Annotated in this window: 77 protein-coding genes, 7 tRNA genes and 1 other RNA gene (1 of these 85 cut by a window edge); 54 read left to right on the top strand and 31 right to left on the bottom strand. The window is 39.7% G+C overall.

Translation table 11 applies throughout. The annotated features are described in order from the left end of the window. Positions 1-149: 149 nt before the first annotated feature. Entirely contained in the window at positions 150-1,265 is a 1,116-nt protein-coding gene (locus tag I6E70_RS12790; RefSeq protein ID WP_024590084.1) for an energy transducer TonB, read from the bottom strand. A 248-nt stretch (positions 1,266-1,513) separates the two neighbouring features. Between I6E70_RS12790 and I6E70_RS12785 the strand changes: the two genes are divergently transcribed. The 6 genes from I6E70_RS12785 (at position 1,514) to csrA (ending at position 7,586) form a co-directional block, all read left to right on the top strand. Next, positions 1,514-2,137 (top strand): GTP cyclohydrolase II, encoded by a 624-nt coding sequence (locus tag I6E70_RS12785; RefSeq protein ID WP_007583803.1) that lies wholly within the window; start codon positions 1,514-1,516, stop codon positions 2,135-2,137. Between the two features lie 81 nt (positions 2,138-2,218). Beyond that, positions 2,219-3,007 carry a BPSS1780 family membrane protein gene (locus tag I6E70_RS12780; RefSeq protein WP_007378958.1) on the top strand — a complete coding sequence of 263 codons (789 nt, stop codon included), beginning with the start codon at positions 2,219-2,221 and terminating at the stop codon, positions 3,005-3,007. Further along, the gene (locus tag I6E70_RS12775; RefSeq protein ID WP_197188855.1) at positions 3,007-3,459 is read left to right on the top strand and encodes a regulatory protein RecX; all 453 of its coding nucleotides are present in this window, start codon (positions 3,007-3,009) and stop codon (positions 3,457-3,459) included. The genes I6E70_RS12780 and I6E70_RS12775 overlap by 1 nt, the downstream gene beginning before the upstream one ends. A 19-nt stretch (positions 3,460-3,478) precedes the next feature. Beyond that, on the top strand, positions 3,479-6,079 hold the full coding sequence (gene alaS, locus I6E70_RS12770; protein ID WP_169060589.1) for an alanine--tRNA ligase: 2,601 nt from the start codon (positions 3,479-3,481) through the stop codon (positions 6,077-6,079). A gap of 6 nt (positions 6,080-6,085) precedes the next feature. After that, positions 6,086-7,303 (top strand): aspartate kinase, encoded by a 1,218-nt coding sequence (locus I6E70_RS12765; protein WP_197188854.1) that lies wholly within the window; start codon positions 6,086-6,088, stop codon positions 7,301-7,303. A 91-nt stretch (positions 7,304-7,394) separates the two neighbouring features. Next, complete coding sequence (gene csrA / locus I6E70_RS12760; RefSeq protein WP_004587515.1) at positions 7,395-7,586, top strand: carbon storage regulator CsrA; 192 nt, start codon at positions 7,395-7,397, stop codon at positions 7,584-7,586. Between the two features lie 50 nt (positions 7,587-7,636). Here the strand turns inward: csrA and I6E70_RS12755 are convergent, their stop codons facing one another. The 3 genes from I6E70_RS12755 to I6E70_RS12745 form a co-directional block, all read right to left on the bottom strand. Next, positions 7,637-8,104: a YcxB family protein gene (locus I6E70_RS12755; RefSeq protein WP_169044272.1), complete on the bottom strand. Its 468-nt coding sequence runs from the start codon at positions 8,102-8,104 to the stop codon at positions 7,637-7,639. A 132-nt stretch (positions 8,105-8,236) separates the two neighbouring features. Continuing rightward, positions 8,237-8,428 (bottom strand): hypothetical protein, encoded by a 192-nt coding sequence (locus I6E70_RS12750; protein WP_007378921.1) that lies wholly within the window; start codon positions 8,426-8,428, stop codon positions 8,237-8,239. Positions 8,429-8,486: 58 nt separating this feature from the next. Beyond that, entirely contained in the window at positions 8,487-8,660 is a 174-nt protein-coding gene (locus tag I6E70_RS12745) for a DUF1328 domain-containing protein (RefSeq protein WP_002961939.1), read from the bottom strand. A gap of 519 nt (positions 8,661-9,179) precedes the next feature. On the opposite strand from I6E70_RS12745, the gene I6E70_RS12740 reads away from it, so the two are divergent. From I6E70_RS12740 to I6E70_RS12720, 5 genes are all read left to right on the top strand, one after another. Beyond that, complete coding sequence (locus I6E70_RS12740; RefSeq protein ID WP_007583814.1) at positions 9,180-9,422, top strand: OadG family protein; 243 nt, start codon at positions 9,180-9,182, stop codon at positions 9,420-9,422. Between the two features lie 11 nt (positions 9,423-9,433). After that, positions 9,434-11,215 (top strand): sodium-extruding oxaloacetate decarboxylase subunit alpha, encoded by a 1,782-nt coding sequence (oadA, locus tag I6E70_RS12735; RefSeq protein ID WP_007583817.1) that lies wholly within the window; start codon positions 9,434-9,436, stop codon positions 11,213-11,215. A 13-nt stretch (positions 11,216-11,228) separates the two neighbouring features. Next, entirely contained in the window at positions 11,229-12,359 is a 1,131-nt protein-coding gene (locus tag I6E70_RS12730) for a sodium ion-translocating decarboxylase subunit beta (RefSeq protein WP_002961942.1), read from the top strand. 142 nt (positions 12,360-12,501) lie between these two features. Next, positions 12,502-13,473, top strand: a complete 972-nt coding sequence (locus I6E70_RS12725) for an aldo/keto reductase (protein ID WP_197188853.1) — start codon at positions 12,502-12,504, stop codon at positions 13,471-13,473. Positions 13,474-13,486: 13 nt separating this feature from the next. Then, complete coding sequence (locus I6E70_RS12720; protein ID WP_007583822.1) at positions 13,487-13,663, top strand: hypothetical protein; 177 nt, start codon at positions 13,487-13,489, stop codon at positions 13,661-13,663. A 74-nt stretch (positions 13,664-13,737) separates the two neighbouring features. On the opposite strand, the gene I6E70_RS12715 is transcribed toward I6E70_RS12720, so the two are convergent. Further along, positions 13,738-15,051, bottom strand: a complete 1,314-nt coding sequence (locus I6E70_RS12715) for a peptidoglycan DD-metalloendopeptidase family protein (protein ID WP_007585425.1) — start codon at positions 15,049-15,051, stop codon at positions 13,738-13,740. 322 nt (positions 15,052-15,373) lie between these two features. Between I6E70_RS12715 and tyrS the strand changes: the two genes are divergently transcribed. Next, positions 15,374-16,573: a tyrosine--tRNA ligase gene (tyrS, locus tag I6E70_RS12710; protein WP_197188852.1), complete on the top strand. Its 1,200-nt coding sequence runs from the start codon at positions 15,374-15,376 to the stop codon at positions 16,571-16,573. A gap of 96 nt (positions 16,574-16,669) precedes the next feature. Here the strand turns inward: tyrS and I6E70_RS12705 are convergent, their stop codons facing one another. The 4 genes from I6E70_RS12705 to folE2 form a co-directional block, all read right to left on the bottom strand. Next, positions 16,670-17,614, bottom strand: coding sequence for a cobalamin biosynthesis protein CobD/CbiB (locus I6E70_RS12705; RefSeq protein WP_024594516.1), 945 nt, complete (start codon positions 17,612-17,614; stop codon positions 16,670-16,672). After that, positions 17,615-18,322, bottom strand: coding sequence for a 5'-methylthioadenosine/S-adenosylhomocysteine nucleosidase (gene mtnN, locus I6E70_RS12700; protein ID WP_024607949.1), 708 nt, complete (start codon positions 18,320-18,322; stop codon positions 17,615-17,617). It lies immediately after the preceding gene. Between the two features lie 122 nt (positions 18,323-18,444). Next, a complete protein-coding gene (locus I6E70_RS12695) occupies positions 18,445-19,041 on the bottom strand; it encodes a DUF2726 domain-containing protein (protein WP_007582968.1) in 597 nt (198 codons plus the stop codon). A 116-nt stretch (positions 19,042-19,157) separates the two neighbouring features. After that, on the bottom strand, positions 19,158-20,078 hold the full coding sequence (folE2, locus tag I6E70_RS12690; RefSeq protein WP_024589695.1) for a GTP cyclohydrolase FolE2: 921 nt from the start codon (positions 20,076-20,078) through the stop codon (positions 19,158-19,160). 232 nt (positions 20,079-20,310) lie between these two features. On the opposite strand from folE2, the gene arcB reads away from it, so the two are divergent. Further along, on the top strand, positions 20,311-22,629 hold the full coding sequence (arcB, locus tag I6E70_RS12685) for an aerobic respiration two-component sensor histidine kinase ArcB (protein ID WP_165722089.1): 2,319 nt from the start codon (positions 20,311-20,313) through the stop codon (positions 22,627-22,629). 16 nt (positions 22,630-22,645) lie between these two features. Here the strand turns inward: arcB and arcA are convergent, their stop codons facing one another. The 4 genes from arcA to trmB form a co-directional block, all read right to left on the bottom strand. Then, a complete protein-coding gene (arcA, locus tag I6E70_RS12680) occupies positions 22,646-23,362 on the bottom strand; it encodes a two-component system response regulator ArcA (protein ID WP_002962549.1) in 717 nt (238 codons plus the stop codon). 491 nt (positions 23,363-23,853) lie between these two features. Continuing rightward, positions 23,854-25,458, bottom strand: coding sequence for a sensor histidine kinase (locus tag I6E70_RS12675; RefSeq protein ID WP_007582962.1), 1,605 nt, complete (start codon positions 25,456-25,458; stop codon positions 23,854-23,856). Between the two features lie 151 nt (positions 25,459-25,609). After that, positions 25,610-26,635, bottom strand: coding sequence for a methyltransferase (locus I6E70_RS12670; protein ID WP_197188851.1), 1,026 nt, complete (start codon positions 26,633-26,635; stop codon positions 25,610-25,612). Between the two features lie 66 nt (positions 26,636-26,701). Beyond that, positions 26,702-27,427 (bottom strand): tRNA (guanosine(46)-N7)-methyltransferase TrmB, encoded by a 726-nt coding sequence (trmB, locus tag I6E70_RS12665; protein WP_007582957.1) that lies wholly within the window; start codon positions 27,425-27,427, stop codon positions 26,702-26,704. Between the two features lie 161 nt (positions 27,428-27,588). On the opposite strand from trmB, the gene mutY reads away from it, so the two are divergent. Together mutY and I6E70_RS12655 are read left to right on the top strand one after the other, a co-directional pair. Next, positions 27,589-28,650: an A/G-specific adenine glycosylase gene (gene mutY, locus I6E70_RS12660; RefSeq protein WP_024594521.1), complete on the top strand. Its 1,062-nt coding sequence runs from the start codon at positions 27,589-27,591 to the stop codon at positions 28,648-28,650. Between the two features lie 35 nt (positions 28,651-28,685). Further along, positions 28,686-28,958, top strand: a complete 273-nt coding sequence (locus I6E70_RS12655; RefSeq protein ID WP_007582954.1) for an oxidative damage protection protein — start codon at positions 28,686-28,688, stop codon at positions 28,956-28,958. Positions 28,959-29,010: 52 nt separating this feature from the next. Here I6E70_RS12655 and I6E70_RS12650 read toward each other — a convergent pair whose 3' ends face one another. After that, entirely contained in the window at positions 29,011-31,788 is a 2,778-nt protein-coding gene (locus tag I6E70_RS12650) for an ATP-binding protein (protein ID WP_101164123.1), read from the bottom strand. A 341-nt stretch (positions 31,789-32,129) separates the two neighbouring features. On the opposite strand from I6E70_RS12650, the gene I6E70_RS12645 reads away from it, so the two are divergent. The 9 genes from I6E70_RS12645 to I6E70_RS12605 all read left to right on the top strand — a co-directional run bounded on the left by I6E70_RS12645 (position 32,130) and on the right by I6E70_RS12605 (position 39,143). Further along, positions 32,130-32,205: transfer RNA gene (locus I6E70_RS12645), tRNA-Phe, on the top strand. A 71-nt stretch (positions 32,206-32,276) separates the two neighbouring features. Next, positions 32,277-32,352, top strand: a tRNA-Thr gene (locus I6E70_RS12640). 51 nt (positions 32,353-32,403) lie between these two features. Continuing rightward, positions 32,404-32,479 (top strand) — tRNA-Phe (locus I6E70_RS12635). Between the two features lie 57 nt (positions 32,480-32,536). Continuing rightward, positions 32,537-32,612 (top strand) — tRNA-Thr (locus tag I6E70_RS12630). A gap of 51 nt (positions 32,613-32,663) precedes the next feature. Further along, a tRNA-Phe gene (locus I6E70_RS12625) sits at positions 32,664-32,739 on the top strand. A 102-nt stretch (positions 32,740-32,841) separates the two neighbouring features. After that, positions 32,842-32,917, top strand: a tRNA-Thr gene (locus I6E70_RS12620). A gap of 424 nt (positions 32,918-33,341) precedes the next feature. Beyond that, positions 33,342-34,757 carry an efflux transporter outer membrane subunit gene (locus I6E70_RS12615; protein ID WP_197188850.1) on the top strand — a complete coding sequence of 472 codons (1,416 nt, stop codon included), beginning with the start codon at positions 33,342-33,344 and terminating at the stop codon, positions 34,755-34,757. Then, complete coding sequence (locus I6E70_RS12610) at positions 34,747-36,063, top strand: efflux RND transporter periplasmic adaptor subunit (protein WP_010554901.1); 1,317 nt, start codon at positions 34,747-34,749, stop codon at positions 36,061-36,063. Before I6E70_RS12615 ends, I6E70_RS12610 begins: the two co-directional genes overlap by 11 nt. Then, positions 36,060-39,143 carry an efflux RND transporter permease subunit gene (locus I6E70_RS12605; protein WP_024589701.1) on the top strand — a complete coding sequence of 1,028 codons (3,084 nt, stop codon included), beginning with the start codon at positions 36,060-36,062 and terminating at the stop codon, positions 39,141-39,143. Before I6E70_RS12610 ends, I6E70_RS12605 begins: the two co-directional genes overlap by 4 nt. 187 nt (positions 39,144-39,330) lie before the next feature. Here the strand turns inward: I6E70_RS12605 and ssrS are convergent. Next, positions 39,331-39,513, bottom strand: a non-coding RNA gene (gene ssrS, locus I6E70_RS12600) — 6S RNA. 193 nt (positions 39,514-39,706) lie between these two features. Between ssrS and I6E70_RS12595 the strand changes: the two genes are divergently transcribed. From I6E70_RS12595 to I6E70_RS12580, 4 genes are read left to right on the top strand one after another with little or no spacing between them, the layout of a single operon-like run. Continuing rightward, on the top strand, positions 39,707-40,270 hold the full coding sequence (locus tag I6E70_RS12595; protein WP_007587323.1) for a UPF0149 family protein: 564 nt from the start codon (positions 39,707-39,709) through the stop codon (positions 40,268-40,270). Between the two features lie 30 nt (positions 40,271-40,300). Next, positions 40,301-41,623 (top strand): Xaa-Pro aminopeptidase, encoded by a 1,323-nt coding sequence (pepP, locus tag I6E70_RS12590; RefSeq protein ID WP_197188849.1) that lies wholly within the window; start codon positions 40,301-40,303, stop codon positions 41,621-41,623. Between the two features lie 15 nt (positions 41,624-41,638). Next, positions 41,639-42,826: a 2-octaprenyl-6-methoxyphenyl hydroxylase gene (ubiH, locus tag I6E70_RS12585; protein ID WP_024592240.1), complete on the top strand. Its 1,188-nt coding sequence runs from the start codon at positions 41,639-41,641 to the stop codon at positions 42,824-42,826. After that, entirely contained in the window at positions 42,823-43,992 is a 1,170-nt protein-coding gene (locus I6E70_RS12580) for an FAD-dependent monooxygenase (RefSeq protein WP_197188848.1), read from the top strand. Before ubiH ends, I6E70_RS12580 begins: the two co-directional genes overlap by 4 nt. Before the next feature lie 282 nt (positions 43,993-44,274). Here the strand turns inward: I6E70_RS12580 and I6E70_RS12575 are convergent, their stop codons facing one another. Next, positions 44,275-45,474, bottom strand: coding sequence for an alpha/beta hydrolase-fold protein (locus I6E70_RS12575; RefSeq protein WP_197188847.1), 1,200 nt, complete (start codon positions 45,472-45,474; stop codon positions 44,275-44,277). A 378-nt stretch (positions 45,475-45,852) separates the two neighbouring features. Here I6E70_RS12575 and rpsF point away from each other — a divergent pair, with 378 nt between their 5' ends. From rpsF to alr, 9 genes are all read left to right on the top strand, one after another. Then, positions 45,853-46,194 carry a 30S ribosomal protein S6 gene (gene rpsF / locus I6E70_RS12570; RefSeq protein ID WP_007378473.1) on the top strand — a complete coding sequence of 114 codons (342 nt, stop codon included), beginning with the start codon at positions 45,853-45,855 and terminating at the stop codon, positions 46,192-46,194. Positions 46,195-46,237: 43 nt separating this feature from the next. Next, positions 46,238-46,555, top strand: coding sequence for a primosomal replication protein N (priB, locus tag I6E70_RS12565; protein WP_004588456.1), 318 nt, complete (start codon positions 46,238-46,240; stop codon positions 46,553-46,555). A gap of 12 nt (positions 46,556-46,567) precedes the next feature. Beyond that, positions 46,568-46,795: a 30S ribosomal protein S18 gene (rpsR, locus tag I6E70_RS12560; protein WP_007378475.1), complete on the top strand. Its 228-nt coding sequence runs from the start codon at positions 46,568-46,570 to the stop codon at positions 46,793-46,795. A gap of 35 nt (positions 46,796-46,830) precedes the next feature. Further along, the gene (gene rplI, locus I6E70_RS12555; protein ID WP_002962755.1) at positions 46,831-47,283 is read left to right on the top strand and encodes a 50S ribosomal protein L9; all 453 of its coding nucleotides are present in this window, start codon (positions 46,831-46,833) and stop codon (positions 47,281-47,283) included. Positions 47,284-47,502: 219 nt separating this feature from the next. Further along, positions 47,503-48,051: an RNA polymerase sigma factor gene (locus tag I6E70_RS12550; protein WP_197188846.1), complete on the top strand. Its 549-nt coding sequence runs from the start codon at positions 47,503-47,505 to the stop codon at positions 48,049-48,051. Next, positions 48,038-48,520: a hypothetical protein gene (locus I6E70_RS12545; protein ID WP_197188845.1), complete on the top strand. Its 483-nt coding sequence runs from the start codon at positions 48,038-48,040 to the stop codon at positions 48,518-48,520. Before I6E70_RS12550 ends, I6E70_RS12545 begins: the two co-directional genes overlap by 14 nt. A gap of 9 nt (positions 48,521-48,529) precedes the next feature. Beyond that, positions 48,530-49,468 carry a DUF4097 family beta strand repeat-containing protein gene (locus I6E70_RS12540; RefSeq protein ID WP_007587309.1) on the top strand — a complete coding sequence of 313 codons (939 nt, stop codon included), beginning with the start codon at positions 48,530-48,532 and terminating at the stop codon, positions 49,466-49,468. A 113-nt stretch (positions 49,469-49,581) separates the two neighbouring features. After that, positions 49,582-50,961 (top strand): replicative DNA helicase, encoded by a 1,380-nt coding sequence (gene dnaB, locus I6E70_RS12535; RefSeq protein ID WP_007587308.1) that lies wholly within the window; start codon positions 49,582-49,584, stop codon positions 50,959-50,961. Then, the gene (gene alr / locus I6E70_RS12530; protein ID WP_197188844.1) at positions 50,961-52,040 is read left to right on the top strand and encodes an alanine racemase; all 1,080 of its coding nucleotides are present in this window, start codon (positions 50,961-50,963) and stop codon (positions 52,038-52,040) included. The genes dnaB and alr overlap by 1 nt, the downstream gene beginning before the upstream one ends. A 19-nt stretch (positions 52,041-52,059) precedes the next feature. Here the strand turns inward: alr and I6E70_RS12525 are convergent, their stop codons facing one another. Next, positions 52,060-52,299 (bottom strand): DUF2960 domain-containing protein, encoded by a 240-nt coding sequence (locus tag I6E70_RS12525; RefSeq protein WP_007587305.1) that lies wholly within the window; start codon positions 52,297-52,299, stop codon positions 52,060-52,062. 107 nt (positions 52,300-52,406) lie between these two features. Between I6E70_RS12525 and I6E70_RS12520 the strand changes: the two genes are divergently transcribed. The 3 genes from I6E70_RS12520 to I6E70_RS12510 all read left to right on the top strand — a co-directional run bounded on the left by I6E70_RS12520 (position 52,407) and on the right by I6E70_RS12510 (position 54,281). After that, positions 52,407-52,658, top strand: coding sequence for a hypothetical protein (locus tag I6E70_RS12520; RefSeq protein WP_007587304.1), 252 nt, complete (start codon positions 52,407-52,409; stop codon positions 52,656-52,658). Between the two features lie 195 nt (positions 52,659-52,853). After that, positions 52,854-53,471 carry a nicotinamide riboside transporter PnuC gene (pnuC, locus tag I6E70_RS12515; protein ID WP_007587303.1) on the top strand — a complete coding sequence of 206 codons (618 nt, stop codon included), beginning with the start codon at positions 52,854-52,856 and terminating at the stop codon, positions 53,469-53,471. A gap of 3 nt (positions 53,472-53,474) precedes the next feature. Next, positions 53,475-54,281 carry a phosphotransferase gene (locus tag I6E70_RS12510; protein WP_197188843.1) on the top strand — a complete coding sequence of 269 codons (807 nt, stop codon included), beginning with the start codon at positions 53,475-53,477 and terminating at the stop codon, positions 54,279-54,281. A gap of 3 nt (positions 54,282-54,284) precedes the next feature. Here the strand turns inward: I6E70_RS12510 and I6E70_RS12505 are convergent, their stop codons facing one another. Next, positions 54,285-54,467, bottom strand: coding sequence for a hypothetical protein (locus I6E70_RS12505; RefSeq protein WP_007587299.1), 183 nt, complete (start codon positions 54,465-54,467; stop codon positions 54,285-54,287). A 246-nt stretch (positions 54,468-54,713) separates the two neighbouring features. Between I6E70_RS12505 and I6E70_RS12500 the strand changes: the two genes are divergently transcribed. From I6E70_RS12500 to I6E70_RS12490, 3 genes are all read left to right on the top strand, one after another. After that, positions 54,714-54,788, top strand: a tRNA-Arg gene (locus I6E70_RS12500). A 196-nt stretch (positions 54,789-54,984) separates the two neighbouring features. Next, positions 54,985-55,536: a hypothetical protein gene (locus I6E70_RS12495; protein ID WP_231620110.1), complete on the top strand. Its 552-nt coding sequence runs from the start codon at positions 54,985-54,987 to the stop codon at positions 55,534-55,536. A gap of 1 nt (position 55,537) precedes the next feature. After that, a complete protein-coding gene (locus tag I6E70_RS12490) occupies positions 55,538-56,242 on the top strand; it encodes an NRDE family protein (RefSeq protein ID WP_197188842.1) in 705 nt (234 codons plus the stop codon). A gap of 107 nt (positions 56,243-56,349) precedes the next feature. Here I6E70_RS12490 and I6E70_RS12485 read toward each other — a convergent pair whose 3' ends face one another. Next, positions 56,350-58,113, bottom strand: coding sequence for a lysophospholipid acyltransferase family protein (locus I6E70_RS12485; RefSeq protein WP_197188841.1), 1,764 nt, complete (start codon positions 58,111-58,113; stop codon positions 56,350-56,352). Between the two features lie 352 nt (positions 58,114-58,465). Between I6E70_RS12485 and I6E70_RS12480 the strand changes: the two genes are divergently transcribed. Further along, positions 58,466-59,680, top strand: coding sequence for an HD-GYP domain-containing protein (locus I6E70_RS12480; RefSeq protein WP_007587289.1), 1,215 nt, complete (start codon positions 58,466-58,468; stop codon positions 59,678-59,680). On the opposite strand, the gene I6E70_RS20705 is transcribed toward I6E70_RS12480, so the two are convergent. After that, complete coding sequence (locus I6E70_RS20705; protein ID WP_165725768.1) at positions 59,640-59,963, bottom strand: hypothetical protein; 324 nt, start codon at positions 59,961-59,963, stop codon at positions 59,640-59,642. The genes I6E70_RS12480 and I6E70_RS20705 overlap by 41 nt on opposite strands. 283 nt (positions 59,964-60,246) lie before the next feature. On the opposite strand from I6E70_RS20705, the gene I6E70_RS12475 reads away from it, so the two are divergent. Further along, positions 60,247-61,509 carry an outer membrane protein transport protein gene (locus I6E70_RS12475; protein ID WP_197188840.1) on the top strand — a complete coding sequence of 421 codons (1,263 nt, stop codon included), beginning with the start codon at positions 60,247-60,249 and terminating at the stop codon, positions 61,507-61,509. Positions 61,510-61,622: 113 nt separating this feature from the next. Here I6E70_RS12475 and I6E70_RS12470 read toward each other — a convergent pair whose 3' ends face one another. From I6E70_RS12470 to pepA, 3 genes are all read right to left on the bottom strand, one after another. Continuing rightward, a complete protein-coding gene (locus I6E70_RS12470; protein WP_197188839.1) occupies positions 61,623-64,478 on the bottom strand; it encodes a valine--tRNA ligase in 2,856 nt (951 codons plus the stop codon). 53 nt (positions 64,479-64,531) lie between these two features. After that, complete coding sequence (locus tag I6E70_RS12465; protein ID WP_007587285.1) at positions 64,532-64,978, bottom strand: DNA polymerase III subunit chi; 447 nt, start codon at positions 64,976-64,978, stop codon at positions 64,532-64,534. A 150-nt stretch (positions 64,979-65,128) separates the two neighbouring features. Further along, a complete protein-coding gene (gene pepA, locus I6E70_RS12460; RefSeq protein ID WP_007587283.1) occupies positions 65,129-66,640 on the bottom strand; it encodes a leucyl aminopeptidase in 1,512 nt (503 codons plus the stop codon). Positions 66,641-66,949: 309 nt separating this feature from the next. Between pepA and lptF the strand changes: the two genes are divergently transcribed. Continuing rightward, positions 66,950-68,062: an LPS export ABC transporter permease LptF gene (lptF, locus tag I6E70_RS12455; protein ID WP_007587281.1), complete on the top strand. Its 1,113-nt coding sequence runs from the start codon at positions 66,950-66,952 to the stop codon at positions 68,060-68,062. Further along, a complete protein-coding gene (gene lptG / locus I6E70_RS12450) occupies positions 68,059-69,126 on the top strand; it encodes an LPS export ABC transporter permease LptG (protein ID WP_007587278.1) in 1,068 nt (355 codons plus the stop codon). Before lptF ends, lptG begins: the two co-directional genes overlap by 4 nt. Before the next feature lie 101 nt (positions 69,127-69,227). On the opposite strand, the gene I6E70_RS12445 is transcribed toward lptG, so the two are convergent. The 4 genes from I6E70_RS12445 to I6E70_RS12430 all read right to left on the bottom strand — a co-directional run bounded on the left by I6E70_RS12445 (position 69,228) and on the right by I6E70_RS12430 (position 72,824). Further along, positions 69,228-69,728: an RDD family protein gene (locus I6E70_RS12445; RefSeq protein ID WP_007587274.1), complete on the bottom strand. Its 501-nt coding sequence runs from the start codon at positions 69,726-69,728 to the stop codon at positions 69,228-69,230. 171 nt (positions 69,729-69,899) lie between these two features. Then, positions 69,900-70,664, bottom strand: a complete 765-nt coding sequence (locus I6E70_RS12440) for a DUF6515 family protein (protein ID WP_197188838.1) — start codon at positions 70,662-70,664, stop codon at positions 69,900-69,902. Between the two features lie 378 nt (positions 70,665-71,042). Further along, positions 71,043-71,300 carry a hypothetical protein gene (locus I6E70_RS12435; RefSeq protein WP_197188837.1) on the bottom strand — a complete coding sequence of 86 codons (258 nt, stop codon included), beginning with the start codon at positions 71,298-71,300 and terminating at the stop codon, positions 71,043-71,045. Between the two features lie 384 nt (positions 71,301-71,684). Continuing rightward, positions 71,685-72,824, bottom strand: coding sequence for an alkene reductase (locus I6E70_RS12430; RefSeq protein WP_197102781.1), 1,140 nt, complete (start codon positions 72,822-72,824; stop codon positions 71,685-71,687). 80 nt (positions 72,825-72,904) lie between these two features. On the opposite strand from I6E70_RS12430, the gene I6E70_RS12425 reads away from it, so the two are divergent. The 6 genes from I6E70_RS12425 (at position 72,905) to I6E70_RS12400 (ending at position 81,619) form a co-directional block, all read left to right on the top strand. Then, positions 72,905-73,822 (top strand): LysR family transcriptional regulator, encoded by a 918-nt coding sequence (locus I6E70_RS12425; RefSeq protein WP_010554876.1) that lies wholly within the window; start codon positions 72,905-72,907, stop codon positions 73,820-73,822. 133 nt (positions 73,823-73,955) lie between these two features. Then, positions 73,956-75,317 carry a TolC family protein gene (locus I6E70_RS12420; RefSeq protein ID WP_197188836.1) on the top strand — a complete coding sequence of 454 codons (1,362 nt, stop codon included), beginning with the start codon at positions 73,956-73,958 and terminating at the stop codon, positions 75,315-75,317. After that, positions 75,314-76,459, top strand: a complete 1,146-nt coding sequence (locus I6E70_RS12415) for an efflux RND transporter periplasmic adaptor subunit (protein WP_197188835.1) — start codon at positions 75,314-75,316, stop codon at positions 76,457-76,459. The genes I6E70_RS12420 and I6E70_RS12415 overlap by 4 nt, the downstream gene beginning before the upstream one ends. Continuing rightward, entirely contained in the window at positions 76,459-79,647 is a 3,189-nt protein-coding gene (locus I6E70_RS12410) for an efflux RND transporter permease subunit (RefSeq protein WP_197188834.1), read from the top strand. Before I6E70_RS12415 ends, I6E70_RS12410 begins: the two co-directional genes overlap by 1 nt. Continuing rightward, complete coding sequence (locus tag I6E70_RS12405; protein WP_169045092.1) at positions 79,647-80,330, top strand: response regulator transcription factor; 684 nt, start codon at positions 79,647-79,649, stop codon at positions 80,328-80,330. The genes I6E70_RS12410 and I6E70_RS12405 overlap by 1 nt, the downstream gene beginning before the upstream one ends. Continuing rightward, complete coding sequence (locus I6E70_RS12400; protein WP_197188833.1) at positions 80,327-81,619, top strand: sensor histidine kinase; 1,293 nt, start codon at positions 80,327-80,329, stop codon at positions 81,617-81,619. Before I6E70_RS12405 ends, I6E70_RS12400 begins: the two co-directional genes overlap by 4 nt. 345 nt (positions 81,620-81,964) lie before the next feature. Here I6E70_RS12400 and I6E70_RS12395 read toward each other — a convergent pair whose 3' ends face one another. The 3 genes from I6E70_RS12395 to I6E70_RS12385 form a co-directional block, all read right to left on the bottom strand. Continuing rightward, entirely contained in the window at positions 81,965-82,198 is a 234-nt protein-coding gene (locus I6E70_RS12395) for a hypothetical protein (RefSeq protein ID WP_169061211.1), read from the bottom strand. Positions 82,199-82,679: 481 nt separating this feature from the next. Next, entirely contained in the window at positions 82,680-83,537 is an 858-nt protein-coding gene (locus tag I6E70_RS12390) for an MBL fold metallo-hydrolase (RefSeq protein ID WP_197188832.1), read from the bottom strand. Positions 83,538-83,738: 201 nt separating this feature from the next. Then, a complete protein-coding gene (locus tag I6E70_RS12385; RefSeq protein WP_197188831.1) occupies positions 83,739-85,622 on the bottom strand; it encodes a propionyl-CoA synthetase in 1,884 nt (627 codons plus the stop codon). Between the two features lie 186 nt (positions 85,623-85,808). Between I6E70_RS12385 and I6E70_RS12380 the strand changes: the two genes are divergently transcribed. After that, positions 85,809-86,210 carry a nucleotide triphosphate diphosphatase NUDT15 gene (locus tag I6E70_RS12380; RefSeq protein ID WP_024589726.1) on the top strand — a complete coding sequence of 134 codons (402 nt, stop codon included), beginning with the start codon at positions 85,809-85,811 and terminating at the stop codon, positions 86,208-86,210. On the opposite strand, the gene I6E70_RS12375 is transcribed toward I6E70_RS12380, so the two are convergent. Further along, positions 86,211-86,214, bottom strand: the 3' end of a protein-coding gene (locus I6E70_RS12375; RefSeq protein ID WP_197188830.1) for a polysaccharide lyase family 7 protein. Its footprint extends 1,094 nt past the window's final position; only the last 4 of its 1,098 coding nucleotides appear in the window; its start codon lies beyond the right edge, outside the window — the gene reads right to left on this strand; it ends in the stop codon at positions 86,211-86,213.

Here is an 86,214-nt window from a genome sequence, read left to right as displayed (position 1 = left end):
GTATGTTCGTTAATCATAATGTGCCCTCAAACAAGATTTGAAGATCTGATCATGACATTGAGATTTAGTTCAAAAAAATCCCCGCTAATTTCTTAGCAGGGATTTGTGTATAAGAGACAGCATAAAGCGCCTTTTTTAATGAGCCGCTTTTAGTGGCGGTTAATTTTAAAGTCGAGCTGTACCTGAGAAATAGCGCTAACAGGTTTACCATTTTCAAACTTTGGCGCGTAACGCCATTGCTCAAGCGCTGCTTTGGCTGACTTTTCAAATGCGCTGCCGCCTTCAGAGCTAAGTACTTTTGGGTTTTTTACAAAGCCAGCTGCGTCTACCTCAAACTCCATAATAACGCTACCATCGGTACTAAATCTGGCTTTGTGCACTGGGTATTTAGGATTAACACGATAGAGTGGTGTTTGCTCTTGCGATTCTTTCCATGGCACCATTTGAGCGATAGCGAGGCAATGTTTAGTTGCTTCCTCGCTTTTGCCTTGTTTTTCGTACAGACCTACAAGTTTAGAGTGAGCGGTTAGCTCAGCACTGTGATCGTATTTTAAGTTATCGTCAAACGCGGTAACTATGTTGTTTAAGCGCTCAATTGCTTGATTATATTTTTTACTACCTTCGGCAAATGCGGCTATTAAAAAATTAGCTTTAATTTGCTCTACCGAGCTACTAGGCAGATTTTCACGGTAGTATTCGTCGGCTTCTTCTAGGTAGTTTTTCGCTTCGCGATATTTTTTAGAGCTAAACTTTTTAGCAAGCAGTGATGCCGCTTCTAGTTTCATGTCGGCTACAAATTTAGGCTTATTTTGTGTTTTAGCTATATCAATTACTTGTTCTAAAAAGTTAGCTGCTTTGTAAGCTGATGTTGTGTAGTTAGCTTGGCCGAGTAGTGCATCAATTGTTTCTATTGATAGTTTACCGTGGTTTGCAGCTAAAATAGTATGGGCTTCGTTATAAAGTGCAAAACGCTGTTCGTTTAGCTCATCGCCGTAGCCTTTTATTGCTTTAGCGTAATTAATAGCTAAGTTGGCAGTATTGTCGTCGCTTTTACCGTAAACGGCTTTACCTGATGTGTAAGCAAGTTTGGCAGTTTGTTGTACGTTTTTGTCTGCTTTAACTGCTGCTAAATAGCTTTGGTATGCTTGGCTAAATACCGCTTGAGGATCGCTTGCTTGGCTGGCGAGTGCTGTAGTACTTAAAGTTGTTGCGCTCAAAGCAGATAAACTTAAGCCTATAAATAAAGCGAGTTGCTGACGTTTCATAATAATCCCTATCGTTGTTTAAAATACAAAATACCAAACGCGCCCGTAAGTGTCACTGATTAAGGTAAATCAACGTAAATAACATTGGCTGTTATTTGTATTAATTTATTGCTAACAATCATTGAAAATAACGCCTGTCGTCGCCATATATTTGCCATAAACAGTCTTGTACTACGGTGTATTTATCCTATTTTGTGATATTATCACTTTATTGTCGTGTCGTAGTTATTTAAATATTTGGATTTGTCGTGGCGCAAGTAAGAGCAAGAGTCCAGCTTAATGTTGGCAGAAATAGTGATATCCCTGCAGAAATAATCTCATTTACTGATTTAAAAGATGGTAAAGAACATATTGCTATGGTGTTTAACAACGCTGATACAGAGCAAGATGTACCGCTTATTCGTATGCATTCAGAGTGTTTAACAGGTGATGTATTTTACTCATCGCGTTGTGATTGCGGCGAGCAGCTAAATGAATGTATTGAAATGATGCACGAGCAAGGCGGTATATTATTGTATTTACGCCAAGAAGGCCGTGGCATTGGTTTATACAACAAAATTGATGCTTACGTATTGCAATCGCAAGGTATGAACACCTACGAAGCTAATAATCATTTAGGCTTTGCTGATGATCTACGTGATTTTTCGGATGCTGTGTTAATGCTTAATGCGCTTAATTTAAGCCACGTTAAATTAATGACCAATAATCCTAAAAAGCTTAACGCATTAAAAGATGCCGGTATTAATGTTGACTCGGTTGTGGGCACGCATGCGCACATTAAAGCGGGTGTTGCGGGTAATAAATCGTACCTAGAAACAAAAATTAAGCATGGCGCGCATATGTTAGATATTAAGAAAATTAAAAAACCTTAATCATTTAATTACGTTTCGTCTATTAATACCCCCTCACGCCAAGTTATACTTGGCGTGTTTCGTTTTAAATTAAGAGCAAGTATGTCTACACAATTACGAATTTTTAAAGCCGATGCAGGGCTAAAGTGGTTAAAAGCCGGATGGCTTATTTTTAAAACCCAGCCAGCAACCTTTATTTTTATGCATTTATTTATTGGCATTGTAGGGCTGCTGTCTTTATTTTTACCTTTACTGCAAGTGGTAGCAGCACTAGCTACGCCATTTTTAACCGCAGGGTTTTACCAAGCGGTGCTTAGTAAGCAGCAGGGCGGAAAAATTATGCTAGCCGATATTCTCAAGCCATTTACGGCTAAGGGAAATCGTTTAGGGTTATTACGTTTAGCACTTTATCAAATGGGTGCGGGTATTTTAATGGCGTTACTTGCTAATGGCTTATTTGCCGATGCAGTGGCTGTTATGAGCCAACCGGGACTTGATCCAAACGTAGCACTTGAACAAATGCTTGAGAGTATTTCGGGCGCGAATGTCATTTTGTTTTTTATGGCAATGCTAATTTATTTAACGGCGTTTGCTTACGCTGTACCGCTTGTTTATTTTAGTAAAGAAACACGTATTTTAACGGCGCTTAAAAAATCGTTAATGGTGTTTTATCATAACATTTTGCCACTTGGCGTTTTTGGCCTTATTTGCGCATTATTTATGGCGCTTTCGATGTTCTTATCGTTCTTACCACTGTTGATTTTAATGCCGATTTGCTACATTAGCTTTTTTGTATCTTATCAAGCCATTTTTATGCCTGTTGTACCACCAAGTGACGACATTAATGTTAAGCCACTTAGCAGTGAAACAAGCGGGCGTTTTGACGCTTAATGGATGATAAATTAAAGCAAAAACTAAAAAACTATGTACTTTGGTTACTTGGGCGCCAAGAATATTCGCGTCGTGAGTTAACGCTCAAATTACAGCAAAAAGAAGCCACAGAAGAGTTTATTGAAACGCTGCTTGATTGGTGCGAAAAGCATAATTTTATTAACGAGCAGCGATACTGTGAAGGCTTTGTAAGAAAACACGTATTTAAATGCCACGGGCTTAAGCGAATACAAAGCGAAGCTATGGGCAAAGGGATTGATCGTTCGCTACTTGAATTGGTAGTTGAAGAGCTTGAAGTAGATTGGTTTGAGCTTGCGCAGGATGCGTACAATAAAAAATATTCAAATACACCGCCAGATCTCGATTACAAAGATAAAGCTAAGCGCGTGCGCTACTTAATGTATCGGGGTTTTAGCTACGATGAAATTAATTTTGCAATGCAAGCACAGTAAATACAGGTGAGACTTTCAAATGCAGCACATGACTACCGCACAAATTAGGCAACAGTTTTTAGACTTTTTTGCCAGCAAGCAACATCAAATAGTACCTTCTAGCTCGCTTATACCGGGTAATGATGCCACGTTGTTATTTAACAATGCCGGCATGGTGCAATTTAAAGATGTATTTTTAGGCGCAGAAAGCCGCCCTTATACACGTGCGACAAGCTCGCAGCGCTGTGTACGTGCTGGCGGTAAGCATAACGATTTAGAAAACGTAGGCTACACTGCTCGCCACCATACATTTTTTGAAATGTTAGGTAACTTCAGCTTTGGTGATTACTTTAAGCAAGACGCGATTAAGTTTGCATGGGAGTTTTTAACTGAGGTAGTAAGTCTACCTAAAGAAAAACTTTTAGTAACTATTTATCACGATGATGAAGAAGCGTTTGGTTACTGGGCTAATGAAATTGGCTTACCAGAGGATCGTATTATTCGTATTGCGACCTCAGACAACTTTTGGTCTATGGGCGATACTGGTCCGTGTGGTCCGTGTTCTGAAATATTTTATGATCACGGCGAGCATATTTGGGGCGGTCCTCCGGGCTCTCCTGAGGAAGACGGCGACCGTTTCATCGAAATTTGGAACCTTGTATTTATGCAATACAACCGTCAAAGCGACGGTACAATGTTGCCTCTACCTAAGCAATCTGTTGATACGGGAATGGGCCTTGAGCGTATTTCTGCTATTTTGCAGGGCGTGCATTCAAACTACGAAATCGATTTATTCCAAGGCTTAATTGCTGCTGCTGCAAGTGTTACTAATGCACAAGACATGGACGATAAGTCACTACGCGTAGTGGCCGATCACATTCGTTCGTGTGCGTTTTTAATCTCAGACGGTGTTATGCCATCTAACGAAGGTCGTGGTTATGTACTGCGCCGTATTATTCGTCGTGCTGTGCGCCACGGTAACAAGTTAGGTGCACAAGGTTCGTTTTTCTATAAATTAGTTGCTGCGCTAATTGAGCAAATGGGTCAAGCGTACCCTGAGCTTGCTAAGCAACAAGAAATTATTGAAAAAGTATTACGCATTGAAGAAGAACAGTTTGGTAAAACACTTGAGCGTGGCTTAGCTATTTTAGAAGAAAGCTTAAGCGACCTTAAAGGCGATATTATACCGGGCGACTTAGTATTTAAACTTTATGATACGTATGGTTTCCCAGCTGATTTAACGGCCGATGTTGCGCGTGAGCGCCAGATGACAATTGATCATCAAGGCTTTGAAGAGTGTATGGCTGTACAACGTAAAACAGCGCAACAAGCAGGTAAATTTGGTGCAGATTACAATGACCAATTAAAATCAGATAAACACACTGACTTTAAAGGTTACGACAGCACACATTATAGCGCGACCGTTATTGAAATTTTTGCCGGTGGCGAAGCTGTTCAGTTATTAGAAGATGGTCAACAAGGTATTGTAGTACTAGACCGCACACCGTTTTACGCTGAATCAGGCGGCCAAACGGGTGACTCGGGTACTATTACAGTTGCTGGTGGCGAATTTAATGTTACTAATACCACTAAGCTTGGTAATGCTTTTGCTCACCACGGTACTGTACAAGGTCGTATTGGTGTTAATGACAAAGTTGACGCCACTATTGATGATACGCGCCGCGACAGCATTAAGAAAAACCACACAGCTACGCATATTTTACACGAAGCACTACGCCAACTATTAGGTGACCATGTAGGCCAAAAAGGCTCACTTGTTCAGCCAGATCGTTTACGTTTTGACTTTTCGCATTTTGAAGCAGTTACTAAAGATGAGCTACGTGAAATTGAGCGTGTAGTTAATGACGAAATTCGTCGTAACTTTGCACTTAATACTGAGCTTATGGCTATTGATGATGCTAAAGCGAAAGGTGCTATGGCATTGTTTGGCGAAAAGTACGATGACGAAGTACGTGTAGTTACTATTGGCGACTACTCTATTGAGCTTTGTGGTGGTACTCACGTTGAGCGCGCTGGCGATATTGGTTTATTCAAAATTGTATCTGAAAGTGGTATTGCCGCAGGTGTTCGCCGTATTGAAGCCGTAACCGGTGCAGATGCTGTAGCGTACGTTAGCGAGCAAGAGCAACAACTTAGCGATGTTGCAGCTTTAGTTAAAGGCGATAGCGCATCGGTACTTGAAAAAGTAACTGCGTTACTTGAAAAATCTAAAGGCCTTGAAAAGCAAATTGCACAGCTTAGCGATAAGCTAGCAAGTGCAGCGGGCGCGTCTTTACTTGATTCGATTGTTGAAATTAATGGCGTTAAGCTACTTGTAGCAAACGTTGAAGGTACTGAATCTAAAGCGCTTCGCGGTATGGTTGATGACCTTAAAAACAAGATTGGCTCAGGTGTTATTGCACTGGGTGTTGCCAGTGGCGACAAAGTAAGCCTAATTGCCGGTGTAACGAAAGACTTAACAGGCAAAGTAAAAGCCGGTGAGTTAGTTAACCATATGGCAGGTCAAGTAGGTGGTAAAGGTGGCGGTCGTCCAGATATGGCACAAGCTGGTGGTAGTGAGCCACAAAATCTTGCTGCTGCACTAGATAGCGTTACAGCTTGGTTAACTGAGCGTACTTAAGCCTAAGTGGCGCTTATTGTTCAAAAATTCGGTGGCACTTCGGTCGGCTCAATAGAGCGAATTGAAGCAGTCGCCGACCTTGTTGTTAAAACCAGACAACAAGGACATCAAGTGGTTGTGGTGCTCTCGGCTATGTCGGGAGAAACCAACCGCTTAATTAACCTCGCCAAACAAATTGATACTCGCCCGAGTAGCCGTGAACTAGATGTACTTATTAGCACCGGAGAGCAGGTTTCTGTATCACTGCTTGCTATGGCTATTATCAAACGTGGTCATTCAGCTGTAAGCTTATTAGCCGATCAAGTCAATATTCTAACCGACAACATGTTTGGTAAAGCTCGTATTGATGAGGTTGCTGCTACGCGCTTAAAGCATGAACTTGAGCATAATCGTATTGCTATTATTGCTGGGTTTCAGGGACGTGATATTGAGGGCAATATTACAACGCTTGGACGCGGCGGCACCGATACATCGGCTGTAGAAATAGCAGCGGCTATAAAAGCCGACGAATGCCAGATCTATACAGATGTTGACGGCGTATATACTACAGATCCTCGTGTTGAACCTAACGCGCGCAGAATGAGCCAAGTTACTTTTGCCGAAATGCTAGAGCTGGCAAGTTTAGGCGCAAAAGTTTTGCATATTCGCTCGGTAGAAGCTGCAGGTAGACACAATGTGCCACTTAGGGTGCTTTCTAGTTTTAATCCTGATGAAGGCACATTAATAAGTTTTGAGGAGAACGATATGCCAAGCAAGGTGGTATCGGGGATTGCGTTTAATCGTGACGAATGTTTAATTAAAGTAGATGGTGTGCCAAGCGGTACGCAATATCTTTCAAAAATATTGAAACTTTTTGCTGATAATGGCATCGAAATAGATATGATTAATCAAGTTAATCATATCTTTGAAAAAATAGACTATGCTTTTACTGTGCACTCGAATGATTATCTGCAAGCACTTGAATTATTGAGCGAAGATCAAGCTCAACTCAGTGCTCAAAATATAAGCGGATTACCAACGGTAGCTAAAGTTTCTGCTGTTGGAATGGGTATGAAATCGCATTCTGGTGTAGCAAGTTTATTTTTTGATGCATTAGCGCAGGAAAATATTAATGTGGTTTTAGTCTCGACTTCTGAGATCAAAATTTCAGTTTTAATAGATGAAAAGTACCTAGAGTTGACAGTTCGTGCATTACACAAAGCATTTTTAACAGAAAATGGATAAATTGAGAGTTTTTACTTACTTTTCAGTCTAATTTTCATTAGTATGTTTAAGCGGAATCTTATAATTTTTATTGGAACATGGGAGCAAGAGAATGCTAATACTAACTCGTAGAGTAGGTGAAACCCTAATGATTGGTGACGAAGTAACAGTTACTGTTCTAGGTGTTAAAGGAAATCAAGTTCGAATCGGTGTTAATGCACCAAAAGACGTATCAGTGCATCGTGAAGAGATTTACATGCGCATACAAGCTGAAAAGTCGAACCCTAATCCGGGCAATGCTTAATCAACACGTATACGTAGTTGAGTAATTAACTCAACTAGTCAAAAAGCCACTCACTGAGTGGCTTTTTTGTTTATAAAAGCGAGTGTTTCTGGGGTTAGTATTTGTTTTGAAATGTACTGCATTCCGCTTTTATTTTTAATAATAATACCTTGCTGAGTATCTATTACTTGGCTTATGTCTTGCCAAGTTAGCTGAAAGCTTTTGTAATGATTAGCCGATTTAATGCCTTCTTCATCAAAGGTAAGTGTTACCTCAGAGCCTGACGCTCTGCTGAGCATTTGTCTGGTTACCCACCAAGGTCTGCGATAGTAAAAAGCGACGCACTCTAGTACACCTAGCATGATCATAAACGATCCTAAGTAATGATCGTTTAAAACATAAATGCCAAATAAACCAAGCGCAACGAGGAGTACAAGTAAAAAGTACTTAGGTTTGGCGCGCTTACTGTAGGGGAGTGACTCGTCAAAGCACTCGTAAAAGTAAGGTTTATCTAGTGTGTAGGTTGTTGTAAATGCCATATTGCCTTGCTTTAAATATCGTTTTTTTTATTTTAACAAGCTAACCGCTAAATGAGCAGCTTTATAGTCAGTGATTTTATTACAGGCACAAAAAAACGGCCCTAAGGCCGTTTTTTAGCGTTACAAGAAGAATTAACAGTTAGTTTCTTCAGCGTTTACGCCTTCTTTAACATTTTCACATGCATCTTCTACTTTGTTTTGCACGTCAGTTACTGCTTCGTCAATACGTTCGCCTGCGTCTTCTGCATGATTGTCTTCACAACCCATGATGAAGAAACTTGCGAATAGACCGATTAGTGCTGCTTTTACAGTTGTTGAATTCATAATGTAATTCCTTGTAAGTATTAATTAAATTTTAGTGTTTGTTAGTTGAATGCTTTATCTACCTGGGTGATTTACCACGTAGTGCACCTGAAACTAATGAGATCACTAAAAGTACTAAAAATATAAAAAATATAATTTTTGCTATACCAGCTGCGGCACCTGCGATGCCACCAAAACCTAACACTGCAGCGATTAAAGCAATAACTAAAAATGTAATTGTCCAGCGTAACATTGTTTTCTCCTTGGTTATCAAATTTGCTCACAATAACTAATGCCAGTTATATGCCAAAGTTTATTTTTGTTTTATATCAGATGGTTATGGTTTTTAACTGTGTTTTTAGTTATTAGTTAGTTAGTAATTTTTACGCTTTGTTATGTAAGTTATTCACACTGTTACAAGTTACCGGTAAATATTCACTAAAAATAATGTTTTTGGTAAGACCAATTAACAATTGATGTGTGTTTTTGTACTTATTATAAAATTTGGCGGTTATTTTTATTAAGTTGAATAGTTAATTAACAACTTCCATATAACTATTAGCTATAGTCGTTATTTTCTGTATGTATTGTAGGGCGCATGATTGCTGGGTTATGGCATGTAAATTTGTTGAGTGTTATGTTGTTTATAGTTTAATTGGTTTTACCAATTTACAAGATGTAGACAAAGCGACTAGTTTTGTTATTATCCAGTGAATAAATATTTAGTTAAATCGATTTTTTATTTTCGATATGGGTTTCAAGGGGGAGAAAAATGGATATAGGTGCTCTACTCACAACGGCTGGTAGCTTAATGCTAACTGGTATGGTTGGGGTGTTTGTATTTCTGTCGATATTAATTGGTGCAGTAACGCTTATGTCTAATTTGGTGACGCGCTATAGCGAACCAGAGGCATCACCAGCTAAATCACCGTCTTTTAAATCTCAAGGTGTGCCTAATGAGCACATCGCTGCTATTAGTGCTGCCATTGCTCAGTACAAATCAAATAATAAATAAGGGGCACACACATGGCTAAATTAAAATTAACAGAATTGGTATTACGCGATGCGCACCAATCATTGCTCGCAACACGTATGCGCCTAGACGATATGCTACCTATTGCTAGCAAGCTAGATGATGCAGGTTATTGGTCTATTGAATCGTGGGGCGGTGCTACATTTGATTCGTGTATTCGTTATTTAGGCGAAGATCCTTGGGAGCGTATTCGTGCGCTTAAAAAAGCGATGCCTAATACTAAACAGCAAATGCTATTACGCGGTCAAAACCTATTAGGCTACCGCCATTACGCTGATGACGTAGTTGAAAAGTTTGTAGAACGCGCACATAAAAATGGCGTTGACGTATTTCGTATTTTCGATGCAATGAACGATGTACGTAACCTAGAAACAGCGATTAAAGCGGCTATAAAAGTAGGCGCACATGCTCAAGGTACTATTTCGTACACAGTAAGTCCTGTTCATACGCTTGATATGTGGCTGACTCTTGCTAAGCAATTAGAAGATTTAGGCTGTCACTCAATTTGTATTAAAGACATGGCGGGTTTATTAAAGCCGTACGATGCTGAAAAATTAATTAAAGCACTTAAAGAAACCGTATCGGTTCCTATTGCTATGCAGTGCCACGCTACAACAGGTTTAAGTACTGCGACTTATCAAAAAGCGATTGATGCAGGCATTGATATGCTTGATACCGCTATTTCATCAATGAGTATGACTTACGGACACACCGCAACTGAAACTATTGTATCGATAGTTGAAGGAACTGAGCGCGATACCGACCTTGATTTAAACCACCTAGAAGAAATTGCTGCTTACTTTAGAGATGTACGTAAAAAATATGCGGCATTTGAAGGTAGCTTAAAAGGGGTTGATGGTCGTATTTTACTAGCTCAAGTACCTGGTGGCATGCTTACAAACATGGAAAACCAACTTAAAGAGCAAGGCGCGGCAGATAAGCTTAATGAAGTTTTGCTTGAGATCCCACGCGTACGTGAAGATCTTGGTTTTTTACCTTTAGTAACACCCACGTCGCAAATTGTAGGCACTCAAGCTGTACTTAATGTACTTACGGGCGAGCGCTACAAAACAATTACTAAAGAAACTGCTGGCGTATTAAAAGGTGAATATGGTTTAACACCAGCACCAATGAATAAAGAGCTACAAGAGCGTGTGCTTGATGGAGCAGAGGTTATTACTTGTCGCCCTGCAGATAACATTGCACCAGAGCTTGCAACGCTTGAAGCTGAATTATTAAAAGAAGCGCAAGAGCAAGGTTTAACACTTGCTGATGAGCAAATTGATGACGTACTAACTTATGCATTATTTCCGCAGGTTGGTTTGAAATTTATTAAAAATCGTAATAACCCTGATGCATTTGAGCCTATTCCTACCGTTGAAGATAAGAGCAATAAGGCAGCACCAAAATCGGGATCAAATAATAGTAGCGTTAAAGCTGAGCAATACAGCGTAAAAGTAGATGGTAAAGTTTACGACGTAGTAGTGGCGCAAGGTGGTGAGCTAAAAGAGGTAACATTAAAAGACTCTGAGCACATTCCTCAATCTGCTTCAGTTGCATCAGGTGAAACACTTAATGCCCCTTTAGCCGGTAATATTTTTAAGATTAAGGTAAAAGCTGGGCAAGTTGTTAACGAAGGTGATGTAGTGATTATTATGGAAGCCATGAAAATGGAAACCGAAATACGCGCTACGCATACCGGAACAATTGCTGAAGTGTTAGTTGGTGAAGGCGATGCTGTGACTACCGGCGACGCTATGATTGCATTAGCTTAGGAGTAAATAGAGGATGGAAGGTATTTTAAACCTCTGGAATGCTACTGGCATTGCTAACTTTACAATCCCATCGTTAATTATGATTGCGGTAGGGTGTTTATTACTGTTTTTAGCGATAGCTAAAGGCTTTGAACCACTATTATTGCTACCGATTGGTTTTGGTGCGATTTTAACAAATGTACCTGTGGCAGGTTTGTCAGACCCAGGTGGGCTTTTGTACTACGTTTATTATGTGGGTATTGATACGGGGATTTTTCCGTTATTGATATTTATGGGAGTAGGGGCGCTAACCGATTTTAGTGCGCTTATTGCTAATCCACGTATGTTGCTATTAGGTGCGGCTGCACAGTTTGGTATTTTTGCGACTCTGTTTGGTGCGATATTATTAAACTATGTGCCAGGCTTTGAGTTTACTTTACAGGATGCATCGGCTATTGCGATTATAGGTGGAGCAGATGGACCGACTGCAATATTTTTAGCGTCAAAACTGGCACCTGATTTACTTGGTGCAATAGCGGTAGCCGCATACTCATACATGGCACTTGTGCCAATTATTCAGCCGCCAATTATGCGTGCGTTAACAACCCCAGAAGAACGTAAAATTAAGATGCCAGAGCTTCGCAAAGTATCTAAAAAGGAAAAGATTATTTTTCCTCTTATGGTGCTTAGTTTAACGGCTATGTTTTTACCGGCTGCTATACCGCTTGTAGGTATGTTTTGTTTAGGTAACTTAATGCGAGAGTCGGGTGTTGTTGATAGATTAAGTAACAGTGCTCAAAACGAAATCATCAATGTTACAACTATATTTTTAGGTTTAGCTGTAGGTTCAAAGCTTGCTGCAGATAAGTTTTTAACTGTTGAGACGATTGGTATTTTAGTGCTTGGCGCACTGGCTTTTGCAATTGGTACGGCATCTGGCGTATTTATGGCAAAAGGACTTAACCGCATATCTAAAACACCTATAAACCCATTAATTGGGGCAGCAGGTGTATCGGCTGTGCCAATGGCGGCACGAGTAGTTAATAAAGTTGGCCTTGAAAGCAACCCACATAACTTTTTACTTATGCATGCTATGGGACCCAACGTAGCGGGTGTACTTGGTAGTGCAGTTGCTGCGGGTATTTTATTAGCACTTGTAGGCTAATAATTAACGTGGTAGTTAATAAATGATTTAGCGCAGTTTACTGCGCTTTTTTTTGTTCTTAATTTGTTCACCGCTAAATAGTTTCTTGTTCAGCGCTTTTTGTTTACAGTAACAGCTCTTCAAAATTTTAAGGATAGTTATCATGCTTCACACACCTTTAGCAAAGCACTTACCTCATGTTAGTAAACTTGTATTCGGATGCATGGGTCTGGGCGGCGGTTGGAATAAAGACGCAATCACTGATGCACATGTTAAGCAAACTCATGAATGCATAGATAACGCTATTGAAGGTGGCATTAACTTTTTTGACCATGCTGATATTTATACTTTTGGTAAAGCGGAGCAGGTTTTTGGTAAAGCATTAAGCGAGCGACCAGAGCTTAGAGAGCACATGTATATTCAATCTAAGTGTGGGATTCGTTTTGAAGATGACTTAGGGCCAAAGCGCTATGATTTTTCATCAAAGTGGATTGAGCAATCAGTTGAAGCATCCTTGAAGCGATTAAATACAGACTATTTAGACGTACTTATGCTGCATCGTCCTGATCCACTCATGGAAGTTAACGAAATTGCTCGTATATTTAGTTGCTTAAAAGAAAGCGGTAAAGTGCGCAATTTTGCAGTATCGAATATGCAGCAACATCAAATAAATTTTTTACAGCATGCACTTGATATGCCGATTGTGGCTAATCAAATTGAGGCTAGTTTACAAAAACATCAGTTTGTTGATGAAGGTGTATATGCCGGTAACAGTGACGGTAAGGATCTTAATTTTACGCCCGGTAGTATTGAGTACTGTCGCCATTTTGAAATTCAAATTCAAAGCTGGGGCAGTTTATGCCAAGGATTATACAGCGGCAGTGATTTATCAAACGCATCGCAGGCTGATATAAACACCAGTCTTTTAGTTAATAAGCTGGCTGCACTTTATGATACTTCTGCTGAGGCTATTGTCATTGCATGGTTACTGCGCCATCCCGCATCTATTCAGCCGATTATAGGAACAACTAATGCCAAGCGTATTAAAGCCTCTTGTGATGCTTTAAACGTACAACTAACTCGTGAGCATTGGTATGCACTTTATGTAAGCGCTAAAGGCCATGAGCTACCATAAGAAGGGCTTTGATATGAATATATTCGTTATTTTAATTGGTTTGTTTGTCGCGCTAGCGATACTTATTCCATTGCTTGAAAAATATCAAAGTAAAATAGGGCTCAACGGTGCAACCAAATACAGCAAATATATTTGGCCATTAGTGATGGTGTCTTTAGTGATTCAGCTCATTTATGTATTAATGTATTAATGGTTTATAGCGTATACAAAAAAGCCTTTGCAGGTTAAACCTGCAAAGGCTTTTTTAATGTTTATTAATAAACTTTATTTAAGTGCTAACTGTAGCTCGCGATTGCGCTCAAGTTGGGCAATAAAGTTATCTGCAATCGGTTTAAACTTAGCAAGTTCTGAGCGAGGTAGTGGCTCTGACTTAGGAAGTTTTACTGTTTTAGGATTACGGTGAACGCCATTTACTAAAAATTCATAGTGTAAATGCGCGCCAGTAACACGACCCGTAGAACCTACAGTACCAATTTGTTGGCCCTGTTTAACTTTTTGGCCCGTTTTAACTAGTTTCTTATTTAGGTGTAAGTACTTAGTTACATATTGTGTGCCATGGCTAATAAATACGTAGTTACCGTTGTACTTGCTGTAACCCGCTTTAACTACCTTACCGTTACCTGATGCAACCACCGGTGTGCCAGTGCGTGCCGCAAAGTCGATACCACGGTGCGCTCTAACTTGCCCAGTAACTGGGTGTAAGCGACGAGGATTAAAGCTCGAACTAATATACTTAAAGCTTACAGGTGCACGTAAAAATGCTTTTTTCATGCTACGCCCTTCAGGCGTATAAAAATTGCCATCGGTATGGCGAATCGCTGCAAAGCGCTGACCTTGGTTTACAAATTCAGCGGCAATAATTTTACCGGTACCAATAAACTCGCCATCAACATAATGAGACTCGTAAATTAAGCCAAACACATCGCCTTTACGAATGTCGTTTGCAAAATCAACATCCCAACCAAATATGTCAGCAAAGTTCATTATTTGACGTTCGCTTAAACCAGCCGCTATTGCTGAGGTCCAAAAGTTGTTAGATATTTCGCCGCCAGCGGTTTTGGTTAGCGTTTCAATTTCTTTACTATCAATAGCTGTATCGTAGTTACCTTCTTCATTTAAGGTAACAAATAAAGTATCGGTTTTTGAAATCACATAGCGCAGTTGAGCCAAAGAGCCATCTTCAGCTGTCGCAAAGCTAAGTATTTCACCGGGGTGAATTTTAGTTAGCTTGCGCGTTTCTGCGTTAGTGTTAATTAGTTTATGGAGCGTTTGAGCTGAAAAACCAGCACGTTTGAAGATAATTGCTAAATTGTCGCCATTTTTAACTTTATGATCGACAAAGTCGTATTCTGGTAACTTTTCTGCTGCTTGCTCTGAATTTAACTCAGTTAATTTTTCGTTGTCATCAACTTTAACTTGTAACTCATAGCGCTTGCCTATCTCTAATGCATCTGCATTATTGTCTTTAGAAGCAGTCGCTTTTTCAGAAGGAAGAAATGCCAAGCCGGCAATAGCAGAAACTAAACCTAAAATAAGCAATTTGTGTTTTTTTGGGAGAGTGTTAACCACGTGAACCATAACGTGCCTTTTTCTGCTGTCAAGATAATAAATACATAATATTGCAGGATATACTTAATAATGTACGAATACTAGTGCTTTGTAGATTTAAACTAACCTTAAACTACGCTAAAATCAGGGTTAAGAAGCCTTTTTTAACGTCCTATCTAACTAAGACTCAATTCATTTTGTTTAGTTGCATTAATAACTTAAAAAGTTATTTTAATTAGGTAGAAATTTGTTATGTTAGCTACATATATATATTCGGTTTAAACCTATATTAAACCGTGATTACAAGTAACTAGTCCGCCCCTTCGTAGGCAGAATTTTGGAGTAACACAAAGTGGATTTACAAACCGCTCTAGCAGAGATAAAACGCGGTGCAGAAGAAATATTAATTGAAGACGAACTAGTTGAAAAACTAAAGTCGGGCAAAAAGCTAAAAATAAAAGCTGGCTTTGATCCTACAGCCCCTGATTTACATTTAGGGCACACTGTACTAATTAATAAAATGAAAACCTTTCAGGATTTAGGTCATGAGGTTATTTTCTTAATTGGTGACTTTACTGGCATGATTGGTGACCCAACAGGTAAAAACGTAACGCGTAAACCACTTACTCGCGAAGACGTACTAGCCAATGCCGAAACATATAAAGAACAAGTATTCAAAATTCTAGATCCTGCTAAAACCACTGTTGCATTTAACTCTACTTGGATGGAAAAGTTAGGCGCTGCAGGTATGATAAAACTTGCTGCTAACCAAACAGTAGCGCGCATGCTTGAACGTGATGACTTCAAAAAGCGTTACAGCAGCGGTCAACCAATTGCAATTCACGAGTTTTTATATCCACTGGTACAAGGTTGGGATTCGGTTGCACTAGAGTCAGATGTTGAACTGGGCGGTACTGATCAGCGCTTTAACTTGCTAATGGGTCGTGAGCTACAAAAAGTTGAAGGCCAAAAGCCGCAAACAGTATTAATGATGCCATTACTTGAAGGTACTGACGGCGTTCAAAAAATGTCTAAGTCGCTTGGTAACTACATTGGTATTACTGATGCGCCAAACGATATGTTTGGTAAAATAATGTCAATTAGTGATGTGCTAATGTGGCGTTATTACGATTTATTAAGCGCGCTTTCTATTGAAGAAATTGCAGCTCAAAAAGAACGTGTTGAGCAAGGTACTAACCCGCGCGATATTAAAATAGAACTAGCTAAAGAGTTAATTGCTCGTTTTCATAGTGAAGCTGATGCACAAGGTGCACATGATGATTTTATTCAGCGTTTTCAGAAAAAAGCGTTACCAGATGAAATCCCAGAGCTGACAATCACTATTGCAGAAGATACTATTTTAATTGCTAACTTGCTTAAAGAAGCAAATTTAGTAGTAAGTACATCAGAAGCAATGCGCATGATTAAGCAAGGTGCAGTTAAACTTAACGGTGAAGATAAAATCACTGACACCAAACTTGAAATAGCAAAAGGCACAACAGCTATTTACCAAGTAGGTAAACGTAAGTTTGCAAACATCACTGTAGCTTAAATACCGTTTGAAAACTAAAAAACCAGCCTAGGCTGGTTTTTTTGTGCTCGTATTTTGGGGTCTGTAAATAGTTACGAGGTAGTCACTAAATAGTCACTAAATCACTTTTAATATTTCAATACTTACAATTACTAACAACCAAAATACACGCGCCTGATTTAATCTATTAATTATTACAGGTACATCCTCGGGTGTAGGTAGTCTATCAGTACCTATACGCATTTTATTAAAGCGAGTACCTAAATAAACTGCAGGCCCGCCCAGCTGCACGCCAAGTGATGCAGAGCATGTGCTTAGTAGCCAACCTGTATTTGTTTGATAAAAATGTCTACCATAATGCTTTATGTAGTGCATGCTTTGTTTGCTCGCTCTACTTGCTGCAATAGTTAAAGCGAGTAAGCGCATTGGAATATACTCAATAATAAACAAGAGAGTTTTAAGCGGTTTTAAAAAGTAGCTATTTGGGGATATATCACTACGCCAGGCTTGTTGTATTAAAGTAAGTAATCGATAGGCGAGGGCAGCAATAGGGCCAAAGGCTAAAAATATAAATATAACTACGAAATAGTATCGAGCAGTGCGCAGTATTAAGCTTTCAATTAATGCTTTAATAATACCAGGAGATGAAAGCCTATTAACTTCACGGGCAAGCAGTGGTTTTAGTAATTCGCGTGCTGTCGATTTTTGATTTTGTTTAGTTAGCTTTGCAATGCGAAGTGCTTTTTTATCAATACTCTTACTTTCTAAGCATAAGTATAAAATAAGGCCAGCGAGTAATTCAGGGTAAAAAGCAAACTCGAGTAGTAGCACTACAATAATGAGAATGACACTTAAAATGAGCGTGCTTGCGAGTATAGCTGCCAAATATTGATAGCTTTTAGGTTCTTTGCTTTTGTATATGCGCTTGCCAATAGCACTAAAAACAGCATTTAACGCTGTATTAGGATGATACCAGCTAATAAGGGGAATAAAGCGCTCAGCAAGGAGCGCTAGTATGAAGGCAATAAAGTCCAAGTGGTTTTGAACAATATTGCTAAGCATTTACAGAGACACTGCAGTTAGCTTTTCTAAAAGTGCGACAACCATTTTAGATGAGTTGATTGATGCTGTTTCTAGGTATTCTTCAAATGATTGTGGTGACTCTTTACCTGCTATATCAGACATTGAGCGAATTACAACAAATGGTGTGTTAAGCGTAAAACACGTTTGTGCAATTGAAGCGCCTTCCATTTCAACGGCAAGCATTGTAGGAAAATCACTGCGTGCTTTATCGATACGCACAGGGTCACACATAAATGTGTCACCAGTACAAATTAAGCCAACAAGTGTTTTAACATCACTGATTTGTTCGATTGTTTGTTGTGCTGCTTCAACTAATTTAGGGTGAGCTGCAAAGCCTGCTGGCATTTGTGGTACTTGGCCAATTTCGTAGCCAAAAGCAGTAACATCTACATCGTGATGACGTACTTCTGACGAAATTACTACGTCGCCAACACTTAGAGAAGGATCGAATCCACCGGCAGAGCCTGTGTTAATTACGCAATCAGGTTTGAAGTTATCAATCAGTAAGGTAGTTGCAATTGTTGATGCTACTTTACCAATACCAGATTGAACAAGTGTTACTGTGTTACCAGCTAATTCACCAGTATAAAAAGTGAAACCTGCTTTAGTTAAAATTTGTGGGTTTTGCATCGCTTCACGTAAAATTTTAACTTCTGGCTCCATTGCGCCAATAATACCAACATTCATAATGTTTAATTCCTGAGTTTGAATCACTTGATTATACGTGAAGTTAGCAATAAAAAACAAAAAAGCGAGCTTGTTTATGAGCTCGCTTTAAATACTTTTTAGGAGAGTATTTAATTTGGTTTTTAAATTTCAGCTAAAGCAGTTGTTTGTGCTTTGGCTTGAGAAGGTGAAAGTACCGCTGGCTTATGTGAGCGATTACGAACAGGGCGCTGCGTTTGTGTTGCTGCAGGCTTACCAAGTTTAAACATAATTGCATCGCGTACTTCAGAAGGACGGTAGCCCGATTTAACTTTCATACGAATATGTGGAATGCCCGCAGACTCTAGTGCACCGTTTACAAACCAGTCGCGTTGAGCTTTGTGGCCATCTTTATTGGCATTGTTAACTAGGTCAACGGCCGCAACAATAGTTAGTTTTTCTTTATCGATTAATACAAAGTCGAGTTGCTTATTTTTAGCTTTAGCTAAAGCAGCACGTTTAGATTTAATAGAAAGACCTTGTTTGCAGTCAATAACGTCAATTAACTTAACGCGACTAACAATTTTATATTGATCGCCTACAGCACGCTCGAGAAGATTTAAAAAAGCGCCTTCAACCTGCGTAAAAACAGTTTGCTTGCGGGTAAAAGGATACGGGTTTCCGCCATCGTCATTAAATTTTGACGCAACAACAGAAGCCCCGACAACTAATACTAGAATTAATAATAAAGCGAATTCCATACGGTAACTCCATAACAACAAATTGACACTGCTCAAATGAAGCAATTTACGTGCCTAAAAAGTATGAGTTATAAAATAATTACCAACTGTTTATAAAAGCTAAAACGATGTAGCTATTAAGCTTTGTATCCACCTTCAATACCTTTAACCGCAATAGCTACAGCATCGTGTGCATGGAGTGATTCATAATGATTTATTTGCAGCCAGTAATCGCTGTAATTATCTGTTTCTAATAAAGCTTTAATTTTACGCGCTGCGTCTTCACAAAACATAAGATTTTGACCATTTAAACGAGCAAATTCTTGCTCGTCTTCGCGCTTTACTGCCGCTTGTACCGGTGTTTTAAGTTCAGCTTCGAGGGTGTTTATTAGAGTCACTACGTCAAATTCTTGAATATTGCTATCAAGCTTTACTTTTACGTTGGCAATAGAGCGCTGCGAGTGAGGTGTAGCAACTATGCCTTGTGTAGTGCCTAGCCATTCGTGCACATCTTTTTGGCTTAAGGTTTCTTGGTTAAATTTTTCGTTAAACGCGTTTTGTATAAGCTGGCGTGCAAGTGCTGCAGAGCAAGGGCATGTTGAAGAATAGGTAACATCTACGGTTAGCTCGTAGCTAATAATATTATTTTCAATTGTACTGGTAAGTACAACTGGGTAGCTTTTCCAGCCTGCTTTACCACTTAATAGTGACTTACGGCGTAGCGGTAGTTCAAATTTAAATTCAATTTGTGCTTTATCGCTCAGCCCTTCGTGGCTAGTTATAAAGGTATCGAGTGCTTGCGCTATTGTTTGCGGATTGACTTGCTGCTCAGTTGAAAGCAGGTCAAGTGCTAAAAATAGACGTGACATATGAATGCCTTTGGCATCTTCTTTATGCAAATTTACAAATGCACGAGCTTTGGCATTTACTGTAACTGGAGATAAGTCTCGTGACTCAAAAATAAATGGCAGTTCGATTTCGCCCATGCCAACCCAGTCTAATTTACCTGTTTGTAAAGCGGGTGCAGTGTCTGCTATATCTGGCATATTGGTTTGCATGTGCGCTACTCGTATTTTGGAGATAATAAAGCGGGGCATTTTACACTAAATAATTTATTGCTGAAATGATGAGTTTAAGAGATGAGCAAAATCAAACATGAAAAATTCTGTTTTTATCGCACAACATGGGTAGTGGTAGGAGAAAAATGCTAAAATCTGGGAAAATGGTATGTTTATACATGCGCATTGCCTTCTTTATATTTAAGCACACAGCTAAGAGATAAAATTACGTATGACCGATTATTCTTTGAGCCCTTGGGCTCGGGTACTTTCCAGCTCAATAACGCGATTTGGTGAATTTAAAACCGCAGCTATTTGTTACACTTTATTTTTAACTGTATCTCTTATTTTATCGAGCATGTTTTATTATGTTGCGATAGGCGAATTACACCTTGTTGATATTTTGGCTGTGGTATTTTTTACGGCTGTAGTTTCTCCTTTAATTATAAGTGTATTACTTAATTCAATTCGTCAATTAGATGCCTCGTATGCTTATTTAGATAGCGCAACCAAGCAGGAAAAGCTCTTAAACCAAACCTTAAAAGACAACATTAGCCGTTTAAATATTGAAATTGATGAGCGTAAAATGGCATTTCATGCCAAGCATCGCGCTATTGAAGAGCTGCGCCGAGAAATTGCTGAGCGTAAAAAAACACAACAAGAACTTGCCCAACAAAGTATGTTGCAACGCTCAATCGTTGATTCATCTCCCGATTTATTTTATTACCGTGATAACAACGGTGTATTTGCCGGCTGTAATAAAATGTTTGAAGAGGTAATGGGAAAATCAAGTAGTGAGCTAATAGGAAAAACGGTTGAGCAGATATTCCCGAGTCATTTTTTAGCTGAGGTTTTAGCAACCGATAAAGAAGTAGAGCAAAGCCATAAAGCGCTGACTATCGATGTGGGTTATGAAGTAAATGGTGAAACACGTTGGTTTGAGCTGCGTAAATTACCTTTTATAAATGATGACGGTGACTACATTGGTTTACTGGGTTTTGGTCGTGATATCACTAGCCGTAAAGAGGCAGCACAAGCACTCGAAACTGCCTATAAAGACAAAGGTAAGTTTATTGCTACGCTGAGCCATGAACTACGTACTCCTTTAAATGGCATTGTTGGTTTAACGCGTATGTTATTAGATACAGAGCTTAATAAGCAGCAGCGTAGTTGGGGCAATACTATTTTTTCGAGTGCTGAAACACTCGGTAATATTTTTAACGATATTATAGATTTAGATAAAATAGATAGGGATCAGCTCGATATAGCAACCAATTCTATTAATGTGTCAGACTTTATAAACGATGTAGTTAATTTTGCAGGCTTAATAGCTGAGCAGAAAGAGCTTGAGTTTGATATTAAGCGCAATGGCATACTTGATGTTTACGCGCAGCTCGATCCGACTCGATTACGCCAAGTTGTTTGGAACTTAATTAACAACGCCGTTAAGTTTACTCAGCAAGGCAAAGTAACACTCGAATGCAGCAGAGAAAATCGCGTAGAAGGCCCATGGTTAGTTATTAAGGTACTGGATACCGGTCAAGGTATTCCACCAGAGCAACTTGCCCATATATTTGATATGTATTACAAAGCGCCGGATTTAAAAGGCACTAACGCAATAGGCTCAGGTATTGGTTTAGCTGTAACCAAGGCACTTGTAAGTGCAATGAAAGGGATAATTACGGTAAATAGTACTGAAGGCGAAGGAAGTTGTTTTACAGTGCAAATACCGCTTAGTTTATGTGTTGCACCAACAGAGCAAAGTTATGTTGGCCGTGGTTTGTATATTCTACTAGTAGAAGATGTGCCTCTTAACGCCGAAATTGCTACAAACCTATTAGAGCAACGCGGCCATGAAGTGTTATGGGCTGAAACCGGTGAAGATGCACTCTCGTTTGTCGAAACCGAAGATGACTTAGATTTAGTACTACTTGATATGCAATTGCCAGATATAAACGGTGATGTGGTTGCTAAACAAATACGCTCAGATAGCCACTTCGATAAATTACCTATTGTTGCTCTAACTGCCAATGTACGCAGTGCTGAAAAAGAGCTTGAAGGTATATCAATACAAGGTGCGTTGGCTAAACCAATTAACACAGTCAAGCTTGATAAAATGCTGGCTGACTTATTTGGCATTAAGCAAAGTGAGTGCACAGAGCCACAGCTAAAAGTAAGTGAAGAGGCGCTAGAGGGCATTGATGCACACTTATTAGATATTGAAACAATAGAAGACTTTGTAAATTCGATGGGCTTAGTTGTATTTAGACGCAGTAGTCAGTTATTCGAAAAGCTAAGTCCACAATATCAGCAAGAATTACTTACCTCATTAAATACCGGCGATAGAGAAGAGTATGAATCAGTAGCGCATAAACTTAAAGGTGCGGCTGGATCGGTAGGTTTAAATGATGTGCAGCTTCATGCCAAAATAATGGAGCATGGTGCGATTGATGAATCTGATGAAATGTTAAAGCAGTGGTTAGATGTTTTAGCAGATAAAATAAATGAAGGACAAAAAGCCCTTCATTTATTTTTACAGCAATTAGAGTAAAACTAATTAGCTCTAATTAAGCGTCAATTTTACCAATGAAACGGTAACCTTCACCATGGATGGTGCTGATTAACTCTGACGTTGAGTTATCACTTTCAAAATGCTTACGAATGCGACGAATAGTAACATCAACAGTACGGTCATTTGCGCGAAGCTCACGGCCTGTCATGTGCTTGATTAATTGCTCACGACTAAAAATACGACCTGGAGAATCAAGCATTAAACGAAGTGCTCTGTACTCACCTTTCGGTAAACGTTTAGCATCGCCATTTGGAGAAGTAAGACAGCGGCTATTTTCATCAAGTTCCCAACCGTTAAACGTAATAACACCATTTGTTTCTAGTGCTGACTCTTCACCGCCTAAAGCAGTACGAGTAATAAGGTTGCGAGCTCTAATAGTTAATTCACGCGGGTTGAATGGCTTAGTAACGTAGTCATCTGCGCCAATTTCAAGACCTAAAATACGGTCAACATCGTTGTCACGACCCGTTAGGAATATAAGACCTACTTTACGCTTTTGGCGTAATTCACGGGCTAAAATAAGACCGTTTTTACCAGGAAGGTTGATATCCATAACTACAAGATTAACGTCATCGTTATTTGTAAGCTTGTCATGCATATCATCGCCATCAATGGCTTCAATAACTTTGTACCCTTCAGCTTCAAATAAACTAACTAGGTTCAGTCGAGTTACGTCTTCATCTTCTACGATTAGAATGACTGGCGTTTGCATTATTAATTAACCTTTTGGAATATTTTATTTATAAAAAAACCGGTGACGAATTTATAACCGATTACTAGAGATTATAGGATTATACCCATTTGTTAACAAGGAAAAAACAAATTGGATAAAAATAAAACAGTAGGGTGTCCAAAGTCTACTAAAAAGGGCAGTGCAAAAACTACTGTTTAATTGATATATACGTGGATGTAGCTATTTGAATCATAAAGTCGAAGCCATTTTCCTTTAATAATTGATACATCATTCAATCAAACAAGGTACTTAAAATAATCAGACTAATTCAAAGCAAAACTATATCACTTTCTAACCTTTCATCAATGTATGTGATACAGCAAAGATAAAAAAGTTCATAAATCGCTTGGTAATAATTATTTAATGCAATTAAATAATGTTACGCGCTTATCACATGCCTCATTAATGAGGTCATTAAATGCTAATTCAAGGATAAATTTTAAATATATGCACTTTTTAGTGATCTTTATTTAAGGAATAGTAATTATAAAGCGAGCACCGTGTTTTTCTTCAAGATCAAACATAACTCTTCCGCCAAGTGCTTGTGTTACTAGGTTGTAGACCAAGTGCATGCCTAAGCCGCTTGCGCCTTGTCCGCGCTTTGAAGTTACAAACGGGTCAAAAATTCTATTTTTAATGTTTTTATCAACGCCTTGACCATTGTCAGAATAAACTATTGTTAATTTTTTCCCTACCAGTTCTACGTCAAAGCGAATTTCATTATTTTCTTTACCTATAAATCCATGGATCACAGAGTTCATAAGCAACTGCTGAAACACTTGTTGCAGAGGTTCAGACTTACTATGAATAGCCAAGTCGGTCGGACAGTTAATAATAACGACAGGCTTTTTAGGCAGTAGTTCAGATTGAATCGATGTTAAAACATCACTTATTAATTTATGTACATTAATATAGGTATTAACACCGTCATCTTGAATAACGGCCACTTTTTTAAAGTTAGATATCAGGTCTGCGGCACGATTTAAGTTGCGGTAGATTAAGTCTAAGTTTTCAATACCTTCATCTATAAAGCGTTTTAGATGGCTTGAGGTAAGTTTTTTATCGTCAAAGCTTTGCTGTATATCTGCAAGTTTATCTCGAAGTAATGTAGAGCCTGTAATACCTAGCCCTATTGGTGTATTCACTTCATGGGCAACCCCAGCAACCATTTGCCCAAGCGATGCCATTTTTTCGTTTTCAACAATTTGCGTTTGGTACTGATGCATTCGCTCAAGGGTTGATAAAAGCTCTTGATTTGCTTCTCTGAGAGCGATTGTTCGCTGGTTTACTTTTTCTTCAAGGCTCTGGTTTAGTTGTTTTATTTCTTGTTTATCTTTTTCGTGGCGCTCAAGTTGCTTTTTGGTGCGTGTAAGCATGATATTTAAACTATTTGAAAGAGCGGTTATTTCTTTTACATCGGTTATTGGCGCGCGTGCATCATAGTTATGATTTTTAGATACATCCTGCAATAGCATGCTTAACTGCTCTATTGGCTTGGCTATACGTCGTTGAACTTTTATAGCAATAAAGTAAACAACGATTAAAATTAATAGAGTTAATAGCACGTCTATTAATATTTTTCTCTCAATATAAGTCTCTAAACTTTCGAGGCTCCCTCGCATGTATACATAACCGACCAATTTTTCGTTATCGTAAATAGGGCGGGTTAGTTCAATATGATCGCTCGTAATTCGTGGCGTTTTTAGCTCATCAACACTGTCTATTCTTAGTGGTACTGGAGGTGTTTTTTTTGCATTAAAGCTAATAAAAAAAACAGGTTTTTGAGATGCTTTTTCTATTGAATAAATATGTATGTTTTTTACAAGGGGGATATTTTCAAATGACTTGAGGCGTTTTTCTTCTGTTTTTCTATCATCTTCAACTACTGATTTACCAGCATCAAAAGCTACAATTTCAGAAAGTATGACGAGTTTATTAATGATTAATTGCTTTTGCTCTTTTACGCTTAAATAAGTAGATATCGAAATAGATAGCGACAAGCAAATAGCTGTAATAAGCATAATTAAATTTATGAGTGCTTTGCGAATGCTACTTTGATGAACTTTTTTAGGCATTATTTCGTTATCGCCTGAATTAATTTTGATTATTTAGAGTTTTAGTTTAGCAAAGACGGGAGAAAATGAAGGAAAAAAGCTAAATTAATTCTTATATTTATGCGAAGGTTAGCTTGAGCGCGTTTGCACTCAAGCATTTTTAAAAATAATACTAGCTGCTATATACGGCAAACTTGTTATTTTTAAATACCGTTTGGTAGCTTTCAAATTGCGTTTCTAAAATAGGCGGGTATTTTAAAAAGCTGTTAGCAACAATATTCAGCTTTCCTACTTTAGTTAAATGCTGTTTTGCATTTACTAAAAATGTTTCTGCTACTGTGTAGTCGGTTGCAATACCTGTATGAAAAGGTGGATTGCTAATAATTAAATCAAACTTACCGGTAATGCTTTTAAGGCCGTCACTTAATATCGCTTCGCCTTTGATGCTGTTAAGCTTTAGAGTTTGCTGTGTTGCGTAAGTTGCCAGTGCACTTACATCACTACACACAAACTCAAGTGCTGGATTATGCAGCCCTAAAAAGGTTGCTATTAAACCTGCGCCACAGCCAAAGTCGAGAACCCTACCTTGCTTAATTGTCGGTGCGTTTTCGAGTAGAACTTTCGTTCCCATATCTAAACTACCGTGATTAAACACCCCTGGGACACTAATAGCTGTAAACTCGGTGTCGGCAACATTAACAACAAACTTTTTATGGTAGGTCGTAATATCAAAGTCAGGATGCTGGGTAATCTCAGCAAATGAGTAAAGAACGCAGTGCTTAGCTGAATCAATTTTGTTACTAAACTCAGCTTTACCAGCTAATTGCTTTTCAATTGATTTAACACCACTTTTGTTTTCACCTACCACCAATAGTTCGGCATCGTCAGTAATAGCAGATCGAATATTATCAAGCGCCATTAATAACTCAGGTTTTGATTTAGGATAGTAAAGAATAACTAAATCGTAGCCGTTACCAGGTATTGTGTGATTTACACAAATCTCAACGTCTTTGGTGTTTTTAGCAAACTCACCGTTAGCATGGTTGTAGCTAAATGCAGTTACCTTGCTTTGCGGGTTAAGTTTTTTAAGCTCTGTTAAAAAGCCATCTTGAACAAAGTTGACCACCAAGATAGATTTGCCCGTTAGTGCCTCGCTATTACGAAGTAACAGTAAACTTGGGTTGGTTAGTACGCTCATAAATGGCTTTGCCTTACAGTATGTTTAGTTTTATCAAAAATAAAAGTGAGTGCTTAAAGTTACAAATTACTCAGTACGTTCAAACATTAAATCCCACACGCCATGACCTAGGCGATGTCCGCGCTGCTCAAACTTAGTAAGCGGGCGCAAATCTGGACGTGGAACATAATCGTTTGTTTCTGATTGGTTTTTAAAACCAGGAGCTACATTCATTACTTCGAGCATATGCTCTGCATAGTTTTCCCAATCTGTTGCCATATGAAAAACGCCACCCATTTTCAGTTGGGCTCTTAGTTTTTCAACAAACTCAGTTTGTACAATACGGCGTTTATGGTGACGCTTTTTATGCCAAGGATCAGGGAAAAACAACTGTAGTGTTGTTAAGCTTTCATTAGGTATACAGTCTGCAAGTACTTCAACTGCATCGTGTTCAAAAATACGTAAGTTAGTAATGCCTGCTTCATCGGCATCCATTAAACAAGCACCAACGCCTGGGCGGTGTACTTCAATACCAATAAAGTTTAGGTGAGGGGCATTTGTTGCCATTTCGACAAGCGATTTACCCATACCAAAACCAATTTCTACTACTACATCGTTGTTGTTGCCAAAAACTTCGCTTAAATCAAGCATACCGTTTTTATGCTCTAGGCCCATTGTTGGCCAGCATTTTTCGATTGCAGCGGCTTGGCCTTTGGTTAATCGACCTTCGCGTTTTACAAAACTGCGAATGGTGCGGATGTATTTACCTTCTTGCTTAGCTTGCTCAAGGTTAGTGTTGCTTGATTCACTCATATTATTGGCCTGACAAAAACAATGTGTTTAAAAATGGTTGCATATTATCCCTGACCGAGCCCGCAATCACAAGTATTAGCTGGTTTTACACGCCCTATAGCTTGATCTTTTTATTAACTACAATAGACTGAGCCGCCATTGAGCATCAGTAAAAGTACAATATGTTGGATTTAAATAAAGAACAGTCTAATTCGTTTTCTAATCAAGTCGTTGATTGGTATCACCTTCATGGGCGTAAAACACTTCCATGGCAGTTGGGTAAAACACCTTATAAAGTGTGGGTGTCTGAGGTGATGCTCCAGCAAACTCAAGTTATTACTGTTATCCCATATTTTGAAAAATTTATGCAAAGCTTTCCAGATATTATTGCTTTAGCCGATGCTGATGAAGATTTAGTACTGCATCACTGGACCGGTTTAGGGTATTACGCTCGTGCGCGTAACTTACATAAAACAGCTAAAATAGTGCGTGACAAATACCAAGGCGAATTTCCACAAACGCTTGATGAGGTAATGGATTTACCGGGAATAGGGCGCTCTACAGCGGGTGCTGTTTTGTCATTGTCGCTTGGACAGCATCATCCAATTTTAGATGGAAATGTTAAGCGAGTCTTAGCGCGCTACTTTATGATAGAAGGTTGGTACGGTGTTAAAAAAGTCGAAAACCAGCTTTGGCATTTATCAGAGCAATTAACACCTAAAAATAATGTCACCGAATTTAATCAAGCTATGATGGATTTAGGTGCGAGTGTTTGCTCACGCAGTCGTTTTGATTGTGAGGCTTGCCCATTAAATTCAGGTTGTGGTGCTTTTAATGCAGGTAAAGTAAAAGAGTTTCCACATTCTAAACCTAAAAAAGCAGTGCCGAAGAAGAGTTGTCATCAGTTAATTATTCAGTGCGGCGATAAAGTGCTTATGGAAAAACGCCCTAACAGCGGTATTTGGGGAGGACTATTTGGCTTTTTTGAATTTAATGAGTACGAGGAGCTTCAAATATTTTTAGCTCAGCAAGGATTAGAAGCCAACTTAGTAGAGCTTGAAGCGTTTATTCATGTGTTTTCACATTTTGAGCTGAAGATTAATCCGCATGTGCTCAATGTTAAGAACATTCCTGATGTAGTAAATGACAAACAATTAGTGTGGTACCCGCTTGATCAATCAATAGAGGTTGGCCTAGCAGCGCCAACTAAAAAGTTGGTTAAACAAATTACAGCAATAGTATAGAATAGCCCCATATTTAGCGTTAGAGAGAATCAATCATGGCACGTACAGTATTTTGTCAAAAGTTACAAAAAGAAGCCGAAGGGCTTGGCTTTCAGTTATACCCTGGTGAAGTTGGTGAAAAGATTTTTAATAACATCTCTAAAGAAGCGTGGGGTCAGTGGCAGCATAAGCAAACAATGCTTATTAACGAAAAGCATTTAAATATGATGGACCCAGAGCACCGCACATTTTTAGAAGAGCAAATGGTTGGCTTTTTGTTTGAAAACAAAGATGTGGAAATTGAAGGCTATCGACCGCCTGAAAAGTAATATTTTCAACATTAAAAAAGGGCTAAATAGCCCTTTTTTTGTGTGCGATTATTTAATCACTTAACTCATCTTCTTGCTCAGAGATTTTAATTTGTTCTTTTAAAAATTGAGCTGCCTTAGAGTATTCAATTTCTAACTTATCTCTTAAGTCTATTAATTCATCGGTAGTGAGTTCACCTTTTTTACATTTATCTTCAAATGCACTTGAAAGTTCAGCCACCGTTAGGGCACCAATTGTTTTAGAGATCGATTTTAATTGATGACACCCTTCAATAATCTCATCTAAATCGTTAACCATAACGCCTGAATTAATCCCCTTAATTAGCCCTTGGCTTTGTTCTAAATACATTTTGAAAAAGCGTAACTGTTTAGCTTCGTCACCATTTACATATTTAGCAACCGCTTCCATATCAATAGGTAGCGCCATGGTTTGATGGATAACTACATTTGGGTTTTGGCTTTGCTTATCGCTCCAGCGTTTTAAGGTGTCCTCTAACGCGTTTAGCTCTATAGGTTTGGTAATGAAGTCGTTTATACCTACGGCTAAACAACGCTCTTTTTCGCCTTTAAGTGCGTTTGCTGTTACAGCAATAATGTAAGGCTGTGCATCAATTGATTCTAATAGCTCTGCTTCGTTACGGATTTTTTCGACCATATCGTAACCCGACATTTTAGGCATGTGTAAGTCGGTTAAAATAAGTGAGTAATCACCTTTTCTCCACATATCTAAGCCTTCTTCACCGTTGTTTGCTATCTCAACACCAAAACCTAGTATGTGTAATTGATCGGTCAGCACTTGTTGGTTTAGAAGGTTATCTTCAACAAGTAAAACCAATTTGTTTGATTTACGAGCTTGCTCAACATTTAAATAGTTATTAAGTGTTTTGGTTTTTTTAATTTGTTTAGGTGTATGCAAACCTGCAGCGACTAAAATAGACAGCATAAAGTTAGACTTACATAAAGGAGAGGCATTAATATAAAAAATATTATTATGATTTATAGCCGCTTCATCAAGCTTGCTTAGTACAACAACTTGTTGGTTATAATCCTCTAATGAATAAAATAAGCGTCTTAGCAGCGCGTTTGTTTTATCCATATTGTCTATGCCATCAGCCACCCAAATAATATCTTGCGAATGTTGATGCTCTTCAATTTCTTCTTCTGTGTGTGCATAAACTATTTTAGCGCCCATAAACGATAAATAACGGTACATTGTTTTTTCACGTTCTAGGTGATTACTAACTACAACAATTTGCTTACCATTTAATGCACCTTTGTGTGCGTACTTAATTCTACCCGATGTGCTAAACGGCAGTTCAACAGTAAACTCACTACCAATTCCTGTATGGCTAGTTACATGAATAGTCCCTAGCATAAGCTCAGTTAAGCTTTTACAAATAGAAAGACCTAAACCTGTCCCTCCATATTCTCGGGTAATCGAATTTTCGGCTTGAATAAACGGATTAAATATTTCGCGTAGTTGTGCCTGCGACATGCCTTTACCGTTATCAGTTACGCAAAAGCGTAAGGTAAAGTGATCAGTCGTATTATGTACCACCTCTACTGATATTTTTACATGCCCTTGGGTTTTTTCATCAGTGCTCGTAAATTTAATTGCGTTGCTACATAGGTTATAAAGAACCTGACGTACACGTACGCTATCACCGGTAAGATTTATAGGAATATCTGGTGCTATTGCTAGCTCTAAATCAAGCTCACGTTTTTTAGCAACTGATGAGAGCACACGAGCAACTTCTTCAATAGTATCGGTTACCGAAAATGGGATCGGGTCAATATTTAGCTTTCCAGCCTCAATTTTAGAAAAATCTAAAATATCATCCAAAATGCTCAATAACGAAAATGCTGATTCACGAATAATCGTACTTAAACGATGCTGAGCGCCATCAAGTTCGGTCTGGCGCAGTAAATCAATAGTACCTATAACACCATTCATCGGTGTTCTTATTTCGTGACTCATCGTTGCTAAGAATGTTGTTTTAGTTTCGCTTGCTCGCTCTGCTTTTAATGTGGCTTGCTCAAGCGCTAAGGTACGATTTTGCACTTCGGCTTCTAGGCCATTTTGTAATTTATAAAGCTCTTTTTGTGCAGAGTCATTCTCGCTCATTGCAGTTTGTACTTTTTGTAGCAATAAGTTGATGTTTTTTGCTACTACACCTAAACCAATATCAAGTTGCTCATCAACATTACTATTGTAATTAGCATCTTCAGTGATTGCCTGTAACTCTTGAGTAAGAGTGTCAGTACTTTTACGTAAGCGCGTATTAATGTACATATTAAACATTAAAGTAAGTATAAATAATGCAGCAACACTCGCTATCGCGATGATGTAAGCGATAACTTGAGAGTCTTGAGCGCTTAAAGGCGTGGCTGGTATGTTTTGCTTAATAATAAGCTCGCCAATGGGCTGATCGTTTAACAATAGTAGGTGATGCAGGATACCTTCTTCTTTTAAGTGCTTTTCAGTTTTAACAGAAGCGATGGCTGGTTTACTGCTGCTATATACCAACTGAGTATCTGATGTAGCATTGAAGCGATATAGAGTATATTCAAAGTCACCGTCTAATAAGGAGGTTAAATCAAGTAACTGTTTTACTTTACCTTGACCATACATAGTTAATGCATCAACCATAGGTAAGTCTAATCTATCGGCAAGCGTTACAATATTAATAGATGATGCTGGTTGGGCTGTCTTAACTTCAGTTTGTGTATAAAATGAGTGGGCAACAATAGCGAGCGCTGTTACAGCAATATTAATGATTAAAAAAAGTGGCAGTAAGCCTTTTACTGGCGATGAGAATTTACTCTGCATTGATTGTTTCCAATTGATGTGTTTTTACTACGATAAGTCCCTATCGTACGTATCTAAGCTAATCGTAACATTTACAAAAAATAATTCACTACGGTTTTAGTCTGATTTAGTTATATTTATTTATAGTTATAGCCCGATTTGTGGTAAAAATGAACGTTATTAATAAAAAATGTACTGAGTTGTCTGAAAACCGTTCAAACAGTTATAAAGAAGAAAAAAAAAGTTGACTTGTAAGGGCAAAACTCGTTTAATACGCCGCACGCCCAGATAGCTCAGTCGCTAGAGATGAGTGGGAATTGCATTAAAAATCGTTTAAGATTTTTAATTAGCACTGTTTAAGTGCCTCGATAGCTCAGTTGGTAGAGCAGAGGATTGAAAATCCTCGTGTCCCTGGTTCGATTCCGGGTCGAGGCACCATTTATTAAAGTAGTGGTGTTTAATCAACAGTTTAAACATTATTACGCGTGCCTTAGCACAAAGTTTTGTGTGCCGACTTAGCTCAGCTGGTAGAGCAACTGACTTGTAATCAGTAGGTCAACCGTTCGACTCGGTTAGTCGGCACCATTTATTTAAAGTTAATTGTAAAGTATCACAATTAATTAGCACAGTTTATGTGCCTCGATAGCTCAGTCGGTAGAGCAGAGGATTGAAAATCCTCGTGTCCGTGGTTCGATTCCGCGTCGAGGCACCATTTACTTTAAGTTCTCAATCTTTAAAATTGAACGTGCCTTAGCACACAGTTTTGTGTGCCGACTTAGCTCAGCTGGTAGAGCAACTGACTTGTAATCAGTAGGTCAACCGTTCGACTCGGTTAGTCGGCACCATTTATTGAAAGTTAATTGTAAAGTATCACAATTAATTAGCACAGTTTATGTGCCTCGATAGCTCAGTCGGTAGAGCAGAGGATTGAAAATCCTCGTGTCCGTGGTTCGATTCCGCGTCGAGGCACCATTTATTGAAAAGCCTTGCTTATGCAAGGTTTTTTTATTTTAAGTGCTTTATAAAAGTTCTCAATCTTTAAAATTGAACGTGCCTTAGCACACAGTTTTGTGTGCCGACTTAGCTCAGCTGGTAGAGCAACTGACTTGTAATCAGTAGGTCAACCGTTCGACTCGGTTAGTCGGCACCATTTATTCAAAAGCCTCGCTTATAGCGAGGCTTTTTTGTTTTCAACTTGAGAATTAAAAATACCCATAGTTAAGAGCAAAGCAACTGACTTGTAATCAGTAGTCTGTATAAGTTATCCGTTCGACTTAGTTAGTCGGCAGCATTTATTTAAAAGCCTCGCTTATAGCGGGGCTTTTTTGTTTCTATATATCTAATACCAACCCGCAATAATACTTAATTAAGCGAATTGGAATGATCTCTTAGACACATTGCAAAAATTTAATTTCTTATTATTAAAAATTGCTGAACATTTGCTCATTTTTACCGTATAACTGGCTATTATGTTAGTTCATCGCTAGCTATGTAATGTTATGTAAAGTAGGTTGAGCAAAAGTTGCCAAAGTGCTTGAATTACGTTCATAAATAGCAGTAATTTAGGTTTAATTATGATTTGGCAATGCAAGCCAACCCTATTGGCAATTAGTGTGATGCTGCTTAGCGGCTGTGCGAGTGATTTTAACTCGTCGCAGCGCATGCAAGCGCCTAATAATATGCCACAGCAATGGCAGCAAGAAGCATCAAGCTCGGTATTAAAAGTACAAGAGCAATGGCTTACACAACTACAAAACCCTACGCTTAACAAATTTGTACAACAAGCACTTAAAAACAACCAACAGCTTTTACAAACTAGTTACGATGTAGAAATTCAAAAACAACAGCTTATAGTATCGGGTGCAGCGCTTTGGCCTAGCCTCGATTTATCAACGCGTACTAGCCGTAGTAAAGACAACCGCCCAGTGAGCTACGACAACGCAAGTTCAGTTAGTTTAAATTTAACTTACGAGGTTGATTTATGGGGTAAGCTTTCAGATTCAAAGCGCGAAGCTAATCTTAACTATTTAGCGCAACAGGCCCGGTTTGAGCAAGCTAAACAGCAACTCGTTGCTGATGTAGTAACTGGCTGGTTTGATGTTGTTACATCGCAACAATTACTCGATTTATTTAAACGTCGCGAAGCCAACGCACAGCAAAACCTAGATATTATCGAGTCTGGCTATCGCCAAGGTATAAACGAAGCACTCGATGTATATTTAGCCCGTAATGAGCTCAATACTGAACGCGCTCGCATTGCCACTCAAACGGCGAACCTATCGGCTTCAGCACGTGTACTTGAGCGTTTACTGGGTGAATACCCAAAAGGTGCCATTACTGCTAGTAGCGACTTACCCGTTATTAATACCGATATTCCACTAGGCTTACCTTCTGAACTTATAACACGTAAACCTACGCTGCGAGCAAGTTGGTATGATCTTTTAGCCACCGACGCTTCATTGGCGTATGCGCACAAACAACGCTTTCCAAGTTTAGATTTAACAGCTTCACTAAGTGATAGCACCGACAGGGTAAGCGACTTGTTTTCTCCATCAAGCCTTGCATGGTCGTTATTAGGTAGTATTTCAGCACCACTTTTTGAGGGCGGACGCTTAAAAGCGAATGAAGAAATAGCGCGCCTTAGTACTCAAAAGCAAGAGCAACTTTATTTGCAAACGCTTTACGATGCATTTGGTGATGTAGAAAATGCGATTTCACAGCAGCAGTCTCTTAAATCACAATATAGCAGCACCCTTGAGGCGCAAGAAAACGCACTTGCAGCAGAGCAGTTGTCGTTTGAGCAATATCAAAGTGGTTTGGTAACTTACACTACGGTGCTTGACGCACAAGACAGGTCTTTCGATGCACAAAGCTCCTTAATCGACATTAAAAACCAATTAATAGCTAACAGAATTAACTTACATGTTGCCCTTGGTGGTGATTTTGCAAAGCCCTCAAGTGAACTAAAGAGCAATAATGATGAAAACTAAAACAGCAAAAATTATTATTCCAGCGGTGGTTATTATTGCCACTATTTTAATTGTTATGTTTATTAAAGGTAATCCGCCAGAGGCTAAACGCTTTGGCTCACCTCCTAAAGCATCAATAAGCGTGGCTGCGCTTGAGCTTAAACCACAAAATTACCAAGTGATGATTGATAGCTACGGTACGGTAAAACCACGTACACAAAGTTTATTAGTTGCTCAGGCATCTGGGCAAATAATTGAAGTAAGTGATGACTTTAGAGAAGGCGGCTTTTTTGAAAAGGGCGACGTACTTTTAAAGCTAGACGATAGAGATCATCAAGCTGAAGTTAAATCTGCTCAAGCCAATTTATTAACCGCAGAGCAAGGCTTATTAGAAGAAAAAGCGCGTGGACAACAAGCTATTACTGATTGGAAACGCCTTGGTGGCTCAAATCAGGCAAGCAGCTTAGTACTGCGTGAACCACAACTTGCAGCAGCCGAAGCAGAAGTTTTATCGGCGCAAGCAGTACTTGAAAAAGCCATGCTTGATTTAGAGCGCACTAAAGTAACCGCGCCATATGCGGGTCGTATACTTAGCCGTAGTGTTGATTTGGGGCAAGTTGTTACTAACAATACCCAGCTTGCCACTATTTACGCAATCGATAGCGTAGAGATTCGTTTACCGATTAAAAATAAAGATCTTCCGTTCGTAAATTTACCAGAGCAATATCGTGATGGCGCCAAAAATCAAGCAGGTTCAATTGTTAAATTTACCTCTGACTTAGTGGGTGAGCAAACGTGGCAAGGGCAGCTAGCGCGTACCGAAGGTGCTATAGATGAAGGTGCACAACAGCTTTACGTAGTTGCTAAAATTAACGACCCATATAAAGCAACGGCTAATAACCAGTACCCAATAAAAATAGGGCAATATATAAAGGCGCAAATTACCGGTAAAACAGTTCCTAACGCACTTATAATCCCTAACAGTACTATTTATCAAGGGACGTATGTTTATGTTGTTGAAGAGGGTGTACTTAAGCGTAAAGACATTACACTTGCTTGGCAAAATGCGACACAAGCGATGATAAAAACGGGATTAAATCCAAATGATAAACTGGTTATTACTCCACTAGGGCAAGTGAGTTCTGGAACTCAAGTAAGTATTTTAGGCGAACAAAGCACAGAGCAACCTAAAAGCCGAGGAGCTAATGGGCAAGGTAAAGGAAAGCGCCCGACGCCAGAGCAGCTTGAGCAAAAAGCAAAAGAGCAGGGTATTAGTGTTGAAGAGCTAAAAAAACGCCGCGCAGCAAAGCAAGGAGATAAGCCATGATCGCTTGGTTTGCCAAAAACCATGTTGCTGCTAACTTATTGCTAGTAACGCTGTTACTGTCGGGACTTTTTAGCTTATCAAGCAAAATACCGCTTGAGGTATTTCCTTCATTCGAAACTGACATGATAAGCGTAAATGTAAGTTTGCGTGGTTCAACACCAGAGGATGTAGAGCAAGGTGTAACTATACGAATAGAAGAAGCCGTACAAGATTTAGAGGGCATAAAGCAAATATTTAGTCGCTCTTCTGAAGGTTCTGGCTCTGTGACAATAGAAGTGGAAAGCGGTTACGACCCTCGTGAGCTTTTAGCTGATATAAAAAGTCGTGTAGACGCAATTAACACTTTTCCAGCCGATGCTGAAAAGCCGATAGTAGCGCTTGCTGAGCGAATTCGTGAAGTTATCGCGGTTACCGTATCGAGTGACTACGGCGAAAAAGAAACCCGCGAATACGCAGAAACAGTACGCGATCAAATCCTACGTTTACCTAATGTAACGCAGGTAGAGCTAAGTGGCGTTCGTGATTACGAAATAGCCATTGAAGTAAGCCAAGATATTCTTCGTCAGTACGATTTAAGCTTGGCACAAATATCGAGTGCTATTTCTAATTCAAGCTCAGATATTTCTGCTGGTAACTTAAAAACAGAAGGCGGGGACGTACTTATAAGCTCTAAAGGGCAAGCATATCGTAAAGATGAATTTGCCAGCATTGTTGTTAAAAACCAAGCCGATGGCACTATTATTCGCTTAGGCGATATAGCGACTATAAAAGATGATTTTGAAGAAACACCAGTACGTACTCGCTTTAATGGTAAGCAAGCTGCATTTATCGACGTATATCGAATTGGTCCACAAAGTGCGATTACAGTTGCTGACGATGTTAAAAACTACATAAAAGAGCAGCAAAGCTCTCTCCCGCAAGGGTTTGAACTAAGTTACTGGGATGATGATTCGGAGCTGGTTAAAAGTCGTATTTCGACCCTTACTACCAATGCTTTACAAGGCGGTATTTTAGTACTGGCTTTACTTACTTTGTTTTTACGCCCTGCAATTGCATTTTGGGTATTTATTGGTATTCCGGTTTCGTTTATGGGCGCGTTTATAGCGATGCCTATTTTTGGCGTAACCCTTAATATTATGAGCTTATTTGGCTTTATATTGGTACTGGGGATTGTTGTTGATGACGCCATAGTTACCGGCGAAAACGTTTACACTCACCTAAAAACGGCTAAGTCGGGCGAGCAAGCCGCAATTTTAGGTACTCAGGAAGTAGCAACACCAGTAACATTTGGTGTGTTAACTACCGTTGCTGCCTTTTTACCTTTGGCCTTTATTGAAGGGGCGCGTGGTGCCTTGTTTGCACAAATACCGGTAGTGGTTATTCCGGTATTATTGTTTTCATTGATTGAATCTAAATTTGTACTACCAGCACATTTAAAATATATAAAACTACGCCACGAAAAAGGCGAACCTTCAAAGTTTGATGTTATTCAACAGCGTTTTGCAGATGGATTTGAAAACGCGATTTTAAAATACTATCAACCCACTTTAAATTTAGCACTGCGCCATAAATTGGCTTCGGTAAGTTTGTTTATTGGTGTATTTGTTATAATTTTAACCATGATCACCAGCGGTTGGACTAAGTTTGTATTTTTCCCGCGCATACCAAGCGAAACAGTCCGCGTTAACTTAACACTACCGACAGGTACACCGTTTGAAGTAACTAATAAATACGTAATTGACATGTCGCAAAAGGCGCAGCAATTACAAGAAAAGTACCGCGATCCGGATACTGGCGAAAGCGTTATTTTAAATATATTAGCCACAACAGGCGGGCGTGGTGGTGTATCTAATTCAGGCTCTGTACGCTTTGAAATAACACCGGCTGAAAAGCGTGAATCAGACATAGGATCACGAGAACTTGCCAGCGAATGGCGCGATTTAATTGGTGTGATACCAGGCGCCGAAAGTTTAACGTTTAGAGCCGAAATTGGCCGAAGTTCTGACCCCATTGATGTTCAGCTTAGCGGCACTTCGTTGACTATTTTACAAGACGTGGCTGATCACATTAAAACCCGTTTATCGACCTATCCAACGGTATTTGATATTGCCGATAGTATGTCCGACGGTAAAGAAGAGTTACAAATAGAGCTTACGCAACAAGGTTTAGCGCTGGGCTTAAATAGAGTCAATGTAGCTGGGCAAGTACGTAACTCGTTTTTTGGCTCGCAAGCACAACGTATTCAGCGAGGCAGGGATGACGTACGTGTAATGGTACGCTTACCTATAGATGAGCGCCGCTCTGTAGCTGACCTACAAAACATACTTATAAATACGCCTGATGGAGGCTCAGTGCCTTTATCGCACGTGGCAACACTTACTGCTGGGCAAAGTCCATCAACTATTAATCGAATTGACCGTTACCGCACATTAAACGTAACAGCCGATATCGAAAAAAATAATACCAACATGACCATACTGCAGGCTGACCTAACGGAGTATTTAGATGGGTTAATGCAGCAATATCCTGGAGTAGATTACAAACTAGAAGGTGAGGCTAAAGAGCAAAGAGAGTCGTTTGGTTCGTTGGCTTGGGCACTTGTGTTTGTATTTTTTATTATTTATGCGCTATTAGCAATACCGCTTAAATCTTACTTACAACCAATCATAGTAATGAGTGTAATCCCATTTGGCATGATAGGTGCTGTAGTAGGACATTGGATTATGGGAATGGACTTAACTATTATGAGTTTACTCGGTATGCTTGCGCTAACCGGGGTGGTGGTAAATGATTCGCTTGTACTCGTTGATTTTATTAATAAAAAGCGCAGTGAAGGTGGTAAAGTTCTCGATGCTATAAAAATTGCAGGTGCATCGCGTTTTCGCCCTGTAATGCTAACTAGTTTAACGACCTTTATTGGTTTAATGCCATTACTGTTTGAAAAAGCGACTCAAGCACAGTTTTTAATACCAATGGCGGTGAGCTTAGGGTTTGGGATTATTTTTGCTACCTTTATTACTTTATTGTTAGTACCAATAAACTACATGCTAATGGAGCGTTTTCAAGGTTGGTTTAAATAACTTCACTCTTAAATACGTGATTATTAAAGCTGTAGGTAAGTAATTATCTGCGGCTTTTTTTATAAGCTAAAAAGTAATATTAGACAATTGAAGATAAGTGAATAAAAAATTTAGATAAATATAAGAGTAAACAGGAAGGTTAATTTTTTTTGATAAAGCCTTTTAAAGGCGAGGGTTTGCTAAAAAGGTGTTCCCCAAGATACGGTACTCGGTTTCAGTCCTGAAACCAGAAGGTTTCAGGGCGGGAATCTGCGGTTTACCGTAGGCTTCTCGGTACATGCCGAGCCTGCACAATAGTAGACGAACAGAAACCCTGGTATAAAATTTATCGGCTCAGGGACTTAACTAAGCTCCGGTACCCCAGGGAACAATTTAAGTATATAAGACATAATCCAATCCTTAAACCCCAAACGTAAAAAATTAAACCGTTCGCTTAGTTTTTCCGCACCTTTAACTCATCATTTACTTTATCGCATGGTTTTTGAGCTTGATCATACAATTAATTGGAGTTGCTTTTTATCGAGTGGTAGCATTGCCTTAACTTGCAAAGCGAAGATTCGATTATGAACGATTTACCCGATTACGAAAAAGCTCAACTGCTTTTAGAAAAAAATGAAATATTTGTATCACCTGCTGAAGCGCATGGTGTGATTAGTGGTTTACTTGCGTGTGGTTTAACCATTGACGACAAAGAATACTTAGGCCTTTTGAGTGATGTGTTTAACGATGGTGAATCGTTTAGTAACGATTTAAAACAGTTTTTTGGCACTATTTATAAGCAAGTAGTCGCGAGCTTTAATGATGATGAATTTCAGTTTGATTTATTTTTACCAAGCGACGACGAAACACTCATCGATCAGGCTAATGGCCTCGTATCATGGGTAGCGGGTTTTATGCTTGGTTTTGGTTTAAAGCAAAAAGACTACGGTAAACTATCGAGTGATGTTAAAGAGGTTATTACTGACTTTAGCGAAATCACTCGCCTAGATACTACTTTTGAAGAAACCGAAGAAGACAGCCAAGCGCTGCACGAAGTGATTGAATATGTGCGTGTATCAGCACTACTTTGTTTTGCAGAGCTTGGTAAAGAGCAAAGCACGCAAAGTACTAAAAAAACACTTCATTAACTTTTAAAAAGTAAAACGGGTTGGTTAATAATGGTTGAAGTAAAAAAGTCAGAGTTTAAAGCACGTCGCGAGCGCTTACTTGCTCAAATGGATGAAAATAGCGTTGCTATTATTCCCGCTGCGAGCGAAGTTACGCGCAGCCGCGATACCGAATATGCATTTAGACAAGATAGCGACTTTTTTTATTTAACTGGCTTTAACGAACCCGACGCCGTACTTGTACTCTGTAATAACAGCGATGCACCCAGTACTTTATTTTGCCTAGATAAAGACAAGCTTGCAGAAATTTGGCATGGCCGCAGAGTTGGCTTTGATAAAGCTAAAAGTGACTACCTGTTTGATGAAGCTTACCTGCTAAGTGAATTAAACGGTAAAACACTCGATATGCTAAATGCAAAAAATGCGCTCTATTTTGCACAAGGTGCTTACCCTTCATTTGATAGCAAAGTGTTTTCGTTACTAGGTACACTTCGAAGTGGCTCTCGAAAAGGCCTCAAAGCACCGAGTAATTTAAAAGAAATACGCGGCCTTATTCATGAAATGCGTTTGTTTAAATCGCCAAGCGAGATAGATGTTATGCGAGAAGGCTGTGAAATTAGTGCGCGAGGGCACATGCGCGCTATGCGTTATTCGCACCCCGGAGCTACTGAATTTCAGCTAGAGGCAGAGCTGCATCATCATTATGCTATGAATGGTGCGCCGCACCCTGCATACGGCACAATTGTTGGTAGTGGCGACAACGCCAATATTTTACATTACACGCAAAATAGCGACGTATTAAAAAATGGCGACCTGGTACTTATAGACTCCGGTTGCGAGCTACAAGGTTACGCCGCCGATATCACCCGTACTTTTCCAGTAAATGGACAATTTAGCGAAGAGCAAGCCGCGCTTTATAATATTGTTCTTAAAGCGCAAGAAGTTGCTTTTGATGAAGTAAAACCCGGCGGGTTTATGTCGCATGCTAATAAACGTGCAATGGAAGTAATGACCCAAGGTTTACTTGATTTAGGTATTTTAATTGGCGACTTTGACGAGCTAATGGCAAAAGGTGCGTGTAAAGAATATTACATGCACGGGCTTGGGCATTGGCTTGGTTTAGATGTACATGATGTTGGCGATTACAAAGTAAATAACGCTGAGCGGGCATTTGAGCCGGGTATGGTACTCACTATAGAGCCAGGGCTTTATATAAGCGAAGACTCAAGCGCACCGCAAAAATACAAAGGCATTGGCATTCGTATCGAAGATAACTTGCTAGTTACCGAAACCGGCCATGAAAACTTGACCCTAAGCGTACCTAAAAAAATTAGCGATATAGAAGCACTTATGCAAAGTGCTAAAAACGTATAAAGCTCGGAGAGTAAAGTGGCTAAGCAGTTTGATGTAGTTATTATTGGCGGTGGTTTAGCGGGAGCAAGCTGCGCATTAAGTGTGGCTAAAACTAATCCCGCGTTAAATATTGCCGTTGTAGAAGCGAATCAAGTAACCGGCGACTACCACCCAAGCTTTGACGACAGAAGCATTGCACTTGCTCAGCAATCGGTAGAGTATTTACAAAGCCTCAATTTATTTGAGCAAAATGCCCCTTACACCGCAGCAATCAAAAAAGTGAGCGTGTCTGATAGAGGCCACTTTGGCAAAGCGCACATTAATTGCGACGAATTTGCTAAGCCCTCACTTGGTTACGTAGTAGAAGTAAATCCATTTGGCCGAGCGCTCCACCTGCGTTTAACACAGTCAAATATTACGCTTTTGTGCCCCGATAGCGTAACTGCCATCGAGAAAACTCTGCATAGCAATACACTCACCCTACAAAGCGGCGAGCAATTAAATGCAGCACTATTGGTTATTGCTGATGGCGCACAATCACCCACACGCAATTTACTCGGGCTTGGTTTTAATACCCTGCCTTATGAACAAGGCGCTATTATTGCTAATGTAGAAGTGGCTGGTGGGCATAATAATCATGCCTTTGAGCGCTTTACACAAAACGGGCCTATGGCGTTATTACCCATGAGCAATAACCGTTATTCGTTAGTGTGGTGTATGCGCCAAGAGCAGGTTGAACAATACATGGCACTCAGTGAACAAGATTTTTTAAGTGCCCTGCAAAGCGCGTTTGGCTATCGCGGTGGTCAATTTACTAAAGTAGGCATGCGCACGAGTTACCCGCTCGTTTACGGGCAAGTTGAGTCTTTAACTGCGCACCGTACAGTGGTTATTGGTAATGCTGCACATGCTATTCATCCTATTGCAGGGCAAGGTTTTAATTTAGGTCTTCGCGACGTACAAGTACTTAGTAATTTAATAGCAGATAGCCAGCACGATTTAGGCAGCTATGCGTTTACACGTGAATATTCAAAAAAACGCAGTGATGATATAAAAACAGTAATGAGTTTAACAGATGCACTTGTTAGGCTTTTTTCGAATTCATCGCGAGTGCTCGCATTGGGGCGCAGTATTGGGTTGTTTTCGATGGATTTATTTCCCGCATTAAAAGCGCCATTAGCCAAACAGTTAATGGGGCAAGTTAAACAAGGTAGGCGTTTATGAAGCAAGCACAGGTTTGTATTGTAGGTGGCGGCTGTGTAGGGCTAACACTAGCACTTGGATTGGCAAAAGCCGATATAAGCGTCGTTGTACTCGACGGCGCACCAACACAAGCGTTACCAACTGACGAATATGGTTTGCGCGTAAGTGCGTTAAGCATTGCAAGTCAAACCTTGCTTGAACAATTAAATGTATGGCCCGAAATTATCGCACAGCGAGCGTGCGCTTATACGCATATGGATGTACGTGATGCCGACAGCTTTGGCAAAATAGCGTTTAATAACGAGCAACTTGAGCTTGAACATTTAGGCCACATTGTTGAAAACGACATTATTCGCTACGCGCTTATAAAAGAGCTAGAGCAACAAAGTAGTGCAACACTAATGTTTGATACGCAGTATCAGCAAATACATCAAAGCGAATCTGATGTATTTATAACGCTTAAAAGCGGCGAGCCAATTATTGCAAAACTGCTGGTGGCCGCTGACGGTGCAAATTCAGCTATACGTAAACAATTTAATATGGCGCTTAGCTTTAAAGATTACGATCACCATGCGCTAGTCGCGACGGTTAAAACTAAAGAGCAACATGCAAACACCGCACGCCAAGTATTTTTACCAACAGGCCCACTCGCATTTTTACCACTGAGCGATGCCAACACCCATTCAATAGTGTGGTCTACCAGCCCAAACCACTGCGATGAGCTCCTTGCTATGGATGATAACACCTTTAATAGAGCCGTAATGGCTGCCATAGATGGCCAATGCGGCTTGTGTGAAGTGCAAAGTGCGCGCACTGCTTTCCCACTTAAAATGCGCTACGCCCAGCAATGGGTTTCAGGCAAAGTGGTACTCATTGGCGATGCTGCACATACAATCCATCCACTTGCAGGGCTTGGTATGAACCTAGGCCTAAAAGATGCGGCTTATTTAATTGAGCTTTTAACAAGCGATAGCAGCAAGGAGTTTGCAAGCACTCGCACACTGCGCGATTACGAGCGCACTCGTAAGCTCGATGCACAAAAGCACATAGCTATGATGCAAGGGCTAAAAGAGCTATTTGAAGGTGCAAACCCAGTTAAAAAACTTATTCGTGGAGTAGGGCTATCATTAGTTGATAATCTTGGGCCAATCAAGCACCTGTTCGCCAAAGAAGCGATAGGAAAGTAACGTAGGTTGGGAAGAGTGGAACGAAACCCAACGAGAAAAATAGTAGTTTTAGCTGCCAGCTTTCAGTCAAAGAAAAACGATGTTTAGTTTAAACATCGGTTTTTTGTTTTAAAATAGTTTTGAACATATTAAAAGCTACGCTTTTCGCGTGAGCAAGCTCGGCGTCTACATGCAAAGTTTAACACTGAGCTTAATCTTACCTGTAGGCGTTTAGCTTGCTGACGCGACGAGCGTAGCTCGTAATTACTATCGTTAGTTAAAAAGCGCTTTGCGTTAAATGAGCTACAAATTCTTTTGTGCTTCATTCACCATATCTTTGAGCGCATCAATTAACAGCGGGTCTTTTTTGTTTTCTTTTGCAAGCTCGAGTGCGTGTTTCATGCTGGTAACGGCTTCTTTAAACTGTTTGTCTGCAGTGTACCCTTGCGATAAACGCATGTGAGAATAAGTTGCATTTGGGTAATCGGTAGTAAAATGTTTAAGCGTGGTAATAGCTTTAGCTGTATTACCAAACTTTTGCTGGCTATGAGCAAACTCTACATAAACATCTTGTGGAATTTTAAGCTCAAACCCGTACTTATCACTAAGTGCTTGGTAATAACCTGTAATGAGCGATACATCAGCAAACTTTCCGTGCTCGTCAGTAACCTTAAATATTAGGTCGCTAAATAAGTGAATTAGGCTATCGCTAAGCGCTGGTAGTATGGTGCCCATATGAGTAAAAGCGGGGTAATGCTTATATTCCCATTTAAGCTGCGAGGGCGTTTGTTGTTCTAAATTTACCAAAGTATTTAATACGCCTGTATAAAAGCGTGCTCCTTCGCTTGCTACACTAATAAATAACGCCTGATCACCTTTAGGGTTTTTAGTGTATTTTATAATATTATTTTTTAATTCCTCATCACTCCACCAACTGTTTGGGCTTATAGCTATATAGTTATTAAATAACTCAGGCTGATTAACTAAAGTATAAAGCGCCAAAGTACCTGCATTAGAGTGGCCAATTAAGGTGTTGTAGCCGTTAGTTGAGTAATTACTGTTTATATAAGGCATGAGTTCATCAGACACAAACTTTAAAAACTTGTCGGTTTGCCCTGCGTCAGGCCATTTGTTTTTAACAAAAGTTTGAAACTCTGTTTTAGGCTCGCCTTCTACTTTGGGTAAATAATCGCGAACACGGTTAGTTGTATCAATACCAACGAGCATTGCGTTAGGTATCTGCTCGTAATCAACAAGGGATTTAATAACACCAGACGTCGTATGAAAGTGCTCAACACCATCAAGTAAATAAATAACATAAAGCGGCTGATCGTCTTTTACAGTGTCAGGTATGAAAATTTTAATGGGTCTGTCTTCGTTAAGTATTTTTGACTGCAGAATGACTTTTTTACCAACGGTTATGTCAGTTGTATTGGTTTTTGCGTGGCTTAAAAATGGTGTACTAAAAGTAAGTATTAATACAAGCGATAGTAAGAGCTTCATAAATATCCTTATTTAATAATGTATTGCTTAATAATTGCACGGCTTTAAGCTTGAGTAAATGTTTATATTTTCGGGGTAAACATAAAGCTTAAGCAATTAAAAGCTATCGCTTTTCACGCGAGTAAGCTCGGCTTCTACAAGAGACATTGCACTCTGTGCTTAACTTTTTCGGTAGGCGAGCAGCTTGCTGACGCGACGAGCGAAGCTCGTAATAATTACCTTTTAACTCTTATCTATAAAAGCTTAAAAAAACCTGCTTGCTTAATTATCCGTCTAAGCGTAAAATGCGCGCTCATTTCGGCTTTTAAACTATTAATTCCTTGCCTTAAACCGACCGGCCGAAACGGTAGAAGGCTCTATTAACCGTAAGGAATATCCATGCGTCATTACGAAATCGTATTCATGGTTCACCCAGATCAGAGTGAGCAAGTTGCTGGTATGATCGAACGTTATACTGGTTCTATCACTGAAGCTGGTGGTGTTATCCACCGTCTTGAAGATTGGGGCCGTCGTCAATTGGCTTACCCAATTAACAAGCTTCATAAAGCTCACTATGTTCTTATGAACGTTGAAGCACCAACTGAAGTAATCAGCGAGCTAGAAACTACTTTCCGCTACAACGATGCAGTGCTTCGTAACTTAGTTATCCGCACTAAAACTGCTGAAACTGAAGCGTCTCCTCTTGCAAGAGAAGAGAAGAAAGAAGCACCAGCTGCTTAATTGTTTTGAGTCCTAGCATGGCATGTAATCAGCAGTTACTATAATGGTTAGCCCATATATGAATCAGCTGGTTATATCTGGGGTAGTTTGTAAAACTCCCAAGTTTAGCCAAAGCCCTGCTGGCATCCCGCATTGTATTTTTGTTGTAGAACATAAATCGATGCAAACCGAAGCAGATCTTAACCGTAATAGTTACGTGAGGCTTCAGGTAGTTGCCAGTGGAAAGCAAATGCAACAACAGACTCAACATTTGCACGTTGGGCAGGCATTGCAAGTGAGTGGTTTTTTAAATCGCCACGAAGGTCGTAACGGCCTTAGCCAATTGGTTTTGCATGCTCAGCATATAGAAAGAATTATTTGAGGAATTAATCTCATGGCACGTTATTTCAGACGTCGTAAGTTCTGCCGCTTTAAAGCGGAAGGCGTAAAACAAATCGATTACAAAGATCTAGCTACTCTTAGAAACTATGTTACAGAAAGTGGCAAAATCGTACCTAGCCGTATCACAGGTACTAGCGCTAAATTTCAGCGCCAGCTAGCAACTGCTATTAAGCGTGCTCGCTACTTAGCCCTTCTTCCATACACTGACTTACATAAGTAAGCAGCGGATTAACAGTTTTTAAAAGGTGTAGAAACATGCAAGTTATTCTACTAGATAAGATCGCTAACCTAGGTAGCCTAGGTGAACAGGTTGTAGTTAAATCTGGTTTCGCACGTAACTTCCTTTTCCCTCAAGGTAAGGCAGTTCCTGCGACTAAAGCTAACATTGAAACGTTTGACGCTCGTCGTGCAGAACTTGAAGCGAAAATCGCTGAACAGTTAGTTGCTGCACAAGCACGCGCTGAAAAACTAGAAGCATTAGCAGAAGTTACATTAGTATCTAAAGCTGGTGACGAAGGTAAGTTATTCGGTTCAATCGGTACTCGTGACATCGCTGACGCTATCTCAGCTGTTGGTGTTGAAGTTGCTAAGTCAGAAGTTCGTTTGCCTCTAGGTACTATCCGTGAGACAGGTGAATTTGACGTATCAATTTCAGTTCACTCAGACGTAACGGCTACTATTAAAGTAATCGTAATCGCTGAAGCTTAATTTTTAATTAAGCGACAAAAGCCGTGCTATTAGCACGGCTTTTTTGTGTCTGTAATTTGGCTAACTTTATTAGTTAAGGGCACAGTTAAATACAACCTCGTATAAGCCCCTTTTTTATTCGATTATTTTTTCATTCCCTTTAAACCTTTTCGAACTGTTATTACGTCTAACTTATCAATACACTAACTCAATAATAATAATTAAAAGGCGACATCACGGATGTTACACGTTAAACCCGAACAAACGCCTTTATGCGAAGCTAAACTCATTGAGCGTATTAAATCAGGTGATCAATGCGCATACACAACGCTTTATGAGTTACATATAAAACGAGTCTACGGTTTATGTTTACGCTTATTAGCGGACCAAGCGCATGCTGAAGATGCAGCCCAAGAAGTGTTTGTACAGGTATGGCGTAAAATAGCGCAATTTGACGGTCGCTCGCAGTTTTCTACTTGGCTCTACAGCGTTGCCAGTAATGTTGCGATTAACTACTTACGCAAGCAAAAAAATTGGCTGCAAAAAGTTGTGAGCATTGAACACTGCGGTATGGATGAGCAATCAGCTAATGACTGCAAAGGCTTAAATGGTCTCGATAAATTAATAGTAAGGCTTCCTGAGCGCGCACGTATGGTGTTTGTGTTGTTTGCAATCGAAGGTTACAGGCACGAGGAAATAGCCGATCAGTTAGGTATGGCTGTTGGTTCAAGTAAGTCGCAATATCATCGTGCTAGGCAGCTACTACAAGAGTGGTATGAAAATGAATAAACCAAATTTTGACGACTATTTAAATGAGTCATTAAACACGCTTGATAAAGACATTACGCCACAAAAAGACCTGTGGGCGGGAATTGAGCGAGCAATGGTTAGTAATAAGCAGGACCTAAAAGGCACTGCTATTTGGCCAAAACTAACAGCAATAGCTGCCTGCACATTAGCTGCTTTAATTGCTGTAAATCTATTTGTTATAGCGCCCAAGCCACAACCCGTAGTGGCTATAAGTGATTACTTTTCGGCGCAAAAAAACAGTTTGTTGGTTGAATATGAAAATAAAGAAGCATTGACCACTAACTGGCAAACGCAGCTACAAGAGCTTGAAAACGCAGAGCAAGCAATAAAGCAAGTTCTTGAAAATGAGCCACAAAACCAAGCGCTACTAACAATGTTAGCGCAAATATATCAACAACAACTTGATTTAATTAACAAGGTGCACGCGCCACGTTGGCAGCACATTTAGGAGTACGACATGAAAGCGATTTTATTAGGACTGAGCTTATTTCCGTTGGCGGTATTAGCGGGTGAAAAAATAGATAAGCAAATAGACGTACCAAGTGGCGGCACTATTTTTATTGAAAACCAACGCGGTGATATACATATTACAGGCTGGGATAAAAACGAATTTAAAGTATCTGGCGAGCTTGATGACAAAGCCGAGGGTTATGAGCTTAAAACAAATGGCGATAAAACTCAGTTTATTGTAAAAATGCCACGTAAATCAAATTGGAGTAATAATGGCGATGGCTCAAGCCTAACCATATTTATGCCTAAAAGCAGTAGTTTAGAGTTTGCTGGCGTTAATGTATCGGTGACTGCGAAAGAGCTAAAAAATGGCGCTGAAGTTGATGTGGTTAATGGCGAAATTACGGTAGATGATATTACTGGCAACATTAAGCTCACCACCGTAAATGGTGATGTAAATGCAGAAAACCTAAGTGGTAATATTCAATTTGAAACCGTAAATGGCGAAATTAACGATAGAAAATCAAGTGGTGAACTACGTTTTAGCGCTGTTAATGGCGATATTAAATCAACCTCAAGCGCCAATGATGTGCGCCTTGAAAATGTAAATGGCGATATAGATTTTACGCTATCGTCAATTAAAAACTTACGTATTAACACGGTGAATGGCGAAGCCGAAGTACATATTAAAGAGCTTTTAAAAGGCGGTGATGTACGTTTTGAATCGGTAAGTGGCGATGGTGATTTTTACTTTCCTGACAGCGTATCTGCAAATTTTGAAATTAAAGCGCACGCTAATGGCAAAATCATTAATAAAGTTACTAGCGATAAAGTCAGTAAAGCTAAATACGGCCCAGCCAGTGATTTAGAATTTAGCATTAATGGCGGTAATGCTAATGTTGAAATGGATACAATTAGTGGACGCATAGAGCTTCGTATTAAATAACGCTCATTCACCTTCACGATTACAAAAAGCAGGAAAAGATTTCCTGCTTTTCTATTTGCACAGCCCCTTCAAGTCGATAGAATAGAGCCATTCAATTTTACTACTGTGAAGTTATGGCCAAACCAGATAAGCAAGTCGATACACTTAAAGTTCCTCCCCATTCAATAGAAGCTGAACAATCTGTTTTAGGTGGCTTAATGCTTGATAACCAAGCGTTTGACCGCGTAGCTGAACTTGTTGTATCACAGGATTTTTATACCCGCACGCATAAGTTAATTTTTGAAGCGATGACGGCACTTGCTGAGATTGGCGATCCGATAGATTTAATCACTATTTCTGAAAGTTTAGAAAAAAATAATAAACTGGCAGGAATTGGTGGCTTTGCTTATTTAGCAGAAATAGCTAAAAACACGCCAAGTGCTGCTAACATTGACGCTTACGCAAGTATTGTACGCGAACGTGCTGTTGTACGTGAAATGATTGGCGTAGCGAACGAAATTGCAGAAGCGGGTTTTAATACCGAAGGACGTACCAGTCACGACTTACTCGATTTTGCCGAAAGCAAAGTGTTTAAAATAGCTGAGCAACGAACAAAAAATAATGAAGGCCCGCAAAGCATTCATAGCATCCTTGAAAAAACCGTTGATAAAATAGAAGAGCTTTATCAATCACCACAAGATGGTGTTACGGGTGTAAGTACAGGTTATGCCGATCTAGATAAAATGACGACAGGCCTGCAACCTTCTGACTTAATTATTGTTGCAGCGCGTCCATCTATGGGTAAAACCACCTTTGCGATGAACCTTGCAGAACATGCTGCAATGACTCAAGACAAACCAGTATTAATTTACTCTCTAGAGATGCCTTCAGAACAAATTATGATGAGGATGTTAGCGTCTCTTGGCCGTATTAACCAAACTAAGGTACGTACTGGTCAATTAGATGATGACGATTGGGCACGACTTTCATCAACAATGGGCTTGTTGATGGAAAAAGGTAAAATGTACGTTGATGATGCATCGGGCTTAACACCTACCGATGTTCGTTCACGTGCAAGGCGTATAGCCCGCGACCATGGTGGTATTAGTATGATCATGGTCGATTACTTGCAGTTAATGCGTGTACCAAGCCTTGCTGATAACCGAACGCTCGAAATTGCTGAAATTTCACGTTCACTTAAAGCACTAGCAAAAGAGCTAAAATGTCCGGTTGTTGCGCTTTCGCAGCTTAACCGTACGCTAGAGCAACGTGCCGATAAACGTCCTATTAACTCAGATTTACGTGAGTCGGGGTCGATAGAGCAGGATGCCGATTTAATCATGTTTATTTACCGTGATGAAGTTTATAACGAAGACAGTACTGACAAAGGTATTGCCGAAATTATCATAGGTAAACAACGTAACGGCCCAATTGGTAAAGTGCGTTTAACATTCCAAGGTCAATTTTCTCGCTTTGATAATTACGCGGGACCAGCGGTAGATGACGATTACTAATGCGCTTAGCCACTGCTGAAATTAATTTAGCTGCACTTGCGCATAATTTAGCGCAAGTTAAGTGCTTTGCACCTAACAGCAAAGTAATGGCGGTGCTAAAAGCAAATGCTTACGGGCATGGTTTAGTAACGATTGCGCAGCATTTAAATAATGCTGACGCATTTGCTGTGGCGCGTATAGATGAAGGGCTTGCCCTTCGAGCTGGGGGCTTAACAAAGCCAATAGTTTTACTAGAAGGCTTTTTTAACAAAGCCGACTTACCTATTTTACTCGCTAATAACTTTCAAACTATTATTCATGATGAATACCAATTAGCCGCGCTTGAAAAAGCAAAGCTTGATGCGCCAATAACATGCTGGTTAAAAGTAAATACAGGTATGCATCGACTAGGTATTGCGCCAGAGCAGTTTGAAGAGTTTTATAATCGCTTACAAAAAACACCTAACGCTAAAAATACCGTTAATTTAATGACCCACTTTTCGTGTGCTGATGATGTTGATAATGCTAAGACGGTTCAACAAATCACGTTATTTGATAACTTAGTGAATGGCATTGAGCAAGCACATTGTTTATCAAATTCTGCCGGTATTATCGCGTGGCCGAGCGGCCATGGTGATTGGGTACGCCCTGGGCTTATGCTATATGGCGTATCGCCAATGGCAAATAGTATTGGGCAACAACATAAATTAAAACCAGTTATGCGCTTAACTACGCGCGTAATTGCAGTGCGTAATGTACCAGCCAATGAGGCGGTAGGGTATGGCGGGCGTTGGAAAAGCGATAAACCAACCAAGTTAGCTGTTGTTGCTATGGGCTATGGCGATGGTTATCCCCGGCACGCTAAAGAGGGCACACCAGTAATAATTGGTAAGCAGCGTTATGGTATTGTTGGCAGTGTTGCTATGGATATGATTAGCGTAGATATAGGCGCTAATGAGCACAATATTAAAGTGGGCGACAGAGTCACTATGTGGGGCCCTGAGCTACCAGTTGAAGAAATAGCATTATGCGCTGATACTATCCCTTACGAGCTATTATGTAATATTACACCGCGCGTAAGTTATGAGTATCAGCGTTAATACAGCTATAAAGCGGTATTTACTCTTTTATAAAGTAAACGTCGCTAAAGCCCATACGGGCAAATTCTTGGTCGCGAAAGTTACGAACAGAAGCAGACCCTTTTGAGGTCATTTCTATTTGCTGTACCATGCTTAAGTAATTAGTCAGATCAATACCTTCGGCGGCAGCAATTGCTTGATACATGTCGTGGTATTTATCTTTAGCGAAATTAATCTCGCGCGGTTCGTTTTTATATTTGTAGGTTATTCTACGTGCCATATTAAGCTCATTTCAATTGAGTGTTGCAGCGATTTTACACTGTATTTAATAACGGCTCTAGCATTGAATGACTTGTTGTAATCGGTAATTAAAATAAAGAGTCAAAAATGAAATTATCAGTAGAGATCAGTAAATACCCACTTCACCAAGATTATATCCCGTTTATTCAGGGCTTTATTGACAGATTAAACGAATACGATGATTTAAAAGTGATTACTAACACGTTATCAACGCAAATTTTTGGTGATTACGATTTAGTAATGCAGGTGTTAAATACCGAAATTAAACGTTCATATGAAGAATTTGGTAAAGCTATTTTTGTATGTAAGTTTCTCTCTGGCGACTTATCGCCTGAATAACCTATANCCTGCATAAATCTTTGATCAATTTAACGAATTAAATTGCACTATAACGTCGTTAAAAATTTTTTATTTAGAACAACTAGATACAAAAATTTTTGCCTAGTTCTAGCGTAATTTTCTTAACGTTAAATAGACCCCGTATATAAGCAGACTGGTATAACAATCGGCACAACTAAACGGTAACTGCATAATATGGACTTTTTAACACAAACCTTAAGTGGTTTTACAGCAATGTCGCATTGGGAATATATTGCGGTAGGGTTGTCGATGGCTTATTTATTATTAGCAATAAAAGAAAGCTTATGGTGTTGGCCAGCGGCATTTTTTAGCACGCTCATTTATACAATAATGTACTGGAATGGCGCATTACTTATGGAGTCATTACTTAATTTTTATTATATGTATATGGCTGTATTTGGCTGGGTTGTATGGCGTAAAGGCAAAGCTGCAAATTTAAATATTACATCGTGGTCGATAAACCGTCATGCTGTTTTAATTAGTTTAACAACCGTAGCTGCAATAGTTATTGGTTACGTTATGCAAAACTATACTCATGCCGATTTTGCTTATCTTGATAGTTTTACAACGTGTTTTGCCGTAGTAACTACTTACTTAGTGGCTAAAAAAGTCCTCGAAAACTGGCTGTACTGGATTGTAATAGATGCCGCTTCTATGTATTTATATTATGAAAAAGGCTATTACCCAACGCTAGCACTCTTTATATTTTATACCATTATGGCAGCGTGGGGCTTTAAAACTTGGTACGAAGAGTACGAACAAAGCCAAGCTAAGCCTCTAGCACAGCTTTAATCAATGATTGAGCATACTCAGTTAGTAAAAATGTGTAGTGCGTTTATAGAGCCTACAAGCATTGTTTCAAGCGAGCGATTATTTAATGGCTTTAGTAACGATAACTTTTTAATACGTACCGAGCAACTAGGGTATTTGTTAAAGTGTTATAAAAGCCATTGGCCAAGTGACGGCCTTGAAGCGCAGCGCTTTTTAAGCGACTTTAATATATGTCCTGCGCCTATTTGGCTTGATAAAGAAAACGGTCGTGCGGTGTTTAATTATATTGAAGGCAAGAGCGCGCAATCGGATATAACGCTTAGCTTTATTAATAAACTTGCTCAAGTGCACAATTACAAAGTGTCTACCGCGCCAATGGATATAGCTAAAGAGCTTCATTTTTATCAAAGCACCGACGTCTATACGCAATATAAACCTCAAATAGAGAAGGCACTCAAAGCCGTTGCAGCTATGTCATTTAATGCAGGCTTTTGTCATAACGACTTAGTAAAAGATAACATTATTGTAAATGCTTCAGGCATGTATTTAATTGACTTTGAATATGCACAAACTAATGATGTGTATTTTGATTTGGCAGCCCTTGCAGTGAGCTTTAATCTTAATGAGAGCAGTGAAAGTGCATTGTTAAATAACTATAAAAATAGTATCGATAAAACAAAAACGTTTAATCCTTCAATGGATAAGCTGAATTACTATAAGCTGTTTTTTTTAGTGTTATGTATTGGCTGGTATGAAGAGCGCAGCATAACTAGTAAATCTGTAATGTTACGCGCGCAGCTAACTAAACTCGTTAATAATACTTTTTTATAGATGTTAAAGACCACCAAAGCGCTCGGCGAGCTCTTTGTATTTTGTTACTTCGGCTGTATCAAATTGTGGTTCACCATTTTCATCTTCTGATTTAGCAATTAATAAACTTTCTCTAGAGAGACGTTTTACACGCTCTACTTTTACACCTAAAAACTCAGCAACTTGCTCAGTAGACATTAAACTCATCATTATTTCCTCGTATTAAATCCATCCGCACAGCGACAATCATAGTTTCAATGTTACTAAACCGTTACTGTTTCCTATTCAATAAGAATAAATAGCGTGTTTTTAAGCCATTGTGAAGTGTTTTATTTAAAAGAGTTTAATTAATAAGCATATAAGCTGATGTTACTGGTATTTATTTAAAGATCTCTTTATCATTGCTGATGCTAAAGCACTGATATCGCGAGTTGGTGTGGCGGCAACAAATGTGCTCTCGTGGTGAAATGGATATCACGTGGCCCTCCGGAGGCTGAGTTGTAGGTTCGATCCCTACCGAGAGCGCCATTTGCTTTTACATCTACTAATATTCCCCTCTATATTATCTAGCTTCTCATTAATTACTTTTGTATTTAAAAATGTATTACTGCATAAATTTTGAAATTTTATTGTAAGAACAGCTTTCTAGTTATTTATACAATGCAAAATTGCATTATTCAAAATGTTATCTAACGTTATGTATGCATATACGACGAAATTATAAATGAGGAAAACCGATTCAATGTTAAATAGTCAGTTAGAAATACTCGCTCAAGGACATGCTTATCTTGAAAGTGTAACTAAAGAGGATTATTCGCAAATCGTTGCTCCTAATTTCATTAGTTCAGCTGGGTCACATATGCGCCACATTATCGATCATTACCAATCTTTAATGACGGGCTTTGGTATAAATAATATTGATTACGATAGTCGCCTACGCGGCAGTAATATTGAAAGTAACCCCTGTGAAGCTATAAAAAAAATTGCAGAGATAGCATCGTGGATTGAACAGCTAAGTACAGATGATTTTAATAAACCGCTGTTACTTTCAAGCGAAGTATCAATTAAAAGTAAAAATGTACAAACTGTAACAACCTCATTAGCACGAGAGCTTATATTTGTAGGAAGCCATGCAGTACATCACTATGCGATGATTTCACAAATTACCTTTGCACAAAAAGCATCATTCGACCAGAACTTTGGGTTAGCACCAAGTACAGCCACTTTTTTGAGAGAAAAAAGCCAACAAAGCCAATTAAAATCACTGCAAAGTTAATATGTGCACTTTAAGTTACTTCCTAACTGATGATGGCTACGAGTTGTTTTTTAATCGTGATGAACAAAAAACGCGAGAAATGGCAATCGCCCCGAGTAAGCACACAGATAACGCAATTTACCCTATCGATCCGCAAGGCGGTGGTACTTGGCTTGGTGTATCGCATTGGGGGCAAACATTAGCTTTATTAAACGATTATCAAAGTGCATTTGATATAACTGCCGTAAAGCACAGCAGAGGCCTCTTAATCCCGCATTTACTAAGCAATAATACCCCTGCATTGTCTCAATTAAAAAATATGGATTTATCGGGTTACGCGCCTTTTAAATTGTGTATTTTTCCGGATAAATTATCGCTAAATAATGGTCACATCGCTTTTGTTCGATGGGACACAAAACAATTAATCGATTGCCAAGTTGAATCGCTTGCAACGTCATCTGGCGTTGAGCTAGAAACAGTTACACAAAAGCGTAAACAACAATTTAAGCAATTTATTGACTTAAGATATCCTGCAAGTGAGCAGTTTTTAGCATTTCATTACAGCAAAGCCGAGCAGGGTCAATATGGTGTAAATATGCAAAGAGAAGATGCAATGACAGTCAGTATTAGCCATATTAAAGTTGGTAACACTATACGCTTTAATTATTTTGATAAGCAGTCTCAGCTCATTAGCAGCATTAGTTGTTTAAAAGTGGCTGCAGCTTAACTAAATATTTTTATAGCTGTTACATAACTAAAAAAGTCGACGCAATTAATTGCGTCGACTTTTTTGTTGCTCTATTTTCATCTGCTGTATTAATACAGCGATAAAAATTATAAGTGATTTATATAACCATCTTTTTTATCGCCAAGATAGAGCTTAAGTAGCTTTTCAGGCGCGCTTGGTAGGTGCACACTTAAAAGTAATCCTGGGGTGTGATTAAAGTTACTGTCAATTCCCATACAATGAAATTGAGCGCCTAGCTTATGATATTGCTTTAATAAAATCGGTATGTCTTTTTTATCTTCTTCTATTCCCATAACCAATGTTGATACATGATCTATGTTTAACGTGTGATCATTAATGAAGTCTTCAAACTCTGGATGAATTTTATTATTAAAAGGCGTATTGGCGCTAACACCTTGTTTATTATTAACCATAGCATGGTCAATAATTGCGACAGAACGAGGGTCGTAAAGCTTACTTAATGAAACCGTGCCATATAAAGTCCTATAACGTGGGTTTTGCGCCATAAACGCACCGATCCCTTTAAATAGCAGTAATAAGCCATGGTAACTGCCTTGATGTTTTTGAACTATAAACGAGCGACCCATTTCCAAGCACGGCTGTTGTTGATTAATAAAAGAGGGTTCAAAATTAAACATTTGCGATAAATAAAGGGCGCTCACGTCGCTATTTTTTTGTAATAAATCAGTTTGTCCAATTCGATAAGCTCCAATGATCTCTTCATTTTTATGATCAAAAATAAATAAATGCATGTAGGTTGCGTCAAACTTATCGGTATCACATGGCTCGCCGCTTCCTTCGTTTAATGTACGAAAGGTTATTTCTCTAAGGCGTGTTATTTCAGCAACACAATTAGGTATTTGATCTTGATAACCGTAATAAACGGAGTAACTTTTAAAGTCTAATAAGTGCTGCTCGCTTGGTAAGCTAGCAAGTTCACTCGTCATGTTTGTTTTATCGACATCCTGCATAATCGCTTTTAGTTGCATTGACTGGGCATCTTCTTGCCAAGGTGTTACAAAGCGTTCATCGTTTAAATAGCAAAGCAGGCGCGCAATATCGTTAATGTCGTCAGTTTTCTCAAACTTATTTAATAACTTGGGTGTAAGTAAATTACCAGCACCTAAATTAATGGACCTTTTTTGAATTTTAAGTAATTCACGTATTAGCATTAATAATCTAAATCGGTAGTAAATACGTCCCAAATTGTAAAACATAGGGCTATTTTGACCACTAATAAACACAGGTAATAAAGGGGCTTGTGTTTTTAAGGCTAGTTGAGCCGCTAAGCGATTCCATTGACCGTCGGTTACACGTTGTTTTTTTGATTGAAAAAACGAAACCCTGCCAGCAGGAAAAACCACAAGTAAACCATCGTTATTTACATGTTTAAAACACTGTTTAATTGCACTGGTATTAATAGCTGCTTTTGGTTTTAGCGGATTGGCAAAAATAAAATAATCTTTAATTTCTGTAAATATTTTTAAACCAACGTTAGCCATTACTTTAGTATCGCTACGATAATGGGTGAGTAATTTGGCAATTATTACGCCCTCAATCATGCCATAAGGGTGGTTACATACTACTATGCAAGGGCCTTGTTTAGGTATTTTGTTAATAACACCTTGTGCGCCAAGTACATTAATACCCAATACATTTAAAAGCTTTTCACTAAACTCCTGCTTATCTAAACCCGATAAATTATTAGAGAGGTATATATCACGCAGTTTATTTATACCTAATAAGCTATCGAGTAGTGGAGCGGCTACTTTTAATATATGACCCAAAGGCGAGGCTGTGTTTATTGCAGCCACACTTAGGTTTGATACGGGGTGGTTTAGTTTTGTCATATATTAGTACTCTTAAGAATTTAAAGCAGTTGTTATTAAGTGCTGTGTATATTGAGACCGAGGCAAAACAATATTATGTTCAAGAAAGGTTAATAAAGTTCGCTTTTTTATAATGATTAGATAAATTTTATAGTTAAATCACCTGCTTTTTAGTGATAAGCAATTTAGTGTAGTTGAGATGAAAGTGTTTAATTATTAAAAAGTAAAATAATCAGAATTACAATGCAGCTCAAATAGGGCTGTAAATAATGCTTTTAGTTATATATAACTACTTACAACTCAAAAACTAGACTTTTAGGCTTAATTAATGATATTTAAGGTACATATTCCTTAATAGAAAAATCCCGCCTTTATGCTAATTACTTTGCCCGTATCTGAGCTTACTCCTGGTATGTATGTTGATAGCGTTACTAAGCAACATGAAGGGATCAATAGCATAAAAATTAAGACCAGTGGCTTAGTGCGCGATAGATCTATTATTAAGCGTTTAGTCTCTGAAGGGGTGCTTGAGCTGCTTATAGATTTTGCTAAAGGTGATGCCCCAGTTCCTGCCAAATATAAGCCTCAAAGCAAACCTAAAACATCTAATAGCCAGCAAAAAGCCGAAAAAACACCTATAGCAATCTCAATTGAACAAGAATTTGCTAAAGCGAGTGTCAATTACGATCAGCATGGCCGAAAGCTACAGTCTTTATACGGTGACTTAACATCTGGCCTGAGTGTTAATATAAAAGTGCTTGATGAAATAGCCAGCGAAATAGTCAGCTCAGTTTTTCGTAACGCCAACGCCATGACTATTCTTACTCGTATAAAAGATAAACACAGCTATAACTGGCGGCATATGATCAACTGCGCCATTTTTACCGCTGTATTTGCTAAATACTTAGGGTACAAAATGGCTGTTGTGCAAGAGCTTGCCATGGGCGCGTTACTTCATGATTTAGGCCAAGCTAAATTACCGCAGGGTATATTTTCAAAGCCAACTAAGGTTACTAATAATGAGCTCTTAGCGATTAAAAAGCATGTAGCGCAAGGTTTGGGTTTAGTTAAAGGCGAGAAGGGTATAACACCCCTTATGCTTGATATGATAGTGAATCATCATGAGCGCTTAGATGGCTCTGGTTATCCGCGAGGCCTACAGGCAGAGAAGTTAAGTCGTCCAGCGCGTATAATGGCAATTGTAGATGTGTACGATGCAATGACTGCCGATAGAATGCATCAAGATGGTGATGAACCAATCAACGCATTGCGGTACTTATTAGCCAATAAGCAATTGTTTGATGGTGAGTTAGTACAGCGTTTTATAAAGTGTTTAGGGGTTCATCCGGTAGGAACTATTGTAAAATTAACGAATGAACGTTTAGCCTTAGTGCTTGAAGGGAACGTATTAAATCCTATTAAACCTAAAATTAAGTTATTTTATAATGCTAAGCACAATCATCATGTTACACCGAAAGACATCGATTTAAGTGAGCACACCCAAGAGCTTAAAATACTATCAAGTGTTAAGCCCTTAGATTATCAGATTAATTTGTCTCGCCTGCTAAAAGAGCATTTGTTGAATTAGCCTTACTGCATTGCCTTTTTTTAGTTTGTTTTGCAGAAATAAACGCACCCAAAAAGCAATTTCCCATCAGTGTTAACCATAACAAAGTGCCTAGCTCTACGTGCAATGCAAAACAACACAGCGCTAAAGAAATCAACGCATTTAACATTGCCCCTAGCCAATAATGGTTTACGGGGTTATCGCATTGTCCTGCTTGAGTACATGCGCAGTAGTTTGCTTTGTAAAAGCAAAACACACTCGCCCCACAAAATATTAGCCCTGTAATAATAAATAAAATGATCACAGTTTTACTTCCATTGCGATTTTATAATGAGTGTAAGTTGCTACTAATTTCAAGTCAATCTAAATGATAATTAATTACATTTAGAGTGTTTGCTCTAATACCACACTTCTCATCCGATGAGTTTTAAATAGTTGTTAAAATGTCGTTAAAAAACATGTTTTTTACTGTCTTTTGACGTATTCATAGAGTTTTTTACAAAAAATTAAGGTAGTGTAATCACGTTTTAAATCCTAATAACAACACACATAGTACCCAGACAGTCAGTTTGGTTAAGGACTCAACAATGAAATTTTCTAAAACCCTTATTGCAGCTTCGCTTGCATTTGTTTCAGCTGATAGCTTTGCAGCTGCGTTTCAATTATCAGAGCAAAATGCATCGGGTTTAGGCCGTGCATACGCTGGTGAAGCTTCTATCGCAGACGACGCGTCTGTAGTTGCACGTAACCCTGCACTAATGACTTTATTTAAAGAAAAGCAACTAAGTGTTGCTGCTATTGGTGTAATTCCAGATGTAAGTATTGAAGGCGAAAGTACTAATAACGGTATTGACCCAAGTGCATTAGATGACGACAGCATTGCACCAAGTGCTGTAGTACCTGCTATTTACTTTACTATGCCTTACAACGATAAAGTATCGATTGGTTTTGGTGCATTTTCTAACTTTGGTTTATCTACAGAGTTTAACGACGAATACGTTGCTGGCCAAATTGCTGGCGAAACAGAAATCTTTACTGTTAACCTTAATGCAAGCGTTGCTTATAAAGTAACTGAGCAATTCAGCTTTGGTATTGGTTTAAACGCTATTTATGCTGATGCAACTGTTATTCGTAAAGTGGGTGCTAATGCAAGCGGTATTGATTTTGGTGCTGATGCTGTAAACCTTCAAGGTGATGATACTGGTTTTGGTTTAAACGTTGGTTTAATGTACCAGCTAGATGATAACAGCCGTTTTGGTTTTAACTATCGCAGCGAAACAGACATCACATTTGATGGTGACTTCTCAAACGAGTTACCAGTAGGCGGTACTGGTGGTGCTAAGCTTCCAGGTGCAGTTGATCTAACACTACCAGCTATTGCTGAGTTTTCTGGCTCACATCAGCTAGATGACAAGTTAGGCTTACATTACAGTGTATTATGGACAGGTTGGAGCAGCTTTGAATCACTAGAAGCACAAGTAACGTTACCAACAGGTGATAAGTTTGTTGCGTTTGAAAAGCAAGAGCAGTTTGATGACTCTTTCAGATACTCTGTAGGTGCTGATTACCAATACAACGAAGATTTACTACTTCGTGCCGGTGTTGCATTTGATGAGTCTCCAGTATCGCAAACACACCTTTCTATCTCTATTCCAGATACAGATCGCTTTTGGTTCTCGTTTGGCGGTAACTACATAATTGATCAAAACTCTAACGTTGATCTTGGTGTAAGTATCATCCGTGGTAAAACACAAACGTTCACAGAAGCTGATGACTCGGGCAGCCAGTGGGGCTTCGAATCTAAAGGCCACGCGGTATTACTTGGCGCTCAGTACAACTACAAGTTTTAATGTAGAAGTGTCTTGTGGTTAATCACAGGGCACAAAAAAGCCGCTCACTTTAATTAAAGTGAGCGGCTTTTTTAATGCCTATTAAATAGTGTTAAGAGGCATTTTATGAAAGCTTATAAGCTTTCTATTTTAGTTTTTTGCTCAAGTAGCTTAGTTTTAGCATCGCTAAATTCAGCCAGTTTTGCATTTTCTTTAGCAAGTACAGCTTCAGGTGCGTTGTTTACAAACTTTTCGTTAGCAAGTTTGTTTTGCACTTGTGCTAGGCCTTTTTCTGCTTTTTCGAGTTGCTTATTAATACGCGAAAGCTCGGCTTCCACATCAATTAAGCCCGCCATTGGGATCATGATCTCAAGGTTGCCAACATAAGACGTTGCACATGCTGGTGCGTCGTCTTTGTTTTCAAGCATTGTAAACTCTTCAATTTTTGCAAGTGATGCTAAAAATGATTTGTTTTCTTCAATGCGTCGCACGTCGTCGCTCGATGCATTAGCAAGTAATACGCTAAGTGGTTTACTTGGACTAATATCCATTTCACCACGAATATTACGAATAGCTAAAATGAATTGTTTAACCCACTCCAAGTCATCCATCGCTTTAGCATCAACGCTTGCTTCATTATATACAGGGAACGGCTGAACCATAATGCTGGTACCCGCTGTTTCAAGGCCTGCAAGTGGTGCAACACGCTGCCAAATCGTTTCAGTGATGTACGGCATCATTGGGTGCATTAAACGCAGTAAGCTTTCAAGTACGGTAATAAGTGTATTACGTGTACCACGTTGCTGCGCTTCATTACCTTTAAATAATACCGGCTTAGTTAGCTCTAAGTACCAATCACAAAACTGGTTCCAAGTGAATTCGTAAAGCGTGTTAGCAGCTAAGTCAAAACGGTAGTTATCTAAATGCTCTGTGTAGGTTTTAACGGTTGCTTCATATTGACCTAAAATCCAGCGGTCAGCCAATGAAAGCTCCGTTTGAGCACCGTTTGCAAAACCACAGTCTTGCTCTTCTGTATTCATTAATACGTAACGGCTCGCGTTCCATAATTTGTTACAGAAGTTACGGTAACCTTCAAGGCGGTTCATATCCCAGTTAATATCACGACCGGTAGATGCCATTGCAGCAAGGGTAAAGCGAAGGGCGTCGGTGCCGTGTGCTTCAATACCGCCTGCAAATACTTTACGCGTATCTTTTTCGATTTTAGCGGCAAGTTTTGGCTGCATCATGTTACCAGTACGTTTTTGTACTAGGTCTTCAAGTTCAATGCCGTCAATCATGTCTAGTGGGTCAAGTACGTTACCTTTTGACTTAGACATTTTATCGCCATTGTCGTCACGTATTAAGCCAGTTACATACACAGTTTTAAACGGGACTTGTGGTTTGCCATTTTCGTCTTTTACAAAGTGCAGCGTCATCATAATCATGCGCGCAACCCAGAAGAAAATAATATCAAAACCAGTTACCAACACGTCAGACGGGTGGAAGGTTTTTAAATCATCAGTATTTTCAGGCCAACCTTGTGTAGAGAAAGTCCAAAGCGCTGATGAGAACCACGTATCAAGTACATCTTCGTCTTGGCTTAGCGTTACAGTATCTGCAATGTTGTTTTCACGGCGTACTTCAGCTTCGTCGCGACCAACAAATACGTTACCTTCATTGTCGTACCAAGCTGGGATACGGTGACCCCACCAAAGCTGGCGTGAAATACACCAATCTTGTACGTCGTTCATCCACGAGAAGTACATGTTTTCGTATTGCTTAGGTACAAATTGAATATCGCCATTTTTAACAGCGTCTTTTGCAGGTTCAGCAAGTGGTGCAACACGTACATACCATTGGTCGGTAAGTAGTGGCTCAATTACCACGCCAGAACGATCGCCGTAAGGAACCGTTAAACCATGGTCTTCAATTTTTTCAAGTAGGCCTAGTTCTTCAAATTCTGCCACAATTGCTTTACGCGCTGCAAAACGATCAAGCCCGCGCAAGCGCTCAGGAATTGGCGCATCAAACTCAAGCTCTTTACCGTCAAAGGTGTATGTTTCACCTTGGGTTAAAATAGCGGCGTCTTTATCGAAAATGTTGATCATCGGCATTTGATGACGCTTGCCCACTTCGTTATCGTTAAAGTCGTGCGCTGGGGTTATTTTTACACAGCCCGTGCCTTTATCTTTATCGGCATGTTCGTCAGCAACAATTTTAATACGACGATTAACGATAGGTAATAAAATCTCTTTACCGATTAAATCTATGTAGCGTTCGTCATCAGGGTTTACTGCAACACCCGAGTCGCCAAGCATGGTTTCTGGACGCGTAGTTGCTACTACAATGTAGTCTTTTCCGTCTTGCGTTGTAACGCCATCAGCCAGTGGGTAACGTAAGTTCCACATGTGGCCTTTTTTGTCTTTGTTTTCAACTTCAAGATCAGAAATAGCCGTATGTAATTTAGGATCCCAGTTTACTAGGCGTTTACCACGGTAAATTAGGTTTTCTTTGTGAAGGCGTACAAACACTTCTTTAACGGCTTCAGATAGGCCATCGTCCATGGTAAAGCGTTCACGATCCCAATCAACCGATGCGCCAAGGCGACGAAGTTGCTTGGTAATAGTGCCGCCCGATTCTTTTTTCCATTCCCAGATTTTATTAATAAAATCTTCGCGGCCTAAATCGTGGCGTGTTTTGCCTTCTTCGGCATGCAGTTTACGCTCAACTAACATTTGCGTTGCAATACCTGCGTGGTCAGTACCTACTTGCCATAATGTGTTGTTACCTTGCATACGTTTAAAACGCGTTAGGGTATCCATTATTGTATCTTGGAAGGCGTGGCCCATGTGTAAGCTACCAGTGACATTTGGCGGCGGGATCATAATTGAATATGGTACGCCTTTGCCAGATGGCTTAAAGTAGCCTTTTTGTTCCCAGTCTTGATATAGAGACTGTTCAATATCTTGCGGATTGTAGGTTTTATCCATTACACAGAACCTTAAATAAGTACTTAAATTAGTTGGTTAGTTTGCCTGATTGGCTAGCTATTAATATCTTGCGTGGTGAGATTGGCACCGAGTTGGCGTAGCTTTTTAAAACGCTCGCGGGCTGCTTGTTTAGCCGCTGCTTCTACGGGTACAAAATCAAAAACTTGGTTAAACCGACGAATGTAATCCGGTAATTGAGTAGCCAAGTTAATTAAAACTTTACGATTGCCAACAGGTGGCGTAATACCAATTTCTACAGGTGCGCCGCCTTTAGGGCCTTCACCTTGTAAATTATGTGGCACAAAACTATCTGGATCGAATGCCCAAATTATTTCATCAATGGCACAGGCTGCTTCGTTATCGTTAACACAAATAAACACACGCTGCCCATTTCGATACTGATCGGCCGCAATTTGAGCAGCCAAAGCAAAATGATCGTCAGCCTTCGCTTTAGACTCATCTTGTTGCTTTAGAACGAAAAATTTAGCGTTCATGTTCATTGTATCGGGGTTTCCCATGACATTGAATGTATACCAAATTGATATACATAAATTAAGAGGCAGATTTTGCCATATAACGGGGTTTGCTTCAATTAATACACAAATAAATAAGGCGCCAAATGGCGCCTTATAAGTAGCTAAACAGTGTGTTTAATCTTGAGCGGCTTCACTTACGCCAGCTCTATTTAATAAATACTGAGTAAGCATTGGAACAGGACGGCCCGTTGCGCCTTTTTTAGCGCCACTGCGCCACGCTGTACCCGCAACATCTAAATGCGCCCAATGATACTTTTTAGTAAATTTAGACAAGAAACATGCCGCAGTAATAGTACCCGCAGAGCGTCCACCTAAGTTTGTAAAGTCAGCAAATGGGCTTTCTAGCTGATCTTGATAGTCATCCCATAACGGTAACTGCCATGCACGGTCGCCACTTTGCTCAGACGCTTTTAATAAATCGTGTGCAAGTGGGTTATGGTTTGATAGTAAACCAGTCGCATGCGCGCCAAGGGCTACAATACACGCGCCAGTAAGTGTTGCTACGTCAATAACCGTATCTGGATTAAAGCGTTCAACGTACGTTAGTGCGTCGCACAATACTAAACGACCTTCAGCGTCGGTGTTTAACACTTCAACTGTTTGCCCTGACATTGTTGTTAAAATATCACCCGGGCGATACGCGTTTGAGCCAGGCATATTTTCACAGCCAGCTAAAACACCAATAACGTTAATTGGCAATTGCATTTGTGCAAGTGCACGCATTGCGCCAATAACACCTGCAGCGCCGCCCATGTCGTATTTCATTTCGTCCATGCCTTCGCCTGGTTTTAATGAAATACCGCCTGAGTCAAACGTTAAGCCTTTACCAACAAGTACAATAGGGGCTTGGTCGTCAGCGGCGCCTTTGTAGTTAATAATCGACATAATTGATTCGTTATCACTACCTCGGCCAACAGCTAGGTAAGAATTCATACCTAGTTCTGCCATTTGCTTTTCGCCAATAATATCAACAGTGATGTTGTCAAAATTAGTTGCCAACTCTTGTGCTTGCTCGCCTAAGTACACTGGGTTACAAATATTTGGTGGCATATTAGCCACGTCTTTACACAGCTTACTACCTGCAGCAATGGCTAAACCATGCTCAATGGCACTTTCGCCAATCGTTAGTTCGCGTCGTGTTGGTACGTTAAACACCATTTTACGAAGTGGACGACGAGGGTCTACTTTTTTACTTTTTAATTGGTTAAACGTATATAAGCAATCTTGCGTTGTTTCTACTGCTTGACGAACTTTCCAGTAAGTGTCGCGACCTTTAACGTGTTGCTCTGTTAAAAAGCAGACTGCTTCCATAGAGCCTGTTTCGTTTAAGGTATTAATAGTTTTAGAAATAATTTGTTTATATTGCTTATCATCAAGCTCGCGCTCTTTACCACAACCAACAAGCAATATACGCTCGCTTAATACATTAGGTACATGATGCAATAATAAAACTTGGCCTGGCTTACCTTCTAAGTCGCCACGGCGAAGTAAATTAGAGATATAGCCATCACTAATTTTATCGAGTTGTTCACCAATGGGGGATAACCTACGTGGCTCGTAAACGCCAACCACAATACATGCGCTGCGCTGTTTTTCTGGGCTACCACTTTTTACGTTAAATTCCATTGTCACTCCTGATTTTGAGTCATTTAAGTTAGTAAGTTGGGGCTAAAAAAGTATTTTCTAGTCTTATCTACGTAACTTATGTAAGGATAATTCTTATTTTAGCTGATTTTGCTAGACTCTTACTGTGTAATTGAACTTTATATGCTTAAGGGCTACTAATGCAACATTATATCGTGCACTTAGGTAGGATAATTAAATTTGATGGCTTATAATAATAGCCTATTTGCCGGTATTAATTGGGTAAAATAGCTATTTAACTATTCAATTCTCACTATCGTAGTGAAATTCCATGTTTAACAGGGGCGAGCATTGCTAATTTTCCGTTATTTGACCGCTGAGGTTTTAAAATCGCAGGTCGCCGTATTTTTAACTTTAATGACAATCTTTTTGTCACAAAAGTTAGTTGGTATTTTAGGTGATGCCTCTGAGGGCAGCATTCCTGCTAAATTAGTGCTATCGATGATTGCACTAAAGCTTCCACAACTAGCCTCGCTAATACTTCCGCTGAGTATATTTTTAGGCATTATTTTGGCTTACAGCCGTATTTACGCCGATAGCGAAATGACCGTCCTTAAAGCCTGTGGCGTAAGTGAATGGTATGTTGTGCGCGTAACGCTTATATCAAGCGTTGGGCTTGCCATATTAGCCGCTGCATTGACTATGTATATAGCGCCGTGGGCAAGCGAGCAAGAGTATCAATTGAAAGAACAAGCCAAAGCCGATGCAGGATTATCTGCACTCAGAGCTGGGCGGTTCCAAGAAACCGGTAACGAAAAAGCCGTGGTGTTTATTCATAATATTGAAAAAGGCGGCAAAGAGCTTAATAAGGTATTTGTTGCACAGTTACCTGATAGCGAAAAAGGCAATCTAGCGCGCTTAGTATATGCACAGCAAGGTGTTGTGGTTGAAGCCGTAAATGGTGAGCAACAGCTAGTACTAACAGACGGTAAACGTTACGAAACAGACGGCACAACGCCTGCACTTAATTTAACAGAATTTGATGGTTACAGCGTACAAATACGAGAACAAGAAATAGAGCATCAACGCCGTAAATTAGAGGCTGTGCCAACTAACCAATTATTGGCTATAAACACTCCTGAATCTATTGCTCAATGGCAATGGCGACTCGCTATTCCGTTATCAATCCCACTACTTACCTTACTGGCAGTGCCGCTAAGTGTGGTTAATCCTCGCCAAGGTAAATTTGCAAAACTAGTGCCTGCTATTAGCTTGTACTTAGGCTATTTTATTTTACTAAATGCCGCTAAATTTGCAGTTGAAGATGGCAAAATCCCGCCTTCAATCGGCTTGTGGTGGATTCATCTAAGTGCCTTGTTTATAGGTGGGTTATTAATTATAAAAGGGCGACCGCTGGGCGCTTGGCTTAAAGCCGTAGTAACTAAGCGGGAGTTAGGCTCATGATGAAAACGCTTGATTGGTATTTAGGCCGCAGTATTTTACAAACTACCGGCTTTGCATTGTTGGTACTTGTTGGTATTAGCACCTTAATTAAATTTATCGACCAGTTGAAGTCGGTAGGGCGCGGCAGTTACGACTTAATGACCGCAATGCTTTACACGCTTTACACAATACCTGGCGATTTAGTGGTGTTTTTTCCGATGGCTGCGCTAATTGGTGGCTTAACGGGTTTAGGGGCACTTGCCTCAAACAGTGAGCTGGTAGTGATGCAAGCAGCCGGTATGTCGCGCTTACAAATAATTGGCTCTGTGATGAAAACAGCCATATTTATGGCTGTATGCATGATGGCTCTTGGCGAATGGGGTGCACCTGAAGCGCAATTACACGCTAAAGAAATGCGTAACCAAGCAATACATGGCGGCGATGTGTTTAATACACAAAAAGGTGTATGGGCTAAAGACGGCAATAATTTTATTAATATTGAAGATGTTGATGAAAACGGCAGGCTCAACGGGGTACACATGTACCACTTTGATAAATCGTTAGAGCTTACCCAAATTACTAAAGCAAGAGATGCACTAAGCCGAAAAGAAGGCTGGCTACTTCGTGACGTAAATAAGGTTATTATTACTAGCGAAAAAACCACAACAGAGCAATTACCAGAGGAGTTTTATCCTTCGCAACTCACAGCTGAAAAGTTAGGGGTTGTTTCGGTAAAACCGGAGTCACTTTCATTTACTGGGCTTTGGTCGTATTTAAGTTACTTAGAGCAAAACGAACAAGACACAAGTACCTACGAGCTTGCTCTATGGCGTAAGTTGATGCAGCCAGTATCTGTTGCGGTAATGCTGCTGGTGGCGCTCTCGTTTATATTTGGCCCGCTGCGTACCGTTACTATGGGCGCACGCATTATTATGGGTGTTGTAACGGGGATTGTGTTTCACTTAACTAATGAAATATTTGGTCCTGTAGTTATGGTTTACCAAATACCTGCCATTATAGGTGCGGTATTACCCAGTATTATATTTATAGGCTTTGCGACATATTTGATGAATAAACGGGTATAGAGTGCCTATTCAAAGCATTAAAAAGGGTGACCACTGGTCACCCTTTCTGCTTTTTAATTACTGCTTAATTACCGCTTAACTCACGATTCGAAAAGTTGGTATTAATCAAGCTCACTATAAATACGTCTGTTTTCTTCTTTAGTAAGTGCAATAACTTCTGTTTTAGAGATGTAATCTTGCAGTGCTTTTTTGTTTTTAAAATCTACTAACACCACCAAATTACCTAAACCGAGTAAAGCGCTAACGCTGCGGATAATTGATTGCGGCCAGCTAATTAAATTACCCTCAAGAGTTTGTACTTTTAAACGCCATGCACGCATGCCAATGGTTTGCCCGCTTTTAGTCCAAAAGTAGCCAAAAAATACTAAGGTAACAATAATTAAAAGAGCTGTACGAATACCCGAAAGAAGATTTGAATTTTGAATAAAGGCAGATACATCCTCTGCGCCATTTAAACTAATTACATCGAGAGAAATAAGCCCTTGTACTGCAAATAAATACAGCACTACAGTTAACATCGCAAACGCAATAATGGCTAACGTATCGTAAACTAACGACGCAAAACGGCGCCAAAAACCAGCACGTGGAAACTCACCCGACATAAATACACTCTCACTATTAATATGCGAGCTAGTTTAGCAAAAAAGCTTACAAATACTAAGACATGTTAATGTTTAGAGAGGGAATTGATTTTATTGCTTTAAGTTATTACCTACAGGGGAAATGAAAAAGACCCTGCTATTGGTAGCAAGGCCTTTTAATTTATAGCGGATTTAACCTAGCTTGATAGCAAGGTATTTTATGACGTCACCACTTATTTGCGGTAAAAAATAAATATCGCCGTATTTAAAATACTGCTGCGAGTTAATTATTACGGCCTGTGCTGCCTGAGGCAATGAATCGTAAGTTTGGCCCAAGCTATAATCATTCACATTCCCCACTTTTATTGCCTGATTAAGACGGGTTGGTGGCTCATCAACCACTGTATAACCGTCATTATTTGCGACGTAATACACGTTTTGATATGTGTAGTAGGTGGTATTGTGATGCTTAAAATGCCTGTAATTTCTTGGTAGCGTATTTATACGCAGGCCTCTAGGTGGCGTAACTACATGGTAGCCTCTTTTAGCTTTACGGTAGTAAAGGCCGTCGTTAAACGTAAACGAAATACCATTAAATCTAATCGATGCGCTATTGCGTGGTAAATGGTTTATAAATCGATTTTGTCTGTAAGCGACTGAATTATTATGGCTTGTTAAGTAGTTATATTTGCGCTGGTTGTAGCGGTATTGTTCACGCTTTTCCTGCTTGTACTTAGCAAGTTTACGTTTTTCTTGCTTACGGTCTTCTCGTTTTTCTTTTTTATGCTCAATACGCTGCTTTTTTTCATGGCGGCGTTCATCGCGTTTATATTCAACACGTTTGTCGTGGTCACGTTTAAAGCTTTTATCATTCTCTCGCTCGTTTTGTGCTCCAAGCGCAGAGCCTGATACTGCGCCAATGGCGAGCAGTGCAGGTAGTAAAAAAGTAAGTTTCATAGTATTGCCTCGTTTATGTTTTTACATAACTGGGTTCAATACTAGCGGTTCAAACTGAATGTTAACTGACATACAACAGCAAACGGAGCTATGCTTACAGCTTTTTACATTTTACTGACGGTTATTGACATACTTAGTTATTTTTGACGATTTTTGAGGGTGACTCTGTTCTTTGTAAGTATATTTATTACGAGAGATATTTTAATAATTTTGCTATTAAATTATGTATTTGGACTTTTTTGTTGTGCTTAGAAAACGTTATTTCCGTGCATTTTAGATGGGAAAATACCAATAATAGAGTTTAAATGGTGTAAAAAGCTAAGTTTACGGCGCGTTGTTTATTGCCGCAAACATGACTTTATATTTTAAAGTGCGCATCTATCTTTTAATAAATTTAAGGTTTGGGTGATACGTTATGGTATTAACTTTAACAAATGCTGTGTTATTAACGTTTCTTTTAACAACTTTAACTGGAACATACTTGATTACCTTAGTTTGGTTAATTTTTTTCAGTTCTCGTTTTAGCTGAACCTTTTTATATTCTTGCTTTGTATATCTATCATGTGGTGCTGCAAATGCAGAACTAGATAAAGTGCCCATAACTAATAGTGCAGGTAGTATAAATGTAAGTTTCATAATATTGCCTCGTTTGTGGTTAACATGGCTAGTATTGACGTTTGAAACTGAATGCCAACTGCATGCAGGGCAACTGTAGGGAGGCTTTACACCCCTTTACTTATCTTTACTATTCTTGACGCTAATACCAATCCGCAGTAATACTTAATCAATTTGAGAGATTCAATCTAACGCTCATTCTATTAAAAAATGACTGATATATGGCTGCATAAATGCAGAAGGTAGAGAAATGAAAGAGCAATTGTCGAGAACAACTAATAACAAATTCAGCAGTGTTATCAACACCGTTTTCTTACCTCAAAACAGGCAGCTTAATTAAGCTACCTGGTATAAAACCGTATTGGTTCTATACCAATTCCATATATCGTTTAGAGTCTAGGTTGGCTACTTTTGATAAAAAGGATAATCGCTATAACCGACTTCAGTACCGCCATACATAGTGGCTGCATCGGCCTCGTTAAACGTCCAATTATTCGCTATACGCTCTGGTAAATCAGGGTTAGCTATAAAAGGGCGACCAAATGCAAATAAGTCACCGTAACCTTCACCTAAAATACGTACCGCTTTTTCTACTGTGTATTTACCAGCATAAATGATGCGACCTGAAAATTCAGCTCGTACTGCTTTATAAAATTCTTGTGGTAAATCAGGAGCATTTTCCCAATCAGCTTCCGCTATTGATAAGTAAGCAATGCCAGCTTGCTCAAGCACTTTAACGGCTTGTACATAAGTATGGTGAGGGTTTGATTCTACAAGTCCTAGATACACTCGTGTTTCATCTGTGCTTTCAAATAAAGGAGCAAAGCGAACACCTAAACGATCAGAGCCTACAACGTCACTTACCGCTTCAACTATCTCTTTTAAAAAGCGCAGGCGATTACTAAGCGTTCCACCGTATTGATCGTCACGGTTATTAGTATGTTCAGAAATAAACTGATTAACTAAATACCCGTTAGCACAATGAAGCTCTACGCCATCAAAGCCTGCTTCTAGAGCATTACGTGCAGCTTGCGCATACATGTTTACCAGCTCGCCAACCTCAGTAGTACTTAGTGCACGGGGGGCACTTGGTTCAGCCAATGCGCCTTCACCAGGTGCGGTTTCAATAAATACTTTTACGTTGTCAGCAATAATATCTGAAGGGCCAACCGGTTTACCTGAATTTGGTTGTAGTGTGGCGTGCGATACGCGCCCTACATGCCAAAGCTGAGCAAAAATAACACCGCCTTTAGCATGTACTGCATGTGTTACTTTTTTCCAGCCTTCAATTTGTGCTTGCGAGTGAATACCTGGGGTCCAAGCGTAACCTTGTCCACGAGGTTCTATTTGTGTGCCTTCGGTAACCATAAAACCAGCCGATGCCCGCTGCGCATAATACTCAGCCATTAATTCATTAGGAATATTGCCAGGCTGAGTGCTGCGAGAGCGAGTAAGAGGTGGCATCACAATACGGTTTTTAAGTGTAAAAGGGCCAAGCTCAATTGATGAGAATAAAGGGGCGGTATTAACTAATTCTGATTTCATTTTAAATTCTCTTATAAAGCAAACAAAGGCTTAAATAGTGGTTAAGCAACATTGGCAGCATAGAGATTTAAGGATACAATTTGAAACAACACTTTTTTGTGCAGCATACAATTATGAATGGTATTAGTCGGCTCGATATAAAACAGTTAAGAGTACTCAGTAGCTTATTAGAATTGCGAAATCTTTCGCAAGTAGCCAAAAAAATGGGGTTAACGCAACAAGCTATTAGTGAGCAACTACGAAAACTACGAGACTTATTTGACGATCGCTTGTTTATTCGCCAAGGTAATAACATGGTTGCTACTCCTAAAGCGCAAGGACTCAAGGCGCCTGTTAATCATATTTTAAAGCAATTAGAATCGTTACTAGAGCCCGAACTGTTTAGTCCGCAAACTTATAAAGGTGTGTTTACCATAAGCGCAACCGACTACGCCACGCAGGCTTTACTACCGCAATTATTTAATATTACCCGCCGCGAAGCGCCAGGTTTAAAGCTGATTGTGCGCGACTTTGCGTCTGACAACGTTAATCAACTTATAACGGCAGGCGAGCTTGATTTATTGATTAGCTTTCCTGAATTTATACCCGACAACCTTTCTTATATCACTTTGTTTGAAGAACAGCATTTGTGTATTACCGGTATAGGTAATACTACTTACACTGAACCTTTGAGTTTGGCGCAATTTGCAAAGCATTCACAGCTAGTGGTGTCGCCATCGCGCGCTAATTTGCGCGGATCGCACGATCAGTGGTTTGAAAGCCAAGGGCTAAAACGTAATATTGTAATGTCGGTACCGAGCTTTTCAGCAGTGCCCGACATTTTACATACAACCGATATGCTAGCGTTTTACCCATCAAGATTATTACCAAACAGCAAAGTTAAACAGCTAAAAATAGAAGCTCTGCCTCCCACATTTAAAGTAATAGCTGCATGGCATCCGCGTACCAATAACAGCCCAATTCATAAATGGTTGATAGAGCAGCTACAAAATTTATAACGATGTAAAAAATCTAAAGTGATTACTTTTTACTGTTAAATTAGCAACCCAATATTTAGATTTAATCATTTAACCCCTCCTTAACCCTCGACCTAATAAGCTATGTGTAATAGTACGAATTAGGCATAGTTAAATGGTTTATTTTAAAAAGCACTCAACCGGTTTTTTACTTGCACTTAGTTGCACACTTGCTGCATGCAGTAGTCAGCCAAGCTATCAAGGTAATAGTACTGAGCAGTCGCTAAAACAACATACAAACTGGCAGTACACGCAAAGTAACGCACAGCACGTAAATTACATTACCGATTTGGTGAATATAGAAGGGCTTGATTCGCTTATTGAGCAAGCTGTTACTAATAACCCATCGTTCAATCAAGTGCATGTTGCATTAAAACTAGCTTATGCGCAGCGTGATGTAACTGCTGCAAGTCAGTGGTTTAGTGTAGATGCAGGATTTGACGCGCAGCGCAGTAAAACCGAAGGCACGCAATACAGCTCATCAGTAGGTATAAGCTGGGAAGCCGATATATGGCAAAAAATTGCTGACAACGTAGCCGCGCAAGATATGACTATTGCCAGTAACCAAGCTACTTATCAAGGTGCTAAAGACACATTAGTAGCGAGTGTTATTCGTACTTATTTAAATATTATTTTGCAGCAAAATTTACTCGATATAGAGCAGCAACGTTTAGTTGTTTTACAAAATAATGAGCAAAGTATTGTAGAGCGCTACCAATATGGGTTAGGTGATTTAGAAGCGCTTGATACCGCCCGTACTAGCACGGCATCTACTCGCGCAACCATTGCCGATTATCAAGAGCAAATAGCAAAAGCAAAGCGTGCTTTAATGCTAATTGTAGGCACTGATAAACTTCAAAACCTGCCAAGTACATTAACACTGCCAAGCGTTATTGAGCCATTAAGTACATTACCAGAGCAAGATTTGGCGCGCCGACCTGACTTACAAAGTGCCTATTACAACATTCAGGCAAAGCATTACTTGGTTGATGTATCGTACAAAGAGCTACTACCGAGTATTTCGCTTTCGGCATCACTGAGTGATTTAGCAAGCACGCCAAGCCAAGCATTATTAACTAGCCCTGTGTGGAGTTTATTGGGTAGTTTAAGTGCCCCTTTATTTGAAGGTGGAGCACTGCGTGCGCAAGTTGATATTGCAAAATTAAATGCCGAGCAAGCGTTTTGGCAGTACCAAGATACGCTGCTAAGTGCGGTAAACGAAGTTGAAAATGCACTCGGGCAGGAGCAATCATTAACCGAGCAACAACTGCAAATTAGCAATGCACTTGCCAGCGCTCAACGCAGCTTTAGTAACTATCAAAGTAAGTATCAACAAGGTTTGGTTGATATTTTAGATTTGCTAACAGTGCAACAAAAAGTATACGACCTGCAAGCTCAGCTTAGCCAAATAAACTACACCCTTTTAACTAACCGCATAGATTTAGGCCTCGCTTTGGGCCTTGGAGTATCGTCATGAAAATTTCGCCAACACCGGTTGTTGTAACGCTTGTTGCTATTGTTTGTATAGGGCTTGCTATTATGTATAACGGTCAAAAAATGGCTGAACAAGCAAATAGCCCACAACCTGCCGCTATTAAAGCTATTGCCCCAAATGTATCGGTAATTAATGCAGTTCCGAGTACTTATCAGGCTTATGTTAGTGGGCATGGTGAAGCTAAAGCGCATTGGTCACTTAGCTTAAAAGCACAAGTTAAAGGCGAAGTAACCAGTATGAGCGAGCAATTTGCGACCGGTAACTTAATAACTAAAGGGCAGGTGTTTGCACAAATAGATAATACAGAATACTTACAGACCCTAGCTAGCGCAAAAGCAACATTGGCTGATGCAAAACTAGCACTACAAGAAGAACAAGATTTAGGTGAACAGGCAAAACGTGAATGGGATCGCTCAGGCGTTACGCAAGCACCAAGCTCGCCGCTTGTATTTAGAACGCTACAACTAGAAGCCGCGCAAGCTATGCTCGATAAAGCACAATATGCACTTAAAACCGCACAGCGTGATGTAAATAACACCCAGTTAAATGCACCATTTGACGCTGTTATTTTATCGCGCGATATAGATTTAGGTACTTATGTGAGTATTGGCGATACGCTTGCCACGCTAAACAGCACTGACAAAGTAGAAATAACCGTGCCGCTTTCATTAATTCAGTGGCAAAACCTAGCAAATAATAAATCAGGCGATGTTATTTTAACTGATGTAACCACTAATACTAAATGGAATGGTTATATTGCACGTTTTGAGCAACACCTTGATGACAGCTCGCGTCAACGCAACGTAATTGTTGCCTTAGATAAACCGTTTGAGCAAACAACGCCATTACTGCCTGGTACATTTTTAGCGGTAGAAATTGCCGGTAAGCAGTTAAGTAACGTAATAAAACTGCCTGCTTCGGCGGTATCTCAAGATGGCTTAATTTGGTACGTAAATGATCAAAACAACTTAGTAAGCATACAAGCCAATAAAGTATTTGAGCGTGGTGATTACGTATATATTTCGCCAGTTGCAGAGCAAAGTACTTTAAAAGTAGTAACGCGCCCATTAGTAAGTTACCTAAGCGACATGAAAGTAAATCCAATTGTTGAGGAGATACAATAATGAGCCCTCATCAAGCACCTCAATCACCCAGTAATAATAACCCGCTGCACGGTATTATTAACTGGTTTGCAAATAACTCTGTTGCCGCTAACTTATTGTTAGTTAGTGTGATTGTAATGGGTATTATGTCGCTTACGACTTTACGTAAAGAGGCATTTCCGAGTTTAGAGCCAGATACTATTTCGGTATCGGTGGTTTACGACAGTGGCGATGCATTGCAAGCCGAAGAAGGAATAGCGTTAAAAATTGAAGAAGCGCTCGAAACCGTATCGGGTATTAAACGTATTACCTCTACATCCGATGCTAGCGGCAGCCATGTAAGCATTGAAAAAAGTACTGATTACTCACTCGATGAGTTACTTGTTGACGTTAAAAACCAAGTTGACGCTATTAATAACTTTCCGGCAGATGCTGAGCAACCTGTTATTGATAAAGCCCGTAGGCAAGATCATGCATTAACGCTGCAACTTTTTGGGGATGCCGATCGCCATACATTACAAAATCTGGGCGAAAAACTTAAAGCCGATTTATTAGCGCAATCAGGCATTAGCGACGTAGCGCAGTCGGGTGTGATTGACCCGATGATGTCCATAGAAATCGACGAAGGTAAATTACAAGCGTATGGCTTAACTATTAGTGATATAAGCGAGGTCATTAATAATGAGTCATCAAGCCCGCTTTCGACTAGTTTGCGCGATAGCAGTAAAATTATACGCTTAAAAGCCGCCGATCAAGCTTACTGGCAGCGCGACTTTGCCAATATTGTATTGTTGACCACTGCATCAGGCGCACAAATTAAGTTAGGCGATGTAGCAACCGTTACCGACTCATTTGCCGAAGATAGCAACTCATTAAGCCGTTATAACCAACAAAATGCCGTAGGCGTTGAAATTTTAATGGGCGATAACAGCGATATAACTACCATTGTTGAGCAAGCTAATAGCGTAATAGATAAATGGCACGAAAGCGGTTTATTACCTCAAAACGTAGAGCTTGAAAGCTGGCACGACAAAAGCACCATGATCACCGATCGTTTATCGCTACTTACTAAAAACGCGGTGACCGGTATTATTATGGTGTTTGTAATACTTGCCATATTTTTAAATGTACGCGTAGCCCTATGGGTGGCTGGTGGCTTGCCGTTTGTGTTTTTTGGTACGCTTTATTTTATGACCGATGGCTACACCGCACTGACCATAAACGAAATGACCACCTTTGGCTTTATTATGGCGCTGGGCATAGTGGTAGACGATGCCGTTGTTGTAGGCGAGAGTATTTACACTACACGTAAAAAACATGGCGATACATTAAATAATACAGTTTTAGGCACTATGAAGGTTGTTGTGCCAACAATATTTGGGGTGTTAACCACCGTTGCCGCGTTTGTGGCGCTTTCGAATGTGTCAGGTAACTTAGGTAAAATTTACTCTCAATTTGCCACTGTAGTGACCATTTGTTTACTACTTTCGGTTGTTGAATCAAAACTTATTTTACCCTCGCATTTAGCCCACATTAGTACTAAGCGCCAAGTTAAAAAGGGCTTAGGAGGTCTGTGGTCAAAAATACAACATGGTGCTGATAGTGGCTTAAACTGGTTTAGTAAAAACATTTACTGCAAGGTTATTGAATTTTCACTGCGCTTTAGATACGCCGTAGTCGCTGCGTTTATCGCTTTTTTTATACTGGTTATTGGCATGCCGATGACAGGCACAGTAAAAGTTGGTTTTTTCCCAAGTATTGCAGGCGACACCGTAACAGCCGATTTAGTTATGCAAAACGACGCTGCTTATGGGCAAACAAATGCAAATTTACTAACGCTTGAGCAAAGTGCATTACAAGCTGAGCAAAACTTAATGACTAAGTTGAGCTCTGAAAAAAGCGAAATAACCAGCCTACAAGTCATTAGTAGTAGCGACACCAGCGGTGAAGTAAGCGTTGAGCTATTAAACGAAGGCGCTTTTACAGCAAACGAATTTGCTCAAGAGTGGCAGCGCGTAGCAGGTAGCCTTGAGGGCAGTAAAAAATTACAAATATTAGCTACGCGTAAAATGGTCGATAACTTTAAAGTTGAGCTTAAAGCGTGGGACGACGAAACCGTAATGGCGGCGGGCGCACTATTTAAGGAGCGCTTACAAAATACCGCAGGCGTTAACGGAATAGACGACAACTTAAACCCAGGTCAGCCACAGCTTAAGTTTACCCTAAATGCACAAGGGCGCGCGCTTGGCATGGATACAGCCAGTTTATCAAAGCAAGTACTGCAAGCTTTTGGTGGTGCAGTTGTACAGCGCTACCAACGTAATAAAGACGAAGTTAAAGTACGTGTACGCTACCCAGAAGATGCTCGTAAAACACCTGCCGATATAATGCAGTCGCGTATTCGCCTGCCTGATGGCACCGTTGTACCGCTAGTAAACGTAGCCACAGTAAGCAGTGAATATCAGCAAGATGAAATAACCCGCATTGATGGACTACGTGCAATTTATTTAAGCGCCCAAGTAGATAAAAACGTGATTGCTCCAAACGAGTTAGTTGCTAATTTAAAGCGCGGCTTAATTCCTGAGTTAACACAGCAATTTCCTAACTTAAGTGTGTATTTTGCAGGAGAGGCAGAACAACAAAGCGAAACCACCAGTTCAATGAGCACTATGTTTGTAGCGGCTTTATTAGTGATTTACGTGCTGCTGGCTATTCCGCTTAAATCGTATATTCAACCAGTACTAATCATAGTGGCAATTCCGTTTGGTATTGTGGGCGCTATTTTAGGGCATTGGTGGAACGACTTAACCATTAGTATATTGTCGTTAAATGGTATTTTGGCGCTCAGTGGGGTAGTTGTAAACGACAGCCTATTACTTGTTTCGCGCTTTAACGAACTAGTAAAAGAGGAGGGCATGAGCACGCACGATGCCATAGTTGAGTCGTGTACGAGTCGTTTGCGTGCGGTATTACTTACCTCAATTACAACTTACGCAGGCTTAGTGCCGCTACTTAGCGAAACCTCAATGCAGGCACAGTTTTTAATCCCTGCTGCGGCATCACTTGGCTACGGTATTTTGTTTGCCACGGTTATTACCTTAATACTTATACCGGCATTATTGATGATTCAAACCGATGCTAAACGCGGTATTGATGCTGTGCTAAAATCGCTAGGTGCTAAAAATAAAACGCAGGAAACAGCCTCTTAATGATAAACGTACTACTGGTTGAAGACGACATAGATTTGGCAACCACCATTGTTGATTATCTCGAAATTGAGTCAATAGAGTGTGACCATGCAAGCAATGGCGTAATGGGTTTAAATTTAATAGAACGTAATCAATATCAAATGATTATATTAGATGTAAACATGCCCAAAATGGACGGTTTAACCATGTGTAAAACATTGCGTGAGCAAGGCATTGATATACCAGTATTAATGCTGACAGCGCGCGATAGCCTCGACAATAAGCTTGAGGGGTTTGCAGCCGGTAGTGACGACTATTTAGTAAAACCATTTGCCATGAAAGAGCTCGTAGCGCGGGTTCAAGTATTAGCAAAGCGTAAAAGTGGTGAGGTAAAGCGACTTACATTTGCTAACTTAACACTTAATTTAACCGCGCATACAGCAACAGTGGCAGCGCACAGTTTAAAGTTATCACCCATTACTTTTAAGTTATTAGAAGTGCTTGTACGAGAGCAGCAAAAACCGGTAACCCGACAAGTAATTATGCAAGCAATATGGGGCGACGATCAGCCAGACAGCAATAGCTTAAAAGTGCATATTCATCATTTGCGTAAACAGCTAGAGCAAGCGCATTGCCAAGCCGTACTAGAAACAATACCCAGTGTAGGGTTTGCGCTAAAATTAAAAAATGAGACACAAGCATGAAAATTAGACCCAGCCTGAGGTTGTATTTTTTTGCCACCATGGTGCTTTTAAGTTCATTAATGGCAATTGGCTTTTCGTTTTTAAGTGTTAATTATTTTATTGATGGCTTAGACCGAGGGTTAAACGGAGTTATGTTTGAGCTTTCGCAAACCACTGAGATTGAAGATGGACAGCCAAAAAATATTGTTGGATTTAATGTGGCGAGCCGTTGGGAAGACATGCCAGAAATAATACAGCAAAAATTTGAAGTAGCGCCAAATGAAGCCGGTGTACTACAAAAAGTGAAAGATAACACCTCATTGTTTACTATGCCTGCAGACTTGTTTTTTGTTGTTTACTATCAAAATCCAAATGGCGAGGCGCGTTATATATCGCGTATTATGCTTGAAAAAAATCGCCCTAAAAGAATGGGAACTGTAAAACCAATACACCGCATGACATTGATAGCCATTACTGGTTTTGCAGCCATTGCCTTATTTACCTTCTTTTTGTTTATGGTAATGAAAAAAATAGCCAAGCCAGTAGAGTCACTACGTGGTTGGGCTAAGTCGTTAAATCAAAAGAATTTACAAAACACGCCGCCCGACTTTACCTATAACGAACTAAATACCTTGGCAACGTTAATACGCAGTAGCTTACTTTCAGCTCACGACAGCCTTGAGCGAGAACAGCGCTTTTTAAGTTATGCGAGCCACGAGTTACGTACACCAATTTCGGTTATTCGCAGCAACGTTGAGTTACTTAACCGTTTAAGCGAAAAAGTACCTTTAAGCGATAAACAACACCTTACACTGCAGCGAATAGAGCGCGCCGGTTTAACCATGAGCGATTTAACCGAGACGTTATTGTGGCTTAGCAGAAATGACGACCAGCAAAGTTCACCAGAGCCTGTAAACCTAGCCGAAAAAATAACGACCTTGGGTAACGAACTCGATTATTTACTCAATTCAAAACAAGTTGATGTACTTATAAATACCGATAACCAAAATACGACTATTAATACCGAAGCCACCGCATGCCACATTGTGCTTACTAACTTAATACGTAATGCGTATCAGCATACGCAACAAGGGCAAGTGCGAATTACTCAGCAGGGTAGCCGTGTGATTATAGTAAATAGCAGCGCACAAACTGATACGCCACACACTGCTAATAACACAAATAAGCCCGCCAATATTGGCTACGGTTTAGGGTTGGAGTTAAGCGAAAAAATAATAAAACGACACGGTTGGGTATACGAAGTAAACGACATGCCTGGGCGTTATGAAGTGGTGGTCGATTTTAGTTAATACGCTTTTTTTAATACTTAACCTGAACTCTGGTTAAGAGATTTACTAACATATTGAATCATAGTGATATTAAAATTTATTTTTTCTAGCCAGAAATTTTCAGTGAAAACAAGGCGAATTTACGCGTCAATAGCTGGTCTATTGCAAGTAAATTCAACGCAGTTCGCGCTGAAAATAGCTGCTTGAGATAGATTTATTATCCAGAGTTTAGGTTACTTAGATTTAAAATATAAAACCGCGCTAAGGCACTTTTAAAAAAGCTTTAGCGCGGTTTTTTATATTCAAAAATATTTAATTTAACGCTGAGAATATAGAAACTTAGTGATTTATTTAGCAAAGTATCTGTTAATGAGCCTTACAATGCCAATGATCATCGTGTTTAGTGCAGGCTTGTTTTGTGGGCTTGGCTTTTACGATCACAATGTTTGGAGAGTTGTGCTCAGTTACTAAAACAGGCGTAACTACTTTGACTGCTTTTTTATGTGGTTTATGCGCACTGGGACCATGTTGATATACAGTGCAGCCGCTCATAATAAGCGCGGTCGTCATTACTAAAACTACTTTTAAAGATAAGTTCATGTTTATTAGTCCTATATAGCTTAACACTAGGGCGTGTTGAATTTTGGTGGTTGAATTTACAGCAGTATGTTTGGTTTTTAGGCAAGGCAGAGCCTATGTAGTGTGGTATTCCCCATAAATAGGTGATAACGCAGCATAAAGACCAAACATGCGCTGCCCTTTGGGTTCTTTCTAGGGACGATTAACTCTTTGTTACTCGGTTTTTACTTAGCCCACTAGGTTACAAACCTCGCGCCGCGATTTAATCGCCCCTAGATTGAACAAATTTCAATCCACAAAGATCAACACGCCCTAAGCCTAGGATAAACTTTTTTTTGTATAGTGCTGTAAGCAAACGTAAGGATATTGTAAAGGTGGTTTATATGGCTTTTGACGTCTATTTAACTAATTAATAAGTACATTGGTACTGCGTTAAATACGCCAATACCAATGCTTATAATATTGAGTTTAGAGCTCAGAGCTTAGTCCACTGAGTTCAAACTTATAAATCGCTGCGCCAACCCATACCAGACTCTTCCATTAAACGCTCGTACACGCCTTCTATGTTAAGCGGTAACCATGCATCAAACTGTTTAAAGTCACTAAATTGGTCTAACTTTACATTTTGTTTAATTTCGTCAAGCGTATTACCGGCTAAAACGCCTGCTGTTACTTGGCTATATAAAAGCTCTAAATAACTTAAGTAACGCGCTACATCAGCCTTGCTGCCAATATCGGCATGTCCGCCTACAAAAGTATTAAAGTCATATTTGAGTACCGCTTGGGTTGAGTTAATCATGCCTTGAATATCGTAACTCCACAGCTTTTGCCACGGCATTCTGCCAATAACAATCCAATCAACTACAAACAATGTTTTTTGCTTTTCGAATAATATACTAACCGAACCACGACCATCGTTTGGACCATGGTAGTTAAGTTTTACTGTGGAATCACCAAGGGTAAGTAGTAGCTCATCATCAAAAGTAAGGCTGGGCGTTACTGTTTTCATTTGTGTGTTTTTAATATCTTGCGCAGCGAGTTTATGCGCTACAAACGTGGTGTGCGGGCTTTTAAATACCTCGGCGCCGTAAATATGATCGCTGTGATTATGGCTATAAATTACATACTTTACCGGTACGTTAAAGCGGGTTTTAATTTGCTCGTTTAACCAGGTGGCGGCTTTTTTATTAAGCGGGTCGGTAACAATTGCGCCCTCAGAAGTGATTAAAAATACTGAGCGGTGTCTGTCGTCTATAAAGCGGTGTAAGCCGTCCCCTAAGTTTTCTATTTCATAGGCTTGTGTGGCAAAGCCTATAAATAATAGGGCTGTAGTTAATAGTTTTTGTAGCAAGCGGGGCATACACCATTCCTTTTTAAATTGATTAAATTAATAACGCTATTAAAAGAAGAAAGTACAAAGCCGTAAAAAATTTCAGCTGTTGGTTAAATTAAAACTTAAAACTTAAAACTTAAACCTAAGCCTAAACCTAAGTAAAAGGAGCAAATATAAGGATGAAATAAAAAGCCATTATAAAAATGGCTTTAGATAGGTTGGTTGGGTTTATCTTTGTGTTAGTTGTTGGTTTATTTCTTCAAAGATACTGGCATCATCTATGGTTGAAGGTATTTGTAGCTCTTCGCCATCAACTAGTTGACGTAAATTTTTACGCAGTATTTTACCCGAGCGAGTTTTAGGCAACCTATCTACGCTAACTATATTTTTAAGGCACGCAATAGCGCCAATCTGATTACGAACACTTAAAACAAGCGCTTGTTCTACGTCGGTACTTGAGCCCATAAAATCATTTTTAAGCACGATCATTCCCATAGGGAGTTGCCCTTTTAGGGGATCGTTCACGCCAAAAACAGCGCATTCAGCAACAGCAGGGTGCGCGGCTACTATCTCTTCCATTTCGCCGGTAGAAAGCCTATGCCCTGCTACATTTATAACGTCGTCGGTTCTGCCCATAATAAATAGGTAGCCGTCTTCATCAATATAACCACCATCGCCAGATAAATAATAACCTTCGTATTCATTTAGGTAGCTTGCTTTAAAACGCGAGGTATCTTGCCAAATTGTTGGTAGGCAACCTGGTGGAAGTGGCAGTTTAATTACCACTGCGCCTTGCTCGTTAGCTGCGCATTCATTGCCATCCATATCTAATATTCGCACGTCAAAACCTGGAGTAGGCACGGTAGAGCTGCCAGGTTTTGTTGCTAAGTACTCAAGCCCTACAGGGTTACAAGCAATAGCCCAGCCAGTTTCGGTTTGCCACCAATGATCGAGCACTGGCAGTTTGGTTTTTTCTTTAAGCCACTCGTAAGTGGGAGGATCTAACCGCTCGCCAGCTAAAAATAAACGTTTTAAGCTTGAGGTATCGTATTGATTAAAACCATCGGCATTTGGATCTTCTTTTTTGATTGCTCTAAATGCGGTGGGGGCACTAAATAATGCATTTACTTTATATTCTTCAACCACGCGCCAAAATGTACTGGCGTCGGGTGTTTTAACTGGTTTACCTTCATATAATATGGTCGCGCAGCGATACATTAGCGGCGCGTAAACTATATAAGAGTGCCCAACTACCCAGCCAATGTCAGACGCTGCCCAAAATACGTCGCCGGGCTTCATACCATAAACGGTTTCCATGCTGTATTGCATTGCCACTGCGTGACCGCCATTTTCGCGTACAACGCCTTTGGGTGTGCCTGTGGTGCCAGAGGTATATAAAATATAAAGCGGATCGTTACCATTTACAGGCACCGGATCTGCGCTTGCAGCCGTTTGCATTGCCTGAGTCCAATCTATGTCTCGTTTAGGCTTAAGAGTGGCGGTGACTTGTGGGCGCTGATAAATAACGCAGTGTTCTACTTTGTGAGTAGCTAAGTCTATTGCGTTATCAATAAGTGGTTTGTATTCAATAACGCTGTTTACTTCAACACCGCATGAGGCGCTAAGTATAAGTTTGGGCTTGGCATCATCAATGCGTACTGCTAATTCGTGTGCAGCAAACCCACCAAATACCACCGAATGAATAGCACCAAGGCGAGCGCACGCCAACATACCAATAACCGCTTGTGGGATCATTGGCATATAAATGACAACGCGATCGCCTTTTGTAACACCTAACGATTGTATTACGCCTGCAAATTTAGCAACTTCTTGTTGTAGTTGTGAGTAGCTATAAGTCTGCTTTGTATTAGTGACTGGAGAGTCGTAAATCAGTGCAGTTTGCTCGCCAAATCCGGCAATAACGTGCTGGTCTAGCGCTAAAAAACTGGTGTTTAATTGCCCGTCGCTAAACCAATGGTAAAGCCCATCGTCGTCTTGTGTGTATGCTTTTGTGGGAGCTTTGTACCACGGAATGTTTTTACTTTGTTCGAGCCAAAATTGGGCTGGGTTTTGTTTAAAGGCATTATATTGCTGTTGATATTCGCCTGACATGTAAGGCTCCTAAAGCTAAATTTGTGTGTGAGAGACCTTACAAAATGTAGGCTTTTTTTAGCAAGCAAGCTATTCGACCTTGGTCGGCTAAAAGTTAATCAATACACTGGTTTTAAAAATACCAAATTGACAATACAAAGCGTGTGGTTCAGCATGGCGGACAGTAAAAATAAGAGAAAACACGATATGAGTAACGTAGTAAGAGTAGGGGTTGCGGTTATCATAAAGCATCAAAACACAATTTTACTAGGTGAGCGCATTGGCGCGCATGGTGCTAATACATGGGCAACACCTGGTGGGCATTTAGAGTTTGGTGAAAGTGTTGAGCAATGTGCAATACGAGAAGTGTTTGAAGAAACAGGTTTAAAGGTAAGTAAAATTACTAAGCTTGATTTTACCAATGATATTTTTACAGCAGAGAACAAGCACTATATTACGCTGTATGTAAAAGCTGACTTTGAAGGCGGAGAGCCTGAGCTTAAAGAGCCTAATAAATGTTTAAAGTGGCGCTGGTGCGATATTAATAATCTACCAACGCCACTGTTTACATCACTAAAAAATTACTTATCTGAGGCTGTACTAGCCTAGTTAT

Origin of the sequence: Pseudoalteromonas sp. NGC95, assembly GCF_015864705.1 — a bacterium.
In the GTDB taxonomy this organism is placed as follows: Bacteria; Pseudomonadota; Gammaproteobacteria; order Enterobacterales; family Alteromonadaceae; genus Pseudoalteromonas; species Pseudoalteromonas arctica.
This window is presented reverse-complemented; position numbering and strand designations above follow the sequence as displayed.

What these genes read in the sequence shown, in the direction of transcription:
- I6E70_RS12790 (WP_024590084.1), bottom strand. Translation starts at nt 1,265, where the DNA reads ATGAAACGTCAGCAACTCGCTTTATTTATAGGCTTAAGTTTATCTGCT.
- I6E70_RS12780 (WP_007378958.1), top strand. Translation starts at nt 2,219, where the DNA reads ATGTCTACACAATTACGAATTTTTAAAGCCGATGCAGGGCTAAAGTGG.
- I6E70_RS12775 (WP_197188855.1), top strand. Translation starts at nt 3,007, where the DNA reads ATGGATGATAAATTAAAGCAAAAACTAAAAAACTATGTACTTTGGTTA.
- alaS (WP_169060589.1), top strand. Translation starts at nt 3,479, where the DNA reads ATGCAGCACATGACTACCGCACAAATTAGGCAACAGTTTTTAGACTTT.
- csrA (WP_004587515.1), top strand. Translation starts at nt 7,395, where the DNA reads ATGCTAATACTAACTCGTAGAGTAGGTGAAACCCTAATGATTGGTGAC.
- I6E70_RS12755 (WP_169044272.1), bottom strand. Translation starts at nt 8,104, where the DNA reads ATGGCATTTACAACAACCTACACACTAGATAAACCTTACTTTTACGAG.
- I6E70_RS12750 (WP_007378921.1), bottom strand. Translation starts at nt 8,428, where the DNA reads ATGAATTCAACAACTGTAAAAGCAGCACTAATCGGTCTATTCGCAAGT.
- I6E70_RS12745 (WP_002961939.1), bottom strand. Translation starts at nt 8,660, where the DNA reads ATGTTACGCTGGACAATTACATTTTTAGTTATTGCTTTAATCGCTGCA.
- I6E70_RS12740 (WP_007583814.1), top strand. Translation starts at nt 9,180, where the DNA reads ATGGATATAGGTGCTCTACTCACAACGGCTGGTAGCTTAATGCTAACT.
- oadA (WP_007583817.1), top strand. Translation starts at nt 9,434, where the DNA reads ATGGCTAAATTAAAATTAACAGAATTGGTATTACGCGATGCGCACCAA.
- I6E70_RS12730 (WP_002961942.1), top strand. Translation starts at nt 11,229, where the DNA reads ATGGAAGGTATTTTAAACCTCTGGAATGCTACTGGCATTGCTAACTTT.
- I6E70_RS12725 (WP_197188853.1), top strand. Translation starts at nt 12,502, where the DNA reads ATGCTTCACACACCTTTAGCAAAGCACTTACCTCATGTTAGTAAACTT.
- I6E70_RS12720 (WP_007583822.1), top strand. Translation starts at nt 13,487, where the DNA reads ATGAATATATTCGTTATTTTAATTGGTTTGTTTGTCGCGCTAGCGATA.
- I6E70_RS12715 (WP_007585425.1), bottom strand. Translation starts at nt 15,051, where the DNA reads ATGGTTCACGTGGTTAACACTCTCCCAAAAAAACACAAATTGCTTATT.
- I6E70_RS12705 (WP_024594516.1), bottom strand. Translation starts at nt 17,614, where the DNA reads ATGCTTAGCAATATTGTTCAAAACCACTTGGACTTTATTGCCTTCATA.
- mtnN (WP_024607949.1), bottom strand. Translation starts at nt 18,322, where the DNA reads ATGAATGTTGGTATTATTGGCGCAATGGAGCCAGAAGTTAAAATTTTA.
- I6E70_RS12695 (WP_007582968.1), bottom strand. Translation starts at nt 19,041, where the DNA reads ATGGAATTCGCTTTATTATTAATTCTAGTATTAGTTGTCGGGGCTTCT.
- folE2 (WP_024589695.1), bottom strand. Translation starts at nt 20,078, where the DNA reads ATGCAAACCAATATGCCAGATATAGCAGACACTGCACCCGCTTTACAA.
- arcB (WP_165722089.1), top strand. Translation starts at nt 20,311, where the DNA reads ATGACCGATTATTCTTTGAGCCCTTGGGCTCGGGTACTTTCCAGCTCA.
- arcA (WP_002962549.1), bottom strand. Translation starts at nt 23,362, where the DNA reads ATGCAAACGCCAGTCATTCTAATCGTAGAAGATGAAGACGTAACTCGA.
- I6E70_RS12675 (WP_007582962.1), bottom strand. Translation starts at nt 25,458, where the DNA reads ATGCCTAAAAAAGTTCATCAAAGTAGCATTCGCAAAGCACTCATAAAT.
- I6E70_RS12670 (WP_197188851.1), bottom strand. Translation starts at nt 26,635, where the DNA reads ATGAGCGTACTAACCAACCCAAGTTTACTGTTACTTCGTAATAGCGAG.
- trmB (WP_007582957.1), bottom strand. Translation starts at nt 27,427, where the DNA reads ATGAGTGAATCAAGCAACACTAACCTTGAGCAAGCTAAGCAAGAAGGT.
- mutY (WP_024594521.1), top strand. Translation starts at nt 27,589, where the DNA reads ATGTTGGATTTAAATAAAGAACAGTCTAATTCGTTTTCTAATCAAGTC.
- I6E70_RS12655 (WP_007582954.1), top strand. Translation starts at nt 28,686, where the DNA reads ATGGCACGTACAGTATTTTGTCAAAAGTTACAAAAAGAAGCCGAAGGG.
- I6E70_RS12650 (WP_101164123.1), bottom strand. Translation starts at nt 31,788, where the DNA reads ATGCAGAGTAAATTCTCATCGCCAGTAAAAGGCTTACTGCCACTTTTT.
- I6E70_RS12615 (WP_197188850.1), top strand. Translation starts at nt 33,342, where the DNA reads ATGATTTGGCAATGCAAGCCAACCCTATTGGCAATTAGTGTGATGCTG.
- I6E70_RS12610 (WP_010554901.1), top strand. Translation starts at nt 34,747, where the DNA reads ATGAAAACTAAAACAGCAAAAATTATTATTCCAGCGGTGGTTATTATT.
- I6E70_RS12605 (WP_024589701.1), top strand. Translation starts at nt 36,060, where the DNA reads ATGATCGCTTGGTTTGCCAAAAACCATGTTGCTGCTAACTTATTGCTA.
- I6E70_RS12595 (WP_007587323.1), top strand. Translation starts at nt 39,707, where the DNA reads ATGAACGATTTACCCGATTACGAAAAAGCTCAACTGCTTTTAGAAAAA.
- pepP (WP_197188849.1), top strand. Translation starts at nt 40,301, where the DNA reads ATGGTTGAAGTAAAAAAGTCAGAGTTTAAAGCACGTCGCGAGCGCTTA.
- I6E70_RS12580 (WP_197188848.1), top strand. Translation starts at nt 42,823, where the DNA reads ATGAAGCAAGCACAGGTTTGTATTGTAGGTGGCGGCTGTGTAGGGCTA.
- I6E70_RS12575 (WP_197188847.1), bottom strand. Translation starts at nt 45,474, where the DNA reads ATGAAGCTCTTACTATCGCTTGTATTAATACTTACTTTTAGTACACCA.
- rpsF (WP_007378473.1), top strand. Translation starts at nt 45,853, where the DNA reads ATGCGTCATTACGAAATCGTATTCATGGTTCACCCAGATCAGAGTGAG.
- priB (WP_004588456.1), top strand. Translation starts at nt 46,238, where the DNA reads ATGGTTAGCCCATATATGAATCAGCTGGTTATATCTGGGGTAGTTTGT.
- rpsR (WP_007378475.1), top strand. Translation starts at nt 46,568, where the DNA reads ATGGCACGTTATTTCAGACGTCGTAAGTTCTGCCGCTTTAAAGCGGAA.
- rplI (WP_002962755.1), top strand. Translation starts at nt 46,831, where the DNA reads ATGCAAGTTATTCTACTAGATAAGATCGCTAACCTAGGTAGCCTAGGT.
- I6E70_RS12550 (WP_197188846.1), top strand. Translation starts at nt 47,503, where the DNA reads ATGTTACACGTTAAACCCGAACAAACGCCTTTATGCGAAGCTAAACTC.
- I6E70_RS12545 (WP_197188845.1), top strand. Translation starts at nt 48,038, where the DNA reads ATGAAAATGAATAAACCAAATTTTGACGACTATTTAAATGAGTCATTA.
- I6E70_RS12540 (WP_007587309.1), top strand. Translation starts at nt 48,530, where the DNA reads ATGAAAGCGATTTTATTAGGACTGAGCTTATTTCCGTTGGCGGTATTA.
- dnaB (WP_007587308.1), top strand. Translation starts at nt 49,582, where the DNA reads ATGGCCAAACCAGATAAGCAAGTCGATACACTTAAAGTTCCTCCCCAT.
- alr (WP_197188844.1), top strand. Translation starts at nt 50,961, where the DNA reads ATGCGCTTAGCCACTGCTGAAATTAATTTAGCTGCACTTGCGCATAAT.
- I6E70_RS12525 (WP_007587305.1), bottom strand. Translation starts at nt 52,299, where the DNA reads ATGGCACGTAGAATAACCTACAAATATAAAAACGAACCGCGCGAGATT.
- I6E70_RS12520 (WP_007587304.1), top strand. Translation starts at nt 52,407, where the DNA reads ATGAAATTATCAGTAGAGATCAGTAAATACCCACTTCACCAAGATTAT.
- pnuC (WP_007587303.1), top strand. Translation starts at nt 52,854, where the DNA reads ATGGACTTTTTAACACAAACCTTAAGTGGTTTTACAGCAATGTCGCAT.
- I6E70_RS12510 (WP_197188843.1), top strand. Translation starts at nt 53,475, where the DNA reads ATGATTGAGCATACTCAGTTAGTAAAAATGTGTAGTGCGTTTATAGAG.
- I6E70_RS12505 (WP_007587299.1), bottom strand. Translation starts at nt 54,467, where the DNA reads ATGAGTTTAATGTCTACTGAGCAAGTTGCTGAGTTTTTAGGTGTAAAA.
- I6E70_RS12495 (WP_231620110.1), top strand. Translation starts at nt 54,985, where the DNA reads ATGAGGAAAACCGATTCAATGTTAAATAGTCAGTTAGAAATACTCGCT.
- I6E70_RS12490 (WP_197188842.1), top strand. Translation starts at nt 55,538, where the DNA reads ATGTGCACTTTAAGTTACTTCCTAACTGATGATGGCTACGAGTTGTTT.
- I6E70_RS12485 (WP_197188841.1), bottom strand. Translation starts at nt 58,113, where the DNA reads ATGACAAAACTAAACCACCCCGTATCAAACCTAAGTGTGGCTGCAATA.
- I6E70_RS12480 (WP_007587289.1), top strand. Translation starts at nt 58,466, where the DNA reads ATGCTAATTACTTTGCCCGTATCTGAGCTTACTCCTGGTATGTATGTT.
- I6E70_RS12475 (WP_197188840.1), top strand. Translation starts at nt 60,247, where the DNA reads ATGAAATTTTCTAAAACCCTTATTGCAGCTTCGCTTGCATTTGTTTCA.
- I6E70_RS12470 (WP_197188839.1), bottom strand. Translation starts at nt 64,478, where the DNA reads ATGGATAAAACCTACAATCCGCAAGATATTGAACAGTCTCTATATCAA.
- I6E70_RS12465 (WP_007587285.1), bottom strand. Translation starts at nt 64,978, where the DNA reads ATGAACATGAACGCTAAATTTTTCGTTCTAAAGCAACAAGATGAGTCT.
- pepA (WP_007587283.1), bottom strand. Translation starts at nt 66,640, where the DNA reads ATGGAATTTAACGTAAAAAGTGGTAGCCCAGAAAAACAGCGCAGCGCA.
- lptG (WP_007587278.1), top strand. Translation starts at nt 68,059, where the DNA reads ATGATGAAAACGCTTGATTGGTATTTAGGCCGCAGTATTTTACAAACT.
- I6E70_RS12445 (WP_007587274.1), bottom strand. Translation starts at nt 69,728, where the DNA reads ATGTCGGGTGAGTTTCCACGTGCTGGTTTTTGGCGCCGTTTTGCGTCG.
- I6E70_RS12440 (WP_197188838.1), bottom strand. Translation starts at nt 70,664, where the DNA reads ATGAAACTTACTTTTTTACTACCTGCACTGCTCGCCATTGGCGCAGTA.
- I6E70_RS12435 (WP_197188837.1), bottom strand. Translation starts at nt 71,300, where the DNA reads ATGAAACTTACATTTATACTACCTGCACTATTAGTTATGGGCACTTTA.
- I6E70_RS12430 (WP_197102781.1), bottom strand. Translation starts at nt 72,824, where the DNA reads ATGAAATCAGAATTAGTTAATACCGCCCCTTTATTCTCATCAATTGAG.
- I6E70_RS12420 (WP_197188836.1), top strand. Translation starts at nt 73,956, where the DNA reads ATGGTTTATTTTAAAAAGCACTCAACCGGTTTTTTACTTGCACTTAGT.
- I6E70_RS12415 (WP_197188835.1), top strand. Translation starts at nt 75,314, where the DNA reads ATGAAAATTTCGCCAACACCGGTTGTTGTAACGCTTGTTGCTATTGTT.
- I6E70_RS12410 (WP_197188834.1), top strand. Translation starts at nt 76,459, where the DNA reads ATGAGCCCTCATCAAGCACCTCAATCACCCAGTAATAATAACCCGCTG.
- I6E70_RS12405 (WP_169045092.1), top strand. Translation starts at nt 79,647, where the DNA reads ATGATAAACGTACTACTGGTTGAAGACGACATAGATTTGGCAACCACC.
- I6E70_RS12400 (WP_197188833.1), top strand. Translation starts at nt 80,327, where the DNA reads ATGAAAATTAGACCCAGCCTGAGGTTGTATTTTTTTGCCACCATGGTG.
- I6E70_RS12395 (WP_169061211.1), bottom strand. Translation starts at nt 82,198, where the DNA reads ATGAACTTATCTTTAAAAGTAGTTTTAGTAATGACGACCGCGCTTATT.
- I6E70_RS12390 (WP_197188832.1), bottom strand. Translation starts at nt 83,537, where the DNA reads ATGCCCCGCTTGCTACAAAAACTATTAACTACAGCCCTATTATTTATA.
- I6E70_RS12385 (WP_197188831.1), bottom strand. Translation starts at nt 85,622, where the DNA reads ATGTCAGGCGAATATCAACAGCAATATAATGCCTTTAAACAAAACCCA.
- I6E70_RS12380 (WP_024589726.1), top strand. Translation starts at nt 85,809, where the DNA reads ATGAGTAACGTAGTAAGAGTAGGGGTTGCGGTTATCATAAAGCATCAA.